This window comes from Gynuella sp. (genome assembly GCF_050297175.1).
Taxonomy (GTDB): domain Bacteria; phylum Pseudomonadota; class Gammaproteobacteria; order Pseudomonadales; family Natronospirillaceae; genus Gynuella.
Window position 1 is genome coordinate 115,343 of record NZ_JBNKSF010000007.1, and the last position, 115,343, is coordinate 230,685.

General features: G+C 45.4%; 111 protein-coding genes (2 of these 111 running past the window's edge). 82 read left to right on the forward strand and 29 right to left on the reverse strand.

The window, feature by feature from the left end; genetic code table 11:
* The 16 genes from ftsL to argJ all read left to right on the forward strand — a co-directional run.
* Positions 1-257, forward strand: the 3' portion of a protein-coding gene (ftsL, locus tag ACQY6I_RS01570; RefSeq protein ID WP_428239715.1) for a cell division protein FtsL. Its footprint begins 10 nt before the window's first position; 257 of the gene's 267 nt are visible here — the last part of the coding sequence; its start codon lies off the left edge, out of view; it ends in the stop codon at positions 255-257.
* Positions 254-1,972: a peptidoglycan D,D-transpeptidase FtsI family protein gene (locus tag ACQY6I_RS01575; RefSeq protein WP_428239716.1), complete on the forward strand. Its 1,719-nt coding sequence runs from the start codon at positions 254-256 to the stop codon at positions 1,970-1,972. Before ftsL ends, ACQY6I_RS01575 begins: the two co-directional genes overlap by 4 nt.
* Complete coding sequence (locus ACQY6I_RS01580) at positions 1,969-3,420, forward strand: UDP-N-acetylmuramoyl-L-alanyl-D-glutamate--2,6-diaminopimelate ligase (RefSeq protein WP_428239717.1); 1,452 nt, start codon at positions 1,969-1,971, stop codon at positions 3,418-3,420. The genes ACQY6I_RS01575 and ACQY6I_RS01580 overlap by 4 nt, the downstream gene beginning before the upstream one ends.
* A complete protein-coding gene (locus ACQY6I_RS01585) occupies positions 3,417-4,769 on the forward strand; it encodes a UDP-N-acetylmuramoyl-tripeptide--D-alanyl-D-alanine ligase (RefSeq protein ID WP_428239718.1) in 1,353 nt (450 codons plus the stop codon). The genes ACQY6I_RS01580 and ACQY6I_RS01585 overlap by 4 nt, the downstream gene beginning before the upstream one ends.
* Positions 4,766-5,851 carry a phospho-N-acetylmuramoyl-pentapeptide-transferase gene (mraY, locus tag ACQY6I_RS01590; RefSeq protein WP_428239719.1) on the forward strand — a complete coding sequence of 362 codons (1,086 nt, stop codon included), beginning with the start codon at positions 4,766-4,768 and terminating at the stop codon, positions 5,849-5,851. Before ACQY6I_RS01585 ends, mraY begins: the two co-directional genes overlap by 4 nt.
* A 3-nt stretch (positions 5,852-5,854) precedes the next feature.
* Positions 5,855-7,213, forward strand: a complete 1,359-nt coding sequence (murD, locus tag ACQY6I_RS01595; protein WP_428239720.1) for a UDP-N-acetylmuramoyl-L-alanine--D-glutamate ligase — start codon at positions 5,855-5,857, stop codon at positions 7,211-7,213.
* On the forward strand, positions 7,210-8,373 hold the full coding sequence (gene ftsW, locus ACQY6I_RS01600; RefSeq protein WP_428239721.1) for a putative lipid II flippase FtsW: 1,164 nt from the start codon (positions 7,210-7,212) through the stop codon (positions 8,371-8,373). The genes murD and ftsW overlap by 4 nt, the downstream gene beginning before the upstream one ends.
* Positions 8,370-9,449 (forward strand): undecaprenyldiphospho-muramoylpentapeptide beta-N-acetylglucosaminyltransferase, encoded by a 1,080-nt coding sequence (gene murG, locus ACQY6I_RS01605; RefSeq protein ID WP_428239722.1) that lies wholly within the window; start codon positions 8,370-8,372, stop codon positions 9,447-9,449. The genes ftsW and murG overlap by 4 nt, the downstream gene beginning before the upstream one ends.
* A 6-nt stretch (positions 9,450-9,455) precedes the next feature.
* Entirely contained in the window at positions 9,456-10,886 is a 1,431-nt protein-coding gene (gene murC, locus ACQY6I_RS01610) for a UDP-N-acetylmuramate--L-alanine ligase (RefSeq protein ID WP_428239723.1), read from the forward strand.
* On the forward strand, positions 10,883-11,698 hold the full coding sequence (locus tag ACQY6I_RS01615) for a cell division protein FtsQ/DivIB (RefSeq protein WP_428239724.1): 816 nt from the start codon (positions 10,883-10,885) through the stop codon (positions 11,696-11,698). Before murC ends, ACQY6I_RS01615 begins: the two co-directional genes overlap by 4 nt.
* On the forward strand, positions 11,685-12,926 hold the full coding sequence (ftsA, locus tag ACQY6I_RS01620; protein ID WP_044616963.1) for a cell division protein FtsA: 1,242 nt from the start codon (positions 11,685-11,687) through the stop codon (positions 12,924-12,926). Before ACQY6I_RS01615 ends, ftsA begins: the two co-directional genes overlap by 14 nt.
* Positions 12,927-13,035: 109 nt before the next feature.
* Positions 13,036-14,190: a cell division protein FtsZ gene (ftsZ, locus tag ACQY6I_RS01625; RefSeq protein WP_428239977.1), complete on the forward strand. Its 1,155-nt coding sequence runs from the start codon at positions 13,036-13,038 to the stop codon at positions 14,188-14,190.
* Between the two features lie 100 nt (positions 14,191-14,290).
* The gene (lpxC, locus tag ACQY6I_RS01630) at positions 14,291-15,202 is read left to right on the forward strand and encodes a UDP-3-O-acyl-N-acetylglucosamine deacetylase (RefSeq protein ID WP_428239725.1); all 912 of its coding nucleotides are present in this window, start codon (positions 14,291-14,293) and stop codon (positions 15,200-15,202) included.
* A 29-nt stretch (positions 15,203-15,231) separates the two neighbouring features.
* Positions 15,232-16,161, forward strand: a complete 930-nt coding sequence (locus ACQY6I_RS01635; RefSeq protein WP_428239726.1) for a M23 family metallopeptidase — start codon at positions 15,232-15,234, stop codon at positions 16,159-16,161.
* A gap of 266 nt (positions 16,162-16,427) precedes the next feature.
* Complete coding sequence (gene secA, locus ACQY6I_RS01640; protein ID WP_428239727.1) at positions 16,428-19,163, forward strand: preprotein translocase subunit SecA; 2,736 nt, start codon at positions 16,428-16,430, stop codon at positions 19,161-19,163.
* Between the two features lie 92 nt (positions 19,164-19,255).
* On the forward strand, positions 19,256-20,479 hold the full coding sequence (gene argJ / locus ACQY6I_RS01645) for a bifunctional glutamate N-acetyltransferase/amino-acid acetyltransferase ArgJ (RefSeq protein WP_428239728.1): 1,224 nt from the start codon (positions 19,256-19,258) through the stop codon (positions 20,477-20,479).
* A 39-nt stretch (positions 20,480-20,518) separates the two neighbouring features.
* Here argJ and yacG read toward each other — a convergent pair whose 3' ends face one another.
* Genes yacG through pilB form a run of 5 tightly spaced genes read right to left on the reverse strand, consistent with a single transcriptional unit; the run spans position 20,519 to position 25,137 of the window.
* Positions 20,519-20,737: a DNA gyrase inhibitor YacG gene (yacG, locus tag ACQY6I_RS01650; RefSeq protein WP_428239729.1), complete on the reverse strand. Its 219-nt coding sequence runs from the start codon at positions 20,735-20,737 to the stop codon at positions 20,519-20,521.
* Positions 20,734-21,333, reverse strand: a complete 600-nt coding sequence (coaE, locus tag ACQY6I_RS01655) for a dephospho-CoA kinase (RefSeq protein ID WP_428239730.1) — start codon at positions 21,331-21,333, stop codon at positions 20,734-20,736. The genes yacG and coaE overlap by 4 nt, the downstream gene beginning before the upstream one ends.
* Positions 21,330-22,190, reverse strand: a complete 861-nt coding sequence (locus ACQY6I_RS01660; RefSeq protein ID WP_428239731.1) for a prepilin peptidase — start codon at positions 22,188-22,190, stop codon at positions 21,330-21,332. Before ACQY6I_RS01660 ends, coaE begins: the two co-directional genes overlap by 4 nt.
* 5 nt (positions 22,191-22,195) lie before the next feature.
* Positions 22,196-23,425, reverse strand: a complete 1,230-nt coding sequence (locus ACQY6I_RS01665; RefSeq protein ID WP_428239732.1) for a type II secretion system F family protein — start codon at positions 23,423-23,425, stop codon at positions 22,196-22,198.
* Between the two features lie 14 nt (positions 23,426-23,439).
* Complete coding sequence (pilB, locus tag ACQY6I_RS01670; RefSeq protein ID WP_428239733.1) at positions 23,440-25,137, reverse strand: type IV-A pilus assembly ATPase PilB; 1,698 nt, start codon at positions 25,135-25,137, stop codon at positions 23,440-23,442.
* A 248-nt stretch (positions 25,138-25,385) separates the two neighbouring features.
* Here pilB and ACQY6I_RS01675 point away from each other — a divergent pair, with 248 nt between their 5' ends.
* Positions 25,386-25,835 (forward strand): pilin, encoded by a 450-nt coding sequence (locus ACQY6I_RS01675; RefSeq protein ID WP_428239734.1) that lies wholly within the window; start codon positions 25,386-25,388, stop codon positions 25,833-25,835.
* Between the two features lie 114 nt (positions 25,836-25,949).
* Positions 25,950-28,010: a sulfatase-like hydrolase/transferase gene (locus ACQY6I_RS01680; RefSeq protein ID WP_428239735.1), complete on the forward strand. Its 2,061-nt coding sequence runs from the start codon at positions 25,950-25,952 to the stop codon at positions 28,008-28,010.
* 10 nt (positions 28,011-28,020) lie between these two features.
* Here the strand turns inward: ACQY6I_RS01680 and nadC are convergent, their stop codons facing one another.
* Positions 28,021-28,884 carry a carboxylating nicotinate-nucleotide diphosphorylase gene (nadC, locus tag ACQY6I_RS01685; RefSeq protein ID WP_428239736.1) on the reverse strand — a complete coding sequence of 288 codons (864 nt, stop codon included), beginning with the start codon at positions 28,882-28,884 and terminating at the stop codon, positions 28,021-28,023.
* A 193-nt stretch (positions 28,885-29,077) separates the two neighbouring features.
* Here nadC and ampE point away from each other — a divergent pair, with 193 nt between their 5' ends.
* Together ampE and ACQY6I_RS01695 are read left to right on the forward strand one after the other, a co-directional pair.
* Positions 29,078-29,926 (forward strand): regulatory signaling modulator protein AmpE, encoded by an 849-nt coding sequence (gene ampE, locus ACQY6I_RS01690; protein ID WP_428239737.1) that lies wholly within the window; start codon positions 29,078-29,080, stop codon positions 29,924-29,926.
* A gap of 243 nt (positions 29,927-30,169) precedes the next feature.
* On the forward strand, positions 30,170-31,336 hold the full coding sequence (locus tag ACQY6I_RS01695; RefSeq protein ID WP_428239738.1) for a hypothetical protein: 1,167 nt from the start codon (positions 30,170-30,172) through the stop codon (positions 31,334-31,336).
* A 4-nt stretch (positions 31,337-31,340) separates the two neighbouring features.
* Here ACQY6I_RS01695 and ACQY6I_RS01700 read toward each other — a convergent pair whose 3' ends face one another.
* Entirely contained in the window at positions 31,341-31,763 is a 423-nt protein-coding gene (locus tag ACQY6I_RS01700; RefSeq protein WP_428239739.1) for a hypothetical protein, read from the reverse strand.
* A 253-nt stretch (positions 31,764-32,016) separates the two neighbouring features.
* Between ACQY6I_RS01700 and trxB the strand changes: the two genes are divergently transcribed.
* Complete coding sequence (gene trxB / locus ACQY6I_RS01705) at positions 32,017-32,973, forward strand: thioredoxin-disulfide reductase (RefSeq protein WP_428239740.1); 957 nt, start codon at positions 32,017-32,019, stop codon at positions 32,971-32,973.
* A gap of 43 nt (positions 32,974-33,016) precedes the next feature.
* Here trxB and ACQY6I_RS01710 read toward each other — a convergent pair whose 3' ends face one another.
* Both ACQY6I_RS01710 and ACQY6I_RS01715 read right to left on the reverse strand, forming a co-directional pair.
* Positions 33,017-33,889 (reverse strand): TraB/GumN family protein, encoded by an 873-nt coding sequence (locus ACQY6I_RS01710; RefSeq protein WP_428239741.1) that lies wholly within the window; start codon positions 33,887-33,889, stop codon positions 33,017-33,019.
* A gap of 4 nt (positions 33,890-33,893) precedes the next feature.
* Positions 33,894-35,402 (reverse strand): helix-turn-helix domain-containing protein, encoded by a 1,509-nt coding sequence (locus ACQY6I_RS01715; protein ID WP_428239742.1) that lies wholly within the window; start codon positions 35,400-35,402, stop codon positions 33,894-33,896.
* 600 nt (positions 35,403-36,002) lie between these two features.
* Here ACQY6I_RS01715 and aceA point away from each other — a divergent pair.
* From aceA to ACQY6I_RS01730, 3 genes are all read left to right on the forward strand, one after another.
* Positions 36,003-37,286, forward strand: coding sequence for an isocitrate lyase (aceA, locus tag ACQY6I_RS01720; protein WP_428239743.1), 1,284 nt, complete (start codon positions 36,003-36,005; stop codon positions 37,284-37,286).
* Between the two features lie 882 nt (positions 37,287-38,168).
* Entirely contained in the window at positions 38,169-38,423 is a 255-nt protein-coding gene (locus ACQY6I_RS01725) for a hypothetical protein (protein ID WP_428239744.1), read from the forward strand.
* A 115-nt stretch (positions 38,424-38,538) separates the two neighbouring features.
* A complete protein-coding gene (locus ACQY6I_RS01730) occupies positions 38,539-39,156 on the forward strand; it encodes an LON peptidase substrate-binding domain-containing protein (RefSeq protein WP_428239745.1) in 618 nt (205 codons plus the stop codon).
* Positions 39,157-39,162: 6 nt separating this feature from the next.
* On the opposite strand, the gene ACQY6I_RS01735 is transcribed toward ACQY6I_RS01730, so the two are convergent.
* Positions 39,163-40,494, reverse strand: coding sequence for a bifunctional DedA family/phosphatase PAP2 family protein (locus ACQY6I_RS01735; RefSeq protein ID WP_428239746.1), 1,332 nt, complete (start codon positions 40,492-40,494; stop codon positions 39,163-39,165).
* Between the two features lie 255 nt (positions 40,495-40,749).
* Here ACQY6I_RS01735 and ACQY6I_RS01740 point away from each other — a divergent pair, with 255 nt between their 5' ends.
* From ACQY6I_RS01740 to ACQY6I_RS01780, 9 genes are all read left to right on the forward strand, one after another.
* Positions 40,750-42,003 carry a glutamate-5-semialdehyde dehydrogenase gene (locus ACQY6I_RS01740; protein ID WP_428239747.1) on the forward strand — a complete coding sequence of 418 codons (1,254 nt, stop codon included), beginning with the start codon at positions 40,750-40,752 and terminating at the stop codon, positions 42,001-42,003.
* Positions 42,000-42,647 carry a nicotinate (nicotinamide) nucleotide adenylyltransferase gene (gene nadD, locus ACQY6I_RS01745; RefSeq protein WP_428239748.1) on the forward strand — a complete coding sequence of 216 codons (648 nt, stop codon included), beginning with the start codon at positions 42,000-42,002 and terminating at the stop codon, positions 42,645-42,647. The genes ACQY6I_RS01740 and nadD overlap by 4 nt, the downstream gene beginning before the upstream one ends.
* A 32-nt stretch (positions 42,648-42,679) precedes the next feature.
* Positions 42,680-43,036 (forward strand): ribosome silencing factor, encoded by a 357-nt coding sequence (gene rsfS / locus ACQY6I_RS01750; RefSeq protein ID WP_428239749.1) that lies wholly within the window; start codon positions 42,680-42,682, stop codon positions 43,034-43,036.
* Positions 43,033-43,500 (forward strand): 23S rRNA (pseudouridine(1915)-N(3))-methyltransferase RlmH, encoded by a 468-nt coding sequence (gene rlmH / locus ACQY6I_RS01755; RefSeq protein WP_428239750.1) that lies wholly within the window; start codon positions 43,033-43,035, stop codon positions 43,498-43,500. Before rsfS ends, rlmH begins: the two co-directional genes overlap by 4 nt.
* Positions 43,501-43,513: 13 nt before the next feature.
* Entirely contained in the window at positions 43,514-45,385 is a 1,872-nt protein-coding gene (gene mrdA, locus ACQY6I_RS01760; RefSeq protein ID WP_428239751.1) for a penicillin-binding protein 2, read from the forward strand.
* 7 nt (positions 45,386-45,392) lie between these two features.
* Positions 45,393-46,526: a rod shape-determining protein RodA gene (gene rodA / locus ACQY6I_RS01765; protein ID WP_428239752.1), complete on the forward strand. Its 1,134-nt coding sequence runs from the start codon at positions 45,393-45,395 to the stop codon at positions 46,524-46,526.
* A 10-nt stretch (positions 46,527-46,536) separates the two neighbouring features.
* Complete coding sequence (mltB, locus tag ACQY6I_RS01770; protein ID WP_428239753.1) at positions 46,537-47,526, forward strand: lytic murein transglycosylase B; 990 nt, start codon at positions 46,537-46,539, stop codon at positions 47,524-47,526.
* A gap of 15 nt (positions 47,527-47,541) precedes the next feature.
* Positions 47,542-48,021, forward strand: coding sequence for a tRNA adenosine(34) deaminase TadA (gene tadA, locus ACQY6I_RS01775; protein WP_428239754.1), 480 nt, complete (start codon positions 47,542-47,544; stop codon positions 48,019-48,021).
* A gap of 79 nt (positions 48,022-48,100) precedes the next feature.
* The gene (locus ACQY6I_RS01780) at positions 48,101-49,294 is read left to right on the forward strand and encodes an MFS transporter (RefSeq protein WP_428239755.1); all 1,194 of its coding nucleotides are present in this window, start codon (positions 48,101-48,103) and stop codon (positions 49,292-49,294) included.
* Here ACQY6I_RS01780 and glgA read toward each other — a convergent pair.
* Both glgA and glgC read right to left on the reverse strand, forming a co-directional pair.
* Positions 49,256-50,731, reverse strand: a complete 1,476-nt coding sequence (gene glgA, locus ACQY6I_RS01785) for a glycogen synthase GlgA (RefSeq protein WP_428239756.1) — start codon at positions 50,729-50,731, stop codon at positions 49,256-49,258. The two genes, ACQY6I_RS01780 and glgA, sit on opposite strands and share 39 nt — an antisense overlap.
* A 138-nt stretch (positions 50,732-50,869) precedes the next feature.
* Entirely contained in the window at positions 50,870-52,099 is a 1,230-nt protein-coding gene (glgC, locus tag ACQY6I_RS01790) for a glucose-1-phosphate adenylyltransferase (protein ID WP_428239757.1), read from the reverse strand.
* A gap of 441 nt (positions 52,100-52,540) precedes the next feature.
* Here glgC and ACQY6I_RS01795 point away from each other — a divergent pair, with 441 nt between their 5' ends.
* On the forward strand, positions 52,541-52,999 hold the full coding sequence (locus tag ACQY6I_RS01795) for a hypothetical protein (RefSeq protein ID WP_428239758.1): 459 nt from the start codon (positions 52,541-52,543) through the stop codon (positions 52,997-52,999).
* Positions 53,000-53,047: 48 nt separating this feature from the next.
* Here ACQY6I_RS01795 and argF read toward each other — a convergent pair whose 3' ends face one another.
* Entirely contained in the window at positions 53,048-53,965 is a 918-nt protein-coding gene (gene argF, locus ACQY6I_RS01800; RefSeq protein ID WP_428239759.1) for an ornithine carbamoyltransferase, read from the reverse strand.
* 283 nt (positions 53,966-54,248) lie between these two features.
* On the opposite strand from argF, the gene grxD reads away from it, so the two are divergent.
* Positions 54,249-54,572: a Grx4 family monothiol glutaredoxin gene (gene grxD, locus ACQY6I_RS01805; protein WP_428239760.1), complete on the forward strand. Its 324-nt coding sequence runs from the start codon at positions 54,249-54,251 to the stop codon at positions 54,570-54,572.
* Positions 54,573-54,970: 398 nt separating this feature from the next.
* Here the strand turns inward: grxD and ACQY6I_RS01810 are convergent, their stop codons facing one another.
* Positions 54,971-55,789, reverse strand: a complete 819-nt coding sequence (locus ACQY6I_RS01810; RefSeq protein WP_428239761.1) for a hypothetical protein — start codon at positions 55,787-55,789, stop codon at positions 54,971-54,973.
* A gap of 216 nt (positions 55,790-56,005) precedes the next feature.
* On the opposite strand from ACQY6I_RS01810, the gene rpsP reads away from it, so the two are divergent.
* The 7 genes from rpsP (at position 56,006) to thrC (ending at position 61,818) form a co-directional block, all read left to right on the forward strand.
* Positions 56,006-56,257 carry a 30S ribosomal protein S16 gene (gene rpsP / locus ACQY6I_RS01815; protein WP_428239762.1) on the forward strand — a complete coding sequence of 84 codons (252 nt, stop codon included), beginning with the start codon at positions 56,006-56,008 and terminating at the stop codon, positions 56,255-56,257.
* 39 nt (positions 56,258-56,296) lie between these two features.
* Positions 56,297-56,824, forward strand: a complete 528-nt coding sequence (rimM, locus tag ACQY6I_RS01820; RefSeq protein ID WP_428239763.1) for a ribosome maturation factor RimM — start codon at positions 56,297-56,299, stop codon at positions 56,822-56,824.
* Between the two features lie 9 nt (positions 56,825-56,833).
* Positions 56,834-57,610: a tRNA (guanosine(37)-N1)-methyltransferase TrmD gene (gene trmD, locus ACQY6I_RS01825; RefSeq protein ID WP_428239764.1), complete on the forward strand. Its 777-nt coding sequence runs from the start codon at positions 56,834-56,836 to the stop codon at positions 57,608-57,610.
* On the forward strand, positions 57,594-57,959 hold the full coding sequence (rplS, locus tag ACQY6I_RS01830) for a 50S ribosomal protein L19 (RefSeq protein ID WP_428239765.1): 366 nt from the start codon (positions 57,594-57,596) through the stop codon (positions 57,957-57,959). Before trmD ends, rplS begins: the two co-directional genes overlap by 17 nt.
* Before the next feature lie 196 nt (positions 57,960-58,155).
* Positions 58,156-58,938 (forward strand): DsbC family protein, encoded by a 783-nt coding sequence (locus ACQY6I_RS01835; RefSeq protein ID WP_428239766.1) that lies wholly within the window; start codon positions 58,156-58,158, stop codon positions 58,936-58,938.
* A gap of 132 nt (positions 58,939-59,070) precedes the next feature.
* Positions 59,071-60,369 (forward strand): homoserine dehydrogenase, encoded by a 1,299-nt coding sequence (locus ACQY6I_RS01840; protein WP_428239767.1) that lies wholly within the window; start codon positions 59,071-59,073, stop codon positions 60,367-60,369.
* Positions 60,370-60,420: 51 nt separating this feature from the next.
* Positions 60,421-61,818 (forward strand): threonine synthase, encoded by a 1,398-nt coding sequence (gene thrC, locus ACQY6I_RS01845; protein ID WP_428239768.1) that lies wholly within the window; start codon positions 60,421-60,423, stop codon positions 61,816-61,818.
* A 35-nt stretch (positions 61,819-61,853) separates the two neighbouring features.
* On the opposite strand, the gene ACQY6I_RS01850 is transcribed toward thrC, so the two are convergent.
* The 3 genes from ACQY6I_RS01850 to ACQY6I_RS01860 form a co-directional block, all read right to left on the reverse strand.
* Positions 61,854-62,519 carry a hypothetical protein gene (locus ACQY6I_RS01850; protein ID WP_428239769.1) on the reverse strand — a complete coding sequence of 222 codons (666 nt, stop codon included), beginning with the start codon at positions 62,517-62,519 and terminating at the stop codon, positions 61,854-61,856.
* Between the two features lie 69 nt (positions 62,520-62,588).
* Positions 62,589-64,436 carry a TonB-dependent receptor domain-containing protein gene (locus tag ACQY6I_RS01855; protein ID WP_428239770.1) on the reverse strand — a complete coding sequence of 616 codons (1,848 nt, stop codon included), beginning with the start codon at positions 64,434-64,436 and terminating at the stop codon, positions 62,589-62,591.
* A 434-nt stretch (positions 64,437-64,870) separates the two neighbouring features.
* Positions 64,871-65,080, reverse strand: coding sequence for a cold-shock protein (locus ACQY6I_RS01860; protein ID WP_044617005.1), 210 nt, complete (start codon positions 65,078-65,080; stop codon positions 64,871-64,873).
* A 471-nt stretch (positions 65,081-65,551) separates the two neighbouring features.
* Here ACQY6I_RS01860 and ndk point away from each other — a divergent pair, with 471 nt between their 5' ends.
* From ndk to der, 8 genes are all read left to right on the forward strand, one after another.
* On the forward strand, positions 65,552-65,977 hold the full coding sequence (ndk, locus tag ACQY6I_RS01865; protein ID WP_428239771.1) for a nucleoside-diphosphate kinase: 426 nt from the start codon (positions 65,552-65,554) through the stop codon (positions 65,975-65,977).
* A 76-nt stretch (positions 65,978-66,053) separates the two neighbouring features.
* On the forward strand, positions 66,054-67,196 hold the full coding sequence (gene rlmN, locus ACQY6I_RS01870) for a 23S rRNA (adenine(2503)-C(2))-methyltransferase RlmN (protein ID WP_428239772.1): 1,143 nt from the start codon (positions 66,054-66,056) through the stop codon (positions 67,194-67,196).
* Between the two features lie 17 nt (positions 67,197-67,213).
* Positions 67,214-67,981, forward strand: a complete 768-nt coding sequence (locus ACQY6I_RS01875) for a hypothetical protein (protein WP_428239773.1) — start codon at positions 67,214-67,216, stop codon at positions 67,979-67,981.
* 9 nt (positions 67,982-67,990) lie between these two features.
* Entirely contained in the window at positions 67,991-69,109 is a 1,119-nt protein-coding gene (gene ispG, locus ACQY6I_RS01880) for a flavodoxin-dependent (E)-4-hydroxy-3-methylbut-2-enyl-diphosphate synthase (protein ID WP_428239774.1), read from the forward strand.
* Between the two features lie 18 nt (positions 69,110-69,127).
* Positions 69,128-70,408 carry a histidine--tRNA ligase gene (gene hisS / locus ACQY6I_RS01885; protein ID WP_428239775.1) on the forward strand — a complete coding sequence of 427 codons (1,281 nt, stop codon included), beginning with the start codon at positions 69,128-69,130 and terminating at the stop codon, positions 70,406-70,408.
* A gap of 22 nt (positions 70,409-70,430) precedes the next feature.
* Complete coding sequence (locus tag ACQY6I_RS01890; RefSeq protein WP_428239776.1) at positions 70,431-71,075, forward strand: YfgM family protein; 645 nt, start codon at positions 70,431-70,433, stop codon at positions 71,073-71,075.
* Positions 71,075-72,223, forward strand: a complete 1,149-nt coding sequence (gene bamB, locus ACQY6I_RS01895; protein WP_428239777.1) for an outer membrane protein assembly factor BamB — start codon at positions 71,075-71,077, stop codon at positions 72,221-72,223. Before ACQY6I_RS01890 ends, bamB begins: the two co-directional genes overlap by 1 nt.
* The gene (der, locus tag ACQY6I_RS01900; protein WP_428239778.1) at positions 72,224-73,648 is read left to right on the forward strand and encodes a ribosome biogenesis GTPase Der; all 1,425 of its coding nucleotides are present in this window, start codon (positions 72,224-72,226) and stop codon (positions 73,646-73,648) included.
* Here der and ACQY6I_RS01905 read toward each other — a convergent pair whose 3' ends face one another.
* On the reverse strand, positions 73,649-73,777 hold the full coding sequence (locus tag ACQY6I_RS01905; protein ID WP_428239779.1) for a DUF1127 domain-containing protein: 129 nt from the start codon (positions 73,775-73,777) through the stop codon (positions 73,649-73,651). It abuts the gene before it with no gap.
* 186 nt (positions 73,778-73,963) lie between these two features.
* Between ACQY6I_RS01905 and ACQY6I_RS01910 the strand changes: the two genes are divergently transcribed.
* Positions 73,964-74,857, forward strand: a complete 894-nt coding sequence (locus ACQY6I_RS01910; RefSeq protein WP_428239780.1) for a LysR substrate-binding domain-containing protein — start codon at positions 73,964-73,966, stop codon at positions 74,855-74,857.
* Between the two features lie 154 nt (positions 74,858-75,011).
* Here ACQY6I_RS01910 and xseA read toward each other — a convergent pair whose 3' ends face one another.
* Positions 75,012-76,376, reverse strand: a complete 1,365-nt coding sequence (gene xseA, locus ACQY6I_RS01915; RefSeq protein ID WP_428239978.1) for an exodeoxyribonuclease VII large subunit — start codon at positions 76,374-76,376, stop codon at positions 75,012-75,014.
* 302 nt (positions 76,377-76,678) lie between these two features.
* On the opposite strand from xseA, the gene guaB reads away from it, so the two are divergent.
* Both guaB and guaA read left to right on the forward strand, forming a co-directional pair.
* Positions 76,679-78,148, forward strand: a complete 1,470-nt coding sequence (gene guaB, locus ACQY6I_RS01920; RefSeq protein WP_428239781.1) for an IMP dehydrogenase — start codon at positions 76,679-76,681, stop codon at positions 78,146-78,148.
* 74 nt (positions 78,149-78,222) lie between these two features.
* Positions 78,223-79,800, forward strand: coding sequence for a glutamine-hydrolyzing GMP synthase (guaA, locus tag ACQY6I_RS01925; RefSeq protein WP_428239782.1), 1,578 nt, complete (start codon positions 78,223-78,225; stop codon positions 79,798-79,800).
* A gap of 250 nt (positions 79,801-80,050) precedes the next feature.
* Here guaA and ACQY6I_RS01930 read toward each other — a convergent pair whose 3' ends face one another.
* Positions 80,051-81,445, reverse strand: coding sequence for an MFS transporter (locus ACQY6I_RS01930; RefSeq protein WP_428239783.1), 1,395 nt, complete (start codon positions 81,443-81,445; stop codon positions 80,051-80,053).
* Positions 81,446-81,581: 136 nt separating this feature from the next.
* On the opposite strand from ACQY6I_RS01930, the gene ACQY6I_RS01935 reads away from it, so the two are divergent.
* From ACQY6I_RS01935 to ACQY6I_RS01945, 3 genes are all read left to right on the forward strand, one after another.
* Complete coding sequence (locus ACQY6I_RS01935; protein ID WP_428239784.1) at positions 81,582-82,511, forward strand: LysR family transcriptional regulator; 930 nt, start codon at positions 81,582-81,584, stop codon at positions 82,509-82,511.
* Positions 82,512-82,656: 145 nt separating this feature from the next.
* Entirely contained in the window at positions 82,657-82,806 is a 150-nt protein-coding gene (locus tag ACQY6I_RS01940) for a helix-turn-helix domain-containing protein (RefSeq protein WP_428239785.1), read from the forward strand.
* Positions 82,769-83,578: an IS630 family transposase gene (locus ACQY6I_RS01945; RefSeq protein ID WP_428239786.1), complete on the forward strand. Its 810-nt coding sequence runs from the start codon at positions 82,769-82,771 to the stop codon at positions 83,576-83,578. The genes ACQY6I_RS01940 and ACQY6I_RS01945 overlap by 38 nt, the downstream gene beginning before the upstream one ends.
* Positions 83,579-83,605: 27 nt before the next feature.
* Here the strand turns inward: ACQY6I_RS01945 and ACQY6I_RS01950 are convergent, their stop codons facing one another.
* Positions 83,606-84,070: a DUF1348 family protein gene (locus ACQY6I_RS01950; RefSeq protein ID WP_428239787.1), complete on the reverse strand. Its 465-nt coding sequence runs from the start codon at positions 84,068-84,070 to the stop codon at positions 83,606-83,608.
* A gap of 56 nt (positions 84,071-84,126) precedes the next feature.
* Positions 84,127-84,675, reverse strand: a complete 549-nt coding sequence (locus tag ACQY6I_RS01955) for a carboxymuconolactone decarboxylase family protein (protein ID WP_428239788.1) — start codon at positions 84,673-84,675, stop codon at positions 84,127-84,129.
* 131 nt (positions 84,676-84,806) lie between these two features.
* Here ACQY6I_RS01955 and ACQY6I_RS01960 point away from each other — a divergent pair, with 131 nt between their 5' ends.
* The 8 genes from ACQY6I_RS01960 to ACQY6I_RS01995 all read left to right on the forward strand — a co-directional run bounded on the left by ACQY6I_RS01960 (position 84,807) and on the right by ACQY6I_RS01995 (position 92,027).
* Positions 84,807-85,709, forward strand: coding sequence for a LysR family transcriptional regulator (locus tag ACQY6I_RS01960; RefSeq protein WP_428239789.1), 903 nt, complete (start codon positions 84,807-84,809; stop codon positions 85,707-85,709).
* Positions 85,710-86,164: 455 nt separating this feature from the next.
* Positions 86,165-86,980, forward strand: coding sequence for a septal ring lytic transglycosylase RlpA family protein (locus tag ACQY6I_RS01965; protein ID WP_428239790.1), 816 nt, complete (start codon positions 86,165-86,167; stop codon positions 86,978-86,980).
* A 136-nt stretch (positions 86,981-87,116) separates the two neighbouring features.
* Complete coding sequence (locus tag ACQY6I_RS01970) at positions 87,117-88,280, forward strand: D-alanyl-D-alanine carboxypeptidase family protein (protein ID WP_428239791.1); 1,164 nt, start codon at positions 87,117-87,119, stop codon at positions 88,278-88,280.
* A 10-nt stretch (positions 88,281-88,290) separates the two neighbouring features.
* Positions 88,291-88,563, forward strand: a complete 273-nt coding sequence (locus ACQY6I_RS01975; protein ID WP_428239792.1) for a YbeD family protein — start codon at positions 88,291-88,293, stop codon at positions 88,561-88,563.
* A complete protein-coding gene (gene lipB, locus ACQY6I_RS01980; RefSeq protein WP_428239793.1) occupies positions 88,563-89,228 on the forward strand; it encodes a lipoyl(octanoyl) transferase LipB in 666 nt (221 codons plus the stop codon). Before ACQY6I_RS01975 ends, lipB begins: the two co-directional genes overlap by 1 nt.
* Positions 89,221-90,186 carry a lipoyl synthase gene (lipA, locus tag ACQY6I_RS01985; RefSeq protein ID WP_428239794.1) on the forward strand — a complete coding sequence of 322 codons (966 nt, stop codon included), beginning with the start codon at positions 89,221-89,223 and terminating at the stop codon, positions 90,184-90,186. Before lipB ends, lipA begins: the two co-directional genes overlap by 8 nt.
* A 727-nt stretch (positions 90,187-90,913) precedes the next feature.
* Positions 90,914-91,687: a GNAT family N-acetyltransferase gene (locus tag ACQY6I_RS01990; RefSeq protein ID WP_428239795.1), complete on the forward strand. Its 774-nt coding sequence runs from the start codon at positions 90,914-90,916 to the stop codon at positions 91,685-91,687.
* 25 nt (positions 91,688-91,712) lie between these two features.
* Complete coding sequence (locus tag ACQY6I_RS01995) at positions 91,713-92,027, forward strand: YqcC family protein (RefSeq protein WP_428239796.1); 315 nt, start codon at positions 91,713-91,715, stop codon at positions 92,025-92,027.
* Positions 92,028-92,072: 45 nt separating this feature from the next.
* Here the strand turns inward: ACQY6I_RS01995 and ACQY6I_RS02000 are convergent, their stop codons facing one another.
* Positions 92,073-92,654 carry a Fe-Mn family superoxide dismutase gene (locus ACQY6I_RS02000; protein ID WP_428239797.1) on the reverse strand — a complete coding sequence of 194 codons (582 nt, stop codon included), beginning with the start codon at positions 92,652-92,654 and terminating at the stop codon, positions 92,073-92,075.
* A 275-nt stretch (positions 92,655-92,929) separates the two neighbouring features.
* On the opposite strand from ACQY6I_RS02000, the gene ACQY6I_RS02005 reads away from it, so the two are divergent.
* Positions 92,930-93,781, forward strand: coding sequence for a hypothetical protein (locus tag ACQY6I_RS02005; RefSeq protein WP_428239798.1), 852 nt, complete (start codon positions 92,930-92,932; stop codon positions 93,779-93,781).
* Positions 93,782-93,876: 95 nt separating this feature from the next.
* Here ACQY6I_RS02005 and ACQY6I_RS02010 read toward each other — a convergent pair whose 3' ends face one another.
* Positions 93,877-94,140, reverse strand: a complete 264-nt coding sequence (locus ACQY6I_RS02010) for a Lar family restriction alleviation protein (RefSeq protein ID WP_428239799.1) — start codon at positions 94,138-94,140, stop codon at positions 93,877-93,879.
* 343 nt (positions 94,141-94,483) lie between these two features.
* Positions 94,484-95,257 (reverse strand): alpha/beta fold hydrolase, encoded by a 774-nt coding sequence (locus ACQY6I_RS02015; protein ID WP_428239800.1) that lies wholly within the window; start codon positions 95,255-95,257, stop codon positions 94,484-94,486.
* Between the two features lie 63 nt (positions 95,258-95,320).
* Between ACQY6I_RS02015 and ACQY6I_RS02020 the strand changes: the two genes are divergently transcribed.
* On the forward strand, positions 95,321-95,578 hold the full coding sequence (locus ACQY6I_RS02020) for a YkgJ family cysteine cluster protein (protein ID WP_428239801.1): 258 nt from the start codon (positions 95,321-95,323) through the stop codon (positions 95,576-95,578).
* On the opposite strand, the gene ACQY6I_RS02025 is transcribed toward ACQY6I_RS02020, so the two are convergent.
* Together ACQY6I_RS02025 and ACQY6I_RS02030 are read right to left on the reverse strand one after the other, a co-directional pair.
* Entirely contained in the window at positions 95,560-96,396 is an 837-nt protein-coding gene (locus ACQY6I_RS02025) for an HDOD domain-containing protein (protein WP_428239802.1), read from the reverse strand. The genes ACQY6I_RS02020 and ACQY6I_RS02025 overlap by 19 nt on opposite strands.
* Before the next feature lie 117 nt (positions 96,397-96,513).
* Positions 96,514-97,359, reverse strand: coding sequence for a YgfZ/GcvT domain-containing protein (locus tag ACQY6I_RS02030; RefSeq protein WP_428239803.1), 846 nt, complete (start codon positions 97,357-97,359; stop codon positions 96,514-96,516).
* 64 nt (positions 97,360-97,423) lie between these two features.
* On the opposite strand from ACQY6I_RS02030, the gene ACQY6I_RS02035 reads away from it, so the two are divergent.
* Positions 97,424-97,678 (forward strand): succinate dehydrogenase assembly factor 2, encoded by a 255-nt coding sequence (locus ACQY6I_RS02035; protein WP_044617045.1) that lies wholly within the window; start codon positions 97,424-97,426, stop codon positions 97,676-97,678.
* Positions 97,656-98,090, forward strand: a complete 435-nt coding sequence (locus ACQY6I_RS02040) for a protein YgfX (RefSeq protein ID WP_428239804.1) — start codon at positions 97,656-97,658, stop codon at positions 98,088-98,090. Before ACQY6I_RS02035 ends, ACQY6I_RS02040 begins: the two co-directional genes overlap by 23 nt.
* Here ACQY6I_RS02040 and nadB read toward each other — a convergent pair.
* Positions 98,087-99,685 carry an L-aspartate oxidase gene (gene nadB, locus ACQY6I_RS02045; RefSeq protein WP_428239805.1) on the reverse strand — a complete coding sequence of 533 codons (1,599 nt, stop codon included), beginning with the start codon at positions 99,683-99,685 and terminating at the stop codon, positions 98,087-98,089. The two genes, ACQY6I_RS02040 and nadB, sit on opposite strands and share 4 nt — an antisense overlap.
* Before the next feature lie 165 nt (positions 99,686-99,850).
* Here nadB and rpoE point away from each other — a divergent pair, with 165 nt between their 5' ends.
* The 11 genes from rpoE to recO all read left to right on the forward strand — a co-directional run bounded on the left by rpoE (position 99,851) and on the right by recO (position 109,729).
* A complete protein-coding gene (gene rpoE, locus ACQY6I_RS02050; protein WP_428239806.1) occupies positions 99,851-100,471 on the forward strand; it encodes an RNA polymerase sigma factor RpoE in 621 nt (206 codons plus the stop codon).
* A gap of 27 nt (positions 100,472-100,498) precedes the next feature.
* Positions 100,499-101,038: a sigma-E factor negative regulatory protein gene (locus tag ACQY6I_RS02055; RefSeq protein WP_428239807.1), complete on the forward strand. Its 540-nt coding sequence runs from the start codon at positions 100,499-100,501 to the stop codon at positions 101,036-101,038.
* A complete protein-coding gene (locus ACQY6I_RS02060) occupies positions 101,038-101,988 on the forward strand; it encodes a MucB/RseB C-terminal domain-containing protein (protein ID WP_428239808.1) in 951 nt (316 codons plus the stop codon). Before ACQY6I_RS02055 ends, ACQY6I_RS02060 begins: the two co-directional genes overlap by 1 nt.
* A 24-nt stretch (positions 101,989-102,012) precedes the next feature.
* A complete protein-coding gene (locus ACQY6I_RS02065) occupies positions 102,013-102,480 on the forward strand; it encodes a SoxR reducing system RseC family protein (protein WP_428239809.1) in 468 nt (155 codons plus the stop codon).
* Positions 102,481-102,557: 77 nt separating this feature from the next.
* Positions 102,558-103,952: a DegQ family serine endoprotease gene (locus tag ACQY6I_RS02070; RefSeq protein WP_428239810.1), complete on the forward strand. Its 1,395-nt coding sequence runs from the start codon at positions 102,558-102,560 to the stop codon at positions 103,950-103,952.
* Positions 103,953-104,159: 207 nt separating this feature from the next.
* Positions 104,160-105,962, forward strand: a complete 1,803-nt coding sequence (gene lepA, locus ACQY6I_RS02075) for a translation elongation factor 4 (protein WP_428239811.1) — start codon at positions 104,160-104,162, stop codon at positions 105,960-105,962.
* Between the two features lie 10 nt (positions 105,963-105,972).
* Positions 105,973-107,055: a signal peptidase I gene (lepB, locus tag ACQY6I_RS02080; RefSeq protein WP_428239812.1), complete on the forward strand. Its 1,083-nt coding sequence runs from the start codon at positions 105,973-105,975 to the stop codon at positions 107,053-107,055.
* A 5-nt stretch (positions 107,056-107,060) separates the two neighbouring features.
* Positions 107,061-107,432, forward strand: a complete 372-nt coding sequence (locus ACQY6I_RS02085) for a DUF4845 domain-containing protein (RefSeq protein ID WP_428239813.1) — start codon at positions 107,061-107,063, stop codon at positions 107,430-107,432.
* On the forward strand, positions 107,429-108,115 hold the full coding sequence (gene rnc / locus ACQY6I_RS02090) for a ribonuclease III (RefSeq protein ID WP_428239814.1): 687 nt from the start codon (positions 107,429-107,431) through the stop codon (positions 108,113-108,115). Before ACQY6I_RS02085 ends, rnc begins: the two co-directional genes overlap by 4 nt.
* A 3-nt stretch (positions 108,116-108,118) precedes the next feature.
* Complete coding sequence (gene era, locus ACQY6I_RS02095; RefSeq protein ID WP_428239815.1) at positions 108,119-109,036, forward strand: GTPase Era; 918 nt, start codon at positions 108,119-108,121, stop codon at positions 109,034-109,036.
* A 15-nt stretch (positions 109,037-109,051) separates the two neighbouring features.
* The gene (recO, locus tag ACQY6I_RS02100; RefSeq protein WP_428239816.1) at positions 109,052-109,729 is read left to right on the forward strand and encodes a DNA repair protein RecO; all 678 of its coding nucleotides are present in this window, start codon (positions 109,052-109,054) and stop codon (positions 109,727-109,729) included.
* A 40-nt stretch (positions 109,730-109,769) separates the two neighbouring features.
* Here recO and ACQY6I_RS02105 read toward each other — a convergent pair whose 3' ends face one another.
* Complete coding sequence (locus ACQY6I_RS02105; protein WP_428239817.1) at positions 109,770-112,625, reverse strand: response regulator; 2,856 nt, start codon at positions 112,623-112,625, stop codon at positions 109,770-109,772.
* Positions 112,626-112,849: 224 nt separating this feature from the next.
* On the opposite strand from ACQY6I_RS02105, the gene cysM reads away from it, so the two are divergent.
* The 3 genes in view from cysM to relA are tightly spaced (at most 12 nt apart) and all read left to right on the forward strand, a layout consistent with a single transcriptional unit that may run on beyond the window.
* A complete protein-coding gene (cysM, locus tag ACQY6I_RS02110; protein WP_428239979.1) occupies positions 112,850-113,743 on the forward strand; it encodes a cysteine synthase CysM in 894 nt (297 codons plus the stop codon).
* Positions 113,740-115,068 carry a TRAM domain-containing protein gene (locus tag ACQY6I_RS02115; protein WP_428239818.1) on the forward strand — a complete coding sequence of 443 codons (1,329 nt, stop codon included), beginning with the start codon at positions 113,740-113,742 and terminating at the stop codon, positions 115,066-115,068. The genes cysM and ACQY6I_RS02115 overlap by 4 nt, the downstream gene beginning before the upstream one ends.
* A 12-nt stretch (positions 115,069-115,080) precedes the next feature.
* Positions 115,081-115,343 carry the beginning of a GTP diphosphokinase gene (relA, locus tag ACQY6I_RS02120; RefSeq protein WP_428239819.1) on the forward strand. Its footprint extends 1,987 nt past the window's final position, so 263 of the gene's 2,250 nt are visible here — the first part of the coding sequence; the start codon lies at positions 115,081-115,083; its stop codon lies off the right edge, out of view.

Below are 115,343 nucleotides of genomic sequence, written 5' to 3' on the forward strand. Positions count from 1 at the left end.
TCATAACCGGAGTGTTGGTGATCTTGGTACTGGCTTCAGGTGTAGGGGTCATTTATAGCACGCACCTGACGCGCAGCTATTTTACGCAGCTGCAGCAATTGGAAAAAGAAAGCGAAAAATTAAATACGTTGTATGGAAAATTACTACTTGAAGAGAGCGCGTTGTCTGCACCTGCGCGGATTGAGAACAAGGCCCGGGAGAGAGGCATGATTAACCCCAAGACTGATCAAATCAAAGTTCTGCAGGAGCAACCTTGAACACCACTTTGCAGAACAATGGCAGGCAATTATTAGTTTACCTGATGCTGTTATCGGCGTTGGGGGCCGTGATCTGGAAAACTATTACGCTTCAGGTATTGGAAAAAAGTTTTTTGATCAATCAGGGTGATGCGCGAATTGAGGATACCCGAGAGTTGGTTGCTACCCGGGGAGTAATAACCGATCGAAATGGAAAAACTCTGGCTATGAGTACACCGCTTATTACGCTAACGGCGGAGCCTCGTAAGCTGGATGTTGACACTTTGCCATTGATTTCCAGACTGACAGATGTGTCTCTTGGTACGTTGAAAAAGCGCTACCAGCGCAGTTCTTCATATATGTTGATTCGCCGTCATATGGTTCCTCAGGAAGCAGAAAAAATTCTGGCATTAAGGTCAGAGAATAAAGGACTAAGAGGATTACGTTCAGAAGCAGAGTATCGTCGCTATTATCCGGCGGGAGAAGTGACCAGTCAGATCGTTGGTTTAACTAACGTAGATGAACAGGGTCAAGAAGGTCTCGAATTATCATTTGATTCTTACTTGTCTGGTCGTAATGGGAAAAAATCTGTTTTAACGGATGTATATGGACAGATTATTCGTGATGTGGAATTAACAGCTCCAGCAAAAAACGGGACTAATTTGGTATTGAGTATCGATCTTGATCTTCAGTACATGGCTTATCGCGAATTACTGGCAGCGGTAATCCGGCATAAGGCCCGCTCAGGGTCTCTGGTTATTCTTGATGTAAAAACCGGAGATATTCTGGCTATGGTCAACCAGCCATCCTTTAATCCCAATAATCGCAGTAAGCTTAGTCCTGGAAGTATGCGCAACCGAGCTGTTACTGATGCAATTGAACCGGGATCTGTCATCAAGGCATTGACTCTTTCCGCAGCGCTTGAAACCGGTAAGTTTACAGTTGATCAGATGTTCAACACATCTCCGGGGTGGCGGCGTATCAATGGTTATACTATTCGCGATACTCACGACTACGGTGTTTTGAGCTTTGAAAAAGTACTGATTAAATCCAGTAATATCGGTGCTTCAGAAATTGCTCTCAAGGTCGGTCCTCAAAAGATGTTTAAAACCTTTCATGACTTTGGTCTTGGGCAAAGTACCGGGATTGGTTTTCCTGGCGAAGCAAATGGCGTACTGCCTAACAGAGTAAACTGGAAAGATATCGAACTGGCCACTCTTTCATATGGTTATGGCCTCACCGTAACACCGCTGCAGCTAGCTGTGGCGTACGCAGCAATTGCTAATCACGGAAAAAGAGTAACACCTCATATTGTGCTAAATGATGCCAGAGTTCAGAGCACTCAAATTATTTCAGAAAAAACAGCTCGCCTTATGACCCAGATGATGGAACAGGTGATTGAGAATGGTACCGGAAAAAAAGCCCGCAGCGATTTATATCGGATAGCAGGTAAGACGGGTACGGCTCATAAAGTTGGCAAGCATGGTTATGATGATAATAGGTATGCAGCTTCGTTTGCTGGATTTGCACCAGTGAGTAATCCCAGGCTGGCGATGATTGTCAGTCTTGATGATGTGGTCGGTGATGAATACTACGGCGGAGAGGTTTCTGCACCTGTATTCGGGGCTGTGATGGAGCAGGCTCTAAGACATTTAGGCGTGAAACCGGATAAACAGAACAGTGATGTCAAAGACTATATAGCGAGCGATATTTTCTCATCAGGAGGCAATCAATGACTGCATTGTCTCTAAACAGATACTTTCCTGATGCTGCTTTTGAGCTAATGATTACTGGTATTCAACCAGACAGTCGTTTAGTTACTCAGGGTGATTTGTTTGTTGCTATGAAAGGCGCTCATCATGATGGTTTGATGTTTGTTGCTGAAGCAGAAAAAAAAGGCGCTGTCGCTGTATTGACGGATTCCGGCGCCCCGGTAAATACGTTATTACCGGTATTTAGAGTGACTGATATGCCAGCAGTTTTAAGTCAGCTGGCGGTTGATGTATATGAAAACCCCAGCCAGCGTCTGCATATGATTGGTGTGACGGGAACGAATGGTAAAACCTCCACCTGCCAGTTCATTGCTCAGATGCTGAGCTTGTTAGATCGGCGCACTGCTTATATTGGTACTAATGGTCAGGGTATTTGGCCGAATTTGTCCATGATTGATAACACCACTTTAGATATTGTGCGTAATCAGCAGGTACTTAGACAGTTTGCGGACAATGGTGCTTCATATTGTGCGATGGAGGTGTCCTCTCATGGCTTGGATCAACAGCGTATTCGAGGTATCGCTTTTGAGTGTGCGGTGTTTACCAATCTGAGCCGTGATCATCTGGACTATCATAAAACGCTGGAAGCATATGGCACCGCTAAGAAGAAGCTTTTTACTGATTATGATGTCGAAAAAGCGGTGATCAATCTGGATGATGCATTGGGGAGAGAACTGCTTGATATAACAAAACTGAATTGTCTGAGTTATTCTATTGTTGATCAGCATGCTGACCTTTTTGTGTCAGATATCGTGTTTCAACCTCAGGGAATGTCTTTCAATCTTCATTTCCATCATCAGATAGAAAGTGTATCGGTTGGTTTGATTGGCAGGTTTAATATTGCCAACATACTGGCAGCTGCAGGCGTACTGATACAACAGGGTTACTCATTGCCTCAAATAGCTTCGGTACTGCCTGAGCTGCATCCCATACAAGGACGGATGCAGCTCATTACCGGTGAGCATCACAAAACGGTTTCTATCGATTATTCACATACTCCCGATTCTCTGGAAAAGGCCTTGTTGGCCATGCGCGATCATTGTAGTGGTCAACTATGGGTGGTGTTTGGTTGTGGTGGAGACCGTGATTCAGGAAAAAGACCACTGATGGCGCAAGTGGCAGAACGTTTTGCGGACCATGTTGTGGTCACAGATGATAATCCTCGTACTGAGTCTTCGAGTGCCATTATGGCCGACATTCGTGATGGTTTTTCTGAATCTGAAATTGAAAATGTGCGGTTTATTGCTGACAGAAAGCAGGCGATAAAACATACGTTGTTGAAGATGAGGACTGGTGACAGCGTATTGATTGCCGGTAAGGGGCATGAGGATTACCAGATTGTCGGAACGAAAAAACACCACTTCTCTGACTATGAAGTCGTTACAAAGTTGGCAGCGGAGGTGGGTTTATGATTCGTACATTCAATTTGTCAGAACTACACCAGATAATTCCCGGAGCAACCTTAAAAGGTCAGGATGTTGCGGTGACATCCATATCGACTGATAGTCGTAGTCTCAAGGCCGGAGAAACATACCTGGCACTCAAAGGCCTCCATTTCGATGGTCACCAGTTTGTCGCGCAATGTATTGAAAAAGGTGCGGTAGCACTCGTTGTAGAACACCAGCATGACACGGATATACCGCAATTGATCGTACCAGATAGTCTGGTGGCATTGTCCCTTATAGCTCAATTTAATCGAAGACTGTGTAACGGAAATATTTTGGGTTTAACGGGAAGTGCCGGCAAGACATCTACCAAGGAAATGTTGCTGTCTGTGTGTTCTTTGCATGGTAACACCATTGCGACTCAGGCAAATTTGAATAATAACATTGGTGTTCCCTTTACATTGCTGAGAATTGCTGGGAACACAGAGTTTGCCATCGTGGAAATGGGTACAAATACACCTGGAGAAATCAATTTTTCCAGTAGGTGTGCTGAACCGGACATTGGTTTGATTCTCAACGCCTCAGAACAACATTACGAAGGCTTTGGCAGTTTGGCTGCGATACGCGAAGAAAAATCAGATCTACTGAATGGTATGTCTCAAGGCGGTACAGCAATTCTGAATGCTGATGATGGCGCTTATAACGGATGGTTAGAGAAAGCGCGGGAAAAATCATTAAAAGTCGTTTCCTTTGCTGTTAAACGAAATGATGCAGATTTTACTGCAGATCAACTAACCAGTGATGAAAATGGGAAGTTTTCATTTCAATTGCGAACTGGCGGAGAAAAAGTTCGTATTGCATTAAATGTTGCTGGCCGCCACCAGGTTTCTAATGCGTTGGCTTGTGCAGCCATGGCTTATGCCGCGGGCATAAAGCTGGTGACCATTCAAAAAGGCTTGGAACGTTTTGTCGGTGTGACTAAGCGGCTCGAAGTTTTAAATGGTATCAATGGAACGTGGATCTATAACGATACTTATAATGCCAGTCCTGCGTCTGTTTATGCAGGACTTGACCTGATGGCAGATATTACCGGCAGAAGCATTGCAGTATTGGGCGATATGGCTGAACTTGGTGGCGAAAGTATTTCACTTCATAAAGCCATCAGTCACTACGCGGAACGGAAAGCCAATCTGGTATTTTTTTATGGTCCACAGTTTGCGGGTGCCGCCGTTCAGAATGTTTATCTGGATAAACTTGAATTAATCACCGCGATAAAAGCAATTCTGCGAAAAAATGACAGGATATTGGTTAAGGGTGCTAACTGTATGAAGATGCAAGATGTAGTAAACGCATTAATACTGGAGAGTGCCCAATGATTTACTGGCTCTCACCTTATTTAGAACATATTCACTCTGGTTTTGGAGTACTTCAGTATCTGACCATGAGGGCGATTCTGGGAGTATTGACGGCATTGGCTGTCAGTTTATTTTTGGGCCCCAGAATGATTGAGCGCTTGAAGCATTATCAGATCGGTCAGGCTGTTCGAAGTGATGGACCTCAAACTCACTTAAGCAAAGCCGGTACTCCCACAATGGGTGGCGCTTTGATTTTGGTATCGATGATTGTCAGTACTTTGTTGTGGTCTGATCTGACTAATCGTTATGTCTGGGTTGTAGTTGTCGTTACTATCATGTTTGGCGCCGTTGGTTGGGTGGATGACTATAAAAAAGTCGTACAAAAAAACTCAAGAGGATTACCTGCCAGGTGGAAGTATTTTTGGCAATCCATTGCAGGTTTTGGAGCGGCTATATTCCTTTTTTCCACTGCCACGAGTCCGATAGAAACTTCGTTAATCCTGCCTTTCTTTAAGAATGTTGCGTTACCGTTAAGTGGGGCATTGTTTGTATTGTTGACGTACTTTGTCATTGTCGGTACCAGCAACGCTGTCAACCTGACGGATGGTTTGGATGGACTGGCTATATTGCCATCTGTCTTGATTTCGGGAGCATTTGCGATATTTGCTTATGTTACCGGCAACATTAATTTTGCCGAATATCTGAATATCCCATATGTCGCAGGCAGTGGCGAAATGATTATTTTTTGCGGCTCAATTGTCGGAGCCGGTTTAGGGTTTTTGTGGTTTAACACCTACCCGGCTCAGGTATTTATGGGCGATGTCGGAGCACTTGCATTAGGAGCTGCCATTGGTGTGGTTGCCGTCATTGTCCGCCAGGAAATTGTATTGGTTATTATGGGAGGAGTTTTTGTCGCAGAAACGCTTTCCGTTATTTTACAGGTTGCCTCGTTCAAGTTGACTGGAAAGCGAATTTTTCGCATGGCGCCTCTGCATCACCATTATGAATTAAAAGGCTGGCCGGAGCCGCGAGTGATTGTTCGTTTCTGGATTATTACCGTGGTTCTGGTGCTTATCGGTCTGGCAACGTTGAAAATCAGGTAAGACATGGAACAACAGCTCAACAGTAAAAAATATGCAGTTGTCGGTCTGGGAATGACCGGGCTTTCTGCTGCCCGTTATTTACTGAGCAAAAAACGGTCGGTTCTAATAATGGATACCCGTATCAATCCTCCTGGTTTGAAAGAACTTACCGAGCAGTATCCGAATGTCAGAGTCTTAACGGGGGCGCTTGATCCGGAAAAGCTTATCGAGGTTGACGAAATCATCCTTAGTCCGGGTTTGTCTGTTCATTTGCCAGAAATACAGCATGCAATTAAGAGCGGAGTACAGGTATCCGGTGATATTGATCTGTTTTTGGAGCAGCTTGATAGTACTCAAACTCAAGTGATTGCGATTACTGGCTCAAATGGAAAAAGTACGGTTACCGCATTGGTCGGAGAAATGGCAAGAGCAGCAAGCTCGCGGACAGCTGTATGTGGCAATATCGGGGTGCCGGTGTTGGATTTTGTAGATCGGGATCTTGATTTCGTCGTTTTGGAGTTGTCCAGTTTTCAATTGGAAACACTGAATCGTATGTCTGGTCATATTGCCACTATTCTGAATATCTCTGAAGATCACATGGATCGTTACGAGAGTATTGAAGACTATGTCCGGGCAAAGCAGCGAATATTAATGGGTAGTCGGGCCGTCGTGGTAAATCTGGATGATGACTACACAACGTGTGGACAGAACTATCCAGCTGCTCATGTCGATTACAGTCTGGAAGTTTCTGTCAAAAATGGTTTTTCTCTTCAGGTGACTGAAGATGGTAATAAAGCCATTCTGTTTAATGGCGATGAAATTTGGGTCAACGGTTCGCAGTTAAAACTAAAAGGCTTGCATAACCTGGCTAACATTATGGCGGCATTTTCATTAGGGCAATTAGCCGGTATCCGCAAGGAGATAATGGTCGATGTCGCCTGTCGTTTTGCTGGTCTCGATCATCGCTGTGAATGGGTTGCAGAGAAAAATGGCACTGTTTTTATCGATGACTCAAAAGGTACTAATGTTGGAGCTACAATAGCGGCATTAAGGGGATTGGGTGATGAATCTCTAAAGCATATTGTTTTGATCGCAGGCGGAATTGGCAAAGGAGCGGATTTCCACGAACTTGGTCAAATGATTCAACGTTTTTGCCGAAAAGTAATTTTGATTGGACAGGATGCTGAATTGATTGCGAAGCACTTAAATTCTATCGAGCATCTATTTACGGATACATTGCAGAACGCTGTCGATAAGGCTTATGAAGTAGCAAAGCCGGGTGACCTGGTATTGCTGTCCCCAGCCTGTGCCAGTATGGATATGTTTAAGAATTTTGAGGATCGAGGAAATCAGTTCAAACGAATTGTGGGAGAGTTGCAATGACCACGATTCCGATGGTGTCTGATGTCAGTCATGAGGGCTCTTACTATGACAAGTGGTTCATGGTAGCGGTGATTAGTTTATTGGCAATTGGATTTTTGGTTGTCTGTTCTTCATCCATTGAGTACTCAAACAAGCTTTATGGCAGTTCTTTCTCAATTGTGATTCGTCACGGTATATACATATTTATAGGGCTTGTAGCAGCCCTTGTCATTAGGCAAATACCTATTGCTGTCTGGCAGAAAAATGACTGGATCTTATTGTTGTTAGGCCTAGCACTGTTGGTAGCGGTACTGATTCCTGGTATTGGGAGGTTAGTGAACGGTAGTTGGCGCTGGATAAGACTTGGTCCAATTGGCATCCAATCAAGTGAATTAATGAAGTTTTTTTTGGTGATTTATATATCCGGTTATCTGATCAGAAGAGCTGAAGAAGTCAAAAGTCAGTGGTCAGGGTTTCTGAAACCGATTGTGGTATTGGCAATTGTTATTGTATTGCTGCTGTTGGAGCCTGACTTTGGTGCTGTTGTCGTCACTCTGTCGGCAGTGTTGGGAATGATGTTTTTAGGCGGAGTCAGGGCCAGCCAGTTCTTTGTCCTGGTCGTTGTTTGTTCAGCAGCAGTTGGTTTGTTGGCTATTGAGCAACCTTATCGGGTTCAGCGTTTGCTAGCATTTACCGATCCATGGTCTTCAGAAAATGTATTTGGATCGGGTTATCAATTAACGCAAGCACTTATTGCTTTTGGTCGTGGTGAATGGTTTGGAGTCGGGATTGGTAACAGTATCTTGAAACTGTTTTATCTGCCCGAAGCGCATACCGATTTTGTGTTCGCCATTCTTGGTGAAGAGTATGGATTATTTGGTGTTATGGTTGTTTTGGCACTGTTTACCGTTCTGATTGCAAGGATTTTCGTAGCTGGTCGTCTGGCGGAACAAAAACAACAGATTTTTTCTGCATATGTTTGTTATGGAATTGCCATTATTCTAGCTGTTCAGGCGCTCATTAATGTGGGGGTTAATATTGGTTTGTTACCCACTAAAGGACTGACTTTGCCACTACTTAGTTATGGTGGCTCCAGTATCGTTGTGACTCTTGGAATGCTGGCCTTTGTGGCACGCGCTTATAGCGAAGCATTGAGTGTTTCGACGGAGGAAGCGCAATGAGTTGGAAAGTGCTGGTAATGGCGGGTGGTACTGGGGGACATATTTATCCGGCTATGGCAGTGGCAGAAACGATGGTCAAACAAGGGATGCTTGTTCACTGGTTGGGTGCTATGCGTGGGATGGAGGCAGATCTTGTGGCTAACACCGAATTTCCGTTGCACTTGCTACCGGTTACAGCATATCAGGGAGGCGGTTTAAAGCGTAAATTCATTGCGCCATTGAATCTCTTAAGATCAGTATATGCGGCATTACGGATACTCGATCAGGTGAAGCCGGATATGGTCGTTGGCTTTGGTGGGTATGCATCGGCGCCCGGAGCAATTGCTGCCAAGATAAAACGTATCCCGGTGTTAATCCATGAGCAGAACGGAACGCCCGGAATGACCAATGCCTATTTGAGTCGTTGGGTGGAAAAAGTGATTCAGGCTTTTCCTCAGACGTTTCCAGAAAAGGTTAATCCAATTACCTTGGGTAACCCTGTGCGGGGCAAGCTGGCTAATGTTAAAAAAATGCAGGAATGTGAAAACCTGCAGCGGGTCTTAATTCTGGGTGGTAGTTCAGGTGCTCAATCATTGAATATCATTATGCCAGAAGTATTTTCACAGATTGATGAGCGACAAAGACCGGAAATTTATCATCAAACTGGTCAAGGAAAGTTGGAAGAGACATTGTCCTGTTATCAACAGTGTGGTGTTGAGGCAAATGTTGTTGAGTATATAGATAATATGGCAACAGCTTATGACTGGGCAGAGCTGGTGATATCCAGATCCGGAGCCTCGACTGTTTCTGAATTGGCGGTAGCCGGCAGACCTTCGATCCTGATTCCCTATCCGTGGCATAAAGATCAGCAGCAGTACTTTAATGCCAGAGTGTTAACCGACATCCATGGGGCAGTTGTGTGTGAGCAGAATGAACAATTGAGCCAAAATCTGCTGCATCATATTAAACAATTAATGGGCAATCCAAAGACGCTGGTTAACATGGCCACCGCTTTGGAACAAGTTGCTATTCGGGATTCAGCGGAAAGAATTGTGCGTTTGATCGAGAAATTTTTGACAGGAAGAAGGCAGGGGTAATGCGAAATGACTAAAGTGACCTTTGAAATTCCTGAAATGCGAAGAATCAAAAATATCCACTTCATCGGTATTGGTGGAGTCGGGATGTGCGGTATTGCGGAAGTTCTATTGAACCAGGGATATCACATTAGTGGATCAGATATTCGGTCTTCTGCGGTAACTCAGCGTCTGGAACAACTAGGTGCCCGCATTGCCATTGGACATAGTGCAGAGAACGTCATGAATGTTGATGTTGTAGTTGTCTCCAGTGCAATTGATACCAAAAATCCGGAAGTACATCAGGCAAACGAACTGCGTATACCGATTGTGCCGAGAGCAGAAATGCTTGGCGAATTGATGAGATTTCGTCATGGTATTGCCATCGCCGGAACGCATGGGAAAACCACTACAACCAGTATTATGGCATCGGTTCTGGCAGAGGCTAATTTGGATCCTACATTCGTGATTGGAGGCAAGTTAACCAGCGCGGGAACGAATGCAAAGTTAGGTACCAGTCACTATCTCGTCGCTGAAGCCGATGAGAGTGACGCGTCATTTTTGCACCTGCAGCCGATGACGGCAATTGTTACCAATATCGATGCAGATCATATGTCCACTTATGGTGGGGATTTTGAACAGGTTAAGGATGCTTTCGTCAGCTTTTTACACAACTTGCCATTTTATGGACTGGCGGTTGTCTGTGTTGATGATGAACATGTGAAATCAATATTGCCGAAGTTAACCAGACAATTTGTGACCTATGGTTTTTCGTCGAAAGCTGATTATCAGGCTTACGATGTACTGCAGAATGGGATGAAAACTCAATTTAAAGTTAAGCGTCCAGGATATAGTGAGGATCTCGAAATTACCATTAACATGCCTGGTCGACATAATGTTCAAAATGCATTGGCAGCGATTGCTGTGGCGAGCGATGAGGGGATATCGGATATTGCAATCGTCCAGGGTTTAGAGCGTTTCCGAGGAGTGGGAAGGCGGTTTCAAGTGCAAGGCGAATTTTCTACAGATAATGGCGCAGTGATGTTGGTAGATGACTATGGTCATCACCCAAGGGAAGTGGATGTTACGATTGCCGCAATTCGTGAAGGTTTTCCTGAACGTAGACTGGTAACTATTTTTCAGCCGCACAGATATACCCGTACCCGGGACTTATATGAGGATTTTGTGTCGGTCTTATCCAAGGTGGATGTTTTGCTATTGATGGAAGTATATCCCGCAGGTGAGGAGCCAATTAATGGTGCGGATGGGCGTAGTTTGTGCCGCAGTATTCGCCAAAGAGGCAGAATAGATCCTATATTTGTTGAGGATAAGAAACTACTGCCAGGAATACTGAAGGATATATTGCAGGACGGAGATTTGCTGCTTACTCAGGGTGCAGGAAATATTGGGCTGATATCTGTGGAGTTGTCTGAGAACAATCTGGGGTTTGCAAAATCATGACCTTAGCAATCACTCGGGAGCAGCCCAGGGTCAGAGGTGCGACCAGAAAAAAACAAAAGAAACCCAGTAAAGTTTTCAGCTACATTCGGGTGTTACTGAGTTTGCGAGTCTGGAGTGTTATTGCTGTATTTGCTGTTACCGTTTGTCTGCTGTTTTTTACTGCTGTAGGAATTCAAAAAATACGTTGGTCTGTCTCCAGCGTTAAATTTAATCAGGTATTGATATATGAAGATGCTGATGCATTTAAGCAGTATTTATCAGGGTTGGTTGGTGTGAACTTGTTGACCGGAGGGTTGCAGCAGGTCAAAACCGATATCGAGTCATTCCCCTGGATTGCTTCTGCATCATTGTCTTTGGAGTGGCCTGGAGTGTTGCAGGTGTCGGTTGAAGAAGAGAAACCATTGGCATACTGGAATAACTCCGGTGTTGTCAGTCAAACGGGGAAAATCTTCAACTCAGAGACCAACTCTTTGATGTTGCCTAGATTATACGGCCCAAAAGGATCTCTCGATACTGTCATGCAGCAATATGTAACCTTTAGTTCCGCTTTGTTACGTCAGGGGTTGGTGCTTGATTCGCTAATCATGACCGCTGATGGTGGAGTGAGTTTAAAGACAGAATCGGGTATGGAAATTTTGCTGGGCAGAAAAGATATTACCGAGCGTTTTGATTCGGTACTTAGTGTTCTGGCTAGAAGTAGTCAGTATGTGAACCAGATAAAATACCTTGATGCGCGGTATGAACATGCAGTGGCGCTGAAAGTGAATGAACAACAAGTTGTGAGTGGAGAAGAAACAAATGGCCGCGGCTAATCACGGACAATTACTCGTCGGACTGGATATCGGCACTTCAAAAGTTGTTGCTATCGTTGGGACGGTAACAGCCGATGGCGGTATTGAGATAGTAGGGCTGGGATCGCATAAGTCCCGAGGGCTGAAAAAAGGTGTGGTCGTTAACATCGAATCGACCGTTCAATCTATCCAGCGAGCCATTGAAGAAGCTGAACTTATGTCTGGTTGTGATATTCACTCCGTTCATGTGGGTATTGCCGGAAGTCACATTCATAGTTTGAACAGCCATGGCATTGTTGCAGTTCGCGACAAAGAGGTCATTGAGGCTGATATCGAAAGAGTTTTGGATGCGGCAAAAGCTATTGCTGTACCTGCGGATCAGAAAATTCTTCATATTCTGCCTCAGGAATACATTATTGATAGTCAGGAAGGCATTAAAGAACCACTGGGTATGTGTGGAGTCCGTTTAGAAGCGCGTGTACATGTTGTGACTGGTGCGCTTAACGCGATTCAGAACATTGAGAAATGTATTCGACGCTGTGGACTGGAAGTGGAGGAAATTATTTTGGAGCAGTTGGCTTCCAGCCATGCTGTGCTGACTGACGATGAAAGGGAGTTAGGGGTTTGTCTTGTGGATATCGGTGGTGGAACGACAGATATCGCCATATTTACCGAAGGTGCTATCAGACATACTGCCGTGATTCCAATTGCCGGCGATCAGGTAACCAATGATATTGCCATGGCATTTGCAACTCCCACGCAGCATGCCGAAGACATAAAGATCAAATATGCATGTGCATTAGCGCAATTAGCGAATGAAAACGAAACGATTCAGGTTCCCAGTGTAGGTGATCGACCAGCCAGGTCGTTGACGCGCCAGGCATTGGCAGAAGTTGTTGAACCTCGTTATGAAGAATTGTTCACCCTTATTCAAGCCGAATTGAGAAGAAGTGGATTCGAAGATCTCATTCCCTCTGGAATTGTTTTGACAGGTGGAACAGCAAAAATGGAAGGAGCCGTTGAGTTGGCTGAGGAGGTATTTCATGTACCGGTTCGATTAGCGAGCCCCCAAGAAATTACAGGTTTAACAGATATCGTAAGAAATCCGATTTATTCGACAGGTGTGGGATTGTTGATGCATGCAGCAAAACAAGTTCACGAGGGGGGAGTTCCCCAGGCTAAAGCCTATGTCGAAGAACAAGACGGTGTCTTGGTACGTATTAAAGAATGGTTTAAACGAAATTTTTAAGTTTTTTGAGACATACAGTCGGTCTGGATGATTTGACTGTATTAACCAAAAGCAGAGGAGCAGGGCTATGTCCTTTAAAGATCGAGATTTAGAACACAAAACCGGTGATATTTTCACTTTAGTAGATGATTTTCCGCAATCAGCTGTCATCAAAGTCGTTGGCGTTGGTGGTGGTGGTGGCAATGCTGTTCAGCATATGCTTAACAGCAGTATTGAAGGTGTTGAATTTATTTGTGCCAACACAGATGCCCAGGCATTGAAGTCATTGGAGGCTCGTACTGCGGTCCAGCTTGGGGGAACCATTACCCGTGGTCTTGGTGCGGGGGCAAATCCAGAAATTGGTCGCCAGTCAGCACTGGAGGATAGAGACCGAATAGCAGAGGTGCTTAAAGACGCAGATATGGTCTTTATTACTGCTGGTATGGGCGGCGGCACGGGCACTGGAGCGGCACCTATTGTTGCGGAAGTGGCCAAAGAAATGGGAATTTTGACAGTTGCAGTGGTCACCAAACCGTTCCAGTTTGAAGGAAGGAAACGGATGACCATTGCGGAGGCCGGTTTGGAAGAGTTAGGGCAACACGTTGATTCCCTGATTACCATTCCAAACCAGAAGCTACTGCAAGTGTTGGGCAATAATGTTACCTTGCTGGATGCCTTCGCTGCAGCTAATGACGTGTTGCTAAACGCTGTACAGGGGGTTGCTGACCTGATTATTCGTCCCGGTTTGATCAATGTGGACTTTGCCGATGTTCGCACAGTAATGTCCGAGATGGGAATGGCCATGATGGGGTCCGGTCGTGCAAGTGGTGAAAACCGCGCCTCAAAAGCCGCTGAAGCCGCTGTCCGCAGTCCCTTATTGGAAGATATTGATCTACAGGGAGCCAGAGGCATTCTGGTAAATGTTACCGGTGGTCTGGATATGGGACTGACTGAGTTTGATGAGGTTGGCCGTATAGTCCATGAATATGCTTCTGATGAAGCGACTGTAGTGGTCGGAACTGTAGTAGATCCGGAGATCTCTGATGAAATCCGTGTTACGGTTGTGGCGACAGGTCTGAATCGTCCGGTAGCCAAACCTAAAGTGGCGGTTGACAACACCCGTAAAAGTGCTGCTCAGTCACCTGAAGCCCGGAAGTTTGATCGCTCAGCTCCAGTTGCTAAAAAAGCACATGGACAAGAGGTTTCGCATCAGCAACAAAAGGAAATTTCCCGAGATTTAGACTATCTGGATATTCCTGCTTTTCTGCGGAAACAAGCTGACTAAAATATGAACGTTTACATAAAAATGGGTGCGGGTCATACAGCCGCTTTGGTAATATGCGGCGGTTCAAAACCTATCCAAGTTGCTGCAGACCAAATTTAGTATGATTAAACAACGTACACTTAAGAACATCATTAGGGCTACAGGGGTAGGCCTTCACTCCGGTGAAAAGGTCTACCTCACTCTTAAACCTGCTCCAGTCGATACCGGTATTGTTTTTTGCCGAACGGATTTGGAACCAGTGGTTGAAATTCCGGCGAAGGCAATGAACGTTGGTGATACCACGATGTCGACGACTTTAGTGGCCGGTGGTGCGAGTGTAGATACTGTTGAGCACCTGTTATCAGCAATGGCGGGTCTAGGGATAGACAACGCCTATATTGAAGTGAATGCTGCTGAAGTTCCAAGTATGGATGGTAGTGCTGGGCCTTTTGTGTTTTTGATTCAATCGGCAGGGATTGAAGAACAAGACCGGGCTAAGAAGTTCATACGGATCAAAAAAACGGTTGAAGTAAAGGATGGCGATAAATACGCCCGCTTTGAACCTCATAATGGTTTTAAGGTGTCTTTTACCATTGATTTTGATCATCCAGCGTTTAAAGACAGAAGTCAGAAACACTCTCTGGATTTTTCAACCACGTCTTTTATTAAAGAAATCAGCCGGGCAAGAACATTTGGTTTTATGCGCGATTTTGAATACCTGAGGGCTAATAATTTGGCCTTGGGTGCTAGTTTCAGTAATGCCATTGCCTTGGATGACTTTAAAATCCTAAACGAAGATGGCCTGCGTTATGAAAATGAGTTCGTAAAACACAAAATTCTTGATGCGGTTGGTGATCTATATCTCTTAGGACACAGTCTTTTAGGTCATTTTGTCGGCTTTAAATCTGGTCATGGCCTGAATAATTTACTGCTACGCGAGCTTTTAAAACATGAAGATGCTTGGGAATATGTTTCTTTTGAGGAAAAAAATGCTCCTATAGCCTATACTCCGGTACTAGCAACTGAATATTAATGCAACTACCGTAGTGTCCAGTATTTTCTATGATCAATATTATCGTCGTCAGCAGGCGAAATGGTCGCGTCAGATCGCTTTCCTCAGGAATGACTCTCTTCCTATTTCTCATAGGGCTCTCTTCTTTGGGGGGAGTCGGCTATTTTGGTTATTGGCTGGGGCACGAGCTTCAAAATGACGTTTTTGACCAAAACTCGGCCGCAGCGTGGAAGAAGACGCTTGCCAAGCAGAAAGAAGATATTTCCCAGGTAAAACAGTACAGCGAAGAACAGATTCAGGCGCTGACCGTTAGAATTGCAGAATTGCAGGCCAGGGCTACGCGCGTTGATGCCTTGGGCGAGCACTTGGTTAAGGTCGCAAAGTTAGACGAGGGTGAGTTTAATTTTTCTGAGCCTCCTGCTGTCGGAGGGCCTGAAGCCAGCGATTTGTATAGTGCTGCTTATCAGGTACCGGTCTTAACGGATGTCATCGATGATTTGGCGACTCGTATTGAAGGGCGGGAGGAGCAGTTGACAATATTGGAAAGTCTGTTGGGCAGTCGCAAGATCAGTAATGACACCTTTATTGCAGGTCGCCCAATATTGAAAGGGTGGATGTCTTCACGTTATGGATACAGGTCAGATCCTTTTACGGGTAAGATGGCTTGGCATGAAGGCGTGGACTTTGCTGGTAAAGAAGGTTCTGAAATTGTGTCTGTCGCTGCTGGGGTGGTGACTTGGGCTGGAGAGCGTTACGGTTATGGTCTGATGGTTGAAATCAATCACGGTTCTGGATATTCCACGCGGTATGGGCATTCCAAAGAAGTACTGGTTAAAGTCGGCGACATTGTCAAAAAAGGTCAGGTAATTGCCAAAATGGGAAGTACGGGACGTTCAACAGGTCCTCATTGCCATTTTGAAGTGCACAATAACGGGAAAGCACTCGATCCAGCCAAGTTTATTCTTCGCGCAAGCAAATAAAATTCACAATTTGCTTGCGATCTAACAAAAAGCCTCCATTTTCCAAAGACATAAAGTAACTGAGCCGGTATATTTAGCGGCCAAAAATTTGTCTTACTTATCAGAGCGGCTTACACGGCCCGAAGTATTACAACTATATCTTTTAACCAGAGCCTATCTCAAAATTGGAAATATACGAGCCTGATTCCAGTAGATATCACCGATTTTGATCAGTTTTAAGATAGGTTCTGGCAAACCCATCGCGATTGAGGCAATTAAGACAGCAGATGTTTACCAGAATTGTTACAAAGATTGTCGGCAGTAAAAACGACCGCGAAGTAAAGCGGTTACTTAAACAAGTTCAGAAAATTAGTGCGTTGGAACCCGAGTTCGAGGCGCTGAGTGATGAACAGCTCAAGGGAAAGACCCAAGAGTTTAAAAAACGGCTTGAGAAGGAATCTCTTGATCAATTGCTGCCTGAGGCCTTTGCTGCTGTCCGAGAGGCCAGCAAACGGGTTCTTGGTTTACGACATTTTGATGTGCAGCTGGTTGGTGGGATTGTGCTCAACAGTGGCAAGATTGCCGAGATGCGGACTGGTGAAGGAAAGACCCTGGTCGCAACATTACCCTGTTACCTCAATGCTTTGACAGGGGAGGGTGTGCATGTTGTGACCGTAAATGATTATCTTGCGCAGCGTGATGCTAGTTGGATGAGGCCTCTTTTTGCTGCCCTTGATCTATCTGTGGGGGTTGTCGTGTCACAGCAGCCGCCTGAAGAGAAGCGGTTGGCTTATAAAGCGGATATCACGTACGGGACCAATAACGAATTTGGATTTGACTATCTTCGTGACAATATGGCCTTCCGGATGGATGATAAATTTCAGCGTGGCCACTATTTCGCTGTAGTCGATGAAGTGGACTCCATTCTGATTGATGAAGCCAGGACTCCGCTCATCATCTCTGGTCCTGCTGAAGACAGCTCAGAACGATACCTTCAGATCAATAAACTCATTCCAAACCTCACCCGAGAATATCCTGCTGAAGAAGGGCAAGAGCTGAAGCCCGGTGATTTTATCATTGATGAAAAGCACCGCTCGCTGGAACTGACTGAAGGGGGGCATGAAAAAGTTGAGCAGCTGCTAGCGCAGAATGGTTTGCTTGCGGAAGGTGAAAGCCTGTATTCAGCGACTAATTTAAGTCTATTGCATCATGTTAATGCGGCTATTAAAGCGCACTTTATGTTCCACCGTAATGTTGACTACATTATCGAAGGTGGTGAGGTTGTAATTGTTGATGAACACACCGGACGAAAAATGCCGGGGCGTCGATGGAGTGAAGGTATTCATCAAGCGATTGAAGCAAAAGAAAACCTGAAAATTCAAAAAGAAAACCAGACTCTGGCGTCAACCACCTTCCAGAATTACTTCCGATTGTATACTAAGTTATCTGGAATGACAGGTACGGCTGATACAGAGGCTTTTGAGTTTAGACAGATTTATGGTCTGGATGTAGTCGTAATACCTACAAACAGGCTCGTTAAGCGGGTTGACTACAATGACTTGGTATTTTTGTCCGAGGATGAGAAGTTCGAAGCTATTGTTAAAGATATCCAGTCGAACATTGAAGCTGGTAGACCTGTACTAGTCGGTACTGCTTCGGTGGAGGCTTCGGAACGGGTGTCTCTGGCGTTGCAGAATCATAAAATCCCTCATAATGTTCTGAATGCAAAAAACCATGCCAATGAGGCAGTTATTATTGCCAATGCCGGGTTACCTGGTGCTGTAACCATCGCTACCAATATGGCGGGCCGAGGTACAGACATTATGCTTGGGGGTAACTGGGAAGCTGAGATTAAGCAACTTGAAGATCCTTCTGAAGCCGATATAGCCCGAATCAAAGACGAATGGAAAAAACGCCATGAAGCTGTGCTGGCTGCGGGTGGTTTGCATATCATTGGTACCGAGCGACACGAATCCCGGCGTATTGATAACCAGCTCCGTGGTCGATCCGGACGGCAGGGTGACCCTGGTTCATCACGTTTTTTCCTGTCTATTGATGACAACCTAATGCGTATTTTCATGTCTGATCGCATGAAAGGCTTTATGAAATCGATGGGCATGGATAAGGGCGAAGCAATTGAGCATAAGATGGTCAGTAATGCTATTGAGAAAGCCCAGAGGAAGGTTGAAAACCGCAACTTTGACATCCGTAAGTCGCTGCTCGAATTTGATGATGTCAATAATGATCAGCGTTCTGTTATTTACGAGCAGCGCGATGAGTTGATGTCTTCGGACGACATCCAGGATGTCATTCAGAATATCCGTAAAGACGTGACTAGCCAGTTGATCGATGAATATGTTCCACCGGAAAGTCTGCACGAGCAGTGGGATATTGCTGGTCTGGAGAAAGCGCTGAGCGCTGAGTTCGATATTCAATTGCCCGTACAGGAATGGCTGGATGCTGATCAACATTTCAATGAACCGCAACTGCGACAAAAAATTGTTGAGGAAATGGAGCGCGTATATCAGCAAAAAGAAGAGCAGGTTGGTGCTGATGCCATGCGTGGCTTTGAAAAGCAAATCATGCTTCAGGTTCTTGATCAGCGTTGGAAAGAACATCTTCAGGCGATGGATCATTTGCGAATGGGGATTCATTTGCGGGGTTATGCTCAGAAGAATCCCAAGCAGGAATATAAGCGCGAGTCTTTTCTGCTGTTCCAGAATTTGTTAGAGGAAGTTAAGTCAGATACCGTAAAAATACTCTCCCGTATGCAGCTTATGACTCGTGAGCAGGCTGAAGAAATTGAACGCCGGCGCCAGGCTATGGAAGAAAGAATGCAGTATCAGCATGAACAGGCCAGCGCGGTGCAACCACAACCCGAAAGTAATTCTGAGCCTGAGTCTGAACCTGAGCCAAACAAGCCTCAACCGATGGTGAGAAAAGGGCAAAAAGTAGGTCGGAATGATCCATGCCCATGTGGATCAGGGAAAAAATACAAGCAATGCCATGGGCGCTTGGGCTGATTTAAAATAACTGAGACCCCGTTTTTTTGAAGTCTATTTAGAATGCGGGGTAATGGTATTCTTTGAAAATTGGAATCTGAGGGTTCATTTAAATGGCTGTTGGTCATGAAACGCTGTCACAATTGTTTCCCGTAAATGGAGTTTCTGTTGGAATTACATGTGCTGGCATTAAAAAGCCTAATCGCAGGGATTTGGTGATATTCGAAATAGCCCCTGGTAGTCAGGTTGTGGGTGTTTTTACAAAAAACAAGTTCTGTGCGGCTCCTGTCCACGTGGCAAAAAAACATCTGACCAGTGCTGAAGGTATTCGTTTTCTAGTGATTAATACCGGAAATGCAAATGCTGGAACAGGCCACCAGGGAATGGAGGATGCGCTTGAGACCTGCACGAGATTGGCAGCTATAAGAAATGTCGGGACTCACCAGGTACTACCATTCTCAACTGGGGTTATTGGTGAAAATCTACCAATGGACCGGTTGTTGGCAGGGTTACCAAACGCATTAGAGGCTCTGGAGGTCGATAACTGGGCGGATGCTGCCAGCGGTATTATGACGACAGATACCCGGCCAAAAGGCATTAGCGTGCAATTCGAATATCAGGGCGAGACTATCACTGTAACAGGTATTGCTAAAGGATCTGGCATGATTAAACCTAACATGGCCACGATGTTGGGCTTTGTTGCAACGGATGCACCTGTTACGCAGCCATTACTGCAGAAAATACTCAGTGACGCAAATGAGCAGAGTTTTAATCGTATTACCGTTGATGGCGACACATCTACCAACGATGCCTGTATTTTGGTCGCTACTGGTAAAGCTGAAGTGCCGTGTTGTGATACTGAAGATTCGGATTTATATCGTTTTCTTAAGAAAACTGTTGGAGAGGTGCTGCTTTTTCTGGCGCAGGCTATTGTCAAAGATGGTGAAGGGGCAACTAAATTTGTTACTGTTGTCATCAATGAGGCCCGCAATACAGCAGAAGCACTTGAAGTGGCCTACACGATTGCTCATTCCCCGCTGGTTAAAACCGCTTTCTCAGCCAGTGATGCCAATTGGGGTAGAATCCTGGCAGCCGTAGGTCGTAGCCAAATCGAAGAACTGGATGTGAGCCGGGTTTCAATATGGCTGGATGATGTCTGTATCGTCCGTAATGGGGAACGAGACGAGAATTACACTGAAGAACAGGGAGGCCGGGTCATGACTCAGGAAGAGATCAGGATAACGGTTAATCTTGGGCTGGGACAAGCGTCAGAACGGATATACACCACTGATCTGTCTGCTGAGTATGTCCGTATTAACGCAGACTACCGAACTTAACGTCTGGCTGATTAGCCAGGATCAAACAATGGGAAAGCGCTAGATGTCTTTCCCATTCTTCTCTGGGTCAATAAAAAAGTCGTCCAAATCTTCAGAAAACGGATCATCCATCATTATTGGACCAGCAATACTATGCCCTTCTGAAGCCCAGTCTCCCAAATCAATGAGTTTGCATCGTTCACAACAAAAAGGTCGAAATTGATTTTCCTTTGACCATTCAACCTCCTTTTTGCAAGTTGGACATTTTACCTTAATCATAATTTAGCCAGTTCTAGAAGAGTTTGGGCCATAGCGTCAAGCTTATGATGAAAAGCTATGAGAGTTGAGTCGTTTGTAATGATGAAATCAGCAATTTCAAGCTTTTGCTCATCAGGCATTTGCTGATTGATGATACTGTTCACTACGCCTGCTGAGCTATTGTCGCGGCTCATAGCACGCTGGGTTCTTATATTGACTGGAGCCACTATCAGAATATTCTGATCACACATTTTGTATTGTTCAGACTCATATAGTAGCGGTGATACCAACAGTGTAACTGCATTCTTTGAAGCTGCTTTAATCTTCTCTTGCATAAGAGTTCGTATGGCAGGGTGTGTTACGGATTCGAGCCATGTCTTTTCTGAAACATCAGAAAAAATAAGTTCTCTGAGCTTTGGGCGGTTCAGATTTCTATCGGCTAACAATATTTCGTTGCCAAAATGGCTTACGATCTCCTGATAAGCCTTTTGGCCCGGCATGACAACTTCTCTCGCCAACACATCAGTATCGATCATATTAAATTGATACTGTTTCTGGAGGTATTTACTAGCTTCAGTTTTTCCGCTGGCAATACCTCCGCCCAGGCCCACAATCATACTTGTAATGTTCCCAGGTACCATTGGGTGATATATTGTCCCCAGAATATATATACCAACGCAGCGCCACACAAATACGGCCCAAATGGTATGGGAATATTCTTATCACGACCTTTGACCAAAATAAGCCCAATACCTATAACTGAGCCAACCGCCGCAGAGAGCAGAATAATCAGTGGCAGGGATTGCCAGCCGAACCACGCTCCAAATGCAGCAAATAATTTAAAATCCCCATATCCCATGCCTTCCTTTCCCGTAGTCAGCTTAAACAGCCAATAAACCAACCAAAGAGACAAGTAACCGGCTACGGCTCCAATAACTGCTTCATTGAGTGATGTAAACGTACTGTTAAGATTGGCTATGAGACCTAGCCAAAGCAACGGGAGGACCAGACTATCCGGTAGCAACTGAGTATCAAAATCTATCATCGTCAATGAAATCAGTGTCCAGACAAATACAAGAAGGTAGGTTGTCTCCATGGACCAGCCAAATTGCCAAGCAATCAACCCAGAAAATGCCGCTGTAACCAGTTCAATAATTGGGTAGCGAGGAGAAATGCCGGTTTTGCAGGAAGCGCATTTTCCTTTTAAAAACAGGTAACTGATAACTGGAATATTCTCCCAGGCACGAATTTTGTGGCCGCACTTAGGGCAGGTAGAGTCGGGCTTAATAAGATTTATTTTGTCCAGTTTCGGAGTCTTAAGCTCCAGAAACTCACTGGCTTCAATGGTCCAGCTGTTTTTCATCATGACTGGAAGGCGGAAAATAACGACATTTAAAAAACTGCCAATTAACAGCCCGAAAATAAAAACGATGGTCGTTAACGCCACCGTGGAAGTTTGGAGTAGGTCGAGCATGGACTTTAAATAACGTTTCCGATTTGAAAAATCGGTAGGTACATAGCAATTACCAGACCACCGACAACAACTCCTAAAAAAGCCATAATCATAGGCTCCATCATACTTGTTAAGCCATCTACCATAGTGTCAACTTCTTCTTCATAAATAGAAGCAGCTTTTCCCAGCATGTCGTCTAAGGCTCCAGATTGTTCCCCAATGGAAACCATTTGTATTAACATTGGGGGGAACACATTCTCGGATTTCATCGAACCTGCAAGTTCGCCACCAGAAGAAACTTCATGCTTGACATTTTGTATAGCACTTTCATAAACAATATTTCCAGATGCTCCTGCAGCAGAATCTAGAGCTTCCACTAATGGAACCCCAGCAGCAAAGGTTGTCGATAGAGTTCTTGCATAACGAGCGTATGCAGCTTGTTTTAAAATATTTCCAATTACAGGGAACTTTAGGGAAAATCGTTGTACCGAGTGTCGAAATTTTTTTGATTTTTTCATAGCTTGAGAAAATGAGAAACTAATTAGTGCTACTGATCCTAATAGAATATACCAGTTCTCTTGCATCCATTTAGATAATAAAACAACTACTTGAGTGGGCAGAGGTAGCTCAGCTCCGAAACTCTCAAATAAATCAGCAAAAGTCGGAACAACTTTTATTAGTAGGATGGCGGTAACTATAGCAGCAATAATTAGTACGACAGTTGGATATTTCAAAGCGCTTTTTACTTTACGTTTTAAAGATTCACTCTTTTCTCTATATAAAGCGACCCTGTCTAGCATCGTTTCCAGCGCGCCAGCTTGTTCGCCAGACTCAATCAAACTGCAAAATAAATCATCAAAGTATTTAGGATGTTTTCTTAGGGCACCAGCGAAAGAACCTCCGGCAGATACATCTGTTTTCATTGCTAAAACCAATTCAGCCATACTTTTATTTGATAGGCCATCTGCAACAATTTCGAATGCTTGGACTAACGGCACGCCTGCTTTCATCATAGTAGCCATTTGTCTCGTAAACGTGGCAATGTCATCTGACTTGATTGATTTCTTTCCGCCCCCTAACCCAAGTAAACTAATGCTTTGGCTTTTTTTAACCAGTTTTTTGACATTAATCCCCTGTTTTCTCAACTGCGCTTTAGCAATTGCTGGATTGTCTGCATTTAATTCTCCCTTTACAGATCGCCCAGATCGAGAAACTCCTTCATATTTATAAGTAAACGTCTTTGCTGCGGTTGCCATAATTTCTGACTCGATTAATTTTCCGAGGTGACACGGTTGATTTCCTCAAGGCTAGTAACGCCTTGACAAACTTTTACCAATCCAGATTTACGCAGGTTGTTATAGCCTTCTCTCTTGAATTGCTCATTCAATTGAATTGAATTGCCTTCTTCCATGATAATCCTGGAAATGGCAGGAGTAATCATAACAACTTCATAAATACCTACTCTTCCTTTATAACCTTTGTTGCATTGATTGCAACCTACCGGGCGGTAAATCTTACTGCTTTTGAGCATTTCGTCACTGAAGCCCTCTTTTTTAAGAGTTTCCTCTGGGATATCTGCGGCTTGTTTGCAGTTACCGCATAGTCTTCTAGCAAGGCGCTGAGCGATGATCAGGTTGACTGTTGTTGCCAGGTTGAACGAAGGAACCCCCATATTCAGCATACGGGTCAATGTTTCTGCTGCGCTATTAGTATGGAGTGTGGATAGCACCATATGGCCTGTCTGTGCAGCTTTAATCGCGATTGAAGCTGTTTCCAGGTCCCGAATTTCACCCACCATTATGACGTCGGGATCTTGCCGTAAAAATGATCTCAGCGCAGCCGCGAAATCTAAGCCAACCCTATTGTTGACGTTAACCTGATTAATTCCTTCTAGGTTGATTTCAACGGGATCTTCAGCGGTAGAGATGTTAACTCCTTCAGTGTTCAGAATATTTAAACCTGTGTAGAGAGAGACAGTTTTACCCGAGCCAGTAGGACCGGTTACCAGAATCATGCCTTGTGGTCGCTGAAGAGCTTCCAGATACATCTCTTTCTGATCGGGCTCATAGCCTAGGGCATCAATTCCCATTTTTGCACTGCTGGAGTCTAAAATTCGCAGTACTATTTTTTCTCCAAACAAGGTTGGTAAGGTATTTACTCGAAAATCTATTGACTTTGTTTTCGATATTTTGAGCTTTATTCGTCCATCTTGAGGAACTCGCCGCTCTGAAATGTCTAGTTGTGACATCACTTTGAGCCGAGCAGCAATTTTGGTCCCGAGCGTAACGGGTGGATGAGACATGTCCTGTAACATTCCGTCTACTCGAAAACGTACGCGATATATCTTTTCATATGGTTCAAAATGCAGATCTGATGCTCCTTTCTTTATGGCTGAAAGAAGCATCTGATTAATAAAACGCACCACAGGAGCATCATCAGTTCCATCAGAAGCATTTTCATTCTCATCTTTTTTGTTTTCGGCAACTTCCAAATTATCGAGGGTATCATCATCCAAGCCTTCGAATGCTTCAGCGCCGTCATCGAGAAAGTTTTCAATAAGCCTAGAAAGCTTATCGTCTTCAACCAGAATAGACTCGGTGCTTAACCCTGTATGAAACTTAATTTCATCCAAACCAATTAAATTAGTTGGGTCAGACACGGCAACAAACAGCCGATTTCCCCTTTTTACGAGTGGAAATGCTCGATGAGAAACTATGAGCTTACTGTCAACCAAGTCCTTATTAATAAGCTCTGTATCAAATGCCTCCAAATCAAATAAGGGGGTGCCAAACTCAGTTGCACAGGTTTGCGCAATTTGTAAGGGTGTCGCTAGCTCTGACTCTATAAGTTGTGTAACAAGCTGCACTTTTTTCTTTTTGGCTTGATCAGTCGCTTCTAAGGCGGCTTCTTCTGTTAGGATTTCATCGGCTACAAGCCGCTTGGCCAGGCCATTTAATAAAACTGCCATATGTTGCTTCTATTTATTGATGCGTTGTTTCTTGGCTAGATTAGCTTGTAACAAAGAAATAGGCTAGTTGGTTGATGAAAGGGAAAGCTGAATTGGCGGGATTTGTCACATAGTGACCTGGAAAGCCACTTGCTGTAAGAGAAAAAGAGGGGCGAATCCCACAAAAATAACGTTCTCATGTTTGGCACATATAATGCTTTAGTATAATCGTTATTCATAATTGATTTATTAAAACGAGGGTAAATAGAATGAAGCGAGTTCAATCGGGTTTTACATTAATCGAGTTGATGATCGTTATTGCGATTATTGGTATTCTGGCTGCAGTAGCCATTCCTCAATATCGTGATTATGTTGTCCGTACCGAAACCAGTAATTCGCTGGCGGCGTTACGCCCAATTCAATTGGACGTGAGTGAGTATGCGGCTCGTTATGATGCGTTGCCTACTAACTGCGCTGCCTTAAATGGTTATTCAGGTCTTTCATGTACGGCAACAGATCATGGCTTAGGAAATGTTGCATCTATTGCGGTTGGTGGTAATGGGGTGTTAACAGTTACTTTTGATACAGCTGCCGCTGGTGTTCCTAAAGAGATAGCGGGAAAAACGTATACAGCAACTCCATCTAAGAATAGTAGTGGTGCTGTGTTATGGGCTTTTGCTGCTGGCAATATTGATCCGAAGTATATTCCACGAAAATAGTAAACAAAGGAAGATAGCCTAATCAAAAAAAAGAAGGTATTAATACCTTCTTTTTTTGATTAAAAGTATTGAACATTGTATTCGAAAGAAAAAGACGTGCTTTGGTGTAATTTGATGAATTCAAAAGTGAGAACATTGGATCTAGTTCTTTCAAGTTTTATATGCTGTTTATTTGTCTTTTTTTCATATGTGATCGGGTGGCGCAATATCTCTTTCCCTGTGAGAGGTGAGTATATTTTATCCTCCCGGTATTGGAATCTCGCTTTAGTTAGAGACATATTGTATTTTTTTTTGGCGCATTTGTTTATTATTGTAGTTATCGGTAGTGTGATTTTTTTTGTTGCAATATATTTTAGAATATATATAAAACAGAAATTTAATGCAGCTGTAAGTTTATCTTTCACGACGTTCGTCGTTGTCCTGTTAATCCATCTCATGTTGTTCGGTTATTGTGTAGAACACTATCCCCATCTTGAAGTATCGGTTTTACTCGGTGGTTTAGAATCGTTAAAGAAATATGTGCTGCTGGGACATATCTCTTTAATTATTTTATTATTTATAACTTGTATTAGTTTTCTAGTTTCTTATCGAAGAAAAGAAAATTTTATAAAGTCTATATTATTTTTATTTTTCTTGATCATTTTCTTTCTTCCATATGCTGGTTATATAAGTGCTGGTAGTTTTTCTAGTAATAGTGACAGTAATATTAAAGAAACAACTGTAAAGCCTAATGTTGTTTTTATTGGAATAGACTCTTTATCTTCAGTTCATATCGACAATTATGGAGAAAATTTACCTAATATCACTTCTTTCATAAACAGTAGTTGGTATTCTCCTCAAGTTTTTACTCCGATTGCACGAACTTTTCCTGCATGGTCAAGTATTCTAAGTGGTAAGTATCCGTCGAAAACTGGGGCGCGTTTTAATCTTACGGATTTTGACCGGGTAAAAACGGATGGTATGCTTCAGAATCTTTTGAAACAACAAGGTTATTACACAATATTTGCTCAGGACGAACGGCGCTTTAATAATATTGATGAGTTATTTGGTTTTGATAAATCAATAGGTCCAAAAGTGGGTGTTTCTGATTTTATTATTCCGATGTTTTCGGATAATCCATATTCGGCATATTTTTTAGATAGTGCTATCGGGAAATGGTTATTTCCTAATATAGCGTTTAACCGGGTTTCATCTATAACTTATAAGCCAGAAAAATTTGTAAAAGAAGTACTAGGTCAAGTAGGGAAGAGAGAAAAAAATACCCCGTTATTTTTAGCTGTACACTTTTGTTTGGCGCATTATCCGTATTCTTGGGCAAATGCTGCATTGAATATACCTAGTTCGAGAAATATAGAGAACTATTTTCATTTGGCTGCTGCGCAACGAGTTGATGAACAGGTAGGTCATTTTCTTCAGGGCTTGAAGCAGTCAGGAGTTTTACAAAATGCTATCGTAGTATTGTTATCTGATCATGGAGAGGGGATTGGTTTTGAGCCACCAGTTTGGAGTGATGGTTTTTGGGACAATAAAGGCAGAAGTAATATATATTTTGAAATGGCGGCTAAGGCACAAAAATATCGTGATCCTACAAGCTTTGCGAGATTCCTGAGAGGACATGGTAATAGTCTGCTCTCAATAGAACAAGTAAAGAGTATTTTATCTATTCATCAATATGGAGGATACTTTAATGATATTCCTAAACATAATAATTTCCCTGTCTCGTTGGTTGATGTTGCCCCTACTATAATGGATCTTTTGCATATGCCTCAGTTGACAGATGCTGATGGTATATCTCTTATGAAGACGGATGATGAATTTAATAAGAGGCCTATTTTTATGGAAACAGGCTTGCAGATGAAACTGCCATCTATTGGTGGCGGGGTTCAGGAAATTTCCGGCAGCATTAAAGATAAAATGTTATATTACCACATCAATAAAGATGGCAAATTAGTTATTAGTAATGACTTTTTTAAAGAACAGATAAAAGAAAAGCAGTTTGGGGTTGTGATGAATGACTGGTTGATAATATCAGAGAAGTCGAAATTCTCAGATGACATGAAGTATCTAGTAGTTAATAGAAAAAATGGGTTTTGGTCCACTAATTTAAATGAGCCTTTGCTTCCTAAATTAGTACTTGATATGAAGAATGCGCTGGATGCTTATATCGGTTTATAAGAGTAGTAATTCATCTTATTCGCAAACTCAAATCCACCACCCGAACTTCCTTAGTTATCCCTCCCACAGATGCACGGATATTCTGCTCATACTTTTGCTCTCCCAGTTTGGAAAGGTCTAACCCCCCGGATATCTCCAGTTGGTGAGCTGATGCTCTTTGGTCGGTCTTTATGACGACTTCGACATCCTGTTCGCTGAATTCGTCCAGCATTATGTAGTGGGCATTGGTCGATGCGGCTTCGTTGAATTCTTCGATGTTCTCGACTTCTATTTCTATCTTGGCTTTTGGAGCAATTTGTTGGCTCTGTGCGACTGCTTTGGTGATACCGCCTGCGGCAGCAATGTGGTTTTCCTTGATCAGGAACATGTCATAGAGACCGAGTCGGTGGTTGGCGCATCCGCCGACCAGTACGGCATATTTTTGAGCCAGTCGGAGTCCGGGAATGGTTTTGCGGGTGTCCAGTATGGTGATATTTTTGTTTTTGACGGCTTCAGCATATTGGTAAGCGGTCGTAGCTGTGCCGGAAAGGGTCTGCAGGTAGTTCAGGGCGGTTCGTTCGGCCGTTAGTATAGAGCGGGCATTGCCGCTGATTTCCACCAGTGTCTGTTGGTTGCTGATACTGTCACCGTCTTCCACCAGCCAGTTCAGGTTGACGTTGGGATCAACTTGACGAAAGACCTCATTGACCCACGCTTGTCCACATATGACAGCTTTCTCATCTTTACAGATAATACTCGCTTGAACCATTTGTTCGGCGGGAATCAGTTGTGCGGTGATGTCCCCTGTGCCGATGTCCTCTTCCAATGCAAACGCTACTGAGCGTTGCATGTGATCCAAAAGCATGGTGAAAAACGGTACATCTTCAATTTTCATGATCTTTTTTCTAAGCGGTGAAAGATGGGGGCGGATAGTAATCCGATTTGCAGCAATGATCAAAAGTGGTTCTGTGGCTGGCTTTGGTGCCAGGATTACTCTTGCGGCAGTCTGGCAGTAGGTTGTATTGAATATTGTTATGGCCGGAAGTAAGGTAAGCTGGCTTATATAACCATAGTCACGGCAAGTACGTATGAATATATTGACCATCATTCTGGTATTGGCTTTCCAGAAATTTTTTGGCTCTACTACTCTGGAGCAGCCCGATCAGTGGATTCGTCATTGGCAGGAGTGGTGGAACAAGCATATCTCCAATCCCGCAGTGGTCCTGATACTGACCATCTTCGTGCCTCCGGTTGTACTTTTTTTGTTGTTACAGTGGCTGGACAGCTGGCTGATTACCCTGTTTGTAGATGTGCTGGTCTTACTGTATGTGATGGGGCGAGGTCATATGCGGGAGACACTGGAAACCTGTTGTGAATTTAACATACAGGAAGATCATTCAGTGATCGTTCGCCATTCCATCAAATGCTTTGACGCTGATCTGAATCCGCACGAGAGTGATTTGAACACTATTTTTCGTCAGGTTCGAGCGGCTTTGGTGGATGTCACGTTTTATCGTTTTTTTGCGGTATTACTCTGGTATATGTTTTTTGGCGCTGCAGGAGCGCTGATGGTTCGATTGGTTTTGGTTTTTCCGGAGGATTCTCACAACCGCGTTCTTCTGAGTGGTATAAAAGGAGCCGTCTTTTGGGTGCCGGCTAGAGTGCACAGTTTCTTTATTGCCTTGATGGGAGACTTCCCAGCAACTTTTCCAATGGTTTGGCGCGACACTAAAAAGATGGATTTTAGTTCCGATGCCTCTGTTTATGACTATGTGTTAACGGCTATGCATGAGGACACTGATCGAGATCGGGAGATTGACTGGAGTGCGAAAACGGATGTTGAGCGTAAGCAGCGCCTCAAGGCAACACTTAACCTGATTGAAAGAACCCGGATCGCCTGGTTGGTATTGGCGGCCTGTTGGTTTTTGGTTTTTTAACCCGGTTTTATATCTGGCGGGTTGCTTCCGTTCCTGTGGAATGTGTATTGGCCGGAGGCAGAAATTTTGATTGTTACTTCTTTGCTGGCCTGTTTTATCAGCTTGATAAACTTTTTTTATCATCCATACCATTTCAGTGCGCGTTGATTGAATTGTCTGCTATGTTGTAAGAGTAGACATTCTGTGGGTTTTTAAGGCCCGATGTCTGAATGGACTGATCCTCGTAATGCAGGGAGTGATGATATGTCAGGCCAATACCTTTTGTATTATTTGAGTTCTCACCCGAATGAAACATGGCTCGATAGTTTAAAACAGCATTTTGTGGTAGTGGTCAGGGCTTCGGTGGATTCTTTCCCGGCTACTCGCGACGGCAAAGCCCCAGATCTGATCATCTGTGAATCTGAGAACGTTGACAATACATATGACAATTTGAAAGCCTGCAAACAGCGATTTGATCAGTTGGATGTCATTCTGGTGGCCGATCGATTGGATCTTCATGATCGTTTGAACATGTTTACCCTGGGTTGTGAGGATTGCATAGAGTCAAATCTGCATCCGGAAGAGTTGATTGCCAGGGTACAAAAGCTGGTATTTAACCGGGTTGCAAATCAACAGTTGAAAAGCCAGGTGGAAATGGCCACCGAGGCTGCTTATCAGGCAATGTCCAGCACCAGTGATTTGGGTGTCAACATTCAGTTTTTTCTCGATAGCGCAGATTGCCAGAATTTTGATGAATTGGGTCTTCGTGCATTTCAATCGTTTCAGAGTTATGGGCTTAAATGCAGTCTGCAGTTTCGGGGGCGCTATGAAACGAAAAATATGGAGGCCCATGGTATGGCCAAAGAGATGGAAACTCAGATTCTGTCAGAACTGAAGTCCGCCGGGCGTTACTTTGATTTCGGGTCGCGGTCGGTTATGAACTATAACCAGGTGTCGGTACTGGTTAAAAATATGCCGGTTAATAATCCCGAACGCTATGGCCAGATCAAGGATAATGTTTTTTCTCTATTGCAGGGGATTGATACTCGTATCAAAGCCCTTGATAACCTTAAAACCATACACCGGGAGCAGCAGGTTATTATGCTGTTGGTCGGTAGAATATCCTCGGTCCTCAATGATATCGATAAAAGCTACATGTCTGTTGTTCGCAGTGGGGGGGAAGTTGTGGATGATATGGCAGAGGCCATTCAACGAATGATCAATTATATGGGCTTGAACGAATCCCAAGAGCAACAGCTGGAAAAAGTTGTCGGTGAGGCAATAGAGCGACAGCAACAATTGTTTCGTGAAGGTCTTAAAGTGGATTCGAATTTTTCTGACCTGATTAGTGAGCTCAGCGGATTAATGGAAAGCTCCGGGTCCATGGATTCGGAGCGTATAATTTCGTTGATGCATAAATATGTCGATTGAAAGATCAGTAAAGCTCTAAGACAAGTGCTGCTTTTTCGCAGTAATCCTGTTCATCTACGTCATTTTTATGTTTGCCTTCATCTGAACGCACAAGGGTATAACTGAGACGGGATCCTTTGCAGACAGTCAGTCCAAGTACTTGGTTGGGGGTGGATACGTAGATGTCGAATTCGGCTTCTCCGCGTGTAACTTGTTCAAATACAATTTTTTTCTGGCTGATGGTAAAAACTTTCGCACCTTTTTTACTGGTCATATTAAATGGAGCGTTGTCTGGAGGAATGACAAATTCTGCTTCATCGCGAATCTCAATCGACGTTATGTTGCTGTCTGTTTCAACCGTGAGTGCGTAGATGTTGCTGTTTTCGGCGAGGGCAACGGAAGATATCAAGGTAACATAGATCGGTAATAGAATTTTGTGGGGTGACATGGGTGTTCCTGAGTATCAGTTACGTTTCTTTACTTAAGGGTAGGATAAGATGAAGCAACCTGCAAAAAAACCCATGGTACATTAGGCCGGTTGTTATTTTTTACTGTGAGCTGTTCTCTGGGGCTGCGACAGAACTTGTATACATTGGCTGGTTTATCATTGAAATAAGCAATAAACAGCACAACATATTGGCGCTAATGATACGTAACAAATGCAGAATACCGCAGACTGAATAGATTGGGAGAATTACTAAATGTCGGAAGTGAAGCATACAAAGTTGATTATTCTGGGATCGGGACCTGCCGGATATACCGCTGCGGTATATGCTGCCCGGGCTAACTTGAATCCGGTTCTGATTACTGGAATGCAAATGGGAGGACAGCTGACCACTACCACTGAAGTTGAAAACTGGCCGGGTGGCCCTCATGATTTGCAGGGCCCCAAGCTCATGGAAGATATGAAAGAGCATGCCGAGCGCTTCAATACAGAGATTATTTTTGACCATATTCATACAACTGATCTTAAGCAAAAGCCTTTTAAGTTGATTGGCGATCAGGCGACTTACACCTGTGATGCTCTGATTATCGCAACAGGGGCGAGTGCCCGTTATCTGGGATTGGATAGCGAAGAAGCGTTTAAAGGTAAGGGGGTTTCAGCCTGTGCCACCTGCGATGGTTTCTTCTATCGTAATAAACCCGTTGTGGTGGTGGGTGGGGGCAACACTGCCGTTGAAGAGGCATTGTATCTGGCCAATATCGCGTCCAAAGTTACGGTCATTCATCGCCGCGATGCTTTCCGTTCCGAAAAGATACTGGCAGACAGGTTATTGGAGAAGGCTGAAAACGGCAATGTTGAGATCCTGTGGGACTCGGTATTGGATGAGGTTGTTGGTGATGATATGGGCGTGACCGGCGCAAAAGTCAAGAATGTGAAGAGTGGTGAGATAACCGATGTTGCGGTGGATGGCTGTTTTATTGCTATTGGGCATTCGCCAAACACGGATATATTTACTGACCAGTTGGAGATGAATGGCGGCTACATCAAAGTTAAAAGTGGTTCAGAAGGTAATGCCACTGCCACCAGCGTTCCAGGTGTTTTTGCTGCTGGGGATGTCATGGACCAGGTTTACCGTCAGGCCATTACTTCTGCCGGTAGTGGCTGTATGGCTGCATTGGATGCTGAGAAATATCTTGATGGCCTGGAAAGCTGATTCCGTTGTGCCCTTAGATCAAATAAACCGGGGTTGCCCCGGTTTATTTGAGTTGTTCAATACTAAAACCAGCCTGTTTAAGTAGTTCTGTCAGGCTCCCTTCACCGACAATGTGTCCTGCCCCGACCACAATAAAAATCTGTTTCAGATGTTTAAACTTTCCTGATAATTGTTCCATCCAGTGCTGATTCCGATTGAGCAGCATAATCTCCTCAACCTCAGAAGAGCCTCCAAATGATTGGCTCATCAGTTCCGCCAAGTGATCAGCGTCGCTATCAAGCCATGTTTGTTCGAGTGTGTCCATCTGCATGGGGATATCCTTAAGTTCAAGCAGAGATTCTTTCACATAGGCGGCATTGTCCATGCTATAAACGCTTTGCAGCATTCGGAATTGTTCCATCGCGGTTTCAAATCCATCGATGGGTATGCCGTATTCTCTGGCTTTATTAGAAAAATGCAGGTCCACGCCAGACTGCGGTTGATAACCCAGTTTGATAATCTGGGCCATCGTCAGAGAGGTGACGAAACTCCAGGGCTGCTGGTAGCGAAAAAACTCCAGAGGAATACCATATTCATTGCCCAGGTCAGTAGCCAGTTTAATGGTTTCATCGTCCATCTGGTCATAGATCTCCTGACCTTCTGGTAGTTGTGACATCTGCTTGAAGACCTGTTTGTTGCTGTTATCTGACAGGTTGGCGACTTCCAGAATCAAGACATCGGAATTTTTCAGGGCCTCATAACTCCAGTCTGGTAGAGGATAAAAGTCAGGTCTCGCAACGTGTACTGAACCGCATAGGTATATGACTTGATCATTCTTTTCAGCTTTCCAGAAAATCCCCTGAGCGGATGCTGTGGTGGATAGAAAAGAAAGCCCAAGTAATCCGGCATACCAGCCCATAAGTTTTTTCAGGCCCATCGGATCAGCTCATTTTTTCTTTCAGGAAGGTTTTAAGGTTATCTTCTCTCTGCTGTTGCGAGAGGCGTTCCATCAATATGCGCGGTGGTGCGATCCGGTGTTCGCATTCTGCATCTGTTAAAGGACAGCGCTCACAGGTTTCATTGACCTTCATTTGTGGTACGTCCGGATCGTTCCAGAAAGCTACTTTCGATTGGAAGTTTTTATCTATTTGAAAACCAAGGGTCATGCCGCTGTTCATACCATCCAGCAGACTGAGTGGACGGGCCACTGCGATATTGAAAAACTCTTCTCCCGATGCCATGAAACGAGAGCGTTGAGAGGCAACCAATAAGGCGGGGTTGTCACCACATTTTTGAGCCTCCGCAAGCTGTTTCATCAAACTGATGGCAATCCAGCGTCGACAGTGGTGCTCATTTCCACCTATGCCTCTGGGAACGAAAATAGTGGTTGTATTCAGTTCTTTGGTCAGATGGTATTTCTCATTGTCAACTTCGTTTTGAAGCCGGAGATAATGCAGGCGTTGCATGCCAAAATGATGTGGCAACAATTGACTGATACGGTGCAGAAACATTTCCGGAGTCGCATTGTAACGCCCCATGATTTCGATCAATAAGTCGCTGCTCCAGGCTTCTTGCTGAAAGAATGCCGTCATATCCTGTATTAGTGTTGTTTCCGGTAAAATGACAGCACCGGCAAAGTAGGAGACTTTGAAGTTGTTGTAGACCTGATCAAAAGACTCCACCTTCATCCATGAAGAAGTACTTGGCCTGTCTTTAAGGTCCATGTATCGATAACCGATCTCCCGGGCCAGGATGAACATTCGCTGGGATTCGTTTAGATTGGTATTGATAACTACTTTTTCATTAGGCCCATTGATCCAGATGGAGCGTAGTGATTCCAGACCAGGGCGATGGCTCAGATCTTCATATTCCACCGCTACGCCCATTCTTTGCTGTAGAACTTCTTCAAATACCTGACAATTCAGGCCGGACGCTATTTGTGCTGCATACTCTTTGCGAAATTGAACAGCAGATGCCTCAATTTCTTCAAAATAGTTTTGATGCATTTTCTGATAAGAGCGTAAGGATGCGAGCAGGAAGTGCTCCACCTGCATATCGTAATTACGGCCGATTTCCAGCAGGGTTCTTACAAATGCCCCGGCTTTTGAAGGGGTGTTGGTCACTAAGTCAAATACATCTGTCAGTGTGATGCCAAACTGGTGAAGTGGAAACTCTTGAAAAACTGGGGAATTCAATAGCGCAGAAACTGGATTGTTTTCATCTTCCAGGTGCAAGGAGACAAGATCATCGAAAGATTGCCCAAGTCCTTGTGCAAGCTGAATAATTTTTTCGGGCTTAGGGTATTTTTTGCCTTTTTCGATTTCGCTCAAATAAGAGACCGACATACCAGTTTTTTCGCCAAGCTCTTTCAGAGAAAGGTTCTTTTGTTGGCGGAACTGTTTAACCTTGATCCCAAGGATAAATCGAAGGCTTTCACTATTAATTTCCATCACATCTTCTCTTTGTTATTGAACCGGCAATCTATGTAGCTGCTTTGAAGCGTATAAATTGTGCCCTGGGGCCGGGTTACTTTCTCCGATATCGTTTCTTAGGCTAAACCTTTCAGTTGTATCATCTGGTTCTGACAAGCTCCGGAATGTTTGTTTTGTGTACTACCACGAATTCCCCGGATTTTTTAGAGATTCCAACCTTTTATTGCGCAGCGTTTATTGCAGCCATATTGATTGCCTGTTGACCCAATCGCATCTGCCAATGGGAAATAACCCAATATTCGCCACTGGCGAAACATTGAATATTGTAGGCCTCCGCCAAGTATCTGCCAAGCTCATCTAATTTTGTTACAAGTTCATTTTATTTATACCGTTATCTAAAGCGAGGAGTGGTTTATGGTTTTGCCGGATAAGGGCTAACTGGTTGTTTTTTATAAGCTTGATACCTTTATTTATTTTGTAGCGAAATTACATAAAAAACGAAAAAAAGCTATTAGCGAAATTTCGCTTGACATGAAGTTACGCAAAAAATACCTTGTGCTGACTGGAGCTGAAAGAGTTCCTGGTTAACTTAAGAATGCTTGGGAGCGAGAACTTGTTATGAAAACAGCAGATCAGATCAGGCAAGACTGGGAAACAAACCCACGATGGAAAGGTATTACCCGAAACTACAGCGCTGAGCAGGTGGTTAACTTGCGCGGTAGTGTCCAGGTGGCGCATACACTGGCGGAGTTGGGAGCTAATAAATTATGGAATTATGTCAATAACGAAGACTATGTGAATGCCTTGGGGGCATTGACCGGCAATCAGGCAATGCAGCAGGTTAGAGCGGGTCTTAAAGCTATATATTTGTCCGGTTGGCAGGTAGCGGCCGATGCAAATCTGGCGGGTCAGATGTATCCGGATCAGTCGCTCTACCCGGCCAACTCGGTTCCTATGGTAGTAAAGCGGATTAATCAAACCCTGCAGAGAGCTGACCAAATTCACACGGCAGAGGGTGACGACAGTATCGATTGGTTCCAACCCATTGTTGCGGATGCAGAAGCAGGGTTTGGAGGTCCATTGAATGCGTTCGAGCTGATGAAGGCCATGATTGAGGCCGGTGCCGCGGGTGTGCATTTTGAAGATCAGCTGGCATCTGAGAAAAAGTGTGGCCACCTGGGTGGTAAGGTGTTGATACCCACGAGTCATTTTCTACGAAATCTGACTTCGGCACGTTTGGCATCTGATGTGATGGATGTCCCGACAGTAGTGATTGCCCGTACTGATGCTGAAGCGGCTACCTTGATTACCAGTGATGTCGATGAAGTGGACCGTCCGTTCATCACGGGTGAGAGAACGCCAGAAGGCTTCTTTTGTATCCGTAACGGCATCGATACTGCCATTGCCAGAGCGAAATCATATGCTCCTTATGCAGATTTGGTTTGGTGTGAAACCTCTACACCTGACTTGCAACAGGCTAAAAAATTTGCCGAAAGTGTCAGAAAAGATTACCCGGATCAGTTACTGGCCTATAACTGTTCGCCTTCGTTTAACTGGAAAGCCAAGCTGGATGACGACACTATTGCCAAGTTTCAGCGTGAGTTGGGGGCAATGGGATACAAGTTCCAGTTCATCACACTGGCAGGGTTTCACAGCCTGAATTATGGCATGTTTAATCTGGCGAAAGGCTACAAAGAGAGCGGTATGAGTGCTTATTCGAAGCTTCAGGAATCTGAGTTTGCGGCCGCAACAGATGGGTTTACTGCCACCAGGCATCAGCGCGAAGTGGGTACGGGATACTTTGATGCTGTGAGCCAAGCTGTTTCGGGAGGAAAGAGTTCAACGACCGCTTTAACAGGTTCCACCGAGGAAGCACAATTCAAGACCGCAGAACATGTTTGATAGATGATTTGGTTGGACGCATTCAACCCAGCTTGCGCCGGGTTGAATGCAGTGAGACTCGCCAGCGGAAGATCTGCAGGTATTTGGTCAGCAACCCTCTTCAACCATGCTCTCGACAAACTTGTCGATGATTTTTGTCTTTCATGTTTCTGCAGTAAAAACAAACCACTTATCTAAGGAACCTCTGAAAAATGGCCTATTTTCGTGCAGGACGCTGTCAGCCCCAGTCTCACATCCTCATTTACACTCGTAAATTGCGGTGTTGCCAGTGGTGCTTCCTCACCTGCATTTTTCAGAAGTCCCCTAACTTTTTTTGAGCGATGAATATCAATAATTCATGCTGTACCAATGCAGTGTTATGTGACTGCGTGAGAGAGCATTCGATTTGGCTTTGTTAGCTGATTTTGGCTGACAATACTCGTTCTCTCTGTGTGATATTAATTCATTGGTACGAGTTGATACTTATTCATTGTATTCCACGCCGGAAACAGATGGTTAGGCCGCTGTGGGCGTCGCATTACAGTTGGAACAAGTAATAAATTCCTGCTACCAACGGAATCTCACTGATCAAGAAAATCAGAAGCAGTAATGGCGCCATTTTTTCCAGTGAATGATCATGCACTTCAGTAGACATTGCGATGCTCCTTTAATTTCAAAATTAGAGTTATCTAATGCATGAAATCTTGGCGTAACTGAGCAATTCGGGTGATGATTTATGTCAACTTTAGCTGTAGATAATATACCTAGACTTTAGTCGATATCCCTTTGATTCCAGTCCTCTAGCGGTTAAGGGGAGCCAGGACAAACATTTCGTAACAGGCAAAGTTAAAAGGCCTGGTCTATGGTTTTGTTGTGGGATCGCATCTTAGAGGGGATGATGATATGTACAGACTGATGGTGTGTTTTTTTGCCATATATCAATTTACCCGTATCCGCTGTCATGGTGACGGGTTGACAGAAGAGCAGCGGGAAAGAAAGCAAGTATTGTTGAAGCAGAAAATCGAGATTCTTAAAACTTTGTGGATTATTACCGGCTTGTTTATGCTGCTCAATCCTCTGCCGGCTATTATGATTACAACGTTGTTGTTTATGACCTTTTTGTCTTTTTCACTATTGGATGAAACATCTGATCAGTAGCTGGGGGCTGTAAGGAGTCGTTGCAGATAACACGGCTCAGTCAATTTCCGGATTTGATGAACGGTTACGGAATTGAGACACTCACTTTTTTGGTCGCAGTGATCCACGATCCATTATGTCGAAGCAGAATATTCCATTATTTCCATTGCACACCCCTTTGCTGCCAGGCTGTGTATTGCCTCTGCAGATATTTGAGCCCCGGTACCTCGATATGGTTTCCCAGTGTATGCGCACAGGCAGCGGTTTTGTTGTGGTATTGTTGAATGAAGGTCAGGAAGTACAGGAGCCATCCGGTCAGAGCAAGGTTGGTGGGGTGCCGTTTTTTGGTACCGGAACTCTGGCCACGATCAGTGATTTCGGACAAATGAAAAACGGATTGCTGGCCATTACCGCTTTGGGACAGGAGCGGGTGGAAATCAGCCATGCTGAACAACTTAAAAGTGGTTTGTGGTGTGGCGACATTACGGTTCTCGAGCAGCGTGGAGCACCATCAGATGAGGATTTTGATGCCTTGTGCGATTTGCTTGGTAAGCTGCTTGCCCATGAGTTGATGGCCAATATAAGAGACATGGTGGAACTCAGTTCAGCGGAGCTGGTGATGAACTATTTGATCATGTTAATGCCCATGCCCAAGCAGCAAAAACAGGCTCTACTGGAAACCGATCACCTGGGGTTGCGCTGGGATGGTTTGCGTGAGTGTATCTCTCTGCTGGAGCAAAAAGTAAATGGTTAATCGCCATTAGGTCTGGCTGTAGGCATAACAGGTTAGGGTGATTAACTGCCAGTATAAAAACAGCTGCATAAAGCGGTTGATGCGCAATGGTGTCAGGCGAAAAAAAGCGTAAGCTACTCTCACCAGTGTGACAACCATGCTACCTAATAAAACCCCTGCTATCACATCACTGACCCAATGTACACGTAACCATAAACGTGAGTAGGCGATCAGGAATATCATGGCGATTGAGGCTGCATAAATAATCCAGCGGCGTTGGAATCTGATGTTCTCATTCAGGAATGCCGCCGTCAGGCCCCAATAGATAGTCGCAGCAGTCGCATGACCAGAAGGAAATGCAAAATCACTCATATGCACCAGGGCTGTCACCGGGCGGGCAACGTGAAATAATTCCTTCAGAAAGAATACGGTTATGGGCGCAATAATCAGAGCCAGTAATATGATAATACCTGCTCGACGACTGTGATGTATGGCCAGACCGCCGGTCCACATGACACCCAGAATAAAGACTATAAAGAAGTCTCCCATGTGAGTAATGAATAATGTCGGGGGCAATGTCCAGGCAGCATACATTTGTTTCAATCCCGACATAAACGGAAGATCCAGTTTTAATGGGATGTTCAGGCACAGCCACATCAGGCCCGCGCTGCTGAGTATTAACAAGAGTAATGACGCAAACGGTAACTCGTCCACACCCAGTTTATGGCGCCAGTGATTTACTTTCTGTTGGTGATGCTGGATCCAGTAATTCCCTAAACTAAACAGTGCGATAGATGTTGCCGCAATAAAAGACAAGATTACTGCCGGAGGCCACTGGTGCCAGTCCGACATAAGGTAATCTGCGGTCAGTCCGGCCATGTAACCGGGAACAATATAAATAGGAGCCCATGCGAGCACAGTAATCAGGTCCAGAGTAACAAATCTGCGTGGTGGCATCGAAAGCGTGCCTGCAATGAAGGCCACAAACGGACGGATCGGACCGATGAAACGTCCTGCGATGACACTATAAGTTCCCCACTTGTCGATAAAACGTTCGGCCAATGACAGAACGCCGTTATATCTTCGGACAATTGGCCAATGATGTAGCCGGTTGCGCAGTAGGTATCCAAGATAGAAACTTAAAATATTCGCCAAGCTGGACGCTGCCCCGGCAACCAGGACTAATGGCAGCAGCCCGGAAATTCCCATGCTGGCAATCAGTGCGGAGGCGGCGAACAAGACCACGACACCTGGCACCAGAGCACCGATGAATGCGAAAGACTCGATAAAGGTAATGGTGAAAATCGCGTAGAGAGCAAATTCGGGATTGGTGCGTATCCAAGCTGTTACAAAATCCATACTTGACCTGAAACTCATAAAGTAAGCTTTGGCATTTTACTGGAGTGTCAAGATGGATACGAGTGGGTATAATCACGGGTCATATGACATTTGATTGTCGTTGGTTTGGTCCGGCCTGAAAAATAGCCGAGTTAAGTGAGGTGCAGAGGCCCATTGTTTAAAGCCCGGTTGCTTTAGCTAAAGTGGGATAGCGCGAAGTTTTATGACTAAATCAAATCTCTCAGACAACTGACGGTTTACCAAAGAGCTGAACTCATGAGTATCGCCGAATACATGAAAAACGTCGGGCAGCAGGCCCGGATTGCCTCGGCTGTAGTGGCCCGTGCAACAACGCTGAAAAAAAATAATGCCCTTCTGTATACCGCAGAATTACTGGACCAGAATCGCATTTCACTGACCCGTGAAAACAGTCGGGATCTGGAGCGAGGTCAGGCCAATGGGTTAACAGATGCCATGTTGGATCGATTGACTCTGACCCCCAAACGTATTGATAGCATGATTGAAGGGCTGCATCAGGTAGCCGCTCTAGCTGATCCGATTGGCACCATTTCCGGTATGAGTTATCGGCCTTCAGGTATTCAGGTGGGTAAAATGACCGTTCCGCTTGGAGTTATCGGCATTATTTATGAATCCCGTCCTAATGTAACTATTGAGGCGGCCAGTCTGTGTCTGAAATCCGGGAATGCCACTATTTTACGTGGAGGCAGCGAAGCAATTCATTCTAATCAGGCATTGGCATCTTATATTCGCCAGGGGCTGATAAAAGCGGAATTGTCTGAGCATGTTGTCCAGGTGGTTGAAACGACAGACCGGGAAGCCGTCGGGCATCTTATTACTATGCCAGAATATGTGGATGTCATTGTGCCTCGGGGTGGTAAAGGTCTGATTGAGCGCATCAGCCGTGACGCACGGGTACCGGTCATCAAACACCTGGATGGTATTTGTCATACTTATATCGATGCAGCCGCAGACATGGATAAGGCCATCCGAATTGCCATCAATGCCAAGACCCAGCGCTATGGTGTTTGTAACACCATGGAAACATTATTAGTTCACCAGGCGGTTGCTCAGACGATGTTACCGGAGCTGGCCGATAAATACGCACAATTTAACGTTGAACTGCGTGGTTGTGACACAGCTGTTGCAATGATTCAGTGTAAGGCCGCTGTGGAAGAGGACTGGTCAACCGAATATCTCGCACCTATTCTGTCTGTTCGGGTTGTCGAAGACATGGAACAAGCCATTGAGCATATTAACTATTATGGTTCGCACCATACTGATGTCATTGTGACTGAAAATTATACCCTGGCGCGAGAATTTCTGGCTGCAGTGGATTCATCGTCAGTCATGGTCAATGCATCAAGTCGCTTTGCAGATGGTTTTGAGTATGGGTTAGGCGCAGAGATCGGTATCTCCACAGATAAGATTCATGCACGGGGGCCGGTCGGGCTTGAGGGTTTGACTTCGCAGAAATTTATCGTTTTCGGTGATGGACATATACGTCAGTGATAGCAGTATTTGGTGGGACATTTGATCCTTTTCATTTTGGTCATTTAAAGCTTATCCGGCATTGTATGAAATACCTGCAGCCGGATGAGTTACGTTTGTTACCCTGTTATCAGTCCGTGCATAAATCAGCGGCTCATGGCCCGGTGGAGCATCGCCTGGCAATTCTGCAACTGGCTATTTCTGAGTTGCCGGCACACTGGGCGCAAAAGTGTGTGATTGATGAGCGGGAAATCAAATCCAGTCAGCCTATTTATACTTATGAGTCAATGCTGAGCATGCGTGCAGAAATCGGCGATGACAAAAGTCTGGTGTTTGTAATGGGCGCAGACTCATTGCAGGGCTTTCATAATTGGGGGAACTGGCGGGAAATTCTTGATCTCGTGCATCTGGCGGTCTTTGCCCGTCCCAGATATTCTCTTGAACAGCTGTCTCCATTTTTACAAAATCAATTGCTGCATCGGCAGACTTTTTCTGTGTCCGAGCTGAGTCAGAAACCGGCCGGGTCGATTTGGGTGGATGATACTTTGGCGGCGGATGTATCCAGCACAGAGCTTCGGACTCAAAGCGGGCCCAGAAAGGAATGGTTGTCGGATAAAATCAGGGCATACATTGATGCCCATCACCTCTATAATGATTCAAAGTAAGTTAGCGAATCAATCCTGAATAAAGGTAATGAATGTCTTCTCAAAAAGCTCTTAAAGAAGTGGTGCTTGAAGCACTGGATGATATCAAGGCGCAGGATGTTGTTGCCCTGGATGTTGCGGATAAAACCAGTATCACTGACCTGATGGTTATTGCTTCAGGGACTTCCAGTCGTCATTTGCAGGCGATTGTCGATAATGTCTCCGAAGACGCCAAGGCCCACGGTTATATGACCATTGGGCGTGAGGGCGATCCTGGTTCTGAGTGGGTGCTCATCGATTTTGGTGATCTGGTTCTGCACGTTATGTTACCGGCGACCCGGGCATATTATGATCTCGAACGTTTGTGGGAAGGACCGGCGGCAGTCAATCGTAATTCTTCACCCGAATGAAGATTCGTTGCCTGGCGATAGGCACCCGGATGCCTGCTTGGGTTTATCAGGGAGTGGAAGAATACACCAAGCGGTTACCCAGAGATTTTTCACTGGAATTCGTTGAGTTGCCTCTGGGTTATCGTGGTAAAAATACTGATAAAAAAACAGCGATGGCGGCTGAGGCGAAGTCCATCAGGGATGCATTGCAAACGTCAGATAAAATTATTGCTCTGGATGTAAAAGGTCGTTCCTGGTCGACAGAAAAACTTGCCCAGCAGGCTGAACAATGGCGTCAGGATGGGCACAATCTGGCTATTTTGGTTGGCGGGCCCGACGGACTCGACTCGGAACTTTTACAACAAGCTCAATTGCGTTGGTCGTTGTCAGAGCTTACCCTCCCACATCCGATGGTGCGATTAATTCTTGCTGAGCAGTTGTACCGTGCCTGGACTATTTTAATGAACCATCCTTACCATAAATGAGCCGTTGTAGCCCATGGATGCAATAAACATCCAAGACCGTTCTGGTGAAAAAAACCTCGTACTACGAAGAGCGGTTGTTGCTGTTTTTCTGGTATTTCTGATGTGTGCCGCATTGTTGTGGCGGATGTTTTTTTTGCAGGTCGTTGAGCATGATATCTATGTGACCAAGTCTACAGCCAATCGTGTTCAGGTACAGCCGATTGCTCCTACTCGTGGTCTCATTTATGACCGCAATGGTCACCTTTTGGCTGAAAACCTGCCGAGCCATCGTTTGTCGTTGGTGCTTGAGCGAATCGATGATCTCGACGCAACTCTGGCAGAGCTTAGAAAATATGTCTCTATCAGTGATCGTGAAGAGGAGCGCTTTCGTGAGCGGGCTCAGCGCTATCGTCGTCCCTATGAACCCATTGAGCTGAAAGACAGTCTGACTGAAGATGAAATTGCCCGGATAGCCGTTAATAATTATTTTCTCAAGGGGGTGGAGGTCGATGCCAATCTTATTCGGCGTTATCCCTATGGTTCTACGTTTTCTCATGTATTGGGTTATGTCGGTAAGATCAATGAGGCTGAATTAAAAGCTCTGGATCCAGGGTTATATGCGGGGACCAACCAGATTGGCAAGGTTGGGGTCGAAAAAACCTATGAGCTGGACCTTCTCGGTACACCGGGTTATCGAACCGTAGAGATCAATGCCCGGGGCAGAATCCTGCGTACCCTGGATAAAGTGGCGCCAGTCCCCGGCGCTGATCTCAAACTATATCTGGACCTGGGGCTGCAGCAAAAAGCAGAACAGTTACTAGAAGGGCAGCGCGGGGCTATCGTTGCTATGGATCCCAAGACCGGCGGTATTTTGGCCATGGCATCTTCTCCGAGTTTTGATCCGAATCTGTTTGTTACCGGCATCAGTTCTGAGGTTTATTCAAAACTTCGTAATTCCCGTGACGTACCGTTTCTCAATCGTACCACCCGTGGTTTGTATCCACCGGCGTCCACCATCAAGCCGTTTCTTGGGTTGGGAGCATTGAAATATAACGTGGTGACCTGGAATACCAAGATATGGAATCCAGGTTACTGGGATTTGCCAACGGATCTGGCTTCTGGGCGTACCCGCTGGCGTGACTGGACCTGGCGCTACGGCAAAAAGCCGGAATGGATTGATCTGAATAAGGCTATTGTGCAGTCGGTGGATACCTACTTTTATGAAGTGGCTTACAACATGAAGCTGGAGGCGATGCATGACACGCTGGCTTCATTTGGTTTTGGCGCGGATACCACTCTTGATGTGTATAACGTTGCTGGTGGGATCAATCCGACCCGGAAATGGAAAAAAGAACGTCAGGGTTTTTCCTGGTTTGCCGGTGACTCTGTCAATATGGGGATTGGGCAAGGGTATCTGCTTGCATCTCCACTTCAAGTGACAGCGGCTTTGACTGCTATTGTTAATGATGGCCAGTGGAAAACCCCTCGGTTGGAAATGTCCTCCAGTCGGGATTTGCAATCTGTCGACGCAGCTGTTGTTCCACCACCTCTGGATTTGCCAAAAGAAGATTTCGAGAAGATGAAAAAGGCTCTCGAGGAAGTCATGCATGGCCGGACAGGTACTGGCCGTAGTACCGGCTGGAATGCACCTTTCAAAATGGCCGGTAAAACCGGTACTGCGCAGGTATATACATATGCCGAAGACGAACTCTATGATTCAGATGAGGTGCGCGAGCGTCTGCGGGATCATGCATGGTTTACAGGTTTTGCACCGTTTGAGGATCCACAGATTGTAGTCACAGTACTGGTCGAGAACGGTGAGCACAGTAGTGCGATGGCAAGAATGGCCAGAGCAATGTTTGAATATTGGTTGTTACCTTCAACCCAAGCCGCTGCGAAGGAATAAAAATATTATGGCTTTCCAGGAATATGTCCGTTCACTGCCAGAGCTTGATTTGCGCGGCGGACCATCCTTGTCTTATCGATTGCATATAGACGTACCGTTGCTATTGATGTTGTTAATGGTCTGTCTGGGTGGGCTGGTGGTGCTGTACTCTGCTTCTGGCGGCAGTGCTGTGATGGTTGAAAAACAGGCTATGAGATTTGGGCTGGCGTATATCATTATGATTGTCATTGCCCAGATGGATCCCAGAGTCTATGCCCGCTGGGGATTGGGCGTATATGTTGTGGGGAATGCGCTGCTGGTGGCTGTTTTGGTGATGGGCAAGTCCGGTAAGGGGGCTCAGCGTTGGCTGGACTTACCAGGTTTGCCGGCATTTCAGCCGTCAGAAATAATGAAGCTGGCAGTTCCTATTGTGTTGGCTTGGTACTTAAGCCGAAACCCGTTACCGCCGAAGCTCAAACATTTATTTTTGGGCGGAGTGGGGTTACTCATACCTACGGCATTGATCGTTCAACAACCCGATCTTGGTACATCATTGCTGATTATGATCTCCGGGATATTTGTTATATACCTTTCCGGGATTAGCTGGAAGTTGATTGCCAGCTTTGTTTCCATGGCACTGGCTATGGGACCGGTGATGTGGTTTTTCGTCATGCGGGAATATCAGAAGCAGCGCGTACTGACTTTTTTAAATCCAGAGTCTGATCCTTTGGGAGCTGGCTGGAATATTATTCAATCCAAGACGGCTATTGGTTCCGGAGGGATAGAAGGTAAAGGGTTCATGTTGGGTACTCAGTCGCAGCTGGATTTTTTACCCGAAAGCCATACCGACTTCATTATCGCAGTATTGGGTGAAGAGTTTGGTTATATCGGAGTGATGCTGCTGACCACTCTGTATCTGGCAATCACTATCCGTGGCATGATTATTACAGTCAGGGCCAGAGACAGCTTTGGGCGTCTATTGGCCGGGAGTATTACGCTGACATTTTTTATCTATGTATTTGTGAATATCGGAATGGTCAGTGGTATTTTGCCAGTTGTTGGTGTGCCATTACCGTTGATCAGCTATGGAGGGACCTCTATTGTGACCTTGATGACCGGGTTTGGCATTCTTATGTCCATTAGTACTCATCAAAAACTATAAAAAATAATTCATGACTAAAATCCTGTATCTATTGTGTTGGTGTTGTCTGTCATTTTTGTCTGCTCAAACTTTGGCTGAGTCATTTGCCGATAATCCAGCTGTTAAGACTTTTATGGCTAAATTGGTGGCTGAGGATAATTTCAGTCAGCAGCAGCTGGATGAGTGGTTTGGCCAGGCACGTTATCAGGACAGTATTATCGAAGCCTTTAATCGTCCCAAGGAAGCAACTTCCAGTTATAAAAGCTATAAGCCAATGTTTGTGTCTGCTGAGACTATGACGCGTGGAAAAGTGTTTGCAGAAAAATATCGGGTGGCACTGACCAGGGCTGAATATGTTTATGGTGTCCCGGCGGAGGTGATCCTGGCTGTGATTGCAATAGAGTCTCGGTTTGGTCGTACCATGGGTGGTTATAGAGTGTTTGATGCTTTGGCAACAACCGGATTTTACTATCCGCGCAGAGCAAGTTACTTTCAGCGAGAATTGCGAGAGTTTTTACTGATCAGTCGGGACCAAAAAATAGATCCGTTTTCGGTCAAAGGTTCTTATGCCGGTGCTATGGGATACCCGCAATTTATGCCCTCAAGTTTCAGAGCTTATGCGGTCGATTTTGATTTTGACGATCACATTGATATCTGGAATAACCCGGTGGATGCGATTGGCAGCATAGCTAATTACTTCAAGGTGCATGGATGGACCAAGGATGCGCTGGTGGCAGTTAAGGCCAGTGTCAGTGGAGATCAATATGAATCCTTGATTCCTGATTCCATGAAACTCGGACCGACAGTTGAAAATGCCATGAACAGTGGTTGGAAACTGGAGCAGGATATTCCTGATAAACAACAACAAACCATTCCCTTTAAAGTAGAGACAGAGGCTGGTATGGAATATTGGCTGGGGTTGAAGAATTTTTATGTCATTACCCGTTATAACCATAGCCGGTTGTACGCTTTGACGGTACATCATCTCGGGCTTGAATTTCAGTCACTTTTTGGGCAATGAGAAGGAGATCGAGGGGTGGATAGTTCCGAACATGAGTACTGGATGGCGCTGGCATTGGAACAGGCGGAAAAAGCCAGGGCAATAGATGAAGTCCCTGTCGGAGCAATTGTAGTTCGGGATGGAGAGGTGATCGGGGAGGGGTACAATCAACCCATCAGCATTAATGACCCTTCTGCCCATGCAGAAATCATGGCGCTCAGAAACGCTGCGCAAAGGGTCAATAATTATCGCTTACCGGGCAGTACTCTGTATGTCACGCTGGAGCCTTGTACCATGTGTTTCGGGGCAATGATCCATGCGCGGGTTGAGTCATTAGTATTTGGTGCGTGTGAGCCGAAAGCCGGGGTTGTATGCAGTGCTGACCAAATTGTTAAAAAAGATTATTTCAATCACCGCATAAAAGTAGTAAAAGGCATTCTCGAATCTCGTTGCGGTGGGATGCTGTCAGATTTCTTCAAAGCCCGTCGGGCGCAAATCAAGAAAGCCAATCCGTAGTCCTGGAATAATCATGCCGTCACATGTCTGACACGATGATGTGTAAGCTGATTCTGCATTTCATTTAAGGGTGTTTCCTTTGCCTTATATACGTTTGTCTGTACTGTATTTTGCCTACTATGCAATTTTTGGTGTCCTGATTCCGTATCTGGGACGATATCTCAATCACTACGGCTATAATTTTCAGCAGATTGGCATCGCAATGGCCTGCCTGACCGGCATTAATATGCTTGCTCCTTTTGTATTGGCTCGTATCAGTGATGTTTTGGGGGTCCGTTTACCTCTGGCACGTGCAGCAGCTTTGTTAATGATACTGGCGGCATGGTTGTTTGAGCCTCAGATTGGTTTTGGTCGTGTTATTCTTTCGGTGCTTTTGATCGGTTCTGGTCTCAGTATGGTGCTACCGCAGCTGGAAGCAGTGACGCTTGATTATCTGGGTGAAAATAAACACCGCTATGGTTTTATTCGTTCCTGGGGAGCTGTCGGTTTTACGTCCATCGTTTGGACGGTTGGGCCGATCATGGACGAATATGGTATCCAGTGGTATCGCTATCTGTTAATGGCCACTGTCGTTGCACTATTTGCGTTTATGTTTCTGCTAAAAGATCCGGAATATCATTCTTATGGTGAAACCGGAGTTGATATCAAAGGCAATGGCCTGGAACATTTCAAAGAAATGTTTGTCGTCGTTCTGTTTGTTGTTTATCTGATTAACCAGACTGCTCTCGCGCCTTATAACAGCTTTGCTGATTTATATTGGCAAAGCTGGGGACACAGCTCCAGTAGTATTGGAGTATTGTTGGCAGTTGCTCCGATTGCAGAAACTGCGTTGACTTTTTTGATTCCTATTGTGTTGTTCCGATTCGGTTACTTTAAGATTCTCTGTCTGGCTTTGTTGCTGAGCGTTATTCGTTGGTTTGTGATGGCGAGTGTGCCGGGCAACTTTGCCGCAATGGCAGCTGTTCAACTGATTCATGCATTTAGTTTTGGGGCCATGCATGTGACCGCCATGTTTTTGATTGGGCAGGTCTTTTATCGTCACCAGCGCGGGATGGGGCAGAGCCTTTATGTTTGTCTGGTCAGTGGTCTTGGTCTGGTGTTGGGGAATGTTTATGGTGGGCATTTTTGGAATGGTGGAGAAGGCGCCCGCTTTGTATTCTTCAGTTCCAGTGCAATGTGTCTGATTGCACTGGTTCTGGCTGTACTTTACATGCGTCCACAGAAACTGTTGGCTTTATCCGCTGCTCGCACCAGTCAAAATACGGCTGTATAGATCAAGATATTGCTGCGCCGGGCTATCCCAGGAGAAGTCCTGTTCCATGGCCCGATGCTGCATTTGGTTGTAGATATCCCGGTGATGTTGCCAAATGCCGAGAGCTTTGAGAATGATCTGCTTGCAGGCTTCGGCAGACGGTTCGACAAAACTGAAACCAGTGGCAATGGAAAGGTTGTTGTGGTGATCATCAAGGCCGACCACGGTATCTTGTAAACCTCCAGTCGCTCTGACAATAGGCAGGGTTCCATATTTAAGGCTGTAGATCTGGTTGAGCCCGCATGGTTCGAATGCGGAGGGCATCAGGAAAAAATCTGCGCCAGCCTCAATCTGATGGGATAATGGCTCATTGTAACCATGCGTAAAATGGACTCGGTCAGGAAAATCTGCCGCCAGCTGACTCAGCCAGTCGGAAAAATCTTTATTTCCCGATCCCAATGCCACAATCTGAAAATAGTGGTCGTGATGATTTAGCAATTCCTGCAGTGCGGGGAGTAGAAACTGAAATCCTTTCTGATCTGTCAGGCGGCTGACAATGCCCAATACCGGAATATCTGGGTTGACCTGCAGTCCGCTCTGCTGCTGCAGATCCTGTTTGCATTGATGTTTTCCGCTGATATCGGAAGCTGAAAACGTCGCACTGATATGTGCATCAACCTCAGGATTCCAGCTGTTGTAGTCGCAACCATTTAAAATACCGTAGAACGAATCCCGCCGGCGACCATAGTACATCCATAAGCCATGGCTGCCTTCAGGACTCAGCAACTCGTTGCGATATCCAGGGCTGACAGCACAGACGGCATCAGCCATTACAATCCCACCTTTCAAAAGATTTATTTTGCCGTGATCTTCAAACACTTCCGAAGTGAAAAAACCGGGGTGCATACCTATTTCGTAACGTTGCTCGCCAGGGGTATGCCCCTGGAACAGCCCATTGTGAATGCTTAAAAGTGTGCGGGTATGAGTAAAGCCTGGATGACGGTGCAAGTGTTCCTTGAGGTAAAGCGGTGTCAGAGCCGTCTGCCAGTCGTTGCAGTGAATAATATCTGGATACCAGTTCAACACGTCGCAGATATCGAGTGCTGCCTTACAGAGCAGAGCAAAGCGGATGGCATTGTCGCCGAAGTCCCCCTGCTCATCAAAATAAAGACCTTCGCGGTCAAAAAAGTGATTATGTTCAACTAAATAAACGGTGACTCCAGAGACTTCAGTTTCCCGGATAGCAGAAAAGTAACTGTTGAAGTGATTCAACCGGGTCTCAAGCTGAGGGATGCGAACCGGAAAATTTTTGGCAAGCAATGGACGATAACATGGGATGACGACTCTGACATCGGTGCCTTTTTTGACCAACTGTTCCGGCAGCGCGCGGGCAACATCTGCCAGCCCGCCGGTTTTTACCAGTCCATCCATTTCAGAGGCCAAAAATAATACTCTCATTTATAACTCCTCTATGGGAAACGTTTAGTGCGGATACTGAAAATGTGGTTCAACTAATGATGATCATTTTGACACAGGCTTGAATCAGGGGACAGATCCCGAAAATGATCGGGATCTGATATGGGCAGGATGTATTGCTTAAAAGCCGATTTTAGCGCCTTTGGGGATGACCACGACCCCTTCCGCAGATACATGGAAGCGTTCACGATCATGTACCGGGTCTTCACCAATAACTGTACCGGGAGCTAAGCTGACATTTTTGTCTAGAATTGCTCGTCGGATACGACAACCGCGGCCAATATCGCAGTTGCCCATGATGACGGAACTGTCGACATAGGAATGACTGTGAATATGGTTGTTAAACCCCAGTACCGAGTTGTAGACAATTGAACCGGAGATAATACATCCTGATGCGACCATTGAACGAATGGCTTGCCCGGTACGATTTTTTTCGTCGTGGACAAACTTGGCGGGTGGAAGCGGGGGATGATAGCTACGTAGGGGCCAGTGTTTGTTGTAAAGATCGATCGGTGGAATGACCGAAATCAGATCCATATTGGCTTCATACAAACTGTCTATGGTGCCCACATCTCGCCAGTATCCTCGGGAGTTTTCCGGTTCACCGCGAATTTCGTTGATGGAAAAATCGTAGACATAGACGTCTCCACTCCTGAAGAGCTGGGGGATAATGCTATGACCAAAATCATGCAGCGACTCCATGTCTTCAGCATCTTCCTTTAATGTCTGGACCAGCGTCTTGGCATCAAAGATATAGTTGCCCATTGAGGCCAGTGCATATCCGGGGCGACCTGGTATGGTTTTGGGGTTTTCTTTTGGCTTTTCCTCAAAGCCAATCATCTTGCCATCTTCATCAACTTCAATGATCCCAAACTGATCAGCCTGGCTAATCGGGACCGGGATGGCTGCAACCGTTAGAAGGGCGCCATGATCATGGTGAAAATTGATCATCTGGCGAATATCCATTTTATAGATGTGATCCCCACCAAACACGCAGACTACTTCGGGGTCCATGCCTTCAACCAGATTGACATTCTGATAAATGGCATCAGCGGTGCCCTGGTACCAGTGCTTGCCTGTTTGCATTTGAGCAGGAATTGGATCAATGAACCGGCTGGTCAGGCCAGTTACCCGCCACGAGCGGCTGAGGTGTTTGAGTAGTGAATGGGACTTAAATTGGGTCAGTACAAAGATTTGAAGTAAATCTGAATTAACAAAATTGTTAAGAACAAAATCGATGATTCGGTAATTACCGCCAAATGGTACTGCTGGCTTGGCTCGCACAGAAGTCAACGGTGCCAATCGTGTGCCTTCCCCACCTGCAAGAATCATTGAAAGAATGCCTGACATGCTTTCACCCCTTATTGATAGGTTTTGGTTTTATTGTTATTAAAATTGCTTTTCTTTCATGACTGTCCACACCATTATTACAATTGCTTTGATTAACTCTGGTTCCGGAAAGCCGCTTTGTCATTCATGCCAAAGAAAACATCTGAATATTCCGGCTGCTGTCTCTTATGTTCAATAAATACTAACAACCCTATTACCATTGAGATTAATGCCAAGAAAATCAATAGTTTTGTCTTCATTCGTTGATTTAAACCCGTTCTTTCATCTATTGGGGGTAGATTAACGGCTGCTTTTCGGCCTGTCTAATAGAAACCTGAAACCAATCTCTGTGTTTACGTTCAAAGTTTTTGTCCATGCTACGATAGGACGATTAGATCTATTTCCGCAACACATCTGTTATGATTTGTGACCATTCAATGTGAGTGTATGGAGAGTTAGTCAATGTTCAATCATTTGTGTGTAGGTGCTGTGGGCCTTATGCTGCTATCTATGGGGGCTGTGGCCGAGAAGAAGCCCATTACCATTGCAAGTGGCACACAGTTCGAAGTATCTGTTGTGGTTGATACCGAGGTAAATCCGGACCAGCAGACAGAAGTGGTCCTCGACCCAAAGGCTGTTGATAGTGGAAAATTGAGTGAGCCTCTTCCCAGTTATTGTCTGTTAAATACCACTTCAATAGTAAATGATAAACATTTGGCTTTGCAGGCGGGAAAAATGGTTTGCGTGACAGATGATAAAAGAATTTTGGAGGCGCAATTGTCGGGCACTGTCGATACCGGCCTTAATTGTGATAGCTGTACTGATTTAAAATTGTCTGCTGGTGAAACTTTTACTTTGCAAATCGATAGCGAAGCGACTTTGAATCTGCAGGTCAGAGCAGACGGTATGGCGCAAGAGTAATTGGGTTTTGTGCAGCATCACAATTTGTGATGCTGCAATTCAAGGGCTTTACTGGGATGAATTGTTGAATAAAAATTCCAGTAATGCTTTTTGAGCATGCAGGCGGTTGCCGGCTTGTGGAAAAGCAAAAGAACGTGGGTCATCAAGCATATCCTGACTGACTTCTTCGCCTCTATGGGCAGGCAGGCAGTGGAGGAAGATAGCTTCTTTTTCTGCCAGGTCCATTAAATCAGGACTTACTTGATAGCCTTTAAATTTTTCCAGGCGCAGCTTCTGCTCTTCTTCTTGGCCCATTGAGGCCCATACGTCAGTTGTTACCAATGACGCTCCCCGAACAGCTTCCTGTGGATCACGTATGATCTTAACCCGTTCGCCGGTGCTTTCTAACAAGCTTTGCATGGGTTCAAACCCTTCCGGACAGGCAATATTAAGATTGAAATCAAACTGCACTGCAGCATTGATATAGGAGTTACACATATTGTTTCCATCACCGATCCAGGTAACAGTTTTCCCTTTTATATCCCCTCGCGCTTCGTGGTAAGTTTGCATGTCGGCCAGCAACTGACAGGGATGATAATCGTCGGTGAGTGCGTTGATAACAGGAATGCGGGAGTATTGTGCAAACTTCTCTATGCTTTGGTGGTCAAATGTTCTGACCATAACTGCATCAACCATCTCAGATAGGACTCTGGCTGTATCTTCAAGAGGTTCACCACGACCAAACTGAGCATCTCGTGGGGAGAGAAAAATGGCATGTCCGCCCAGCTGTGCCATTCCCGTTTCAAATGAGATACGGGTTCGGGTAGAGGATTTCTCAAAGACCATGGCCAGTACATAATTCTTAAACGGTTCATAGTTTTCCCGCCGCTTCTGCATGGCCTTCAGTTCAATAGCTCTGACAATCAATGCATGCAGTTCTGGCTTGGACAAGTCACTTAAGGTCAAAAAATGCCTTACCTGACCCATGGCGTATCTCCTCTTTTTTAATACTGACACTGCCGAATGGCTGAAATAAAAAAGCCGACTCATAACAATGGAAAACAATAATCTCGCCATTGTCAGGATCGGCCTTCAAATGCGTTTATAATACGCTAAGAAACGGAGTCTACCGACTACAGAAGGGTAAGGCAATTGTGAGATTCAGTTCTGATTATGGCTATTTGAGGTAAGTCATCGACGGGTGCAAAAACCTAGTCTAAGGATTAGAATGAAGCAATGTTTAATCTGACTTATATGCTAGGATATTGTTATGACTGATACGATTGAAACGATTAAAGAACAGATTTCTGCGAACCCGGTTCTGCTATATATGAAAGGTAATCCGAATCAGCCGATGTGTGGTTTTTCTGCTCGTGCTGTGCAACATCTGATGGAATGCGGTCAGCGTTTTGCGTATGTTGATATTTTGCAGAGTCCCGATATCAGGGCAGAACTTCCTAAGTATGCGAATTGGCCTACATTCCCTCAATTATGGGTTAATGGTGAACTGGTTGGTGGCTGCGACATCGTTTCTGAGATGGCAGAGTCAGGTGAGTTGAAGTCTCTGATTGATTCGGCTGCCCCAAAAGAATAAAACGTTACTTCACCTCCAGGGTCGTTGAAGATTTTTTGAGTCGACCCTGCTTTATCTTTCAGAGGTTCCCTAGGCATAAAGTTAGGCTGTGACACTAGACAGGCTGGCATGACTGGTTCAAGTGCTTACATATTCTCTAGTATCCCACTACCTTATTCGTTTTCCTTGATATCTTTTCCCATCCCATCCCATCCCATCCCATCCCATCCCATGCCATCCCATGCCATGCCATGCCATCCCATCCCTGCTATATGAGGCATCTGGGGATACTGCTGGACAGATGAGCATGCGCGTTTTTTATAGAGCTGCCTGAATCTGTTTGAGTGGTAACTTGATGATCATAAGGGGGGAAGGGATGAACGGAGCAGCGCTTTCGCTCATCCCGGTTGTTTGGCCATTTATGGTGTGGTAACCGATATAGTATGGGCTAGCGTGACCTGTTGACCAGGAGGGACTGAGATGTCTTCAAGATTTGCTGTCTCAAGGCATAAATATTCAGAATTTCCTCCTGGGTGAATATCTGTCATGGCTTGGGTCGTCTGATCGCTTGGATGCCACAGAACAGTTGTGTCGGCGTTACTGGGTTGGCACTTAATAAGACGATTAAGGCCTGAGTCGTGGAGCTCCCATCCTTCCATATTGGAGATTGTGGCATCCCAGGGAAGGTTGGCGTCAATCGAATTGGGAGTTCTTTTTACTGCGTAATTGGCGAGTTTGTCTTTGTATGTCTTGTCTTCCAGTCCTTTTAGTTGAACATTGCTTGGGTGGCTGACGGAAAAATACGAATGCAGTGCGGTTTGAAAAAAGACCGGAGAGGGGTGTTCGTGTTTAAAACTCAAGATCTGGGTTAGTGTGTCGTTCAGAACAAAACGTTGTTTTATTTCATATCGAGAATTTTCAGGCAGGTGCTTCAGTGATCCGCTTAAAGATAGAGTGAGAGATTGTTCGTCACTGTGCTCCAGGGTCCAGAGTGATGTTCTTGCCCAGCCATGGCTTTCATATCCTTCTTTGCCTCCAAACCAGGGCCAACAGACTGGAATTCCGCCTCTTATGGGTTTGCCTGGTTGAGGTGGAATCCGGGATAGCCAGAAGACGGGGGCTGCATTTTTTGGCACCCACTGCAACAACTGACCTCCCCAGAGACTGATTTGAAGCTGACCAAGGGGGGTGTTTAGTTCCAGGCAGGGTTTATCTTGCCAGATGTACTCTTTAATCATGATGTTTTCCGGTAATGAAAAGTAGGAAAATACTGGTCTTGAAAATAGCAGTCAAATACGTATAATCGCGCCACTTTTTGTGCCCTTCAAAATTTGGAGAGCATAATCGTTGGGCAGGCTCAAAATCGGGTCTGATTAAAAAAGCCATTAACCTTCCGGTTATGGTGGACACTAACGGTAAGTGATTTCAAAACTTACCCCAGATAGGAGAACGCGATGGTAACTATTCGCCTCGCTCGTGGCGGTTCCAAGAAGCGCCCATTTTATCATCTGACCGTTGCTGATAGCCGCAATCCTCGTGATGGCCGTTACATTGAACGTGTTGGTTTCTTTAACCCAGTTGCCCGTGGCCAGGAAGAAAAGTTACGTATTGACCTGAGTCGCGTTGACTACTGGGTTGAGAAGGGCGCCCAGGCGACTGACCGGGTTGCTACGCTGGTGAAAGAATATCGTAAGGCTAACGCCTGATCATCTGTTGTTTAGTGTTGAGTGTGGGAAGGTCTTTCCGTGGGTGATAACAAGCTGATTGCTCTTGGAAAAATAACTTCTGTTTTTGGCATAAAAGGTTGGGTGAAGGTTTATTCCTATACTGAACCGATGGGTCAGATCTTAGACTACCCTGAATGGATCTTGCAGTTGAATGGACGTCGTTCCGTCGTTCGTTTAAATGCAGGTAAAGTGCATGGCAAAGGATTGATAGCTCACATAAAAAATTGTGACGATCGCGATGAGGCCCTGAAATACCAAGGGGCTGAAATATACGTTGAGTCTGAGCAATTGCCTGAGCTGGAAGATGGAGAGTTCTACTGGCATGAGCTGGAGGGGTTAAGGGTGGTGACCTTAAGTGGCACTAACCTTGGAGTTGTTGATCATATGATGAGTGCCGGTACGGCCAATGATGTTCTTGTGGTTCGTGGTAATGATAGTGCCATCGATCATGAAGAGCGTTTGATTCCTTATCTGATGGATGAGGTCGTCAAAAATGTTGATCTGACAAGCGGTGAGATTCTTGTTGATTGGCAACCGGATTATTGAGGCAGCACTGTGTGGTTTGGAATTGTCAGTCTGTTTCCTGAGATGTTCGGTGCAGTAACCGATTCAGGGGTAACAGGAAGGGCAGTAAAAAAAGGATTGATTGAGGTGGATTTCTGGAATCCCAGAGATTTTACTCAGGATGTTCACCGCACAGTTGACGACAGGCCTTTTGGTGGTGGACCCGGCATGGTGATGAAAGTTGAGCCATTGCTGGCCGCGCTGAGGGCTGCCAAGGCTCGTGCAGGGGCCGGTGTCCGAACCATTTATTTGTCTCCCCAGGGAAGGCAGCTGGATCAGCCGGGTGTATCCGAGTTGGTTGAAGCTGAAAAATTGATTTTGGTCTGTGGTCGGTACGAAGGTATCGATGAGCGCATAATTGAGACTGAAATTGATGAGGAGTGGTCGATTGGAGACTTTGTTTTAAGTGGTGGTGAGCTGGCGGCAATGTGTCTTTTTGATGCTGTAAGCCGACAGGTTCCCGGCGTTCTGGGGCATGAAGGGTCAGCGGAGCAAGACTCATTTATGAACGGGTTATTGGATTGTCCACACTACACAAGACCAGAGATATTCAAGGGACTAGCAGTCCCACAGGTGTTACTCAGTGGCCATCATGAAAATATCAGGCGTTGGCGCTTGAAGCAGTCACTGGGTCGAACATGGTTAAAAAGGCCGGATTTGTTGCAGCATAGAAACTTAGACAAGCTGGAACAAACCCTTTTGGACGAATTCATGCAGGAGCATCGCTCTGCACAGGACTCGGGAGCCGAAAATGAGCAACAGAAATAAGATTATTCAAGCAATAGAATCTGAGCAGTTAAAGACAAATGTACCAACCTTTGGTCCTGGTGATACGTTGGTGGTACAGGTTAAAGTTAAAGAAGGTGAGCGTGAGCGTTTACAGGCGTTTGAAGGCGTATGTATCGGTCGCCGTAACCGTGGTTTGGGTTCCAACTTCACCGTTCGGAAAATTTCCAGTGGTGTAGGTGTGGAGCGGACATTTCAGTTACATAGCCCTCTAGTAGAAAGTATTGAAGTGAAACGTCGTGGTGATGTTCGTCAATCCAAAATCTACTATTTGCGTGATCGTTCTGGTAAGTCTGCCCGTATTAAAGAAAAACTGGATCGTAAAGGTTGATCTTAGCTTATCCCAGTTTTATAAAGCAGCTTCGGCTGCTTTTTTTATGCTGGTACCAAAAGCAGTGTTCGTCTGAACGCAAGGTTTGATTTGCTTTTTCAATGGTGAGCGTTTTCTCGAAAAATGTAATTTAGTGATGAATTGGGTTCAGGATTGGTTATAGTGTGGGCCATATGTTTGGTGGAGGCTATGTTCAGTGAATAAATTAATGGGTTTGTTGGGGATTGCTGCTGTGGGTGTTATTGCTGCAATCGGTGGCTGGATGGTTGCTCAGAAACCGCCAGCTGTGACAACTGTGGCTGACAAAGAGATGATCAAAGCTGCGTTGGCATCGATTGATAAGCAGGTTCCTATTGTTTCGATTGATGAGTCGGAGTTGGAAGGTATATATCAGGTCGTCCTGCAAAATGAAGATACGTTATATGTTGATGCATCCGGTAGTTATTTTGTAATTGGAGATCTGTATCGGAACGGCGAAGGTGGTTTTGAAAATCTTAGTGAACCGGCCAAGTTGAAAGCGCGTGCGGCATATAATGAAGTTCGTAAAGGGATACTCGATCAGGTAGATCCTGCCTCTTATATTACCTATGCGGCTTCAGTCCCCGAGAAGACAGTTATAACGGTTTTTACCGATGTGGAATGTCCGTATTGTCGTAAGTTGCATGCAGAGATGGCTCAATATAATAAGTTGGGAATTACTGTGCGTTATGCTGCTTACCCAAGGGCAGGTGTCGGTTCCTCTGCTTATAATAAAATGGTGAGTGCATGGTGCTCTCCTGATCCGCGCGAAGCGTTGAATAACCTTAAGCAGATGAAATCGATCCCATCTGCCAATTGTAATAGTCCGGTGGCGGAGCAATTCAATATCGGCCAGCAAATCGGTGTTCAGGGTACTCCAGCAATTGTTGCTGCAGATGGTACTATGATTCCGGGCTATATCCCTGCTCAACAATTGGCTCAACGCCTCGGTATTCTGTAACTCTTTTTAAATATAGCATTCTAATATTTGCAGCCCCTGACGCTTGGGGGCTGATTGACACTCTCTAGTCATCCCAGTAATGTTCCCATCCCTTTCACAGGGTATCTTTCGATCAGGTAAGAGGATTTTCTTTTGAAGCCGGTAAATGTAGGTTTGTGTGGTTTGGGTACAGTCGGTAGAGGGACATTGAGTGTTATGCAGCGCAATATGCAGGACATCAATCGCAGATCTGGTAGGCCTGTCCGAATTACCCATATAGGGGCTCGTAGAGATAATCCTTCCTGTGATTTTACAGGTATCAAAGTCTCCAGGGATATTTTTGACGTTGCCCGTGATCCGGAAGTGGATGTGGTCGTTGAGCTAATTGGTGGTTACGAACCTGCCAAACAATTGGTGCTGGAAGCGATTGCTCATGGTAAGCATGTGGTGACCGCCAATAAGGCTCTGATTGCTGTGCATGGTAATGAATTATTCCGAGCGGCAGAGGAAAAGGGAGTCAAAGTTGCCTACGAGGCGTCCGTGGCCGGCGGAATCCCTATTATCAAAGCGCTGCGAGAAGGATTGGTTGCCAACGATATTCAATGGCTCGCTGGCATTATCAACGGCACGGGTAACTTCATTTTGACGGAGATGAAGGAAAAAGGGCGGTCGTTTGGTGATGTGTTGGCCGAGGCTCAAGCACTTGGTTATGCAGAAGCAGACCCTACTTTTGATGTTGAAGGCATTGATGCGGCGCATAAGCTAACCATTCTGGCATCAATCGCATTTGGTATTCCTTTGCAGTTTGATCGTGTTTATACCGAAGGTATCAGTAAAATTACCCAGGCAGATGTTCAGTTCGCTGAAGAGCTTGGCTACCGGATTAAGCATTTGGGTCTTGCCAGAAAAAGTCGACAGGGGGTTGAACTCAGGGTGCATCCAACTCTGATTCCTGAAAAAAGATTGATTGCCAATGTTAACGGTGTTTTGAACGCAGTTTTGGTGGAAGGGGATGCTGTAGGGCCAACCATGTATTATGGTCGGGGTGCCGGATCGGAGCCGACTGCTTCAGCAGTGATTGCTGATATCGTCGATGTGGCCCGTAGTATTGGCGCTGACAATGGTGTTCCTCATCTCGGATTTTCCGATTTTTCCACTAATATCGATGTCTTAGATATGGGAGAGGTCGAGACTTGTTATTATCTGAGAATTTCTGCTCAAGATAAAATAGGGGTGATGGCGAACATTGCTCAGATCGTCAGTCGTCACAACATCAACATTGAAGCAATTATTCAGAAAGAACCTCAAGATAACGAGGATACTGTACCGTTGATTCTGCTGACGCACAAAGTAATCGAAAAGAATGTCGTGGCGGCGATTCAAGAAATTGAAAGTTTGGTGGAAGTTACTGTTCCAGTGACCAGGATTCGGATGGAACGCTTAGACGGATAAGTGTTTTGTTCAACAAAAAATAGAATTATTTAACAGCTTAGAGACCAGATTGTGAAATATATCAGTACTCGTGGTAATGCTCCGGAATTGGGTTTTGAGGATGTTCTGCTGACAGGTTTGGCCAGTGACGGTGGGTTGTACGTTCCCAAGCAACTGCCCCATTATCCATTGCATGAAATTAGAAGCTGGCGGGAACTTCCTTATCATGAGCTGGCTTTTAAGATTGTGCAGCCCTTCGTCGCAGGAGCTATTCCGGATGATGTGCTGAAGGTTATGTTACAAGAAACTTATCAGGGGTTTGCTCATACTGCTGTGGCTCCTTTGGCGCAGCTTGACCATAACGAATATGTACTGGAGTTATTTCAGGGGCCGACCCTGGCTTTTAAAGACTTTGCATTGCAGCTGTTTGGTCGCCTGCTCGATTACGTTCTGGAGAAGCGTGGTGAAAGGGTGGTCATCATGGGAGCGACATCGGGCGACACGGGCTCAGCAGCTATTGAAGGTTGTAAGCGCTGCCAGAATGTGGATATCTTTATATTGCATCCTCATAACCGGGTGTCAGAAGTTCAACGCCGGCAAATGTCGACAGTCATCAGTGACAATATTTTTAATATTGCAATCGAGGGTAATTTTGATGACTGCCAACAAATGGTTAAGCAGAGTTTTGGTGATCAATCCTTTTTGAAAGGTGAGCGTCGACTGGTAGCTGTAAATTCAATCAACTGGGCCCGGATCATGGCTCAGATTGTTTACTATTTTTATGCGTCTTTGAACCTTGGTGGGCCAGATAGAAAAGTGGCCTTTTCTGTGCCAACTGGTAATTTTGGAGACATTTTTGCCGGATACCTTGCTCGGCAAATGGGTTTGCCAATTGAACAATTGGTCATAGCAACCAACCAGAACGATATTCTTCATCGTTTTATGAGTCAGAACCTTTATAAAAAAGAGCCATTGTCGCATACGCTGTCTCCTTCGATGGATATTGTTGTTTCTTCTAACTTTGAGCGTTTACTCTTTGATTTGTATGATCGGGATGGACCTAGCTTAAAGGCCCTAATGGAGAAAATGAGCCAAGAGGATGTGTCTATTGAGACGGATCGTATGGCTAGGGCCAGAGATATCTTTGACAGCTTTGCTGTAGATGATGATTTGACTTGTCAAACGATCAAGCAGGTATATCAGGAGACCGGTTATCTGTTGGACCCGCATACAGCTATAGGTGTTAAGGCTGCCAGAGAAGTTCGTCGGACATTTACTGTGCCCATGGTGACTTTGGGAACTGCTCATCCAGTGAAGTTTTCGGACGCCATTGAGCGGGCTGGTTTACGGGTGGCTCCAGAATTGCCTGTTCATATGAGTGACCTATTTCGGCGTGAAGAGCGATTGTTTATATTGGAGAATAATCTGCAGGAGGTTCAGAACTTCATGGCAGAAAAAGTATTTCGTTAAGTGGCTTCAAAAGGTGCTGTTTTATGCAGTGCTTTTTACTGTAATTGGAATTCAATTGTCAGTGTGACTTGCATATCCGTATCAAGGCAGCAGTATTGGCTGCCTTTTTGTACTTTCCTCAGTACTCTCTTTGTTTCATTTTTCAATATGACAGAAACTGGGGGGGTCATAAAATCAAACGTTTCTACCAAGCCATTGGCTTTGACTTGAACGTTGACGAAGATTTTTTCCTCTATTCCCTTTTTAATGGCTCTGTCTGGATAGTGTTTATATTGATTGATCTGTCCGGCCAACCACTGTTTCAGTGCAATTTCTTGTTTGCTGTTCATGGCTGTTTCCGTTTTTACAGGAGTTGGTTTATTTAGGGCTGGATGCGAGATGTTGCCGCGCCGGGAAGCAGGTTTTGAGGGAGCTGAGTCTTGGATTGGTTCAGGGGAAGGGGCTATTTTTTGGGGGGAAGGTTCAGGCTTGAGGATCTCGGTGGTAGCTTTAGCGTGTGTAGTTATAGTGTGAGGTGGGTTTCTGGGTTGAAGGGCGGGACCTGTTGAAGAATCTTTAATTGGAGTGGGGGGCGGGTTTTCAGCTTTTGGTTCGACCGTGCCGGGTTTTTGAATGTTTAGGTTTATTTCAATGGGGTGGATTATATCTCCCGTGGTTTGCTGGTTTTGAATTTGTAGAGAAGATGTGAGGATAAACGCCACAGTGTGGAGAACTACTGAAATTGTTAGAAAAAACCACAGTGGCGAATATCTCATATGCAAACGAAGTGGCTAGAAGGAATAGTCCAGACTTAGCTTGTAGTTTCTTCCAGGGTTACGATACAGAAATGCAGTACCGGAACGATTGGTAAAATACTCTTTGTCTGTAACATTATTTACTCTAAAGCCAATATTAATCGATTCTTTAGGGTGATAATTCAGTTCCATGCCAACGATCAGGTATGAACCCAGTGTTGAATTATCGTTGTCGACATATCTTCCTGAATCGTATAAAAAGTCGGATTTAACCGTTATGGTAGCAAAAGACCTGCTAATACTAAGATACTCTGTGATATCGGCAGTGCCGTTAACGTGTTTGTCTGTTTTGGTGTCGATAGCTTGTAGTGCGGTTGAAGTAAGGCTGACATCAAAACCGTAAAGATAAGCTCCGAGAACCGTTTCCATGCCGTTTATTTCTGCTTTGTCTATATTCTTTGGGAGACTGATGCCTGTGTTGCTATTGTAGGCAGTCTCAATCATATCCGTAATTTCGGTGTGAAAAACGGTGTAGCTCCAGTCAATTAATTCAGTTTGTCCTTTAAGGGTTAATTCGTAGTTTTGTGACTTTTCTGGGTTTAGATCGGGGTTGCCATGGTAGTACGGATCTGAATCGGGCCAGTACAGTTCATTTACGGTCGGTGCTCTGAAAGCGGTACCGTAGGAAAGAGTGAGTTTTGCTTGCTCTATATCGCCAAAACCGATAGCGATAGAGCCTGTTGTAAAATCCCCGTATGCTTCATTATCGTCATAGCGCATGCTGGCGATGGCATCAAATTGTCCCAGGTTTGACTGGATTTGCGAAAAAAAGCCAATGTTTCCTTGCTCTTGAACCTGGTAGTCGGTACTGCTTCTGCTGACATCCTCATTAGTAATATCTATGCCAGAAGTTAATGTGTTGTTGTCGTCAATTTCTACATCGGATTTAAAATGACCATAAAGGCGATCTGTGATAATGAGGCTGTCGGTGGTTGAGGTCGTGTCTGTCTCTTCAGAATAGAATCCAATCTTTGAATTAAACTCTACAGCGTCATTGAGTTTAAAGATAATTTCGCCGCTACCGTTTTGAATGGTATTTTCGCTATAACTCCCTCCGGCGATATCGGTGCCGGTATAGTAGTCTCGGCTGTCGAATTCAACTGTGTTTTGAGTGTGAAAGAAAGTCAGATTGATTTTGGTTTTGCTGTTGACTGTTGCGGATGAAGCGAGAGAGGCCAGAAATTCATTGTAGCCATCCCGATCACTGTTGGTACCGGTCCTCTGAGTAGTTGAGTTGTAACCTGCAGTATGAGTGCCGGAAATGTTGCCTGAAATATTAATGCGGTTGGAGTGATATTGAGAGCCAAGTCGTAGTTCTATGGTGTCATAGTTGCCGATAGTGGTTCCAATGCTTCCGCTATATGTCTTGTCGTTATTGAAGCTTTTGTTTGTGAATACCTGAATAACACCGGCCATCGCATTGGCGCCATACAAGCTGGAAACCGGACCTCTGACAATTTCAATTCTTTCAATAGCTGCGAGTGGAATGTGATTAAGAGCCATGCTTCCAAGGGTTGCGCTTCCGGCTGGAACGCCGTCAATCAGAACGGTTATTTTATTTGCCGGCATTCCTCTAAGAAAAATGGATGTGTTTGAGCCTCGGCTGCCGCTGCTGGAAGCAATTACTCCGGGAGTTTGTTTTAATAGCTCTGTAAGGTCGGCAGCCCCGCTTTCCTGAATGTCTTTGGCTGTGATGACTGTCGTTGCACTCAAGGAGTCAGTTTTGCTGGATTGGGTGCGTGTGGCGGTCACGACAACATCTGATGTGGCGAGTGTATGGGTTGCAAGCAGCATCAAGGGTATAAGATGAAATGCTTTGATCATGGGTTTTCCTGTTTTCAAGAGTAATCAATATCTTCGGTCAGTCAAAAGATGGTGATGGAGATAATCTTCTTGAAGGGTATTGGCTGGCATAAATAGGAAGCATGGAGGAAATGTCAGTGCGCTATTTGCCTTGTTGCCCTCCGCAACAAATTAGCAACCAGAATATGAAGTGATTGTTTTCAGGCTTGGGCTGCGTTGGTCGGGAATTTGCTCGAAAGCTCTTCGTATGACCTTGCCTTTACTGTTATGGGGCCGTATCAGAATTTCACTGAATTTCCCAGTTTTCATATTCCGAATGTCAGAATCAGGCAATATTAAAAAAAAGGGGGATAAAGCTCAAACGTTAAATCAAATTGAGCTTGATGAAGGGAAATACAAAAGGCTGATCAGCAAAAGCTGATCAGCCTTAACAGAAAAACGTTTCAGGCGTCTGCTTACAGAGCTACCACATTTTCAGCTTGAGGTCCCTTTTGACCTTGGCCAACAGTAAATTGTACTTTTTGACCTTCTTTCAGAGTTTTAAAGCCAGTGCCTTGGATAGCGCTGAAGTGAACGAACACATCCGGGCCATTATCCTGTTGAATAAATCCAAAGCCTTTGGACTCGTTGAAGAATTTTACCTGGCCTGTAATGGTTTCAGACATAGTCTTGATCCTGTATTTTCATTAAATTCTTAGTTCTTTAGGCGTGAAATATAGATATTACTTATGAAACACAGGACGAGTACTAACAGAGGGACTTCGTAATGCTTTACATAACAATAGCCATATTCTACGGCTGTGAGTCACTATACGCCGCCGCAGTGCTAAGTCAACGCATTTTTATTAAATATTTTTTGGGTAACTTTTAAATCATTGATTTATAAATGAAAGGTATTATTTGAGTGATGAAAGTGGTCCCTGGAAGCTGCTGATCTAAGGGTTAAGGGCGGTTAGAGCAGGGTTGTTTTAATGGCTCGACAGAAGCTTGCTAACCATCTGGTCAGGTGTTGATTGTCAGATCCTTATGAAGCCTTTATTGCTCGTAGCTATTGTCAACTTACCCACGTATAATTGCCGGCCGAATTTTTAGCGCACGATTCTGAGGCGCGTACCTATATTGGATGGAGAACAATAATGGCGTTAGAGCAAACTTTGTCGATTGTGAAACCTGATGCAGTAGGCAAAAATGTAATTGGCAAAATTTATAGCCGGTTTGAAAGTAATGGTTTGAAAGTGGTAGCTGCTAAAATGAAGCTATTGAGCCGGGCAGACGCTGAGGGTTTTTATGCCGAACATAAAGGTCGTCCTTTCTTTGATGCTCTGGTTGAGTTTATGACCTCCGGACCAGTGATGGTACAGGTGTTGGAAGGTGAGGGTGCCATTGCCAAGAATCGCGAGCTGATGGGGGCAACCAACCCGAAAGACGCTGCAGAAGGGACAATCCGTCGCGATTTCGCTGAATCTATTGATGCTAATGCAGTGCACGGATCTGATTCACCCGAATCGGCTGCCAGAGAAATTGCGTATTTCTTTGCTGCCAGTGAGGTTTATGGCGGTTAATTATTGTTATCTTTGCTGAATATGATGTTACGGGGAGCTTTGGCTCCCTTTGTTGCTTAAAATAGAGGGTTTGCGGATGTCATTGTCTGGTGACGAAAGAGTTAATCTAATGGGGATGACTGTCTCCCAATTGGAAGATTTTTTCGTGCAAATGGGGGAGAAGAAGTATCGCGCTGTCCAGGTGGTTAAGTGGATTCACCAGCGTGGTGTCTCATCTATTGAAGAAATGACAGATATCTCCAGATCCCTACGGGACAAGCTAGCAGGGATTGCTGTGATCAATGCTCCTGAAGTGACTTATCAGAAGGATTCCAAGGATGGTACCCGAAAGTGGATTATGAAAATGCCGGGTGGCAGTAGTGTAGAGACCGTTTTTATTCCGGAAGAGGGGCGCGGCACGCTATGTGTCAGCTCACAAATCGGTTGTTCTCTCGATTGTTCATTTTGTTCAACAGGAAAACAGGGTTTTAACCGCGATCTGACGGCGGTGGAAATTATCGGTCAGGTCTGGTTGGCAGTAAAATCTTTTGATCAGCCGGGACAGAAGCGGGAGCGCAGAGTGACGAATGTTGTCATGATGGGTATGGGTGAGCCTCTGTTAAACTTCGATAATGTGATTGCCGCTATGAATTTGATGATGGAGGATAATGCCTATGGTCTCTCCAAACGTAGGGTTACCTTGAGTACATCTGGAGTTGTACCGGCGATAGAGCAGATGCATGGCGTTACCGATGCGTGTTTGGCTTTGTCTCTGCATGCGCCAAATGATGAGTTGCGGAACCAGCTTGTACCGATTAACCGAAAGTACGGTATCGAGAAGACCTTGCAGGCATGTAAAGCGTATTTGGATCAGTTGGCTGATAAGCGCGTGGCAACCATTGAGTATACCCTGATTGATGGTATTAATGATGAGCTTCAGCATGCCCAGGAACTGGTTCAGGTGTTAAGGCAAATACCCTGTAAAATCAACCTGATACCCTTTAATCCTTTTCCAAATTCGGGCTATCGTCGGCCGAGTAATAATAGGATTCATCGTTTCCGAGAAACCCTTCAGCAGGCCGGTTATAATGTCACGGTCCGAAAAACCCGCGGAGATGATATTGATGCAGCCTGTGGCCAGTTGGTTGGTCGGGTGCAGGATTTAACCAAGCGAAATCAGCGATTTATAGATGCTGTACAATTAGGTGTTTCTGCTGCAGAGCGGGCTCACACACGGTAAAAAACATGAGAATGACCATGATGAAGCTATTTGCGGGCCTGATTGTATTGTTGATGACCTCTTGTGTGACAACGACAACGAGTGATTTGACCAAAGAAAAAGATCTATCCAAGGCTGAAAGTGCCTATGTGGAAATTGGTTATCGTCAAGCCCAACAAAACAGCTTTCAGCAAGCCAAAGTGTCTTTCGGCAAAGCTCTGGATATTAATTCGAAGTCAGCTGGGGCATATATGGGCTTGGCTGTGGTCTATGGACAGGAGCATGAACCTGAGCTGGCAGAGAAAAATTTTAATAAAGCTATCAGATATGACACTACCCAAGAATCCCGTTTCCAATATGCCACTTGGTTGTACAATGAACAGCGTTTTAAAGAGTCCATCAGGCAGATGGAGGTTGTGGCCGACGACACCTTATATGTAAAACGGCCACAGGCATTCGATATTCTTGGCATCACGAATTTGCGTGTCGGTAATGCCCAGGAAGCCATTCAGAATTTCAAAAAATCCATTGTTTTGAACCAGCAGTTTGTATCCCCGCGAATTAATCTGGCTAATGTTTATGCATCAGAAAAAGATTTTGTGAAAGCATATGAGGCCTATAACGGTTTCGTTGGGCTTGTGAAGATAAATTTAGCTAAGCAGACATCTGCGACTCTCTGGCTTGGTATACAGCTTGCCAATGTCAACAAGGATACTAATGCGGAAGCCAGTTACTCGTTGCAGTTGGAGCAGTTGTTTCCAGATAGTCGTGAGTACCAAGCTTATAGAATGTGGAAAAAGCAGTAGATCTGTCATATGAATAAAAATAAGCCGAATCCGATTACCCGGCGTAAAAGTCGTCAAATTATGGTGGGTAATGTTCCTGTGGGTGGTGATGCGCCTATTTCTGTGCAGAGCATGACCAATACGGAAACCTGTGATGTGGATGCCACTGTCGCACAGGTGCGTAGTCTTGAGCGAGCAGGAGCAGACATCGTACGGATTTCTGTTCCTTCTATGGATGCCGCTGAAGCGTTTGGAGTAATCAAATCACGTGTTGAAGTGCCACTTGTTGCAGATATTCACTTTGATCACAAGATTGCGCTTAGAGTAGCGGAGTTGGGAGTGGATTGTCTTCGGATAAATCCGGGTAACATAGGCAGTGAAGAACGTGTTCGTTCAGTGGTGGCTGCCGCGCGTGATAAAGGGATTTCTATACGTATTGGTGTAAATGCCGGTTCTCTTGAGAAAGATCTGCAAAAGAAATATGGAGAACCAACGGCGGAAGCGTTGGTGGAATCGGCGTTAAGACATATCGATATCCTTGATCGGCTGAATTTCCATGATTTTAAGCTAAGTCTTAAAGCTTCGGATGTTTTTCTGGCCGTAGAGGCCTATCAATTGATCGCAGATCAAATAGAGCAGCCATTGCATTTGGGCATTACTGAGGCCGGTGGGTTAAGATCCGGAACTGTAAAATCCGCTGTTGGTCTGGGAATGTTATTAAGGCAGGGGATTGGTGATACCCTTCGGGTTTCTCTGGCTGCTGATCCAGTCGAAGAGATCAAAGTCGGGTTCGATATTTTAAAAAGTCTGAAACTCCGTAATAAAGGTATTAACTTTATTGCCTGTCCGTCATGCTCAAGACAAAATTTTGATGTCATCAAGGTCATGAATGAATTGGAAACCCGGACAGAGGATATTCTGACGCCTTTGGATGTTTCAGTTATTGGGTGTGTAGTGAATGGTCCGGGTGAGGCTAAGGAAACGACTATCGGCTTGACTGGTGGAGATCCCAATAACTTGGTCTATATCGATGGTAAGCCCAATCACAAAGTTACTAATAATAACTTGGTAGATGAGTTGGAAAGACTGATCAGATCGAAAGTTGCTGAGAAGAACAAGCAGCAGCAGGACCTCATTACCAAAGCTTAAATTTCTAAGGAAAAAAACGTGTCTCAAATTCAATCCATTCGTGGAATGTATGACTTATTACCGGGAGATTCATCTCGATGGCAGTATCTTGAGTCCAAGATTAGACAAGTCACCGATGCATATGGCTACAGTGAACTTCGCCTGCCAATTGTTGAACAGACTTCATTATTTAAACGCAGTATTGGAGAAGTCACCGATATTGTCGAAAAAGAAATGTATACCTTTCTTGATCGTAATGATGAAAGCCTGACGTTGCGCCCTGAGGGTACAGCAGGTTGTGTGAGAGCGGCTTTACAGCATGGATTGCTGCATAACCAAACTCAGCGGCTTTGGTATTTCGGGCCGATGTTTCGGTATGAAAAACCGCAAAAAGGACGGAACCGTCAGTTTTATCAGCTTGGTATTGAAACTTTTGGTATGACTGGTCCGGACATAGACGCTGAGGTGATTTTATTGTCCGCAAGACTCTGGAAGCAGCTTGGCTTTTTTGATCATGTTACTCTGGAGTTAAACACTTTGGGGAGTAGCGAAGGTCGAGCTAAGTATCGTAAAGCGCTGGTTGATTACCTGGAATCCTATAAAGATCGTCTCGATGAAGACAGTCAGCGCCGTTTGTATTCCAACCCATTGAGGATACTGGATTCCAAAAACAAGAAAACGCAGGAGCTTTTAGATGAAGCTCCGAAGTTTGATGAGTTTTTGGATGATGAAAGTCGGGTTCATTTTGAGCAGTTGAAACAGCGGCTTGATAATGCGGGTATTCGTTATGTGTTAAATCCGAGACTGGTTCGTGGTCTGGATTATTATGGTAAAACTGTTTTTGAATGGACAACTGACAAGCTTGGAGCTCAGGGTACTATTTGTGCCGGAGGTCGATACGACGGGCTGGTGGAGCAATTGGGTGGAAAACCGACTCCCGCGGTTGGATTTGCTATGGGACTTGACCGCATTGTGTTGTTGTTGGAGACGCTGGAGTTGTTTCCGTCGGATGTGGGTCACAATGTAGATGTATATTTTATGGCTGTGGGTGAGCAGGAGGAGTTGTTTGCCCAGCGTCTTAGCGAGCAGCTCAGAGATGAATTTCCTGGATTGAAAATGCAAATGAATTGCGGTGGTGGCAGCTTTAAGAGTCAGATGAAAAAGGCGGATAAGAGCGGCGCTTATGTTGCATTGATCATTGGAGCCGACGAACTTGCCCGCCAGCAGGTTGCGATCAAAGATTTACGCACAACAGGTGAACAGATACAGGTTGGGTTCTCTGAACTGGCGGTTCAACTGAAACAAAAATTACCTCAATAATACTAGTTGAAGGAGTGAATGAGTGTACGATACCGATGAAGAACAAATAGAAGCGTTAAAAAAATGGTGGCATCAGTATGGGAATACCCTGATTGTTGCGATTATCGTGTTTATCGCTGGATATTTTGGTATCAATTATTACCAGCATGGTGTTCAGAGCACGAAAGAGCAAGCGTCTGATGTTTATCAGAAACTGGTTGATATGAATATTGAAAATCAGACCTTGTCGGCTGAACAGAAAGGCGACGCTGAAAAATTGATCGAGCAGTTGAAAAGCGACTATGACAAGTCCACTTATGCCGTATTTGCAGCAATGTATGGTGCTAAGTTTGATGTTGAAGCGCAGGATCTTGATGCAGCGCTGACTGAGTTGCAATGGGCGTTGGAGCATAACAAGGATGATGCTTTAGGTAAAACGCTGAGGTTACGGATTGCCCGCATTCAACTGACCCAGGGAAAAACGGATGAAGCTCTAAAAACCATAGCTGTTGATGCTGGTGCTCAGGTTGCCAATTTTGAGGAGCTTCGAGGCGATATATATCTGGCAATGGGAAAAGTAGATGATGCCCGAACAGCTTTTCAACTGGCATATAATGATGCTAAGGAAAAGCAATTGAATCGCCCTGTGCTGGAAATGAAATTAAATGACCTGGCGGTAACTGAATAATGAGTTTGTTCCGGATATTTTCTGCATTAATCCTGGCCATAGTTATTACTTCCTGCTCCGGCAACAGTATTAAGCCAACCCCTCTGGATGACTCGTTTCAGCCAAAGGTTGATATACATAATGTTTGGTTTCGCTATTTGTCTGATAAGGAAACCAAGAGCGCATATCAGCAGTTGGAGCCTGTCGTAATTGATGGGTTGGTATATGGCGTTGCTTCAACTGGTGCATTCCAAGTGGTTGACCTCAAGACAGGTAGGCTAAAGCTGGCGGGAGATGTGGGCGAAGAAGTATCCGGTGGACTCGGAACTGATGGCAATTGGTTGTTTTTCGGAACCTCCAATGGTGATTTGGTTGCTGTAGACAGGTTGTTTAGTGAGCAATGGAGAGTGCATTTGTCTTCAAGATTGCTTACACAGCCAGTGGTAGCAGAAAATCGGGTCTTTGCGTCCGTACAGGATGGAAAGCTGGTTGCACTTGATCGTAGCACAGGCTCTCAGTTATGGCAGTTTGACAGTGCTTCTCCACGTTTAACTGTGATTGGTAATGGTCGGCCGGAGGTTCATGGTGACCAGCTGATTGTTGGCTTTGATAGTGGAAAGTTGGTGGGATTTAATCCCAGAACTGGTGAGCAACTGTGGGAGTATGTTGTCGCTGAAGCCAATGGGCGTAGTGATTTGGATCGTATCAGTGATGTAGATGGTCGCCTGTTGTTTGTTGACAATGCAGTCGTTGCTTCTGCGGCAAATGGCTCGACTGTCGTTGTGGATCTCGCTTCCGGGCGTAAACTTGAATCGTTTACCGAGGCCAGTGACCGAGGTGTTGTTGCTGCCAATGGATTGCTGTATCTGGTGTTGAAAGATGATGTGATTGTGGCAGTAAATCCAAAAACTCATGAAGAGGTCTGGCGCCAGGAAGCCTTTAAGTATCGCACTCTGGGTAATCCCGTTGAGTGGAACGGTTATCTGGCAGTTGTTGATGCGAAAGGGTATCTACATCTGCTTGATTTTAATGATGGCAGCCTCATTGGTCGTTATCAGGTAGACTTTCTTGGTGTCCGGTCTACACCCGTCGTGGATGGTGAATACCTCTTGGTGCAGGGTAGCAGTGATCGATTGAAAGCATTTCTAACTCAGGATATCCAACACTAAATGACCCCTGTAATTGCCCTGGTGGGCCGTCCTAACGTAGGGAAATCCACGTTATTTAACCGCCTGACCAAAACCAAAGATGCGCTGGTCGCTGACTTTTCCGGATTGACTCGGGATCGTAAGTACGGTGATGGCAAGGTAGGTCATCGCCCGTATATTGTGGTTGATACTGGTGGCATCAGCGGGTTCGAAGAAGGACTTGATGCTGAGATGGCCGGCCAGTCTTATGCTGCGATTGATGAAGCGGATGCTGTTCTCTTCCTGGTCGATGCCGCAGAAGGTGTAACGGCTGCAGATCATATGATTGCACAGACCCTGCGTGCTAAAAACAAACCGGCTTGGCTCGTAGTCAATAAAACCGATGGTCGGGATGAAAGTGTCGCTGTAGCGGATTTTTTTGAACTCGGGATGTCAGTAGAGCCCTATCCCATCGCGGCTTCGCATAATCGTGGTGTGCGGAGTCTGATTGAAGAAGTTCTGGACTCGTTCCCTGAGCCTGATTTTGAAGTGGATGCCGAAGAAAATGATCTCGGTATTCGTATTGCGGTTGTTGGGCGACCGAATGTGGGTAAGTCCACCTTGGTTAATCGTATGTTGGGCGAAGATAGAGTCGTGGTATATGACCACCCTGGCACCACGATGGACTCTATTTACATTCCATATGAACGGAACGACCAGAAATATACCTTGATTGATACGGCCGGTGTTCGCCGCCGTAAAAATGTCGAAGCCGCTGTAGAGAAATTCTCAATTATCAAAACGCTTCAGGCGATTCAGGATGCCAATGTCGTGATCCTTGTGCTTGATGCCCGTGACAGTGTTGTTGAGCAGGATCTGCACATGTTGAGCTTTGTGCTGAACGCAGGTCGGTCTTTGGTGATTGCAATTAATAAATGGGATGGTATGCACCCCGATAGCCGCGATAAGGTTAAGCATGATCTGGAGTGGCGAATGGAATTTCTGTTCGATTGGGCTGATTTTCATTTTATTTCTGCAATGCACGGAACTAATGTGGGGCATCTGTACGAATCTGTTCAGGTTGCTTATGACTCAGCATATGCGAAGTGGCAAACCAATCGCCTGACCACAATTCTTGAAGGTGCTATTGAGCAACATCAGCCTCCAATGATTAATGGTCGTCGTATTAAGTTGCGCTATGCTCACCAGGGTGGCTCTAATCCTCCGATTATTGTGGTACATGGTAATCAGGTTGATAAGTTACCGGGCAGCTACAAGCGTTATCTTGAGAATACATTTAAAAAAGTTCTGGATGTTCGTGGTACGCCGATACGTTTTGAGTTCAAATCCGGTGAAAACCCATATGTTCAGCCGAAGTTTAAAAATAACCGCAATACCACGCGCAAAGACAAACAAGGCGCGCGCGGTCGTCGTATTGAACGTAATACTGGTCGAAACAAAGGCTGACTAATCTTTCCAAAACGGTTTCTGGATTTCCCGATACAGATCCGTTTTGGTAATCCCCATATCCTTCAGTAGAAAATCAGGTATTTCCATAAGTTGCTTGCGTTGTCGGTAGTTTTTGTTCCAGCGCACGACTCTTTTTCCGATTTTTTTTAGTTTTTCTAATAGGCTAAACTTTTCATTAAGCGGTGAGGAGTGTCTTGTTGCGCATTTATATGTGTTTTCCATTTTTTATTCCTATGTCTATTTGTGGTTAAAATAGAAAAACAATTACCGTATGAACAATGCTATTTTCTTAAAGATCTATTAGGAAAACTTATGAGTGATCGGTGGCCACATTTTTTGAAAGGCTTTTGGGTGCTGGATGTTGTCGTGCGAATGAAGAGTTTCTCTGCGGCAGCCGAATATTTGAATGTCAGCCAGTCCGCCGTCAGCCAGCAGATTCGAGTGCTGGAGAATGAATATGGTTCATTGTTTGATCGTCATCCCAGGCAGCTGAAACCAACGGAATTATGTCTTGAATTGGCCAGTCATTTACGCAAGGGTTTTAGTCATATTGAAGAAGGGGCCATGGTTATTCATCAGAAAAGTAATCAGGTTACTCTGTCAGTATTGCCGTCTATAGGCAGCGCATGGTTAATTCCCAGATTGCATAAGTTTCAGGAGTTACATCCAGAGATCGAGGTTCGTCTCTCCATGAGCGAAGCGCTGGTAGATTTCTCCGACACAGGTCTGGATGCCGGTATACGTCTAGGGTCGGGGGACTATCCTGATTTGATCGCCAAACCTTTATGCGATGAAGAGGTGTTTCTGGTATGCAGTCCTGCCAGGGTGAAAGACTTCTCTCAGCCTCCGGTATTTTCTGATTTGCGGCGACAATTACTGATCTATGATAACGCTCGTAATAAACAGAATTGGCCAGCATGGGTCAAGGCAACCGGACAGGATGATATACCTGTGCAGCAAAAACTGATGATCAGTGACTCTGGTCAGGTCATTCGTATGGCTTTGGCCGGGCGGGGTGTGGCATTGGTGCGTAGAGTGCTGGTAGCCGATGAGCTGAGATCTGGAGAATTGGTTAAGTTGTTCGGAGTCAGTCTTAAACTGAAGAGCCAGTATTATTTTGTTTTGCCTAAACGGTCACGGGGTCAACCTTCGGTAACTGTGTTTTATAAGTGGCTCAAGTCCGAATTCGAACCTTACCGTAGCTAGGGGGAGCCCCTGAAGAATGGCCTGTTTTGCGAAGAGGGTTGTTAGTCCCTTATTCGAAGGCAGCACTCTCTCAAATCCTCATTTACGCCAGTAAACTGCCATTCTCCAAGAGGTGCCAAAACTACACCTATTTTTCAGAGTCTTCTTAACAGATTCAGGAATCCAGTTTTTTTTCTACTTTTGACAGTAGTCGCCCCTGATGGAGCCGGGTTTCGATGACATCGCCGACTTCGATTTGAGAGTGTGAGGTAATGGCATTCTGTTGCTGGGACAACGTTATGCTGTAGCCTCGCTCCAGAGTGGCTAGTGGGCTGACAGCATTGAGCTCTCTTGCGTTGGCTCTGAGTGCTTCAGACCGTTTCTGTATTATCGTGTGTATCGCTTGCTGCATAGAGCCATGTGTACGATTCAGTTCTTTCTTTAACTGACTTAGAGTTTGGTCAGGGGTATGACTCATGAGGCGCTGATGTTGTAAAACCAGCATCTGATTTGATTGATAAAGTGATTGTCGGATCGCTCTGACCAGTTTTTCCTGCAGGTTATCCAGGCGTCGGCTTTGTTCTGTCAGTAGCTGACCAGGATGACGCAGCCGTTTGCGAAGATGTTCAATAATCATGGACTTTTGCTGCAGAATTTTGCCCATTGTTCGCCACAGCATTGACTCATACTGATCCAATGTTTGTATGTATTCCTGCTGATCCGGACTCAGTAGTTCTGCAGCAGCAGAAGGGGTAGGTGCTCTGACATCCGCTACAAAGTCTGCGATGGTGAAGTCTATTTCATGACCGACTGCGCTAACAACCGGTATCTGGCTTGCTGCGATTGCTCTGGCGACACTTTCTTCATTGAAAGGCCATAGATCTTCCAAAGAACCGCCACCACGACCGACAATCAGGACGTCAGTAACAGGATGCTTATTAGCCACAGCGATAGCCTGACAGATCTGTGGTGCTGCGTTTTCACCTTGTACGGCCACTGGGTATACCAGTATTTCGGTCGCAGGGAAGCGACGTTTAAGTACGGTGAGAATGTCCTGTATGGCTGCTCCGGTAGAAGAGGTAATGACACCTATCCGGGTGATTCTGGATGGGAGTGGCTGTTTTCTACCGGGGTCAAACAATCCTTCCAGTTCCAGTTTTTCCTTCAGTGCTAAGAACGCCTGTTGCAGTGCACCTTCACCCGCGGGTCGGACGGATGAGGCGATCATCTGATAGTCTCCTCTGGGTTCGTACAAGCTCAGTCGGCCGGAAACGATGACAGAGTCTCCATGTTTTGGAATATATCGACCTACAGAAGATTTAAACCAGGCTACTCTAATCTGTGCTTTGCTATCCTTTAATGTGAAGTAAATATGCCCTGATGTTGGTCTGGCCAGATTTGATATTTCGCCTTCAACGGCAATACTTCCGTAATGGGTTTCCAGTAAAAAACGGATTTGATGGTTAAGTTGCGTCACACTGAGCGCTTGTGTGGGAGTTGGCGCAAAGGTTTCTAAATGAGGGGGTTGCTGGCCGGTCATCGTCAACACTGCTTCCTTAACCTGATGGGAGTGCCGTTATATGGCAAAAGGACGGATACTGCTGCTGGTTTGGTTAATTTAGGGTACATGCGGGAAGGCTTTGAAAAACCGGCAGAGTGCCCCAAAGCGACCATCAAAAATACATGACCCAGACTAAGGCAGCTTAGATAAACGCGCGATTAAACCATAAAACTTTTATTGAGTCCAAATGCAGTTATAATGCCGCGCCAAATTTCCAGCCAGTAGTTTCAAGCTGACTTCCTGTCAGTAGTAGAGCTACATTGAGATGAGGTAGAACATAAATGCTTAGAATTAAAGACGATGCACTGACCTTTGATGACGTTCTCCTGGTTCCAGGTTATTCAGAAGTTCTGCCAAAAGATGTTTCCTTGAAAACTCATGTCAGTCGGAATATCGAGCTAAATATCCCGTTGGTTTCAGCAGCGATGGATACCGTGACTGAAGCCCGGCTTGCAATTGCCATGGCACAGGAAGGCGGCCTTGGTATCATTCATAAAAACATGACCATTGATGAGCAGGCAGCGCAAGTTCGCGCAGTGAAAAAGTTTGAAGCCGGAATTGTTCGAGACCCAATTACCATTTCTGCAGATGCTACCGTTCGCGAATTGCTAACGTTAACCCACGAAAACAACATTTCCGGTGTACCGGTCATGCGTGGTGATGATTTGGTCGGTATTGTGACCAGTCGTGATGTCCGTTTTGAGAAAGACATGTCTTTGCAGGTAGACCGTATCATGACTCCGAAAGAAAAACTGGTCACAGTGCAGGAAGGAGTGAGTGCGGAAGAGATTAAAGATTTGCTACATCGCCATCGTATTGAAAAAGTGTTGATGGTGAACGATGAGTTCAAATTGACTGGCTTAGTGACAGTTAAAGATATCAGTAAGTCCCAGGCATGGCCTAATGCCTCAAAAGATGCCGATGCCAGTTTACGGGTAGGTGCTGCCGTTGGAACCGGGGCAGATACTGGAGAGCGGGTTGCGGCGCTGGTCAAGGCGGGTGTGGATCTTATTATTGTGGACACTGCACACGGTCACTCTAAAGGCGTGATTGATCGGGTACGTTGGGTCAAACAGAACTTTCCTGAAGTAGATGTGGTCGGAGGCAACATTGCTACGGCGGCGGCTGCGCTGGCATTGATTGAGGCTGGAGCAGATGGTGTGAAGGTTGGTATCGGTCCTGGTTCCATCTGTACTACCCGAATTGTCGCTGGTATCGGTGTTCCGCAAATTACCGCAGTGGCTGACGTTGCAGAAGCCTTGAAGGGTACCGGCGCTCCGGTGATTGCCGATGGTGGTATTCGATATTCTGGTGACATTGCCAAAGCAATAGCGGCTGGTGCATCTGTCATTATGGCTGGGAGTATGTTTGCGGGTACGGATGAATCTCCGGGAGAAGTCGAACTGTTTCAGGGACGTGCCTATAAATCTTACCGTGGTATGGGATCATTAGGGGCAATGGCTCAGTCGCAGGGGTCCTCAGACCGTTATTTTCAGACCGTTGAAAGTGGTGTGGAAAAACTGGTGCCTGAAGGTATTGAGGGACGTATAGCCGTTAAAGGGCCTTTGGCTGCGGTGTTGCATCAACAGATGGGTGGGTTAAGAGCCTCTATGGGGTACACCGGATGTCGCACGATTGAGGAAATGCGCACCAAGCCTGAGTTTGTCCGGATTACCGGCTCGGGTATCAAGGAGTCTCATGTGCATGATGTGCAAATAACCAAAGAGGCGCCGAACTACCGCCTGGGTTAAGCTGTTCGAATTTTGACGGGCTGCGGCCCGTTCTTTCTTTTCGCTCGTATATTTTTTGTTGGAGTATCCACAACATGGCTCATTTGGACATTCATTCCCAAAAAATCCTGATTCTGGATTTTGGTTCTCAATACACGCAACTTATTGCCCGTCGGATACGGGAGATCGGTGTCTATTGTGAGCTGCATGCTTTTGACATGTCAGAGGAAGATATTAAAGCCTTCCAGCCCAATGCCATTATTTTATCTGGTGGGCCTGAGTCTGTGACCGATGGAGATACCCCTCGGGTGCCCCAGGTCGTGTTTGAAATGGGAGTGCCGGTATTGGGGGTTTGTTATGGCATGCAGGCGATGGCTGCGCAGATGGGAGGACAGGTATCCACGTCTGATCATCGCGAATTTGGTTATGCCGAAGTAAAAGTGGAAGGCGATTCAATTTTATTGGGCGGATTGTCTGATCGTAATGACAGTGGGGCAGACTTGCTGGATGTCTGGATGAGTCATGGTGATAAAGTAATGGCCATGCCCGAAGGGTTTCGTTTGATGGCCTCCACACCCAGTTGCCCAATAGCCGGGATGGCGGATGAAAAACGTCGTTTTTATGGCGTACAGTTTCACCCCGAAGTTACTCACACTTTGAAGGGTAAAGAAATTCTGGATCGCTTTGTTCGTACAATTGCTGGCTGTGATGGATTGTGGACTTCCGACAACATTATTGATGATCTGGTGGATAAGGTTCGCACGCAAGTGGGAAGTGCCAAAGTGTTGTTGGCTTTGTCCGGTGGTGTTGACTCTTCAGTTGTTGCTGCTTTGTTGCACAAAGCGATTGGAGATCAGCTGACCTGTGTATTCGTTGATAATGGTCTTCTGCGTAAAAATGAAGGCGATATGGTGATGTCCATGTTTGCGGAAAACATGGGAGTGAAAGTCATACGCGCCAATTCAGCAGAATTGTTTTTAACGCGTTTGCATGGTGTATCGGATCCGGAGCAGAAGCGGAAAGTCATTGGTAATACATTTATAGAAGTATTTGACACTGAGGCCAGCAAACTCAAAGACGTGCACTTTCTCGCGCAGGGCACTATTTATCCGGATGTGATTGAGTCTGCGGCGTCCAAAACCGGTAAGGCACACGTGATCAAATCCCACCATAATGTGGGAGGCCTCCCGGAAGACATGCAATTTAAGCTGGTTGAGCCGTTGCGTGAACTGTTTAAAGATGAAGTGCGTAAGCTGGGCCTGGCGCTCGGGTTGCCTTATGACATGGTATATCGTCATCCATTTCCTGGGCCGGGATTGGGCGTGCGGATTCTTGGTGAAGTGAAAAAAGAATACGCAGATATTCTGCGGGAGGCTGACGCAATTTTCATTGAAGAGCTGCACCGAGCGGACTGGTATCACAAGACCAGTCAATCATTTGCGGTATTCCTGCCAGTCAAATCCGTAGGGGTGGTTGGTGATGGCCGTCGCTATGAATGGGTTATTTCTCTTAGAGCTGTGGAGACCGTGGACTTTATGACGGCTCGTTGGGCTCATCTGCCTTATGAGCTGATCGAACGGGTATCGAACCGTATCATCAATGAGATCGAACATGTTTCCAGGGTGGTATACGATGTTTCCAGCAAACCGCCGGCCACGATTGAGTGGGAGTAGGGCAAGATATAAGCAGGTAGTCTGGTCTTTATAAAGAAATGAGATGCCAGTTAGTAATACTGACTGGCATTTTTTATGGCAATATTTGCTTCATTAATCTTATTTACTGTGAGTATAGACGACTAAGTGTAAATGACGATCTGCATCAATGGCCAGAGAGGTGGGTTCAAACCTGACTACCCTACATACCACCTGTTACAGAGATGACATGTGAAAATCCAGAGTAGAGCATAAAGCATGACATTACTTTTTATGTTCTAATTCGGCAAACACTAAATAAAATAGCTAAAAATACTGCGCCAGAAGCAAACCACAACCCTAGGTGTACAGTGTTTCCAGAAGATGAGGCAAGAGAACCTGGCTGGGATAGAATGATACCAATAGCCGCAGTGCCAAGGCATTGACCGAATGTTCTCATCATCGCCAGTACTCCCGACGCATAACTACTATGCTTTTCCTTCACGTTTGCCATCATTTCACGATTATTAGGACTTTGAAATAAGCCAAAACCAACGCCACAAATTAAATTTATCCAAGCAATATCTAGAACTGATGGCGTTTGTGGGAGAATGCTTAATAATACTAATCCAATACCAAAAATGACCAGTCCGAATGTTGAAATTATTGCCGGATTTTTCTTATCGGCTAGTCTGCCGGCATGCGGTGCCGCAAAAATAATACCTACCGGCCACGGAAGAAAAAGCAATGCAGATGTCAGTGGACTATAGTTATAAACACTCTCATATAAAAATGGTAGTGCAATAAAAGTAATGCCCTGAGCGATAAACGAAATGAAAGATGTAATCGCTGATAAAGAAAAACGTTGATTCGAAAATATTTCTAACGGTAATAAAGGTGTTATGGTATTGCGCTGACGATAAACGAATGCCGCTCCGCTGATTAGAGCAGCTACTGCATAAAGCAATGCCTGCTGTTTGTTATAACTGATAGCATGTTTAGAAAACGTGTTAGCACACAGAATCGTACTTCCCAACATGATCACAGAGAACAATGCCCCTATTTTATCTAGCGGACGAGTATCAAGTCGATCAGGTTTAGGAAGGTATCGTTGTGAAAAAGTCACCGCGACAACACCTAATGGGATGTTAATCATAAACAGCCACGACCAGTTTAGCTTAACTAACAAAACGCCACTGATTAACGGTGATACGGCGGTACATGTTGCAATTAATAGTGCGTTAACCCCTAAAATTCGTCCAAGTAATCGGGTAGGGAAAATCGTTCTAAGGAGTGCAGGAGCGATACTAAGTGTTGCTGCGCTACCAATCCCCTGCATGAAACGCATGACAACCAATTCTGATAATGAAGATGATAGAGCACATCCGACAGAAGACAGAGTAAAAAGGATCAATCCCCCCATAAACTGTCTACGAAAACCGATACGAGTCGCCAGTGCAGAAAAAATAGCTAGAGACATTGCAACAGCTAGTAAATAACCATTAGCAACCCAAACTGCGTCTGAAGCACTAACACCTAATGATGCCGACATTTGGGGTAATGCTATATTTATCATTGAAGCATCAAAGACATTCATCGTCGTCGTAACCATGACTGCCAACATCGTAAATAATCGTTCTTTACCTGGTAACCCATCATCGCCAGCTCGACTCATAAATAGTTCCATATATTTTCACCTCTTTTCTTTGAACGATTAAAGTTTAAGCTGCTAGCATATAAGGCGGAAGGTGCATTAATTTCATTATATAGTTGCATCAAACGCCATATCGTTGAGGCGCAATAAAAAAATGCAGGGGAAAGTGATGACAATTCCTGATATGAATTTGCTTGCTGCACTGGATGTTTTACTGGTTGAGAAAAGTGTTGCGGGGGCCGCGAGTCAGCTATCGCTAAGCACCTCTGCGATGAGCCGGACATTAGCGAGATTACGTTTAATCACTGGTGATCAACTGTTGGTTCGTGCGGGACGAAATATGGTATTAACCCCTTATGCCGAGTCTATAAAAGAGCGTACAAGGCATACTGTGTTTGAAGCACGAAATATTCTTCAGCCTAATATTCAACCTTTAGACTTATCTACACTTGAACGGACTTTTACCATTCGTGCCAACGACGGGTTTATTGAAACATTTGCATCAAAGCTCATTACTCACCTGTCAAAACATGCGCCGAAAGTACGGTTACGATTTCTGCCTAAACAGCAAAAAAGTCCTGAGGCACTTAGAGAAGGGAAAGTCGATTTAGATATTGGTGTACTCGAAAACATGGGGCCTGAAATTCGTATCAAAGCTTTGTTTCATGATCACTTTGTTAGTGTGGTCAGAAAAGGACATCCACTTGATCAATGCAAAGCGGTAACCATTCAACAGTACTGTCAATTTAGTCATATTATCGCGTCCCGAAGAGGTGATTTTGCAGGACCAGTCGATGAAAAACTCAAAGCTCAGGGTGTAACGCGACATATTGCGGCGACTGTTCCCAGTTTTCCTGCAGCCCTTGAGGTTGCCAGAAATTCAGATTTAATCGCCCTAGTACCAGCCTCTTTTTTGCTTAATGAACCACTTAATTCTGACAACGCTAGTTTGTGGGTGTTTGATCTGCCCGTGCAGACTCATGGTATTACGATTTCTATGATGTGGCATCCTCGTTTACAGCTTGATTCCGCCCATATCTGGCTTAGAGAACAAGTAGAAACGGTATGTCACGAATCCATGGAAAAGCGTTGCTTTTAAATAAAGTGAATTAAGAGCAAATGATGTCAATGAGGTAGCGTTGAGAACAACCAGGCCTTTTATTGGCGGATCGGAAATAAAGAATACCGAGGCGTAGTGTGCGATAATCCCGCCTCAAATATACAACAGAAGAACAAGCTTTCCTGTGCAGATTGGTGGGCTGGCCGGAGAATCGCCAACGCAGGTAGGTCGCAGTTATGGCCTGGGAAAAAAGACCATCTACAAGTGGATCAAAATAGTTCGGGAAAAAGGCTTGGATGCACTCGCTCCGAGACCGAGCGCTATCGGATTTTGAAGCAGAAGAAGCAAAACGCTGGATACTCCAGGGGGATCCCAGGCAATACGGTTTTGACTTCGGTTTGTGGACACGACAAATTGTTGCGGATCTGATCAAGGATCGCATGGGAATAGAAATCGATGTCACCGCAGTGGGTGACATGCTGCATCGTTTGGGCCTTACTCCGTACCGTCCAATGCGTCGGGCATACGAACGCAACGACGAAGGGATTGAAATATGGAAGCGAGAAACCTATCCAGCCATTAGCAAGAAGGCGAAAAAACAAGGAGCAGAAATTTTCTGGCTGGACGAAGCAACCATTCGCTCTGACGACTCGCTTCTGCGTACCTGGGGAGAAAAAGGCAAAACCCCGATTGTCGAGACGTCCTGTAAGCGCCAAGGTATCAACGCCATATCCGCACTATCGAATACAGGTGGATTCTGGTATCAGATTTTTACCGGCAAATTCAATGCAGAGGGACTCACTGAAGCATTGAAGGATTTGCTGAGTAATCGAAAGAAGCCGATATTTGTCATCATGGATGGGCATCCGGTTTATAAGAGCAAAGCGGTGCGCGATTTTCTCAAGGAACAGAGGAAAAGAATTCAGGTATTCCTGCTACCGCCATATGCGCCTGATTTGAATCCAGATGAGTTGGTATGGAACAATGTGCGAAGTACTGGCACAGCAAGAACACCACTAAAGAATGGTGAATCATTGTATGAACGGACATTTATAGATTTTGAGCTGATTGCTCAAAATAAAAAATTGGTCAAGTTGTATTGGTAGCTACCAGAAAAAGCTCACTTCTCTTATTTAAAGATCCAATTCCTTTAGCCCCGGATGGTCGTCAGGACGCCGACCCAAAGGCCAGAGAAACTTTCGCTCTTTTGGATTGATCGGGTGCTCATTGATGCTCGCAATCCTCTGGCGCATCAGACCATCATCATCGAACTCCCAGTTTTCATTTCCGTAGGCGCGAAACCATTGTCCGGAATCATCATGAAATTCATAGGCAAAGCGAACCGCTATTCGGTTGTCGGTGAAAGCCCATAGCCCTTTGATAAGTCGGTACTCGAGTTCTCGGGTCCATTTGCGTTTCAGCAATTGCGCTATTTCGTTTCGCCCGACCACGAACTCTGCCCGGTTACGCCATGAACAGTTTTCGGTATATGCCAGAATGACTTTTCCAGGGTCGCGGCTATTCCATGCGTCTTCCGCGAGGCGAATCTTTTTTATCGCTGTTTTCTCATCAAACGGTGGTAAAACATGATTGGTCATGATGGTTCCTCATTTCAAAAATAAAGGGCAGCGATACCGCCGCCCGAACTATTTGTCTAAGCGACCAGTGTATTGATGGTCGGAAAGTCGATTTCGGTTCCCAGAACTTCATTCATGTAGTTGGTGAGAGTGTTCACTGCAACATGGCCCACGATTTCTACAATTTCGGCATTGCTATAGCCCGCAGCGCGGACAGCCTGTAAATCGTTGTCAGAAACTTTGCCGCGATGACGTGTAATTTGGGTTGCGAACTCGACGGCCACCGCTGCTTTGTCATCGTGAGAGGTGCCGCTACGATTGGCTTCAATTTCCTCTTCGCTTAGTCCAGCCAGATTAATGCCCAAATAGCGATGGGCGGCGAGACAGTAGTTGCAGCCATTGATCTCCGCAACGGCAAGGGCTATGCGCTCCCGGGTCTGAGCATTTAAAGAACCGTTACTGAGAGCGTTGTTCAGACTCAGATAACCTTCAAGTGTTTTCGGGCTATTGGCGATAATGCGAAACATATTGGGTACGCTGCCGAGAAGTGTGTTGACCGTTTCCAAAGACTTTTTGGCGGCTTCGGGTGCAGTTTCTATTGATGCTGGAGTTGGTATGCGTGTCATGGTTGGCTCCTAAGTGTTTTGGATTGGAGTGCATAGGATACTGTTGTTTTAAATATAAATAATTGGACTAAAATTAAATTATCTATTACATATATTGAAATAATGAGAGCAATAGGATTGAACCGTATTCAATGGATAAACTTGAAGCGATGCGTGTGTTTGTTGAGGTTGCGGAGTGTCAAAGCTTCGTGGTTGCCAGTCGTAAGCTGGACTTGTCTGCCCCAGCCGTGACTCGTTCCATTGCTCAGCTTGAGCGTGTTCTCGGGGTGCGCCTGTTTAATAGGACCACGCGTCATGTTCGTCTTACGGACTCCGGACTCCTGTTTTTTGAAGATGCGAGGCGTATTTTGGAAGAGGTGGAGCAGGCGGTGGCTACGGCATCAGGCGGCTATGCAGAACCTAAAGGTCTCTTATCGGTAACTGCACCGGTGTTATTCGGGCAGAAGCATGTTATGCCGGTTGTGAGAGAGTATTTGCAAAATAATCCAGCTGTAACGGTAAATGCGCTTTTTTATGATCGTGTCAGTAATTTACTGGATGAGGGGCTGGATATCGGTATCCGGCTTGGCCATCTTAAAGACTCAAATATTTATGCAACTCAGGTTGGTAGTGTTCAACGGGTTGTATGTGCTTCACCGTATTATTTGAAACAGCATGGCACTCCCCGGCATCCCTATGATTTGAAAGATCATGATATTATTCAAGCCTCTTCGGTAGAGACCTCGATGACTTGGCGGTTTGAGTCAAAGGGGGAGAAGTTGGCAGTGAAAGTTTCCCCGCGACTACATTGCAGTCAAAATGGAGCTGCAATATCGGCTGCCGGGCTAGGAATGGGAATTACTCGCCTGATGTCTTATCAGGTCGGTGAGGAATTAAAAAACGGGTTGTTGGTGCGCATACTATGCGATTACGAGAGTAAACCGCTTCCGGTTAATATCATTCATCTTGAAGGGCGGCAGGCTAACGCAAAGATAAGGGCGTTTATTGACCTTGCAGTTGCTCGTTTAAGGGCAAATCCTTATATAAACCATTGATTCTGATCTGATATTGTTTGTCGAACTGACTGTTAGTGTGATTTTGATGATGCATCATATGGTCGCCTATTTAGCGAAAAAGTTACTACTACGGTGATACGTATTTTTAACTTTTTCCGCCTTCAGGTGTTTTCAGAAAGAGTAGAAGGCATACCAATGTAATGCCGCTTTTTGGACCGTTATTTAATGATGTATGTTGTGTGCTGAACACCTTACCTCTGAATGATAGGTACGTTCGGGCCGAGGCGGGTCAGCCGCCAGTAGACTCCCGTTTCCGGGTTAATACGCAAGCCATTTCATTGGTAAAATTCAGTTTTGAAGGGTTTATTTTTGTATCTTACTAGCGAGACTGAAAGACAGATAGCTATGTTTTTGCTTCAAACTTTTAGTAAATCTATTGATCTGATCTGCCGCTCTTGTCAGTATTCCGCCTTTATTTGTTTACGGAGCAGTACATGAAGAGTTTCCTGTCTAGCGGGAAAGCTTTTTCGGTATGGATTCTGGTGTTAATTCTCCAGTCATGTTCATCTCAATATGTTTCTATGGGAGGGAGTGAAGTCCTATCCGACTCTGATCGTTATCAGCAGGAACGTTATCCGATTAAACAGGACCGTGGACCTGATCAGAAAATTGATGGGCATAAGATTGAAGACGTAGTACCTGTCTATGAGCCGCGGAGTGCAGCAGGAAACAAAAGCCCTTATACCGTCAGAGGGAAAAAATACTATGTACTGAATAATCCTGAGGGCTATTCAGAGGCGGGTATTGCCAGTTGGTATGGTGTTAAATTCCATGGTCACAAAACCTCCAATGGCGAAATATTTGATATGTATAAGGTTAGTGCTGCCCATAAAACCTTGCCAATTCCAAGTTATGTCAAAGTAACCAATCTTGATAATGGAAAGTCGGTTATTGCACGGGTCAATGATCGTGGTCCATTCCATGATGGTCGCCTAATCGATTTGTCATATGCTGGTGCCGTAAAGCTTGGCTATGAAAAACAGGGGACTGCCCGGGTAAAAGTTGAGGCCATTACGCCTGGGTATACCGAAACACATGAGTTTTTCATTCAGGTTGGTGCATTTTCATCAATGGCCAACGCGCAGAAACTGAAGCAGGAAGTCGAGCTCTATACTAATAATCGGGTATTTATCGAGAAGACCTCTTTTTATCGTGTCAAAGTGGGACCCATGACTGAGCGGAAGGCGAAAAAGCTACAGAAAAAGTTGGCTCGCAAAAATATTGGTCCACCAATTATTGTCCGATTGTAAAAAAATCCACAAGTGCTTCATCTATTGATGTATAGGTGTTGGGTGAGGCATTGAGAAACTAGAGCTGCAATAATATGTTGGCTTGTTAGAATCACCTGTTTGTATAAACGTTGTATATCACCGGGAAATGGAGATTATGTTCAAATCGATCCTCAATCGAGTTCGTCAAACAGTCGTTATCGGACTGGTTAGTATTTCTGCCAGCCATGTATTTGCTGCAATTATTCCGGCACCGCCTCAATTGGCAGCATCATCCTATATTCTTATGGATGCGAATAGCGGCAAAATAATCGTTGCCAATAACGAGCATGAGCAGCTGCCCCCAGCAAGTTTGACCAAATTGTTAACATCCTACATTGTTGAGGAAGAGATTCAGGACGGTCGATTGGCCCTTACAGACGTCGCTCATATCAGCAAGAAAGCATGGGGCTGGGGCGGTTCAAAAATGTTCGTCAAAGTTGACGATGATGTATCTATTGAAGACCTGCTGCGCGGACTGATCATTCAGTCAGGCAACGATGCTGCCATTTCTCTGGCTGAGCATATTGCTGGATCTGAAGAGGTTTTTGCGGATGTCATGAATCAGACAGCTGAAAAACTTGGAATGAAAGACTCTCACTTTATGAACGCTTCCGGCTGGCCGGCCAAAGAGCATTTATCTTCAGCATACGATATGGCTATTCTGGCCAAAGCCATCATTGACGATCATCCTGAGTTTTATCCCATTTATGCTGAAAAGGATTTTACCTATGCTGGCATCAAACAAAGTAACCGTAACACCCTCTTATGGCGAGATCCTTCTGTAGACGGATTGAAAACCGGTCATACTGAATCTGCTGGTTATTGTCTGGTGTCTTCTGCCAAGCAGGATGATATGAGATTGATTGCAGTGGTCATGGGGACGAAGAGTGATGATGCCCGCGAACAGGAAAGTATGAAATTGCTTACTTACGGTTTCCGTTACTATGAAACTCATGAGCTGTATAAAGCCGATACCGCACTGAATACGTCTCGTATATGGGCTGGGTCTCAGGATACCATTGACCTTGGACTTGACGCCGATGCGGTGGTTACCATTCCTCGGGACTCCCAGTCCAAACTTGATGCATCGTTACAGATTAACCCTGTTATAGAAGCGCCAGTGCAAAAAGGTGATGTACTGGGTAGCCTGGTGGTTAAAATGGATGATGAGGTGGTCTATGAAAAGCCCTTGGTCGCGTTACAGGATGTTGAGCAAGCGGGCTTTTTTAGCCGAATTTTTGATTATATAGCGTTGTTTTTCCATAACCTGTTTAACTGATATGTGACTCATGAGTGAACCTGAAGCTCCAAAAATAGAATTTCCCTGTGCCAACTACGTCGTTAAAGTGGTTGGCAGTGATACTGGCTCATTTCGGGAAGATGTGCTGGCAGTGATGTTGAAGTATGACCCCAAGCTGGATCAGTCGAGAATTCAGTATCGACCCAGCAGTAAGGGCACATATCTTTCGATTTCCTATTGGATTACTGCAGAGAGCGAAGCTCAACTGAAAACGCTGAACGAAGAGTTGCGGAGCGATTCCAGGGTCAAGACGGTGTTGTGATGAGCGAGAACCGGGTTATTGTTCGTGATCTTGGTATGGTTGAGTACCTGCCAACCTGGAAAGCCATGCAGGATTTCACTTCCATGCGTGATGAAACGACTGAAGATGAAATCTGGTTGCTGGAGCACTATCCGGTGTTCACTCAAGGGCAGGCCGGAAAGGCTGAGCATTTGTTGAATCCGGGCGACATTCCTGTGGTCCAGGCTGATCGCGGTGGCCAGGTAACCTATCATGGCCCGGGCCAGCTGGTGGCTTATGTGCTGATGGATATTCGCCGGTCCCGCATTGGAGTGCGCAACCTAGTGAGCGGTATAGAGCAGTCAGTGATTGATACCCTCGCTTTATATGGAATTTCATCAGCAGCAAAACCTGATGCCCCTGGCGTATACGTCGAAGGTGCGAAGATTGCGTCCTTGGGGTTGAGGGTTAAGAAAGGGTGCTCTTTCCATGGGCTTGGATTTAATCTGGATATGGATCTGGAACCATTTCAACGTATTAATCCTTGTGGATATACAGGTATGAATATGACTCAGTTGCGGGATTTTATTGAGCAGGTGGATATAAGCCAGATTAAGAGCCAATGGGTTAGGGCATTTGCCAATTGTCTGGGGTTGACTGAACGATTGATATTTACCGATATGGTAGAGGAATTAGTAAATGACTGAAAATATAAAGCCTGCAAAAAAAGAAGTGGGCGTTAAGTTGCGCGGTGCGGAAAAAGTATCCCGTATTCCGGTAAAAATCATTCCGACTGAAGACCTTCCCCGTAAACCAGAATGGATCAAAGTTCGCTTGGGTAACAATTCCGAAGTGACCCGGATTAAAGACCAATTGCGCCACCATAAACTGCATTCTGTCTGCGAAGAGGCATCCTGTCCGAATCTGGGAGAATGCTTCAGCAAGGGTACTGCCACCTTTATGATCATGGGTGATATCTGTACCCGGAGATGCCCATTTTGCGATGTTGCTCATGGTCGACCAAAACCTTTGGCAGAAAATGAGCCACTTGAGCTGGCCCAGGCAATTGCAGACATGAAGCTAAAGTATGTGGTAATTACGTCGGTTGATCGGGATGATCTCAGAGATGGCGGCGCCATGCATTTCAATCACTGTATTGAAGAAACCCGTAAATTGAGCCCGGATATCGTTATTGAGACTCTGGTTCCTGATTATCGTGGTCGTCTCGAAGTGGCTGTTGATATTATGGCCCAGGAAGCACCGGATGTTTTAAACCATAACCTTGAAACCGTACCAAGGCTGTATAAACAGGTTCGACCTGGAGCTGATTACCAGCATTCTCTGGACTTGTTAAAAGCTTTCAAAGCCAAACGCCCTGATGTTAAGACTAAGTCCGGACTCATGGTTGGTATTGGTGAAGAGCTTGACGAAGTGAAAGCGGTGATGCGTGATTTACGTGATCACGATGTTGATATGGTGACGATTGGCCAGTATCTGCAACCTTCCCGCTACCATTTGAAAGTTGAGCGGTTTATAACCCCGGCTGAATTCAAAGAACTTGAAGACTATGGCTATGAGCTCGGTTTTATGAACGTCGCCAGTGGACCTTTGGTTCGTTCTTCTTACCATGCCGATAAGCAGGCCGCAGGCGAAAAAATTGTATAAAGTGGACTGAACAACGGTCTTCTGCACTGGGGGAATTGTATGGCCACTAGAATTCCCGCAGTCCAAAGATGATAGATGCCCGGTTAAACGGTATGGGTCTGTACAGACCAGCAGGAGTTCTATTCTGCGGTATAAGGTCAGGGACTAACCTACAGGCTTTTGGGGATATAAAGTAACAGAAACTTGAACTTGTCCCGCTTATGGCCTCAAACCTGCTTTTAAGTGATGATTTTAAGCGCCGGTTCTGTTCACGGAAATGCTGTACCACCGCTTTGAGTTTTGGCTTTACAGCAGGCCGCTTTTCCTTCGGGTCATTGCAATACTTAACCTCCTAGAGCATTGCTTTTCTGCGCAGTCCTTTGCAGTAAACCAGTACATCCATCGTATATGTATGTGGGAGTTCATCCGCATCCAGCCAAGCGATGGACACTGGCTCACCTCGAATGAGGCAAGGTGGCTTGCAAACTCAAGCGGGGTCAGAAAATCCCGCTCCAAGTTTGATTCAAATATGGCTTTGCCGCTGGCCTTACTGCGAAAAGCGATGCCAGTGACATTACGGTAGTTTTTGGGATCTTGTGCACAGGTATGAAAATCTGCTCAGTACAGAATATCGTTGTAATTCACAAAAGTCGTTTGGGTCGGATTTTGGCTTGAAGTTAATTCAGGTCAAGTGCTTCCATCGAGTGGTCTGGCATCCTAGGCTCTGTTCCATTTGAGACGACTGCCAATGTCTGCTGCGGTTTTTGTTTCCACCCAGACCATGTCAGAGCTGTCCATGTTGAATCGATATCTGGATAGTCTGACCACACCGATAGATTCCAATCTGGAAGATGTAATTCTCAGTAGCGCGCTGTATCGCATTGTGATTGATGATCAGGTAGCTGGTTTGTTTGCAATAAACGATTCCACCCGATTAACCCTGTTTTGGCTGGAACGGGGGTTTCTTTCGTATGCTGGCGATGTATTTCAGCAGGTCTGTGTTCAACACCGAATAGAAAACATTCTAGTTTCCACCAGCGAAACTTTGTTGTTGTCGTTTGCGATGGATTATCAAAAACATGTTACTACCAAAGGTCATTGCTTTTCATTTTTGGGTGGAACGCTGGGTCATGATGTTGCCGATAGTCTGACTCTGGAAGAAGCGGCGGAGACAGATTTACCCTTGATCAGGCAATATAGCGGTCATTTTTTCAATCAACTGGAAAGCAATGTGGCGAATCACGAGATTTATCTTGCCCGCCGGACTGGGGAGTTGATTGGTTTCGGTATTATTGAGCATAGCCGCATATCCCGCTACTTTGCGAGTGTGGGCATGTTTGTGTTGGAGCAGCATCGCGGTTCAGGTTATGGTGCAAAGATCGTCACTGAGCTCATCAGGCGTAATAACATTAATCAATTGCAGACTGTGGCATGTTGTCGGGCGGATAACGCTGCATCTATCCACGCTCTTACCAGTGCAGGACTCGCAAGCGTTTCAAGGTTGATTCAGATAGACTTGTAATTTTTAACTCAATCTATAGAAATTTATGTCTTTGACGAACTTACTGGCCGAGCTTGAGAACGAGCTGAAACATTTGGACTACTGGCGAGCATTTCCGCCTGACCCTCAGGCGTTTATGAGTGAACAACCATTTTGTGTTGATACAATGGAATTGCATCAATGGCTGCAATTTGTCTTTATTGCCAGGCTAAATGCCTTGCTGGAGGGCAATCTGCCATTACCATCTGCCAGTGGTGTTTATCCGATGGCAGAGCAGGTATTTGGAGAAAATGATCGGCATGAGCGTTTGCTAAAGATTATTGATGCCATTGATGGTGTGCTGGGGAGAGCCTCTCAGTAGTTAACGGACATCTGTGAGATGTCCGTTTTTACCCAGCATACAAGCTTAAGCGAAGTTGCTGCCTGCAAATTCCCAGTTAACCAATTTCCAGAATGCGTCCATATAACTTGGGCGCGCATTGCGGTAATCGATGTAATAGGCATGTTCCCAAACATCTACCGTCAGTAATGCAGTGACGCTGTCATCTGTCAGCGGGCAACCGGCGTTGCTGGTGTTCATGATATCCACAGAACCATCGGCTGTTTTCACCAGCCAGGTCCAGCCAGAACCGAAGTTATTGACCGCACTGTTGGTGAACGCTTCTTTGAACGCACCGAAAGAACCCCACTTCGCAGTAATAGCATCCGCCAGTGCACCCGTTGGCTCGCCGCCACCGTTAGGGCTCAGGCAATTCCAGTCACAGGTATGGTTCCAAACCTGGGCGGCATTGTTGAATACACCACCAGAGGACGCTTTTACGATCTCTTCCAGGCTTTTGCCGGCCATATCAGTGCCTTCGATCAGGCCGTTCAGCTTAACCACGTAAGTGTTGTGGTGTTTGCCATAATGGAATTCCAGAGTTTCTTCAGAAATATGAGGTGCCAGCGCATTTTTTGCGTAAGGCAAAGCAGGTAGTTCGATTGTCATAGTATTTTTTCCTGTGTTAGTCGGAGTGAAAAAATAGACTCAGGTCCTTAAGTAAGGATACCTTTCATGGTTTTCAATGTTTTACATATTTATCGCCAGGCTATGGTTATGAGGCGGTAATGGAGTATGGTTGCTAATTGGCCTGGTTTGCGGATTTGTACAAGGTGAACCTTTTTTTATTTTCGGGGTGTCCTGAGCTTAGGCAATTTTGCATTGGCGGGTTTCACTTTATAATGGCATCCCATAGTCAATCTAATAGTATTTGGAGATCGTGAATGAATCGTCCCAGCGGGCCAAAACAAAATATGGATGAATTACCAAGTCTGGTGCCCGATCGTGACGAAATTGTCAGCCGTCAGCGTTCGCTGAAGTCATCCAAGAGTAAACCAGGTCAGGCAACCAAGTCGGTCGATAAAAAGACCGGTACAGGTTTTTTGTGGTTTTGGGTCATATTTTTGATTGCGGTGAATGTTGGTTTGGGATGGTGGTGCTTTCAGTTTTATAGCCAACTTGAGCAGGCTCGGAGCGATAGAGCGATTCTGGCCGCCCGGGTAGAGGCGATGGAACAACAGATGTCTGCAACAGATGAAAACCTGGTCCTGAATGAAACCAGTCTGCAGAACCGTTTTTCCAATATTATGTCGGAGATTCGAAAACTGTGGGATGTATCAAATAAGCGAAACAAGGCCTGGATCCAGACCAACCAGGAAGATATCAAGAATATCATTGATGGTAATAAGCAGGCAGATAAGTCGTTGACGGCGATATTGGAACAACTGGCTCCTCTCAAAGAACAATTGAGTGCGCAACAGACGACAGTGGAGTCATTGAGTCAGGAGGCAAAAACGGGCTTGGAGACGCTGAAGAAAAATCTGAATGACCTGCAGCGGCAGTATGAAGCTGCCAATGCCCGAATAGACGAGTTGGCCTTGGGTCAGCAACTGTTGTCTGATCAGTCTCAGTTAGAGCCAAGAATTTCGAGCCTTGAACAAAAAGAACAAAGTATGAGTCTGGATTTGGAGTCAATCAGTACCAGTCGTACACAAGTCAGTGCAAGATTGGTAAGCCTTCAGAATCAAATAAAAGCACTGGAGCAGCAAATTCTGGAGCTTAAAACCACGCCTTAGAGGCTGTTTTTTCAAGACAAGAAAAAGCCCTTACAATGTAAGGGCAATTAGCAGCAGAGATGGTTGAGTCTGTTTATGATGTGCCTGGCAGCAAGCTAATTTCTCAGCTCAACTTCTAGTTTGTGAACCATTTTTTCGATGTTGCTTATCCGGTTAATAATGTCATCTTGTAGACAAAAGCGATTTTTCTCGATTTTCTGAGTCAGATGGTTCCAGCTCAAAATGGCCGTCGTTAGATTTTTCTTTCGCGGTCCGGTCGCATGGCAATTTGAACATTCAACATTAAAAGAAAACAGGTGTTGAGTTGTTCTGACAAAGTGGCTGTGACAGAAAGGGCATTCTTTGATTTCAGTGCCCATATTTGCTCCCTCTGTGGCCTCTATCGATATTCATTATCAGTATCATTTTACATATCTACTGAGCCAAGCTTAGTACTATATATAGTATTTGCAACCATCTGGTTTACTAAAATATCTATATTTGGTGTTTAAAAATTAAGCAGTTAACTATATGTGCATTGTATGAATAAACAGGCATTTAATTTTTTTTTTAGAAAAATTATTTAACTGTTTGATTTTGAAATATTTTTTCAATTTTTTTGTTAGTTGGTTCCGGTAACCGTTTACATAAAAGACAAGGGAGCAACATTGTGTGCATAATTGTAATTTTTTGTTTTTTAATACAATGACTTGAAGTTATAGGTTAGTTTTTGATGATTGATTGAAGATAATCGCTAACGTGTTTGATAAATAACCGCGGTTTTTCTGCATGTAGCCAGTGTCCTGCATCGGCAATGATCTTAAGTGTCGTATCTGGAAACCTCTGTTCAATAGCATCTTTGTCCTCCGGTAAAATGTAATTTGAGCGCGCCCCTTTTAGGAAAAGGGTGTTGGACAAATATGCTCCTGTTGCGGGAGGAATCTGCAGGAGTTTGTCATAGTCTTGAAACAGTACATTTAGGTTAAAACGCCATTGGAACTGTTTATCAGCATTCAGATAGAGACTTTTCAACAAAAATTGCCGGGTAGTCACGTCGTTGACGAAATCACTTAGTATCAAATCGGCTTCTTTTCGGTTTTTTAAATCGCTCAATGGAATTGAACGTAGACCTTTAAAAATATCGGTGTGGTGAGCGGTATAGTGTCTTGGTGCAATATCCGCAATAATGACGCCTGAGTAGGCTTCTGGTTGGCTAAGGCTCAGTTGCATAGCAACCTTCCCGCCCATGCTATGACCCAGAATGACTGGTCGTTCCAGTCCGAGAGAAGCAATGAGTTGCTGAATATCGTTTGCCATCGTCACATAGCTCATTTCATTGCTGTGAAATGACTGTCCATGATTGCGCATATCGACGCTGATGACCCGGTAACGGTCGGAAAAGTGTTTGGTCAGAGAATTCCAATTATCGCTTGACCCAAAGAGACCATGCATGACGACGAGGGCAGGCCCCTGTCCTTGTTCACGATAAAAAAGCATTGCTAAACCCAAATGATTCGTAAGAAAATCCGCGGAGTCTAACACCTATCTCCAGGATACAAAATGGAATGTCGCGCCGGTTGTGGGGCCTGCTGTATTGCACCCTCTATCAGTCAACCTTATTTTGGAATGCCGGCAGGTAAGCCAGCTGGTACTCGCTGTACTCACCTCAATGCTGAAAACCTATGCGCTCTATTTGGGAAGCCTGAGCGCCCTCTTTTCTGCGCCGCCTTTACCGCTGAACCTGAGTTTTGTGGAACGAATGGTAAAGAGGCGCTGATTATTCTGGCAGAAATGGAAGATCAGATAAAAACTTCCTGAGCCTGTTGTGCCTCGGAAATAATTTCCTGAATCTGTTCTGACTCTGGGTCAGGTTCGATTCCTATGGCCGTGAATGCTGGGACAATCTTCCAATCAACACGGGCTAGCAGGTTTTTTTGACCATAATAGTGGATCAGACTTGCAAGGCGGATGATTTCTGTATAGCCAACGGTGCTAACAGGCGATTTAAAGTTTTGATAGGATTTAGCTACTTCCTGAACAGCTTCAGGAAAATCCCATTTCTTCAAAATCATCACCGTAATGTCTGGATGCAGAATGGTGATGATTTTATCGAGAGAAATCCCGTCGCGAATTAAGTCATCCCGCTCCTCGGCAAATGTCAAAATGGGTAGCACCCCAAGTTTGTGGACCAGGGCGCAGAGTGTTACTTCATCTGCTGGAATACGGGTGAATTTTTGTGCCAGTACATGACTGATGGCGGCAATTTGTGTGGTGCTGTTCCAGGTAGCGCGCATCCGCTGATCAATAATATCGGAAGTTGCTTGAAACATTTGCTCCATCGCCAGGCCAGTTGCCAGATTGGCGGTGTAGTTCATGCCCAGGCGGGATACAGCCATAGATAAATCTTTCACTTCTTGTGGAGCTCGGAGCAGTGGACTGTTGGTTACCTTAATAATCCTGGCAGCCAGGGCTGCATCCTGACTGATTACTTTAACCAGTTCGGAAATGCTCGCCTCAGGGTCTTCTGCTTTTTCTCTGACTTTCATCGCCACCTCTGGCAACGTTGGTAAAGTCAGTTGGTCTGCTTCAATTGCCTGGAAAATTTCTGTTCTGACAGTATCAAGTAACTTCGACATATATTGCCCTATGCTTATTCTGGTTTTAGTGGTGCCTATCGATATTGCTGAAGGTTTGGTCCAATTGCCCTAATATGATGAATGACCTCGCGTAACTGCACGGCGAGAACGGCTATTCTAAACAGTATAGGGCAGCTCATGGAAAGTCATGACTTGAGGCATATTTTCTTTGGTCTGTGCCTCATTTTTCTTATCAATATTGATTAACACTAGTGCATGAGTATTACAGCTGTTAATAATCTGACCCAGTTTTTGCCCATCCTGGTTTACAACCAGAGTGCCGGATGTGACCGGGTGGTCCGCCAATACTGCAGGTAAACACCAACTTTTCACCTGACCTTTATATTGTGTTCGAGCAACAATTTCCTGGCCAGTGTAACAGCCTTTCTTGAAGCTGATTCCACCGATTGCCTGTAAATTTAGATTTTGTGGGATGCAGATATCAACCATTTCACTGGTGAGCCATGGAAGGCCTTGTTGAATATCTTCGATTTCCCATTCGGTAGCAGCCTGGCTATCCTCATGAATCAACGTTTTTTTAGTCATTAATGCCATGGCCCGTTGGCCGGGCCAGTTACAGTAAATTGCGTCGTCGATGCGATCAAGGGCATTATTCAGTCCTGCTTTTAATGAGCCTGTAACAATAGTTTCGGTGTTATGGGTCAGAGTCACTTTGTAAAACACTGCATACTTTTTTAGCGTCGCTAATGCATGCTCCATCACCGATTGGTGGCATACCAGATAAATGACGTCTTCAGTCTCTCCAACGAGAGCGATGAAGTTCATATAAACCCGGCCCTTGGGAGTGCAAAAAGCACCATGCCGAAATTCCTGGCTATGGAGGGTGCCAAAGTCCTGTGTTGACTGTCCCTGAAGGAATTTTACAGCATCAGGACCTTGAACGGTCATGACTGCCAAATGTGGTAACGAAAAAAAACCTGATGGATCTGGTTGATGGGACATCGAAACTTGGTGCTCGCTACGGTTATAATGATCAGCTTTAGTATGGGCGAGTATAAAAATTCAAATGGCTAATGACGACAACCTGAACAAATTATTTTGGCATAGCCGCCGTGGTATGCTTGAGCTGGATTTGGTTTTATTGCCATTTCTGGAAAAGCACTACCAGCATATTTCTGACCAAAACAAAGAGTACTATGCTGAGCTGCTGAAATGTGAGGATCAGGATTTGTTTTCCTGGTTTTTATCTCGACAAAAGCCTGAAGATCCCAGGTTAAAGCAAATTGTGGATGTTATTCTTGAGCACCATCAGCCCGATTGAGCTGAAAATAACCCCCTCCCGATGGATGAAGCGCTGGATCTATTTGCTGCTGATTGTTTGTCTGATGGTAGTGGCTCAACTGTCTCAACGGTGGACTGGTTACTTGGTGCTCATGTTTCCGCTTGGTTGGTACATAGGTCGTTTATATTTACGCTGGGTGGTTCTGAACGATGAAGCATCCATTGTCCGAATCATTTTGGAAGGGCATGATCTGCGTTGTATGACCAGTGGGGGTAACAGTTTCGGAGGAAGGCTGGTAGGGCAACAATGGCTTAGTCGCTGGCTTATTGTTTTACGGTATCGGGATGAACGGGGCAAGTCGTATCACTTGCCCATTTTTCAGGATGCTGCCGGTACACGGGAGTTTCATCGGTTGTTGGTCGCGCTGAAGATTACACCAACATCAGGTTAAACTGACGGTGTCAGTACGGTATCTTTCGTTTCAGACAACATGCTGGGATAGTCGAGTGTGTAGTTGAGCCCCCGGCTTTCACGACGCTCCATGGCTGAGCGGATGATCAGTTCGGCAACCATCACCAAATTCCTAAGCTCCAGTAAGTCATTGGAGACTTTGTAATTGGAATAGTACTCTCGGATTTCCTCCTGCAGAACCTGTACCCGGTGTAATGCCCGTTGCAGGCGTTTATTGGTTCTGACGATGCCGACATAGTCCCACATGAAGCGTCTTACTTCGTCCCAGTTATGGGAAATAACCACATCCTCATCAGAATCCGTTACTTGGCTGTCATCCCAGGCGGGGATCTCCAGGTCCAGTTTGGGAACGTTCTGAGTCAGGATGTCGTCCACCGCAGCCATGGCGAATACGAAGCATTCCAGCAGTGAATTGCTGGCCAACCGGTTGGCACCATGCAAACCTGTATGGGCGCATTCGCCAATGGCATACAGGTTTGCCATATTGGTTCTGCCTGCAAGGTCAGTTTTGATGCCGCCGCAGGTATAGTGGGCAGCCGGCACAACTGGAATGGGTTGTTGGGTAATATCAATTCCGTATTTCAGACAGCGACTATAAATTGTGGGAAAGTGTTCTTTGATAAACTCGGCGGGTTTGTGGCTGATGTCGAGAAAGACATGGTCGACCCCCAATCGTTTGATCTCGTGGTCAATGGCTCTGGCCACAATGTCCCTTGGCGCCAGTTCAAGGCGTTTGTCAAAACGATGCATGAATGGTTCGCCATTTGGCAATAACAGTCGGCCACCTTCTCCACGTACTGCCTCGGAAATGAGAAATGATTTGGCATGGGGGTGGTAGAGACAGGTGGGATGGAACTGGTTGAACTCCATGTTGGCTACCTGACATCCTGCCCTCCATGCCATGGCAATACCATCGCCTGATGTACCATCTGGGTTTGATGTGTATAAGTAGGCTTTTGCTGAGCCGCCAGTAGCCAAGATAACGTGGGGTGCCCGGAATGTAACTACTTCACCGGAAGTCTGGTTAAGTATGTAAGCACCCACGCAGCGTTGTTCTGATAACCCCAGTTTGTGCGTACTGATCAAGTCAACGGCAGTATGTTTTTCGAAGATTGTGACATTTTTGCATTGCCGGACTTTATTTGTCAGTGTTTCTGCGATTGCCCAACCGGTCGCATCGGCAGCGTGAATGATACGGCGGTGGCTGTGTCCGCCTTCCCGGTGAAGGTGGAATGGAAATTCCTGAGTATGATGTTCGAATTCGGGGTTGGCGGTAAAAGGCACGCCCTGGTTGATGAGCCATTGAATGGCTTTTTCGCTGTGTTCCACGGTGAAGCGGACGGCCTCTTCATCACATAGGCCTGCGCCAGCGGTAAGCGTGTCCTGTACGTGCGCGTCAACAGAGTCTAGTCTGTCCAAGACTGCTGCGACACCTCCCTGGGCCCATTGCGTTGAGCCGCTTTGGAGTTCTCCTTTGCTGATAACAGCTACGTTCCATTGTTGAGGGAGTCTCAATGCTGCCGTTAGGCCGGCTGCACCTGTACCGATTATTAACGCGTCAAAATACTGGATCATGCAAAGTAATTCCATACCACATAAGTGATGAAAGTATACAAAGTTCAACACTATTAATGCAGCATCCCGGATCAACTCAAATTCATTTATTGCAATTTGATGGAACTTTCTCTGGTAACTAGAGTCATATATAACAGTTTCAAACAACGTTGAGATAAACAAATAATGGATGAGGGAGCGAGCCAGAGCGTCAGCCATAACGCAGATCTGATCCTTGTCAGACGTGCACAAAAAGGTGACCTAAGAGCCTTTGATCTGCTGGTTTTCAAATACCAGAACAAAGTGGGGGCTCTCATCAGTCGCCTCGTCAATGATCCTCATGATGTGCAGGATCTGACTCAGGAGACATTGATCAAGGCATATCGGGGACTGGCTTCATTTCGTTCTGACAGTGCATTTTATACTTGGCTGTATCGTATTGCGGTGAACACAGCAAAAAATCACCTGATGACACCGCAGACACGATATTCCCGCCAAGGCGTATCGCTTGAGCAGGCTGAGCTGGTCGACCAGGACAGCCATTGGCTGCAGGATGAGACGACACCAGAAAACAGCCTGTCCGGACAGCGGCTGAATTCTGCTATTCATCAGGCTATCAAAGACTTGCCGGATGAGTTGCGCATAACATTGCAGTTACGCGAATTTGATGGGCTGAGTTACGAAGAAATATCTACAGTACTGGAAAGTCCTGTTGGCACAATACGAAGTCGTATATTCAGAGCGAGAGAGGCTGTAGATAAAAAAATACGGCCGTTGGTAATGAACACTGTTCAAATGAAAGCATGAGTAGGGTTGAGGTGAGTGGTAACGGTTATGAGTGAACAGGCAAAAGAAGCATTTTCGGGTTTTTTGGATGATGAAGCCTCGGAATTGGACATCCAGCGAATGTTGAATGAGCTGGATAAGAATCCAAACCTGCTGGCAGAGTATCGGTCCATCGCGCTGACGCGAGACGGGATGCAGGGTGAGGTGCTGTTGGATGTCAGTGGTGCTATTCGGCAGCAGCTTAGTAGTCCATTCCCTGAAGTATCGGGTCAACATCAAGACACTGTTGTCAGGCAACCCAAACTGTGGCTGCGGGTCATGCAGGGTACTGTCGCTGCGTCTGTCGCGGGTTTGTTGATTGTGGCTGTACAGTTTTGGAAGACCCAGTCTTATGAGGGTTCGGCACCCTCTGTTGCACAGAATCAATCTCAATCTGTTGCAGAGACTGATGAGGAAAGGCTGGCGACTGCATTACGACTGCAGCAGTATGTGCAGCAGCATATTCAGGATGCGGGCTATTTGAGTGGGCAAGCAGCGATACCAATGGATTCAAAACGGCTTGAATCTGAAATAAAGCAAGGTGAATGATGAAGACCGTATTAGTTGTTGTGGTATCTGTCTGTGTGTCAATGCTGGCCTGGGGGAATCAGGTCGATGGCGAGCGTTGGCTGGATAATATGATTGCCGCCAATCGAAGTCTCAATTATCAGGGTAGCTTCATTTATGTAAGAGGTTCTGATGTCCAGACTCTAAAAATTAATCACCGAATTCGCAACCATAAGATCCAGGAAAAAATATGGAATATCAACGGTGAGCGTATGGAGGTGATTCGTCTAGGCGATATACAGCAGTGCTGGCATGAGAAAGACTCCAAAGTGCCTTTGTCTCATACACTGCCAGCTGGACCGTATTCGTATATTTTTGCTCATCACATGGGAGAGATGCTGGAGAACTATGTGATAACGGTTAAAGGCCAGGAGCGTATTGCTGAGCATGAGGCCTGGCATATCAGCGTCACGCCTAAGGACAATTATCGCTTTGGCTATCGATTCTGGCTGGAACGTGATACCAAGCTGCTGTTACGTTCCGAACTGGTGGGTAAGGATGGTATGCCGTTGGATCAGTTTCAGTATGTCAATGTTACTATCAACCCGTCTTTTCATGATTCAGATTTTAGTCCGACCATTCGCGATGGCTTCAGTCATCAGGCATTTGTGACCAAGCAGCCGGACGCTGTTCCAAATATCAGCTCAGGGATGTGGGTGTTGAAATGGTTGCCAAAGGGGTTTTTGCTTCGTAATGCCGATAGTCAAACTTTGGAGTCAACGAAAGTGGATCGGCTGTTGTATACCGATGGAATGTCCAGTTTTACTATCTATGCGGAACTGGCATCGGCTGGAATGCCGGAGCAAAAACGCCATTTTGGCGCTACGATGGTAGCAACCGTGAAGAAAGGCGATTATATGTTGACGTTGGTAGGAGAGATTCCTATGGAAACGGCGATGATGATCCTGGACAATATTCACCTCAAAAGCTAGCCGAGAGTCGGGTCAATAAGTTTTATGATTGAAGAGATCGGTACTGTCGTACAACTCAATGATCAGAATGTATGGGTGGAGACAGTTCGTCGTTCTGCTTGTCAGGGATGCCGAGCCAGGTCTGGTTGTGGTCAGGCTGTGATGGGTGATTTGCTGGATCAGTCCCGTCAGGAGCAGAAAAATATCCTGAAGCTGGCGCGTGGTTCAGTGGACCCTATAGCTGTGGGAGATGATGTTGTGGTGGGAATTCCTGAACAGGCACTTATTCGCTTGGCATGTCTGGCCTATGGAGTACCGGTCATGTCTGTGCTGGTATTTGGCGGAATTGGACAGTGGATTGGGTGGCCGGATATTGGGGTCGTTTTTGCCTCGGCATTGGGGCTGATAGCATCCATTGTGTCAGTAAAGAAGATTTCCAGGCATTGGTCTTGCGATTTCAGGTATCAACCAGTATTGATAGCGAAGCGTATTGCGTCCGTAAAGCTGGGGTAATAACGCTTCTTGCATCTGGAACTTGTTTTTTTTGACCTTACTCTAACGGCTTGTCAAAAGTACCTGAGGAGTAGAGTATGACCAAAAAGATTGTTCTGATAGTTTCCGTTTTGTGGATGTCCTTTTGGACGCTCCCGGCTGTTGCAGCCAGTGTGAATCTTCCGGATTTTACGGAACTGGTGCAAAGCCATTCTCCACAGGTTGTGAAGATTGGTGCAGTAACCAAAGCCAAAGTCCGTAACTACGGTTACCAATATCCGGATTCCCAGGACCTGCCAGATATCTTCAAATATTTTTTTGATCAGTCCCCTTATCACCAGGGCCCGCAGCAGCAACAGCCAATGGAATCAACCGGTTCCGGTTTTATCGTTTCTTCTGATGGTTATATTCTGACCAACAATCATGTCATCAATGGTGCTGATGAAGTGACGGTATGGATGACTGACCGTTCCCAGTATCACGCAGAAGTGATTGGTACCGATGAGCGTACGGATCTCGCTCTGCTGAAGATTGATGCCAAAGGTTTGCCCACGGTAGCGTTTGCCGACTCTGATAAATTAAAAGTTGGTGAATGGGTGTTGGCAATTGGTTCACCCTTTAACCTGGACTATTCAGTCACTGCCGGTATTGTCAGTGCAATTGGCCGTAATATAGGCGAGAACTATGTACCATTTATACAGACCGATGTTGCAATCAATCCAGGAAATTCCGGTGGCCCGTTGTTTAATCTCGATGGTCAGGTAGTTGGTATCAATAGCCAGATCTATACCCGTTCTGGTGGCTATATGGGAGTTTCATTTTCAATTCCATCCAATCTGGCCAAAAATGTCTACGAGCAGTTAAAAGCTAACGGTAAGGTTTCCAGGGGCTGGCTGGGTGTGCTGATTCAGGGTATGAACCAGGATCTTGCAGAGTCTTATGGCCTTAAGAAACCTGAAGGGGCTTTGGTGACCCAGGTAATGGAAGATTCGCCAGCAGCAGCCGGCGGTATCCGTAATGGTGACATTATCCTCGAATTTGATGGTAAGCATATTGATACCTCAGCGGCATTGCCTCCAATTGTTGGTCGTGTTCAGCCAGGAGAAAAAGTCAAAGTGAAAGTTTTGCGGGAAGGTCGAGAGAAAACATTGACCCTTACCATTGCAGAGCTTCCTACACAGGACAAACTGGCTCAAAACGGTTCGAGTCCTCATACCAGTTCTAATTCTCTGAATATTGTGGTTCAGAATATTGATCCGGATACTGCCGGTAAACTGGGAGAAAAAGGGGTAAGGGTTATCGAGGTTGATCGGGGCCCAGCGGCTGACGCAGGTCTGCAGCCAGGTGATGTGATTACGATGGTCGGTAGTCGTAAAGTTGAGGATGTTGGTGACTTTGACAAGGTCATCTCTTCTATTCCAAGTGGTAAAGCCTTTGCTTTGAGAGTCATGCGTAATGGTTCACCCATGTTTTTACCTATTCGAATAGAGTGATTCTAAGGTGTGCAGGAGGCCTGTAATTGCGGATTCTGGCTTCCTGCACGACATCACAGCAACGCAAATTCACCAAAAACAGTGGCTCTGTCCACTGTTTTTATAGCTTGCCAGAGACTAATTCGCTAAAATCGCCGGCCTTTTAAATCCCGACTGGGTGCATCTGTCGGAAATCCACTCAATTAGTTAACGTAGCGATTTATATCCGTGAGTAGCGATCTTTCACACATTCGTAATTTCTCCATAATTGCCCATATTGATCATGGCAAATCGACCATTGCCGATCGTTTCATCCAGATATGTGGTGGATTGACCGAAAGAGAAATGGCCGCACAAGTGCTGGATAGCATGGATATCGAGCGGGAACGCGGTATTACCATCAAGGCCCAGAGCGTTACTTTGAAGTATCAGACTCAGGACGGTAAAACTTACCAGCTTAATTTTATTGATACTCCCGGACACGTGGACTTTACCTATGAAGTGTCCCGGTCGCTGGCCGCCTGTGAAGGGGCTTTGTTAATTGTGGATGCGGCTCAGGGCGTTGAAGCTCAGTCAGTTGCAAACTGCTATACAGCCATTGAACAGGGGCTTGAAGTGGTTCCTGTACTCAATAAGATTGACTTGCCACAGGCAGAACCTGACAGAGTTGCTCAGGAGATAGAGGAAATTATCGGTATCGACGCAACAGATGCAGTGCATTGCAGTGCTAAGTCCGGTGTCAATGTCCAGGAAGTACTGGAGCAGCTGATTCAGCGCATTCCACCACCTGAGGGTAATGTTGGTGGTGATTTGCAGTGTTTGATCATTGACTCCTGGTTTGATAATTACCTTGGAGTGGTCTCTCTGGTTCGAGTCAAGCATGGCACGCTTAAAAAAGGCGATAAAATTGTAATCAAGTCAACCGGGCGAAACCATGTTGTTGATCAGGTTGGTATTTTTACGCCTAAGCTGCAATACACGGGCGAATTGAGCGCAGGAGAGGTCGGGTTTATCTGCGCTTCTATCAAGGACATTCACGGGGCTCCCGTAGGCGATACCATTACCCATGCCAAAACTCCGGATGTTAAGCAGTTGCCCGGGTTTCAGAAAATCAAACCTCAGGTATACGCTGGTTTGTTTCCAACAGATTCAGATGATTATGAAGATTTTCGTGACGCATTGGAAAAGCTCAGTTTGAACGATGCTTCCTTATTCTATGAGCCTGAAACGTCAGATGCGTTGGGTTTTGGTTTTCGTTGTGGTTTCCTGGGGATGCTGCACATGGAGATCATCCAGGAGCGCCTGGAGCGCGAATATGATCTGGACCTTATTACTACCGCACCCACTGTGGTGTATGAGGTACTGAAAACAGACGGTGAAACTGTTTATGTGGACAACCCGTCGAAATTGCCTCCGCCGCAGAATATGGAAGAAATCAGAGAGCCTATTGTCCGGGCCAATATTCTGGTGCCACAGGATTATCTGGGCAATGTTATTACGCTATGTGTGGATAAACGCGGTGTTCAAAAAGACATGCAGTTTCTCGGTGGGCAGGTATCGATCAGTTACGATATTCCCATGGCGGAAGTGGTTATGGATTTCTTTGATCGTCTGAAGTCGGTTTCTAAAGGCTTTGCTTCTCTGGACTTTGCCTTTGATCGGTTTGAGGCAGCTGACATGACAAGGCTGGATATCATGGTGAATGGTGATCGGGTGGATGCTTTGGCGATTATTATGCATAAAGATGCTATCCGTACCCGCGGGTTGTCATTATGTCAGAAAATGAAAGAGATTATTCCCCGGCAAATGTTCGATGTTGCTATTCAGGCAGCTGTAGGTAATCAGATTATTGCACGCACAAATGTGAAGGCTCTTCGTAAAGATGTAACCGCCAAATGTTATGGTGGTGACGTAAGCCGTAAGAAGAAACTGTTGCAGAAGCAGAAAGACGGTAAGAAGCGGATGAAACAGTTTGGTCGCGTGGAAATTCCTCAAGACGCCTTCCTGGCGATTCTCAAAGTAGATGATTAAGGGTTAGCACATGCAGGTAGAATTTTGGTTTCCGATTGCAGCATGGTTCAGTGCGGCTACCGGTCTGGCTTGGATGCTGGAAGTGATGATCATGGGGAGTCTCAGGTATCGTAAAGCTTATGCGAAAGTCGACGGAGAGATTTCGAGTGATGACTTACATCGGATATTTTCTGAGCCGAAGTATGCCCGTTTGTTAGGAGGCATCTTCATTGTATCGCTCGTACCATTAATTTTTCTGGCAATTCGTAAAAGTATGGATTTTTCCATATTTTTGAGCATTGCCTGTTTGATATCTGGGATTTTGTATTTATTCGATGTGCTTTACCTAAAGAGGCTTCGTAAGAGGCTGGTGTCCAGGCTTGCTGATAAATATGCCAGTGATGACACAATACAGTGGAGAGCAAATGATGAGCCTCTGGCGATTGAATATGCTCGCTCCTTTTTCCCTGTGTTGCTAATTGTTTTTGGTCTGCGTTCCTTTTTGATTGAGCCCTATCAGATTCCTTCCGGCTCCATGATTCCCACATTACAGATTGGCGACTTTATCGCCGTCAACAAGTTTGCCTATGGCGTGAAGATTCCGGTTTTGGGGACCAAAATCGTTCCTGTGGGTGAACCCAAGCGTGGTGATATATTTGTGTTCAAGCCACCCCATGAACCCAATATGACCTATATTAAGAGGGTGATTGCGGTTCCGGGTGATCGTATTCGCTTTGATTACAACAAAAGCCGGCTCTGGATCAATGACGAGGAAGTGACCGCCAACTACATTGGCGATGACATTGAGCCTGATGCAGGATTTCAGGTGCGGGTATTTGAAGAACATATTGGCGATGTGACGCATCTTATCTATAAAGCCAAATATGCCGATGGCAAACGTCCTTTTGGAACATACCCCAGACAGGGGGAGGAAATCACAGTTCCGGAGGGAAAATATTTCGCCATGGGGGATAATCGTGATAATAGTAAGGACTCAAGGTTTTTCGGTTTTGTTGATGAACAGGCCATTCTAGGAAAAGCCTTTGTGGTCTGGGTGCACTGGCCAAAACTTGGCTCTATCCCCAGTTTCAGTCATAACAAGTGGTTGGAATAAGCGAAATGAAATCTCTGAATAAGCAGCGTGGCATGTCTGTATATACGGTGGCATTTTTAATTTTGATTGTGTCTTTTTTCGCTACACTAATGGTGAAACTGGGACCGGTATATATGGATCAGTGGTACCTGAACGGAATGTTGCAGTCTATGGCGGACGAATCAGGTACTGCGGAAATGTCAATATCAGATCTCCGGAGTAGTTTGTCCAAGCGGATGTTGGTCAATAATGTTGAGTTTGATGCTAAGCAAGGGTTAAAACTTAATACCAAGTCCAATCCAAAAACAATGGTTTTGGACTACTCAAAACAGGTACACATCATGTTTAACGTCGATGCTCTGGTTAAATTTCATAAAGAATATTCGCTGCTTCCGTGAGTCAATCCAAACATTTAGACCAACTCAGTTCGATTCTGAACTACCAGTTCCACAACGAAGAGTTGCTGGAACTGGCCCTCACGCACCGTAGTCATTCTGGTTCGAAAAATAATGAACGACTGGAATTCCTGGGTGACTCTATTTTAAATTTCACTATTGCTGAAGCTTTATTCAACAAGTTTCCCTATGCAAAAGAAGGTCAGTTAAGTCGCCTAAGGGCCAAGCTGGTAAAAGGAACCACGCTTGCTGAGCTGGCTTTGTCGTGGGGTTTGGGGGATTTTTTGCGACTCGGGAGTGGTGAGCTCAAAAGTGGTGGATATCGCCGGGAGTCTATACTGGCTGATGCGGTTGAGGCGATTATTGGGGCGGCGTTTCTGGATAGGGGCTTTGAAAGCACCAAGCAGTTGATTCTCAACTGGTACCAGGAATACCTACAGCATATACAGCTGGACAGCCAGCTAAAGGATCCCAAAACCCAGTTACAGGAATATCTTCAGGGGCGTAAGCATCCTCTACCAGAATATGAAGTAGTATCTATCACTGGTGAGGCTCATTCGCAGACCTTTTGTGTAACCTGTTCATCCGTATTGTTGGATACTCCTGTAAGTGGTGAGGGCAGTAGCCGTAGAGGGGCAGAACAACAGGCTGCCAGGTTGGCACTAAAACGGCTGGGAGTTAAGTAAGTTATGAATGATCATCCTGATTCGTCTGCAGTCACACATTGTGGTTATGTGGCTATTGTAGGGCGTCCCAATGTTGGTAAATCCACACTGATGAACCATATTCTGGGTCAAAAAATCAGTATTACCTCTCGAAAACCCCAAACGACACGTAATCAGATTGTCGGTATACATACGGTTGACAGTGCTCAGATCATCTTTGTAGACACTCCTGGCATTCATCAGGGGCAGTCTAAAGCGATTAATCGTTATATGAACCGTACGGCCACAACGGCGATTAAAGACGTTGACGTGATATTGTTTCTGGTTGAGCGTGATCGTTGGACGCCAGAAGATGAGCATGTGCTTGAACAACTGAGGTCATCCCGATGTCCGGTGATTTTGGGAATCAATAAAATGGATCAGTTGGAAGATAAGGCTCAGTTGCTCCCTTTTATTGAAAAAGTCAGTGCCTTTTTTCACTTTGACCAGGTTTTTCCAATTTCTGCATTAAGGGGAAACAACCTGCACCGATTAGAACGTTATCTGTTGGATCATATGCCCGTTAACGTTCATTATTATCCTGAAGATCAGATTACTGATCGTACTGAGCGTTTTTTGGCGGCGGAAATCGTTCGAGAGAAGATTATGCGCCAGTTGGGCGCAGAATTACCCTATGACGTGGCGGTTGAGATTGAAAACTGGTCTTTTGAAAATGGGACACTGCATATCCATGCCGCTATTCTTGTCAGTCGTGGGGGGCAGAAAAAGATCGTTATCGGCGATAAGGGGTCCCGTTTAAAAAGCATTGGCCAGGAAGCCAGGAAGGATATGGAAAAGCTGTTTGATGTCCGGATCATGTTGCACTTGTGGGTGAAGGTGAAAGGTGGCTGGTCCGATGATGACCGGGCTTTGAAAAGTTTGGGATACTTTGATCCAAAATAACCGCTGGTGTTGGATATGTCTGGTCGAAAACAGCAGCCCGCATACATCATCCATCGAAAACCCTGGATGGATGAATCTGAATTAATTGAGTGCCTGACGCCAGAATATGGAAAACTGCCTTTAATCAGAAAGCATGCATCCAGACCGCTGCCCTTGTTTCAGGAGCTGATGATTGAGTTCTCTGGCAGATCAGAACAAAAACGTTTGCTTGAATGGCAGGTGAGTGGGGCAGTCCATCAGTTGTATGGAACGCTTGGTTTCTATGGTCTTTATATCAACGAGCTGATTTATCACCTGTTGGGTCGTTATGACCATAATAGTGTTCTATATGGTCTTTACAGTAGCACCTTACATTTGTTGCAGCATAGTACGGATACTCAACCCGCCATTCGTTATTTTGAGAAAACACTGCTTGAGCAGTTGGGGTATGGACTCGACTGGCTCGTCGATCTCCAGGGCCAAAGCATTATCAAAGATAATGGTTATCAATATTATGCGGGCAATGGGTTTGCTGTTTCGGCATCCAGTACTGCTGCCATTCGTGGTGCAGTACTGCTTGCGATTGCCCATAATGAGTGGCATGCAGAGTCTGCGCTGTTCTGGGCAAAACGGATTTTGACCACTGAAATCAATCTCCTGCTGGGAGGCAAAACATTAAAATCCCGTGAGCTGTTTGAGTCTGCTTCCCAGTGATAACTCAACGGATGCAGTTGTCTTGCCTGATTCTGATTAATTAAGGAGGGGACGACAGCTGCTTGTTTTTAGCGTATATCTTAGTTGCCTTCATAAACTCTCTATCCATGTCGCTGATTTTTGCCCAGCGCTGTATTTCTGCGATTTCTTCATATAACAGCATGAGCTTATCTTCAAGTTCATTATAGTTTTTGGTTTTAATAGCACTTTCTGTGTCATAGGCAAGTTTTTGCAGCTTGATAACCCCGCAATAATGACAAGCACCATGTAATTTATGCACTGCTTCCAGTAATGCTTCATGATCATTGTCATGATAGGCTGATGAGATGGCATCTGCGTCATTACCCAGGCTGTCTATTAGCATTTTCATCATGTCTTTTGCCAACCCCAGTTTTCCAGATGCCCGCTCCAAACCGACGACTAAATCAATGCTGGGATATTCATTGGCGGCCTCATAGGATGCAACCCGACGTTCGATGACCTGAACGCTGCCTGTGGCAGCAGAAGGATCAATACCTGTCCATTTGGTGATGGTTTTGGCCAGAATGATCTCATCAATCGGCTTGGTCAGGTAATCGTCCAGACCACGGGCCAGAAGGTTTTCTTTTTCACCGGCCAGAGCGTGGGCTGTCAATGCGACAATGGGAGTTCTGACGCGATTACCTTCATTTGAACGGATGCGTTCTGTGGTTTCAATGCCGTCCATCTGAGGCATTTGTATATCCATAAAGATCAAATCGAAAGTGTTATGTTCAATCACTACCAGGGCGTCCTTACCGCTGCTGGCAGTTGTTACATCGATATTGAGATCATCCAATAGAGCGGCTAGGAGCTTTAGGTTGGCAGCATTGTCATCCACCGCCAGAATTTTCAGTTTGTGGCTTTCCGTATCAGAGCTTAATACGCTAACTGCAGAAGAGCTGCTATTCATATTTAGTGGCGTTACATTTTTATCCAAAGCCAGTTTGGTTAATGCCTGTAATAACTGTTTGCGTTTTACTGGTTTGGAAATAGAGGCAGATACCAGTCCGGCTAATATTTCTGAATCGAGAGTTTCTTCAGTACTGGTGGTTAACAGGATAATTTCCAGACCAAAATCCTGTTTGAACTGTTCCAGTGCGTACTGTAAGTGAGTAGCGCTCCCCCCTTCAGGCGACAGACCGGCAATCAATCCCGTAATGTCATTCTGCGATTGAAGGTGTTTGATCGCTTCCTGTGGGGTGGATGCTTCGAAAACTTCGATATCCCAGCTGTTTAAAATATGCTTCAGCGATATGCGGGCCAGGTCGTGAGGTTCCAGTAGTAAGGTTTTGATACCTTGCAGGGAGGCCTGAGCATCGGGGAGCTCTTTGCTGCTTGCCCGGTCTGCCCGGATCGTAAACCAGAACGTGGACCCTTTTTGGCGTTCGCTTTCCAGGCCAATGTCACCTCCCATTTGCTCAACCAGACGCTTGGATATCACTAGACCAAGGCCAGTACCGCCATATTCCCTTGCGGTGGAGGAGTCAGCCTGCTGAAAAGCCGTGAACAGCGCTTTTTGCTGTTCCTTGGTCAGTCCGATGCCGGTATCTGTCACAGCGATACGGATGATGACCTGATCATTGCGCATGCTTTCCAAAGAAACTCTGACGGTAACACTACCTTTTTGAGTGAATTTAACCGCATTGTTAACCAGATTGGTTAAGACCTGTTTGATTCGTAGTTGATCGCTCACCACTTGTGAGGGGACATCGGAATACACCAGCGAAACCAACTCCAGGCCACGGGCATGGGCCGACGGCGCCAACATGGTCAGTACATCTTCAATGGTCTCATAAAGATTCATGCTGCGATTATCGAGTAGCAACTTGCCGGCTTCGATTTTGGCGAAATCGAGCACATCATTAATAATGCTCAACAGACTTTCAGACGAAGAATGGATAGTGCGGGCATACTCTTTCTGTTTTTCCTGTAAATTGGACTTTAACAATAACTTGGTAAATCCCAGTATGCCGTTGAGGGGTGTTCTGATTTCATGACTCATATTGGCCAAAAACTCGGACTTAATCCGGCTTGCTTCAAGTGCTTCCCGTCGGGCCATGTCGAGTTCTATGTTTTGGATTTCGATGGTTTCCAGCGTCTCTCTCAGGTCTTGAGTGGCCTGATCGATGTTTGTCTGCATTTCTCTATGAGCAATTTGAAGAGATTCCGCCATGGCGTTGATTCCTTCCGACAACTCCATGATCTCGCCATCGCCAAAGGCATCTATCCGTTTGTCGAGATCACCTTCCCGAATGCTGTCTACGGCAGCGGCGAGTTTTTTCAGTGGAGTAATGACTCCCTTGGTGGCCGCGACACCTGCCAGGCTGGTCAAAAAGATTGCGGCCAAAAACAGTAATACATTTACCAGCACATTTTTATATTGTTCCGTACGAATATTGGCTTTTGAGAACTCAAGCTCCACCCATCCGAGCTGGGGTTCCTTTTGTAACTGTGAAGGATGGACATAGTATTCTTGTCTTTGGCTGGTGACTGGCACTCGATAACGAATGGTACTGGTGCTTTCAATGACACTGACTGAATCAGAAAAAGGCATCGGAGTGGATACCGGATTCATTTTTGGGCCAGCCTGAGCAACAATCTTGAGCTTGTTGTTATAAATATTGATAGCTCTTGCATCGGGTTCGTTCAGGGTTGCCCGGGCAATTTGCTGAAGCAACGAAAAATTATTGGCAATGAGGCCATATTCAACAGCATCCACCAGTCTCCGACTGGCTGATTCCCCTCGACTTCTCAGTTCCAGCTCCAGATTTGATACCTGTTGCCAACTGAACCAGATGATGAATATCAGAGCCATCAAAATGGATGGAGTAATAGTCAGTAATAAAATTTGTCGTTTTAATTCCAGGCGCTTCATAACATAGAAGATAAAAGTCTTAGGCTCGTCAGTCGGTATTCTCTCTGACTTCGTGCTCTAATGATAGTTTGGTCTGAAAATGGAGTATCATTGCCGCACACAAACTCTTTGTATAAACCCCGTGAGAGAGTTAAGAACTGGCGGGTTTTTGAAATTCATTCATTTGTCAGACAATCTGTTTGCTGTCTCTGTTTCGTATGACTTAACCGACCCCTAAGGAGAGTATTTTGTATCCAACCATTGAACAATGTATCGGGAATACCCCCCTTGTACGTCTTCAGCGTTTAAGCGCAGGTGAGAACAATACAATATTGGCCAAGCTGGAAGGCAGCAATCCAGCAGGTTCGGTAAAAGATCGCCCGGCTCTTAGTATGATTCAACAGGCTGAATCGCAGGGAATGATCAAACCAGGTGACAACCTTATTGAAGCGACCAGTGGTAATACTGGTATTGCGTTGGCGATGGTTGCGGCCATCAAAGGGTATCATATGACTCTGATCATGCCGGATAATTTAAGTCAGGAAAGAAAAGACGCCATGGTTGCTTATGGCGCAGAGCTGATCTTGGTGACCAAAGAAGAAGGTATGGAAGGTGCCCGTGACTTGGCAATTAAGATGGAGGCTGAAGGAAGGGGGAGGGTGCTCAACCAGTTTGCCAACCAGAATAACCCTCTTGCTCATTATGTGGGTACCGGTCCGGAGATCTGGCAGCAGGCCCGGGGAGAAATAACTCATTTTGTCAGCGCCATGGGTACCACTGGCACGATTATGGGGACCAGTCGTTATTTGAAGGAACAGAATCCAATGATCGAAATTGTTGGTTTACAGCCGGCCGACGGATCAAGTATTCCGGGTATCCGGCGCTGGCCACATGAATATTTGCCCGAAATATTTGATGCCTCACAGATCGACAGGGTTCTTGATGTTGAACAGAACGTGGCAGAACAAACCATGCGTCAGTTGGCCACCGAGGAAGGTATTTTTTGCGGGGTCAGTTCTGGAGGTGCTGTTGCCGGTGCATTGAAACTGGCAGAAGGTCTGAAGAATGCGGTGATTGTGACAATTATCTGTGATCGTGGTGATCGTTATTTATCCACTGGTTTGTTTAGTCCCCAATGAAGCGTTTTAAATCATTTCAATCTAGAAAATCCGGGCGTCATGACGCTTCTCTGGTAGGGTCTGTGATCGAGCTTACAATCGGTAAATATGATCACTATGGTCAGGGAATCGGGTGGTATGAAGGGAAGACCGTATTTGTACCTCAGGCAATGCCTGAGGAACGAGTCAGGGTACGGATTATTGAGCAGAAACAGGCAGTTATGGTTGCAGTTGTTGAGCAGCTGTTGGAGCGTTCTGCTGATCGTTGTGAGGCTTTTTGTCCTTATTATCATGATTGTGGTGGTTGTACTCTGCAGCATGTCCCTCATGAAATTCAGATTCAAATCAAGCAGCAGGCCTTGGCGGACCAATTACAGCGTTATGCAGGACTGCAGCCGGACCGCTGGTTACAGCCGATTGTTGGTGAAGAGCCCAAAGCTTATCGTTCGCGCACTAAACTGACCCTGCACCAGGGTAAAATTGGATACAAGCGTGGCCGTAGCCATGAGCTGGTAGCTATAGAGCATTGCCCTATTACTGACCTTGATTGGTCTGTTGTTGTGCCGGCACTGAAACAACTGCCTTTGAAGCAGGCCGAAATCGAAGTTTGCCAGGATGATCAGCGGCGGATTGGGGTTCATCTGATCTTGAGGGTAAAGCCATCTCAAGAGCAGTTGGCTCGATTGCAACATAGTCTTAGTGCGCTGACTTCTGACTATGTGATTTCTGTTGGAGGAGTGCCAATTGCGGAGTGTCATGACCATCCTCTGAGTTATGGGCTGTCCGGTGGTGCCAAGCCTATGAACCTTGAGTTTCGACCTTCTCATTTTACCCAGGTCAATAGAGGTGTTAATCAATTATTGGTGGAGTGTGCAGTGGCAGAGCTTGAACCAGGTCCTGATGACCGGATCATGGATCTGTTTGCGGGCTCCGGTAATTTTTCTTTACCCTTGGCTGCTTGCGGTGCATCTGTTTGTGCTTACGAAGGAAGCGAGGAGCTGGTACAGCAAGGTCAATTAAATGCCCTTCACAACGGTTTTGATATTGAGTTTGCCGCCCTAGACCTGTTTGATCCGCAGGCCATCAAAATCCTTGAAGGCAATCAGGCAAATAAATTGCTATTAGATCCTCCAAGATCAGGGGCGAAGCAAATATGTGAAGAAATGTCACGCTTAAACCCGGAACGAATCGTATATGTTTCCTGTAATCCAGCAACATTGGCCCGTGATGCGGGAAAATTGGTGAGTCAGGGCTATAGTTTATCGAGGGCAGGTGTATTGGATATGTTTCCCCATACTGCCCATGTGGAAAGCATCGCAGTGTTTGTGCGTGCCAGAAAAAAATAAGAAGTCATTGTTATGGTTAAAGTCAGGCAAGACCAACCTGTATTTCAGGATGGCAGTGTAGATCTCGAAGCTTGGTTGGCAAGAATCAAGACTCAGGTCACTCTCATTGATGAAGACGAATTAGTACATGCGTGCCGATTGGCCCGCTTGGCGGAAGAAGAAGCTAACTGTGTTGAAAACAGCTGGGGCGAGGGGGCGAGCTCTTATCGCACGGGCCTTGAGATGGCAGAAATTCTGGCTGAACTGCATATGGAGCAGGAGTCGCTGGTTGCAGC

Bases quoted from the DNA above. Each gene is read 5' to 3' on its own strand.
- ACQY6I_RS01695 (WP_428239738.1), top strand. From the start codon at position 30,170: ATGTCAGGCCAATACCTTTTGTATTATTTGAGTTCTCACCCGAATGAA.
- ACQY6I_RS01615 (WP_428239724.1), top strand. From the start codon at position 10,883: ATGACCTTAGCAATCACTCGGGAGCAGCCCAGGGTCAGAGGTGCGACC.
- nadB (WP_428239805.1), bottom strand. From the start codon at position 99,685: ATGATCCAGTATTTTGACGCGTTAATAATCGGTACAGGTGCAGCCGGC.
- ACQY6I_RS01725 (WP_428239744.1), top strand. From the start codon at position 38,169: ATGTACAGACTGATGGTGTGTTTTTTTGCCATATATCAATTTACCCGT.
- ACQY6I_RS01860 (WP_044617005.1), bottom strand. From the start codon at position 65,080: ATGTCTGAAACCATTACAGGCCAGGTAAAATTCTTCAACGAGTCCAAA.
- ACQY6I_RS01945 (WP_428239786.1), top strand. From the start codon at position 82,769: ATGCACTCGCTCCGAGACCGAGCGCTATCGGATTTTGAAGCAGAAGAA.
- ACQY6I_RS02015 (WP_428239800.1), bottom strand. From the start codon at position 95,257: ATGCTTTTTTATCGTGAACAAGGACAGGGGCCTGCCCTCGTCGTCATG.
- bamB (WP_428239777.1), top strand. From the start codon at position 71,075: ATGAGTTTGTTCCGGATATTTTCTGCATTAATCCTGGCCATAGTTATT.
- ACQY6I_RS01795 (WP_428239758.1), top strand. From the start codon at position 52,541: ATGTTCAATCATTTGTGTGTAGGTGCTGTGGGCCTTATGCTGCTATCT.
- ACQY6I_RS01955 (WP_428239788.1), bottom strand. From the start codon at position 84,675: ATGACACGCATACCAACTCCAGCATCAATAGAAACTGCACCCGAAGCC.
- der (WP_428239778.1), top strand. From the start codon at position 72,224: ATGACCCCTGTAATTGCCCTGGTGGGCCGTCCTAACGTAGGGAAATCC.
- ACQY6I_RS01975 (WP_428239792.1), top strand. From the start codon at position 88,291: ATGAGTGAACCTGAAGCTCCAAAAATAGAATTTCCCTGTGCCAACTAC.
- ACQY6I_RS02115 (WP_428239818.1), top strand. From the start codon at position 113,740: ATGAAGCGTTTTAAATCATTTCAATCTAGAAAATCCGGGCGTCATGAC.
- ACQY6I_RS01735 (WP_428239746.1), bottom strand. From the start codon at position 40,494: ATGGATTTTGTAACAGCTTGGATACGCACCAATCCCGAATTTGCTCTC.
- ACQY6I_RS01810 (WP_428239761.1), bottom strand. From the start codon at position 55,789: ATGATTAAAGAGTACATCTGGCAAGATAAACCCTGCCTGGAACTAAAC.
- ACQY6I_RS01675 (WP_428239734.1), top strand. From the start codon at position 25,386: ATGAAGCGAGTTCAATCGGGTTTTACATTAATCGAGTTGATGATCGTT.
- lpxC (WP_428239725.1), top strand. From the start codon at position 14,291: ATGATTAAACAACGTACACTTAAGAACATCATTAGGGCTACAGGGGTA.
- lipB (WP_428239793.1), top strand. From the start codon at position 88,563: ATGAGCGAGAACCGGGTTATTGTTCGTGATCTTGGTATGGTTGAGTAC.
- ACQY6I_RS01635 (WP_428239726.1), top strand. From the start codon at position 15,232: ATGATCAATATTATCGTCGTCAGCAGGCGAAATGGTCGCGTCAGATCG.
- rlmN (WP_428239772.1), top strand. From the start codon at position 66,054: ATGTCATTGTCTGGTGACGAAAGAGTTAATCTAATGGGGATGACTGTC.
- ACQY6I_RS01715 (WP_428239742.1), bottom strand. From the start codon at position 35,402: ATGGAAATTAATAGTGAAAGCCTTCGATTTATCCTTGGGATCAAGGTT.
- ACQY6I_RS01965 (WP_428239790.1), top strand. From the start codon at position 86,165: ATGAAGAGTTTCCTGTCTAGCGGGAAAGCTTTTTCGGTATGGATTCTG.
- mrdA (WP_428239751.1), top strand. From the start codon at position 43,514: ATGGATGCAATAAACATCCAAGACCGTTCTGGTGAAAAAAACCTCGTA.
- ACQY6I_RS01990 (WP_428239795.1), top strand. From the start codon at position 90,914: ATGTCTGCTGCGGTTTTTGTTTCCACCCAGACCATGTCAGAGCTGTCC.
- murC (WP_428239723.1), top strand. From the start codon at position 9,456: ATGACTAAAGTGACCTTTGAAATTCCTGAAATGCGAAGAATCAAAAAT.
- ACQY6I_RS01960 (WP_428239789.1), top strand. From the start codon at position 84,807: ATGGATAAACTTGAAGCGATGCGTGTGTTTGTTGAGGTTGCGGAGTGT.
- ACQY6I_RS01950 (WP_428239787.1), bottom strand. From the start codon at position 84,070: ATGACCAATCATGTTTTACCACCGTTTGATGAGAAAACAGCGATAAAA.
- yacG (WP_428239729.1), bottom strand. From the start codon at position 20,737: ATGATTAAGGTAAAATGTCCAACTTGCAAAAAGGAGGTTGAATGGTCA.
- rsfS (WP_428239749.1), top strand. From the start codon at position 42,680: ATGTCTTCTCAAAAAGCTCTTAAAGAAGTGGTGCTTGAAGCACTGGAT.
- rpoE (WP_428239806.1), top strand. From the start codon at position 99,851: ATGGATGAGGGAGCGAGCCAGAGCGTCAGCCATAACGCAGATCTGATC.
- ACQY6I_RS01970 (WP_428239791.1), top strand. From the start codon at position 87,117: ATGTTCAAATCGATCCTCAATCGAGTTCGTCAAACAGTCGTTATCGGA.
- lipA (WP_428239794.1), top strand. From the start codon at position 89,221: ATGACTGAAAATATAAAGCCTGCAAAAAAAGAAGTGGGCGTTAAGTTG.
- pilB (WP_428239733.1), bottom strand. From the start codon at position 25,137: ATGGCAGTTTTATTAAATGGCCTGGCCAAGCGGCTTGTAGCCGATGAA.
- ACQY6I_RS02065 (WP_428239809.1), top strand. From the start codon at position 102,013: ATGATTGAAGAGATCGGTACTGTCGTACAACTCAATGATCAGAATGTA.
- ndk (WP_428239771.1), top strand. From the start codon at position 65,552: ATGGCGTTAGAGCAAACTTTGTCGATTGTGAAACCTGATGCAGTAGGC.
- guaA (WP_428239782.1), top strand. From the start codon at position 78,223: ATGGCTCATTTGGACATTCATTCCCAAAAAATCCTGATTCTGGATTTT.
- murG (WP_428239722.1), top strand. From the start codon at position 8,370: ATGAGTTGGAAAGTGCTGGTAATGGCGGGTGGTACTGGGGGACATATT.
- rlmH (WP_428239750.1), top strand. From the start codon at position 43,033: ATGAAGATTCGTTGCCTGGCGATAGGCACCCGGATGCCTGCTTGGGTT.
- ACQY6I_RS01660 (WP_428239731.1), bottom strand. From the start codon at position 22,190: ATGCTCGACCTACTCCAAACTTCCACGGTGGCGTTAACGACCATCGTT.
- murD (WP_428239720.1), top strand. From the start codon at position 5,855: ATGGAACAACAGCTCAACAGTAAAAAATATGCAGTTGTCGGTCTGGGA.
- aceA (WP_428239743.1), top strand. From the start codon at position 36,003: ATGAAAACAGCAGATCAGATCAGGCAAGACTGGGAAACAAACCCACGA.
- ispG (WP_428239774.1), top strand. From the start codon at position 67,991: ATGAATAAAAATAAGCCGAATCCGATTACCCGGCGTAAAAGTCGTCAA.
- coaE (WP_428239730.1), bottom strand. From the start codon at position 21,333: ATGATTGTGGGCCTGGGCGGAGGTATTGCCAGCGGAAAAACTGAAGCT.
- ACQY6I_RS01580 (WP_428239717.1), top strand. From the start codon at position 1,969: ATGACTGCATTGTCTCTAAACAGATACTTTCCTGATGCTGCTTTTGAG.
- mltB (WP_428239753.1), top strand. From the start codon at position 46,537: ATGACTAAAATCCTGTATCTATTGTGTTGGTGTTGTCTGTCATTTTTG.
- ampE (WP_428239737.1), top strand. From the start codon at position 29,078: ATGAATATATTGACCATCATTCTGGTATTGGCTTTCCAGAAATTTTTT.
- recO (WP_428239816.1), top strand. From the start codon at position 109,052: ATGTCTGGTCGAAAACAGCAGCCCGCATACATCATCCATCGAAAACCC.
- ACQY6I_RS01730 (WP_428239745.1), top strand. From the start codon at position 38,539: ATGTCGAAGCAGAATATTCCATTATTTCCATTGCACACCCCTTTGCTG.
- nadC (WP_428239736.1), bottom strand. From the start codon at position 28,884: ATGAAAATTGAAGATGTACCGTTTTTCACCATGCTTTTGGATCACATG.
- grxD (WP_428239760.1), top strand. From the start codon at position 54,249: ATGACTGATACGATTGAAACGATTAAAGAACAGATTTCTGCGAACCCG.
- ACQY6I_RS01665 (WP_428239732.1), bottom strand. From the start codon at position 23,425: ATGGCAACCGCAGCAAAGACGTTTACTTATAAATATGAAGGAGTTTCT.
- glgA (WP_428239756.1), bottom strand. From the start codon at position 50,731: ATGAGAGTATTATTTTTGGCCTCTGAAATGGATGGACTGGTAAAAACC.
- ACQY6I_RS02085 (WP_428239813.1), top strand. From the start codon at position 107,061: ATGAAATCTCTGAATAAGCAGCGTGGCATGTCTGTATATACGGTGGCA.
- ACQY6I_RS02070 (WP_428239810.1), top strand. From the start codon at position 102,558: ATGACCAAAAAGATTGTTCTGATAGTTTCCGTTTTGTGGATGTCCTTT.
- ACQY6I_RS01585 (WP_428239718.1), top strand. From the start codon at position 3,417: ATGATTCGTACATTCAATTTGTCAGAACTACACCAGATAATTCCCGGA.
- ACQY6I_RS01855 (WP_428239770.1), bottom strand. From the start codon at position 64,436: ATGATCAAAGCATTTCATCTTATACCCTTGATGCTGCTTGCAACCCAT.
- trxB (WP_428239740.1), top strand. From the start codon at position 32,017: ATGTCGGAAGTGAAGCATACAAAGTTGATTATTCTGGGATCGGGACCT.
- ACQY6I_RS02035 (WP_044617045.1), top strand. From the start codon at position 97,424: ATGGCTAATGACGACAACCTGAACAAATTATTTTGGCATAGCCGCCGT.
- ACQY6I_RS02030 (WP_428239803.1), bottom strand. From the start codon at position 97,359: ATGTCCCATCAACCAGATCCATCAGGTTTTTTTTCGTTACCACATTTG.
- ACQY6I_RS01995 (WP_428239796.1), top strand. From the start codon at position 91,713: ATGTCTTTGACGAACTTACTGGCCGAGCTTGAGAACGAGCTGAAACAT.
- xseA (WP_428239978.1), bottom strand. From the start codon at position 76,376: ATGACCGGCCAGCAACCCCCTCATTTAGAAACCTTTGCGCCAACTCCC.
- ACQY6I_RS01875 (WP_428239773.1), top strand. From the start codon at position 67,214: ATGATGAAGCTATTTGCGGGCCTGATTGTATTGTTGATGACCTCTTGT.
- rpsP (WP_428239762.1), top strand. From the start codon at position 56,006: ATGGTAACTATTCGCCTCGCTCGTGGCGGTTCCAAGAAGCGCCCATTT.
- ACQY6I_RS02020 (WP_428239801.1), top strand. From the start codon at position 95,321: ATGGAATGTCGCGCCGGTTGTGGGGCCTGCTGTATTGCACCCTCTATC.
- lepB (WP_428239812.1), top strand. From the start codon at position 105,973: ATGCAGGTAGAATTTTGGTTTCCGATTGCAGCATGGTTCAGTGCGGCT.
- mraY (WP_428239719.1), top strand. From the start codon at position 4,766: ATGATTTACTGGCTCTCACCTTATTTAGAACATATTCACTCTGGTTTT.
- ACQY6I_RS02005 (WP_428239798.1), top strand. From the start codon at position 92,930: ATGAATCGTCCCAGCGGGCCAAAACAAAATATGGATGAATTACCAAGT.
- guaB (WP_428239781.1), top strand. From the start codon at position 76,679: ATGCTTAGAATTAAAGACGATGCACTGACCTTTGATGACGTTCTCCTG.
- argJ (WP_428239728.1), top strand. From the start codon at position 19,256: ATGGCTGTTGGTCATGAAACGCTGTCACAATTGTTTCCCGTAAATGGA.
- ACQY6I_RS01930 (WP_428239783.1), bottom strand. From the start codon at position 81,445: ATGGAACTATTTATGAGTCGAGCTGGCGATGATGGGTTACCAGGTAAA.
- ACQY6I_RS02060 (WP_428239808.1), top strand. From the start codon at position 101,038: ATGAAGACCGTATTAGTTGTTGTGGTATCTGTCTGTGTGTCAATGCTG.
- ftsW (WP_428239721.1), top strand. From the start codon at position 7,210: ATGACCACGATTCCGATGGTGTCTGATGTCAGTCATGAGGGCTCTTAC.
- argF (WP_428239759.1), bottom strand. From the start codon at position 53,965: ATGGGTCAGGTAAGGCATTTTTTGACCTTAAGTGACTTGTCCAAGCCA.
- ACQY6I_RS01910 (WP_428239780.1), top strand. From the start codon at position 73,964: ATGAGTGATCGGTGGCCACATTTTTTGAAAGGCTTTTGGGTGCTGGAT.
- ACQY6I_RS01700 (WP_428239739.1), bottom strand. From the start codon at position 31,763: ATGTCACCCCACAAAATTCTATTACCGATCTATGTTACCTTGATATCT.
- ACQY6I_RS02000 (WP_428239797.1), bottom strand. From the start codon at position 92,654: ATGACAATCGAACTACCTGCTTTGCCTTACGCAAAAAATGCGCTGGCA.
- glgC (WP_428239757.1), bottom strand. From the start codon at position 52,099: ATGTCAGGCATTCTTTCAATGATTCTTGCAGGTGGGGAAGGCACACGA.
- rodA (WP_428239752.1), top strand. From the start codon at position 45,393: ATGGCTTTCCAGGAATATGTCCGTTCACTGCCAGAGCTTGATTTGCGC.
- secA (WP_428239727.1), top strand. From the start codon at position 16,428: ATGTTTACCAGAATTGTTACAAAGATTGTCGGCAGTAAAAACGACCGC.
- era (WP_428239815.1), top strand. From the start codon at position 108,119: ATGAATGATCATCCTGATTCGTCTGCAGTCACACATTGTGGTTATGTG.
- ACQY6I_RS02010 (WP_428239799.1), bottom strand. From the start codon at position 94,140: ATGGGCACTGAAATCAAAGAATGCCCTTTCTGTCACAGCCACTTTGTC.
- rplS (WP_428239765.1), top strand. From the start codon at position 57,594: ATGAGCAACAGAAATAAGATTATTCAAGCAATAGAATCTGAGCAGTTA.
- ACQY6I_RS02105 (WP_428239817.1), bottom strand. From the start codon at position 112,625: ATGAAGCGCCTGGAATTAAAACGACAAATTTTATTACTGACTATTACT.
- ACQY6I_RS01680 (WP_428239735.1), top strand. From the start codon at position 25,950: ATGAATTCAAAAGTGAGAACATTGGATCTAGTTCTTTCAAGTTTTATA.
- ACQY6I_RS02055 (WP_428239807.1), top strand. From the start codon at position 100,499: ATGAGTGAACAGGCAAAAGAAGCATTTTCGGGTTTTTTGGATGATGAA.
- ACQY6I_RS01710 (WP_428239741.1), bottom strand. From the start codon at position 33,889: ATGGGCCTGAAAAAACTTATGGGCTGGTATGCCGGATTACTTGGGCTT.
- ftsA (WP_044616963.1), top strand. From the start codon at position 11,685: ATGGCCGCGGCTAATCACGGACAATTACTCGTCGGACTGGATATCGGC.
- ACQY6I_RS02025 (WP_428239802.1), bottom strand. From the start codon at position 96,396: ATGTCGAAGTTACTTGATACTGTCAGAACAGAAATTTTCCAGGCAATT.
- ACQY6I_RS01740 (WP_428239747.1), top strand. From the start codon at position 40,750: ATGAGTATCGCCGAATACATGAAAAACGTCGGGCAGCAGGCCCGGATT.
- ACQY6I_RS01935 (WP_428239784.1), top strand. From the start codon at position 81,582: ATGACAATTCCTGATATGAATTTGCTTGCTGCACTGGATGTTTTACTG.